General features: G+C 73.0%; 103 protein-coding genes and 1 tRNA gene (2 of these 104 only partly in view). 57 read left to right on the plus strand and 47 right to left on the minus strand.

Features of this window, described 5'->3' with window-relative positions; translation table 11 throughout:
* The 10 genes from SCK26_RS25685 to SCK26_RS25730 form a co-directional block, all read left to right on the plus strand.
* A protein-coding gene (locus SCK26_RS25685) for an MGMT family protein (protein ID WP_318203681.1) crosses the window boundary here: on the plus strand, positions 1–422 show its 3' portion. 379 nt of this gene lie to the left of the window's left edge; only the last 422 of its 801 coding nucleotides appear in the window; its start codon lies off the left edge, out of view; it ends in the stop codon at positions 420–422.
* Positions 423–500: 78 nt separating this feature from the next.
* Positions 501–1,052, plus strand: coding sequence for a methylated-DNA--[protein]-cysteine S-methyltransferase (locus SCK26_RS25690; RefSeq protein WP_318203682.1), 552 nt, complete (start codon positions 501–503; stop codon positions 1,050–1,052).
* A gap of 74 nt (positions 1,053–1,126) precedes the next feature.
* A complete protein-coding gene (locus SCK26_RS25695) occupies positions 1,127–1,903 on the plus strand; it encodes a 2OG-Fe(II) oxygenase (protein WP_318203683.1) in 777 nt (258 codons plus the stop codon).
* 285 nt (positions 1,904–2,188) lie between these two features.
* A complete protein-coding gene (locus SCK26_RS25700) occupies positions 2,189–3,274 on the plus strand; it encodes a 50S ribosomal protein L11 methyltransferase (RefSeq protein WP_318203684.1) in 1,086 nt (361 codons plus the stop codon).
* 70 nt (positions 3,275–3,344) lie between these two features.
* On the plus strand, positions 3,345–4,763 hold the full coding sequence (locus SCK26_RS25705) for an iron-containing redox enzyme family protein (RefSeq protein ID WP_318203685.1): 1,419 nt from the start codon (positions 3,345–3,347) through the stop codon (positions 4,761–4,763).
* Positions 4,751–5,128, plus strand: a complete 378-nt coding sequence (locus SCK26_RS25710) for a Rieske 2Fe-2S domain-containing protein (RefSeq protein ID WP_318203686.1) — start codon at positions 4,751–4,753, stop codon at positions 5,126–5,128. Before SCK26_RS25705 ends, SCK26_RS25710 begins: the two co-directional genes overlap by 13 nt.
* Before the next feature lie 126 nt (positions 5,129–5,254).
* A complete protein-coding gene (locus SCK26_RS25715; protein ID WP_318203687.1) occupies positions 5,255–6,505 on the plus strand; it encodes an ATP-grasp domain-containing protein in 1,251 nt (416 codons plus the stop codon).
* Positions 6,502–7,797 (plus strand): MFS transporter, encoded by a 1,296-nt coding sequence (locus SCK26_RS25720; RefSeq protein ID WP_318203688.1) that lies wholly within the window; start codon positions 6,502–6,504, stop codon positions 7,795–7,797. The genes SCK26_RS25715 and SCK26_RS25720 overlap by 4 nt, the downstream gene beginning before the upstream one ends.
* Positions 7,798–7,841: 44 nt before the next feature.
* Complete coding sequence (locus SCK26_RS25725) at positions 7,842–8,798, plus strand: alpha/beta hydrolase (RefSeq protein ID WP_318203689.1); 957 nt, start codon at positions 7,842–7,844, stop codon at positions 8,796–8,798.
* Entirely contained in the window at positions 8,785–10,059 is a 1,275-nt protein-coding gene (locus tag SCK26_RS25730) for an ATP-grasp domain-containing protein (protein WP_318203690.1), read from the plus strand. Before SCK26_RS25725 ends, SCK26_RS25730 begins: the two co-directional genes overlap by 14 nt.
* A 59-nt stretch (positions 10,060–10,118) precedes the next feature.
* Here the strand turns inward: SCK26_RS25730 and SCK26_RS25735 are convergent, their stop codons facing one another.
* The gene (locus SCK26_RS25735) at positions 10,119–12,299 is read right to left on the minus strand and encodes a BTAD domain-containing putative transcriptional regulator (RefSeq protein ID WP_318203691.1); all 2,181 of its coding nucleotides are present in this window, start codon (positions 12,297–12,299) and stop codon (positions 10,119–10,121) included.
* Positions 12,300–12,720: 421 nt separating this feature from the next.
* Here SCK26_RS25735 and SCK26_RS25740 point away from each other — a divergent pair, with 421 nt between their 5' ends.
* Both SCK26_RS25740 and SCK26_RS25745 read left to right on the plus strand, forming a co-directional pair.
* On the plus strand, positions 12,721–13,989 hold the full coding sequence (locus SCK26_RS25740; RefSeq protein WP_318203692.1) for a M20 family metallopeptidase: 1,269 nt from the start codon (positions 12,721–12,723) through the stop codon (positions 13,987–13,989).
* Between the two features lie 62 nt (positions 13,990–14,051).
* Positions 14,052–14,339, plus strand: coding sequence for a hypothetical protein (locus SCK26_RS25745; RefSeq protein WP_318203693.1), 288 nt, complete (start codon positions 14,052–14,054; stop codon positions 14,337–14,339).
* A 151-nt stretch (positions 14,340–14,490) separates the two neighbouring features.
* Here the strand turns inward: SCK26_RS25745 and SCK26_RS25750 are convergent, their stop codons facing one another.
* The gene (locus tag SCK26_RS25750) at positions 14,491–15,231 is read right to left on the minus strand and encodes an ANTAR domain-containing response regulator (RefSeq protein WP_318203694.1); all 741 of its coding nucleotides are present in this window, start codon (positions 15,229–15,231) and stop codon (positions 14,491–14,493) included.
* Between the two features lie 177 nt (positions 15,232–15,408).
* Between SCK26_RS25750 and SCK26_RS25755 the strand changes: the two genes are divergently transcribed.
* Together SCK26_RS25755 and SCK26_RS25760 are read left to right on the plus strand one after the other, a co-directional pair.
* Positions 15,409–15,792 (plus strand): anti-anti-sigma factor, encoded by a 384-nt coding sequence (locus SCK26_RS25755; protein ID WP_318203695.1) that lies wholly within the window; start codon positions 15,409–15,411, stop codon positions 15,790–15,792.
* Complete coding sequence (locus tag SCK26_RS25760) at positions 15,789–16,742, plus strand: anti-sigma factor RsbA family regulatory protein (protein WP_412080782.1); 954 nt, start codon at positions 15,789–15,791, stop codon at positions 16,740–16,742. The genes SCK26_RS25755 and SCK26_RS25760 overlap by 4 nt, the downstream gene beginning before the upstream one ends.
* Positions 16,743–16,827: 85 nt before the next feature.
* Here the strand turns inward: SCK26_RS25760 and SCK26_RS25765 are convergent, their stop codons facing one another.
* The 5 genes from SCK26_RS25765 to SCK26_RS25785 all read right to left on the minus strand — a co-directional run bounded on the left by SCK26_RS25765 (position 16,828) and on the right by SCK26_RS25785 (position 25,684).
* Complete coding sequence (locus tag SCK26_RS25765; RefSeq protein ID WP_318203696.1) at positions 16,828–17,865, minus strand: rod shape-determining protein; 1,038 nt, start codon at positions 17,863–17,865, stop codon at positions 16,828–16,830.
* Between the two features lie 158 nt (positions 17,866–18,023).
* Positions 18,024–22,451 (minus strand): SAV_2336 N-terminal domain-related protein, encoded by a 4,428-nt coding sequence (locus tag SCK26_RS25770; protein WP_318203697.1) that lies wholly within the window; start codon positions 22,449–22,451, stop codon positions 18,024–18,026.
* Positions 22,441–23,472 carry a MoxR family ATPase gene (locus SCK26_RS25775; RefSeq protein ID WP_318203698.1) on the minus strand — a complete coding sequence of 344 codons (1,032 nt, stop codon included), beginning with the start codon at positions 23,470–23,472 and terminating at the stop codon, positions 22,441–22,443. Before SCK26_RS25775 ends, SCK26_RS25770 begins: the two co-directional genes overlap by 11 nt.
* 41 nt (positions 23,473–23,513) lie before the next feature.
* Positions 23,514–25,304, minus strand: coding sequence for a trypsin-like peptidase domain-containing protein (locus tag SCK26_RS25780; RefSeq protein ID WP_318203699.1), 1,791 nt, complete (start codon positions 25,302–25,304; stop codon positions 23,514–23,516).
* On the minus strand, positions 25,304–25,684 hold the full coding sequence (locus SCK26_RS25785; protein ID WP_318203700.1) for a CU044_2847 family protein: 381 nt from the start codon (positions 25,682–25,684) through the stop codon (positions 25,304–25,306). Before SCK26_RS25785 ends, SCK26_RS25780 begins: the two co-directional genes overlap by 1 nt.
* A gap of 226 nt (positions 25,685–25,910) precedes the next feature.
* On the opposite strand from SCK26_RS25785, the gene SCK26_RS25790 reads away from it, so the two are divergent.
* On the plus strand, positions 25,911–29,531 hold the full coding sequence (locus tag SCK26_RS25790) for a S8 family serine peptidase (RefSeq protein ID WP_318203701.1): 3,621 nt from the start codon (positions 25,911–25,913) through the stop codon (positions 29,529–29,531).
* Here SCK26_RS25790 and SCK26_RS25795 read toward each other — a convergent pair.
* On the minus strand, positions 29,506–30,885 hold the full coding sequence (locus SCK26_RS25795) for a carboxyl transferase domain-containing protein (protein WP_318203702.1): 1,380 nt from the start codon (positions 30,883–30,885) through the stop codon (positions 29,506–29,508). The genes SCK26_RS25790 and SCK26_RS25795 overlap by 26 nt on opposite strands.
* The gene (locus SCK26_RS25800; RefSeq protein ID WP_318203703.1) at positions 30,878–32,347 is read right to left on the minus strand and encodes an acyl-CoA synthetase; all 1,470 of its coding nucleotides are present in this window, start codon (positions 32,345–32,347) and stop codon (positions 30,878–30,880) included. Before SCK26_RS25800 ends, SCK26_RS25795 begins: the two co-directional genes overlap by 8 nt.
* A 144-nt stretch (positions 32,348–32,491) precedes the next feature.
* Here SCK26_RS25800 and SCK26_RS25805 point away from each other — a divergent pair, with 144 nt between their 5' ends.
* Both SCK26_RS25805 and SCK26_RS25810 read left to right on the plus strand, forming a co-directional pair.
* Complete coding sequence (locus tag SCK26_RS25805; protein ID WP_318203704.1) at positions 32,492–33,364, plus strand: hypothetical protein; 873 nt, start codon at positions 32,492–32,494, stop codon at positions 33,362–33,364.
* Positions 33,365–33,467: 103 nt separating this feature from the next.
* A complete protein-coding gene (locus SCK26_RS25810; protein WP_318203705.1) occupies positions 33,468–34,298 on the plus strand; it encodes an oxidoreductase in 831 nt (276 codons plus the stop codon).
* 147 nt (positions 34,299–34,445) lie between these two features.
* On the opposite strand, the gene SCK26_RS25815 is transcribed toward SCK26_RS25810, so the two are convergent.
* Positions 34,446–35,012, minus strand: a complete 567-nt coding sequence (locus SCK26_RS25815; RefSeq protein WP_412080783.1) for a hypothetical protein — start codon at positions 35,010–35,012, stop codon at positions 34,446–34,448.
* Positions 35,013–35,156: 144 nt separating this feature from the next.
* On the opposite strand from SCK26_RS25815, the gene SCK26_RS25820 reads away from it, so the two are divergent.
* Both SCK26_RS25820 and SCK26_RS25825 read left to right on the plus strand, forming a co-directional pair.
* Entirely contained in the window at positions 35,157–35,930 is a 774-nt protein-coding gene (locus tag SCK26_RS25820) for an IclR family transcriptional regulator (protein WP_318203707.1), read from the plus strand.
* Complete coding sequence (locus SCK26_RS25825) at positions 35,927–36,772, plus strand: SMP-30/gluconolactonase/LRE family protein (RefSeq protein WP_318203708.1); 846 nt, start codon at positions 35,927–35,929, stop codon at positions 36,770–36,772. Before SCK26_RS25820 ends, SCK26_RS25825 begins: the two co-directional genes overlap by 4 nt.
* A gap of 119 nt (positions 36,773–36,891) precedes the next feature.
* Here the strand turns inward: SCK26_RS25825 and SCK26_RS25830 are convergent, their stop codons facing one another.
* Together SCK26_RS25830 and SCK26_RS25835 are read right to left on the minus strand one after the other, a co-directional pair.
* The gene (locus SCK26_RS25830) at positions 36,892–38,091 is read right to left on the minus strand and encodes an MAB_1171c family putative transporter (RefSeq protein ID WP_318203709.1); all 1,200 of its coding nucleotides are present in this window, start codon (positions 38,089–38,091) and stop codon (positions 36,892–36,894) included.
* Complete coding sequence (locus SCK26_RS25835; RefSeq protein WP_318203710.1) at positions 38,088–38,750, minus strand: toxin-antitoxin system, toxin component family protein; 663 nt, start codon at positions 38,748–38,750, stop codon at positions 38,088–38,090. The genes SCK26_RS25830 and SCK26_RS25835 overlap by 4 nt, the downstream gene beginning before the upstream one ends.
* Positions 38,751–38,962: 212 nt before the next feature.
* Between SCK26_RS25835 and SCK26_RS25840 the strand changes: the two genes are divergently transcribed.
* From SCK26_RS25840 to SCK26_RS25860, 5 genes are read left to right on the plus strand one after another with little or no spacing between them, the layout of a single operon-like run.
* Positions 38,963–40,321 (plus strand): extracellular solute-binding protein, encoded by a 1,359-nt coding sequence (locus SCK26_RS25840; protein ID WP_318203711.1) that lies wholly within the window; start codon positions 38,963–38,965, stop codon positions 40,319–40,321.
* A complete protein-coding gene (locus SCK26_RS25845) occupies positions 40,318–41,265 on the plus strand; it encodes a carbohydrate ABC transporter permease (protein WP_318203712.1) in 948 nt (315 codons plus the stop codon). Before SCK26_RS25840 ends, SCK26_RS25845 begins: the two co-directional genes overlap by 4 nt.
* Positions 41,262–42,101: a carbohydrate ABC transporter permease gene (locus tag SCK26_RS25850; RefSeq protein ID WP_318203713.1), complete on the plus strand. Its 840-nt coding sequence runs from the start codon at positions 41,262–41,264 to the stop codon at positions 42,099–42,101. Before SCK26_RS25845 ends, SCK26_RS25850 begins: the two co-directional genes overlap by 4 nt.
* Positions 42,102–42,118: 17 nt before the next feature.
* Entirely contained in the window at positions 42,119–43,081 is a 963-nt protein-coding gene (locus SCK26_RS25855; protein WP_318203714.1) for an arabinan endo-1,5-alpha-L-arabinosidase, read from the plus strand.
* Between the two features lie 14 nt (positions 43,082–43,095).
* Positions 43,096–44,616: an alpha-N-arabinofuranosidase gene (locus SCK26_RS25860; RefSeq protein WP_318203715.1), complete on the plus strand. Its 1,521-nt coding sequence runs from the start codon at positions 43,096–43,098 to the stop codon at positions 44,614–44,616.
* Here SCK26_RS25860 and SCK26_RS25865 read toward each other — a convergent pair whose 3' ends face one another.
* Positions 44,617–47,568 (minus strand): beta-galactosidase, encoded by a 2,952-nt coding sequence (locus tag SCK26_RS25865; protein WP_318203716.1) that lies wholly within the window; start codon positions 47,566–47,568, stop codon positions 44,617–44,619.
* Between the two features lie 75 nt (positions 47,569–47,643).
* On the opposite strand from SCK26_RS25865, the gene SCK26_RS25870 reads away from it, so the two are divergent.
* Both SCK26_RS25870 and SCK26_RS25875 read left to right on the plus strand, forming a co-directional pair.
* On the plus strand, positions 47,644–48,102 hold the full coding sequence (locus SCK26_RS25870; protein ID WP_318203717.1) for an RrF2 family transcriptional regulator: 459 nt from the start codon (positions 47,644–47,646) through the stop codon (positions 48,100–48,102).
* A 105-nt stretch (positions 48,103–48,207) separates the two neighbouring features.
* A complete protein-coding gene (locus tag SCK26_RS25875; protein WP_318203718.1) occupies positions 48,208–48,420 on the plus strand; it encodes a hypothetical protein in 213 nt (70 codons plus the stop codon).
* A gap of 58 nt (positions 48,421–48,478) precedes the next feature.
* On the opposite strand, the gene SCK26_RS25880 is transcribed toward SCK26_RS25875, so the two are convergent.
* Entirely contained in the window at positions 48,479–49,225 is a 747-nt protein-coding gene (locus SCK26_RS25880; protein ID WP_318203719.1) for an intradiol ring-cleavage dioxygenase, read from the minus strand.
* A gap of 227 nt (positions 49,226–49,452) precedes the next feature.
* Between SCK26_RS25880 and SCK26_RS25885 the strand changes: the two genes are divergently transcribed.
* The gene (locus tag SCK26_RS25885; protein WP_318203720.1) at positions 49,453–50,409 is read left to right on the plus strand and encodes an arabinan endo-1,5-alpha-L-arabinosidase; all 957 of its coding nucleotides are present in this window, start codon (positions 49,453–49,455) and stop codon (positions 50,407–50,409) included.
* A 276-nt stretch (positions 50,410–50,685) separates the two neighbouring features.
* Here the strand turns inward: SCK26_RS25885 and cutA are convergent, their stop codons facing one another.
* The 9 genes from cutA to SCK26_RS25930 all read right to left on the minus strand — a co-directional run bounded on the left by cutA (position 50,686) and on the right by SCK26_RS25930 (position 61,050).
* Positions 50,686–51,018 (minus strand): divalent-cation tolerance protein CutA, encoded by a 333-nt coding sequence (gene cutA / locus SCK26_RS25890; RefSeq protein ID WP_318203721.1) that lies wholly within the window; start codon positions 51,016–51,018, stop codon positions 50,686–50,688.
* A gap of 79 nt (positions 51,019–51,097) precedes the next feature.
* Positions 51,098–52,558 (minus strand): pyridoxal phosphate-dependent aminotransferase, encoded by a 1,461-nt coding sequence (locus SCK26_RS25895; RefSeq protein ID WP_318203722.1) that lies wholly within the window; start codon positions 52,556–52,558, stop codon positions 51,098–51,100.
* Positions 52,559–52,654: 96 nt separating this feature from the next.
* On the minus strand, positions 52,655–53,803 hold the full coding sequence (locus SCK26_RS25900) for an aldose epimerase family protein (protein ID WP_318203723.1): 1,149 nt from the start codon (positions 53,801–53,803) through the stop codon (positions 52,655–52,657).
* Positions 53,804–53,828: 25 nt separating this feature from the next.
* Positions 53,829–55,070 (minus strand): multiple monosaccharide ABC transporter permease, encoded by a 1,242-nt coding sequence (gene mmsB / locus SCK26_RS25905; protein WP_318203724.1) that lies wholly within the window; start codon positions 55,068–55,070, stop codon positions 53,829–53,831.
* Positions 55,067–56,629 (minus strand): multiple monosaccharide ABC transporter ATP-binding protein, encoded by a 1,563-nt coding sequence (mmsA, locus tag SCK26_RS25910; RefSeq protein ID WP_318203725.1) that lies wholly within the window; start codon positions 56,627–56,629, stop codon positions 55,067–55,069. The genes mmsB and mmsA overlap by 4 nt, the downstream gene beginning before the upstream one ends.
* Positions 56,630–56,663: 34 nt before the next feature.
* Positions 56,664–57,773: a multiple monosaccharide ABC transporter substrate-binding protein gene (gene chvE, locus SCK26_RS25915; RefSeq protein WP_318203726.1), complete on the minus strand. Its 1,110-nt coding sequence runs from the start codon at positions 57,771–57,773 to the stop codon at positions 56,664–56,666.
* Positions 57,774–57,778: 5 nt separating this feature from the next.
* Positions 57,779–58,780: a hypothetical protein gene (locus SCK26_RS25920; RefSeq protein ID WP_318203727.1), complete on the minus strand. Its 1,002-nt coding sequence runs from the start codon at positions 58,778–58,780 to the stop codon at positions 57,779–57,781.
* A gap of 111 nt (positions 58,781–58,891) precedes the next feature.
* Positions 58,892–59,896 carry a zinc-dependent alcohol dehydrogenase gene (locus SCK26_RS25925; RefSeq protein WP_318203728.1) on the minus strand — a complete coding sequence of 335 codons (1,005 nt, stop codon included), beginning with the start codon at positions 59,894–59,896 and terminating at the stop codon, positions 58,892–58,894.
* Positions 59,893–61,050, minus strand: a complete 1,158-nt coding sequence (locus SCK26_RS25930) for a mandelate racemase/muconate lactonizing enzyme family protein (protein WP_318203729.1) — start codon at positions 61,048–61,050, stop codon at positions 59,893–59,895. Before SCK26_RS25930 ends, SCK26_RS25925 begins: the two co-directional genes overlap by 4 nt.
* A 1,140-nt stretch (positions 61,051–62,190) precedes the next feature.
* On the opposite strand from SCK26_RS25930, the gene SCK26_RS25935 reads away from it, so the two are divergent.
* On the plus strand, positions 62,191–62,685 hold the full coding sequence (locus SCK26_RS25935; RefSeq protein WP_318203730.1) for a hypothetical protein: 495 nt from the start codon (positions 62,191–62,193) through the stop codon (positions 62,683–62,685).
* A 78-nt stretch (positions 62,686–62,763) separates the two neighbouring features.
* Here SCK26_RS25935 and SCK26_RS25940 read toward each other — a convergent pair whose 3' ends face one another.
* Positions 62,764–63,183 (minus strand): organic hydroperoxide resistance protein, encoded by a 420-nt coding sequence (locus SCK26_RS25940; RefSeq protein ID WP_318203731.1) that lies wholly within the window; start codon positions 63,181–63,183, stop codon positions 62,764–62,766.
* 95 nt (positions 63,184–63,278) lie between these two features.
* Entirely contained in the window at positions 63,279–64,313 is a 1,035-nt protein-coding gene (locus SCK26_RS25945; RefSeq protein ID WP_318203732.1) for an NADP-dependent oxidoreductase, read from the minus strand.
* A gap of 91 nt (positions 64,314–64,404) precedes the next feature.
* Here SCK26_RS25945 and SCK26_RS25950 point away from each other — a divergent pair, with 91 nt between their 5' ends.
* The 3 genes from SCK26_RS25950 to SCK26_RS25960 are packed head-to-tail and all read left to right on the plus strand — an operon-like array spanning position 64,405 to position 66,298.
* Entirely contained in the window at positions 64,405–64,842 is a 438-nt protein-coding gene (locus SCK26_RS25950; protein WP_318203733.1) for a MarR family winged helix-turn-helix transcriptional regulator, read from the plus strand.
* A gap of 38 nt (positions 64,843–64,880) precedes the next feature.
* On the plus strand, positions 64,881–65,687 hold the full coding sequence (locus SCK26_RS25955; RefSeq protein WP_318203734.1) for an EI24 domain-containing protein: 807 nt from the start codon (positions 64,881–64,883) through the stop codon (positions 65,685–65,687).
* A complete protein-coding gene (locus SCK26_RS25960; protein WP_318203735.1) occupies positions 65,684–66,298 on the plus strand; it encodes a LysE family translocator in 615 nt (204 codons plus the stop codon). The genes SCK26_RS25955 and SCK26_RS25960 overlap by 4 nt, the downstream gene beginning before the upstream one ends.
* 267 nt (positions 66,299–66,565) lie before the next feature.
* Here SCK26_RS25960 and SCK26_RS25965 read toward each other — a convergent pair whose 3' ends face one another.
* Both SCK26_RS25965 and SCK26_RS25970 read right to left on the minus strand, forming a co-directional pair.
* Entirely contained in the window at positions 66,566–67,546 is a 981-nt protein-coding gene (locus SCK26_RS25965) for an aldose epimerase family protein (protein WP_318203736.1), read from the minus strand.
* A 15-nt stretch (positions 67,547–67,561) separates the two neighbouring features.
* Positions 67,562–68,443 carry an SGNH/GDSL hydrolase family protein gene (locus tag SCK26_RS25970; RefSeq protein ID WP_318203737.1) on the minus strand — a complete coding sequence of 294 codons (882 nt, stop codon included), beginning with the start codon at positions 68,441–68,443 and terminating at the stop codon, positions 67,562–67,564.
* A 254-nt stretch (positions 68,444–68,697) separates the two neighbouring features.
* Here SCK26_RS25970 and SCK26_RS25975 point away from each other — a divergent pair, with 254 nt between their 5' ends.
* Positions 68,698–69,192 (plus strand): DUF3145 domain-containing protein, encoded by a 495-nt coding sequence (locus SCK26_RS25975; protein WP_318203738.1) that lies wholly within the window; start codon positions 68,698–68,700, stop codon positions 69,190–69,192.
* Between the two features lie 100 nt (positions 69,193–69,292).
* Here SCK26_RS25975 and fabF read toward each other — a convergent pair whose 3' ends face one another.
* The 5 genes from fabF to fasR all read right to left on the minus strand — a co-directional run bounded on the left by fabF (position 69,293) and on the right by fasR (position 74,291).
* Positions 69,293–70,555, minus strand: a complete 1,263-nt coding sequence (gene fabF / locus SCK26_RS25980) for a beta-ketoacyl-ACP synthase II (protein ID WP_318203739.1) — start codon at positions 70,553–70,555, stop codon at positions 69,293–69,295.
* A gap of 107 nt (positions 70,556–70,662) precedes the next feature.
* Positions 70,663–70,911, minus strand: a complete 249-nt coding sequence (locus tag SCK26_RS25985; protein ID WP_318203740.1) for an acyl carrier protein — start codon at positions 70,909–70,911, stop codon at positions 70,663–70,665.
* Between the two features lie 80 nt (positions 70,912–70,991).
* Positions 70,992–72,059 (minus strand): ketoacyl-ACP synthase III, encoded by a 1,068-nt coding sequence (locus tag SCK26_RS25990; RefSeq protein WP_318203741.1) that lies wholly within the window; start codon positions 72,057–72,059, stop codon positions 70,992–70,994.
* 10 nt (positions 72,060–72,069) lie between these two features.
* Positions 72,070–72,996, minus strand: a complete 927-nt coding sequence (locus SCK26_RS25995) for an ACP S-malonyltransferase (RefSeq protein WP_318203742.1) — start codon at positions 72,994–72,996, stop codon at positions 72,070–72,072.
* Positions 72,997–73,085: 89 nt separating this feature from the next.
* Complete coding sequence (gene fasR, locus SCK26_RS26000; protein ID WP_318203743.1) at positions 73,086–74,291, minus strand: fatty acid biosynthesis transcriptional regulator FasR; 1,206 nt, start codon at positions 74,289–74,291, stop codon at positions 73,086–73,088.
* A 103-nt stretch (positions 74,292–74,394) separates the two neighbouring features.
* Here fasR and SCK26_RS26005 point away from each other — a divergent pair, with 103 nt between their 5' ends.
* Positions 74,395–75,051: a pirin family protein gene (locus tag SCK26_RS26005; RefSeq protein WP_412080784.1), complete on the plus strand. Its 657-nt coding sequence runs from the start codon at positions 74,395–74,397 to the stop codon at positions 75,049–75,051.
* Between the two features lie 22 nt (positions 75,052–75,073).
* Here SCK26_RS26005 and SCK26_RS26010 read toward each other — a convergent pair whose 3' ends face one another.
* Positions 75,074–75,895: a serine hydrolase domain-containing protein gene (locus SCK26_RS26010; RefSeq protein ID WP_318203745.1), complete on the minus strand. Its 822-nt coding sequence runs from the start codon at positions 75,893–75,895 to the stop codon at positions 75,074–75,076.
* A 131-nt stretch (positions 75,896–76,026) separates the two neighbouring features.
* Between SCK26_RS26010 and SCK26_RS26015 the strand changes: the two genes are divergently transcribed.
* Positions 76,027–76,491, plus strand: a complete 465-nt coding sequence (locus SCK26_RS26015; RefSeq protein WP_318203746.1) for a MerR family transcriptional regulator — start codon at positions 76,027–76,029, stop codon at positions 76,489–76,491.
* Positions 76,488–77,504: an aldo/keto reductase gene (locus SCK26_RS26020; RefSeq protein ID WP_318203747.1), complete on the plus strand. Its 1,017-nt coding sequence runs from the start codon at positions 76,488–76,490 to the stop codon at positions 77,502–77,504. The genes SCK26_RS26015 and SCK26_RS26020 overlap by 4 nt, the downstream gene beginning before the upstream one ends.
* A gap of 256 nt (positions 77,505–77,760) precedes the next feature.
* On the opposite strand, the gene SCK26_RS26025 is transcribed toward SCK26_RS26020, so the two are convergent.
* The 3 genes from SCK26_RS26025 to SCK26_RS26035 form a co-directional block, all read right to left on the minus strand.
* On the minus strand, positions 77,761–78,609 hold the full coding sequence (locus SCK26_RS26025) for a DUF4429 domain-containing protein (RefSeq protein WP_318203748.1): 849 nt from the start codon (positions 78,607–78,609) through the stop codon (positions 77,761–77,763).
* Between the two features lie 66 nt (positions 78,610–78,675).
* Entirely contained in the window at positions 78,676–79,893 is a 1,218-nt protein-coding gene (locus tag SCK26_RS26030; RefSeq protein ID WP_318203749.1) for an alpha/beta hydrolase, read from the minus strand.
* 103 nt (positions 79,894–79,996) lie between these two features.
* Positions 79,997–80,623: a TetR/AcrR family transcriptional regulator gene (locus SCK26_RS26035; RefSeq protein ID WP_318203750.1), complete on the minus strand. Its 627-nt coding sequence runs from the start codon at positions 80,621–80,623 to the stop codon at positions 79,997–79,999.
* A gap of 126 nt (positions 80,624–80,749) precedes the next feature.
* Here SCK26_RS26035 and SCK26_RS26040 point away from each other — a divergent pair, with 126 nt between their 5' ends.
* Entirely contained in the window at positions 80,750–82,369 is a 1,620-nt protein-coding gene (locus SCK26_RS26040) for an MFS transporter (RefSeq protein ID WP_318203751.1), read from the plus strand.
* A gap of 223 nt (positions 82,370–82,592) precedes the next feature.
* Positions 82,593–82,901 carry a small hydrophobic protein gene (locus SCK26_RS26045; protein WP_318203752.1) on the plus strand — a complete coding sequence of 103 codons (309 nt, stop codon included), beginning with the start codon at positions 82,593–82,595 and terminating at the stop codon, positions 82,899–82,901.
* On the opposite strand, the gene SCK26_RS26050 is transcribed toward SCK26_RS26045, so the two are convergent.
* Together SCK26_RS26050 and aceE are read right to left on the minus strand one after the other, a co-directional pair.
* The gene (locus SCK26_RS26050) at positions 82,898–83,698 is read right to left on the minus strand and encodes a potassium channel family protein (protein WP_318203753.1); all 801 of its coding nucleotides are present in this window, start codon (positions 83,696–83,698) and stop codon (positions 82,898–82,900) included. The genes SCK26_RS26045 and SCK26_RS26050 overlap by 4 nt on opposite strands.
* 68 nt (positions 83,699–83,766) lie before the next feature.
* Positions 83,767–86,514, minus strand: coding sequence for a pyruvate dehydrogenase (acetyl-transferring), homodimeric type (gene aceE, locus SCK26_RS26055; RefSeq protein WP_318203754.1), 2,748 nt, complete (start codon positions 86,512–86,514; stop codon positions 83,767–83,769).
* A 410-nt stretch (positions 86,515–86,924) separates the two neighbouring features.
* Here aceE and SCK26_RS26060 point away from each other — a divergent pair, with 410 nt between their 5' ends.
* The 6 genes from SCK26_RS26060 (at position 86,925) to SCK26_RS26085 (ending at position 91,407) form a co-directional block, all read left to right on the plus strand.
* Entirely contained in the window at positions 86,925–87,362 is a 438-nt protein-coding gene (locus tag SCK26_RS26060; RefSeq protein WP_318203755.1) for a DUF3052 domain-containing protein, read from the plus strand.
* Positions 87,363–87,515: 153 nt separating this feature from the next.
* Positions 87,516–87,974 (plus strand): peroxiredoxin, encoded by a 459-nt coding sequence (locus SCK26_RS26065; protein WP_318203756.1) that lies wholly within the window; start codon positions 87,516–87,518, stop codon positions 87,972–87,974.
* Positions 87,975–88,108: 134 nt separating this feature from the next.
* Complete coding sequence (locus SCK26_RS26070) at positions 88,109–88,684, plus strand: TerD family protein (RefSeq protein ID WP_189996775.1); 576 nt, start codon at positions 88,109–88,111, stop codon at positions 88,682–88,684.
* A 104-nt stretch (positions 88,685–88,788) separates the two neighbouring features.
* A complete protein-coding gene (locus tag SCK26_RS26075; protein ID WP_318203757.1) occupies positions 88,789–89,367 on the plus strand; it encodes a TerD family protein in 579 nt (192 codons plus the stop codon).
* 74 nt (positions 89,368–89,441) lie between these two features.
* Positions 89,442–90,581, plus strand: coding sequence for a DUF475 domain-containing protein (locus SCK26_RS26080; RefSeq protein WP_318203758.1), 1,140 nt, complete (start codon positions 89,442–89,444; stop codon positions 90,579–90,581).
* An 88-nt stretch (positions 90,582–90,669) separates the two neighbouring features.
* Positions 90,670–91,407: a TerD family protein gene (locus tag SCK26_RS26085; RefSeq protein ID WP_318203759.1), complete on the plus strand. Its 738-nt coding sequence runs from the start codon at positions 90,670–90,672 to the stop codon at positions 91,405–91,407.
* Positions 91,408–91,422: 15 nt separating this feature from the next.
* Here the strand turns inward: SCK26_RS26085 and SCK26_RS26090 are convergent, their stop codons facing one another.
* Positions 91,423–92,130 (minus strand): TerD family protein, encoded by a 708-nt coding sequence (locus tag SCK26_RS26090; protein WP_318203760.1) that lies wholly within the window; start codon positions 92,128–92,130, stop codon positions 91,423–91,425.
* 174 nt (positions 92,131–92,304) lie between these two features.
* Here SCK26_RS26090 and SCK26_RS26095 point away from each other — a divergent pair, with 174 nt between their 5' ends.
* The 3 genes from SCK26_RS26095 to SCK26_RS26105 are packed head-to-tail and all read left to right on the plus strand — an operon-like array spanning position 92,305 to position 96,761.
* The gene (locus SCK26_RS26095; protein ID WP_318203761.1) at positions 92,305–93,471 is read left to right on the plus strand and encodes an HpcH/HpaI aldolase/citrate lyase family protein; all 1,167 of its coding nucleotides are present in this window, start codon (positions 92,305–92,307) and stop codon (positions 93,469–93,471) included.
* Between the two features lie 27 nt (positions 93,472–93,498).
* A complete protein-coding gene (locus tag SCK26_RS26100; RefSeq protein ID WP_318203762.1) occupies positions 93,499–95,943 on the plus strand; it encodes a phosphoribosyltransferase in 2,445 nt (814 codons plus the stop codon).
* Positions 95,943–96,761 carry an HAD family hydrolase gene (locus SCK26_RS26105; RefSeq protein WP_318203763.1) on the plus strand — a complete coding sequence of 273 codons (819 nt, stop codon included), beginning with the start codon at positions 95,943–95,945 and terminating at the stop codon, positions 96,759–96,761. Before SCK26_RS26100 ends, SCK26_RS26105 begins: the two co-directional genes overlap by 1 nt.
* Here SCK26_RS26105 and SCK26_RS26110 read toward each other — a convergent pair.
* Entirely contained in the window at positions 96,758–96,973 is a 216-nt protein-coding gene (locus tag SCK26_RS26110) for a zinc ribbon domain-containing protein (protein WP_318203764.1), read from the minus strand. The genes SCK26_RS26105 and SCK26_RS26110 overlap by 4 nt on opposite strands.
* Before the next feature lie 177 nt (positions 96,974–97,150).
* Between SCK26_RS26110 and SCK26_RS26115 the strand changes: the two genes are divergently transcribed.
* From SCK26_RS26115 to SCK26_RS26125, 3 genes are all read left to right on the plus strand, one after another.
* Positions 97,151–99,376: a transglycosylase domain-containing protein gene (locus tag SCK26_RS26115; protein WP_318203765.1), complete on the plus strand. Its 2,226-nt coding sequence runs from the start codon at positions 97,151–97,153 to the stop codon at positions 99,374–99,376.
* A 46-nt stretch (positions 99,377–99,422) separates the two neighbouring features.
* Complete coding sequence (locus SCK26_RS26120) at positions 99,423–100,718, plus strand: hypothetical protein (protein ID WP_318203766.1); 1,296 nt, start codon at positions 99,423–99,425, stop codon at positions 100,716–100,718.
* Positions 100,719–100,872: 154 nt separating this feature from the next.
* Entirely contained in the window at positions 100,873–102,009 is a 1,137-nt protein-coding gene (locus SCK26_RS26125) for an amidase domain-containing protein (protein WP_318203767.1), read from the plus strand.
* On the opposite strand, the gene SCK26_RS26130 is transcribed toward SCK26_RS26125, so the two are convergent.
* Positions 101,997–102,590 (minus strand): DUF4383 domain-containing protein, encoded by a 594-nt coding sequence (locus SCK26_RS26130; RefSeq protein ID WP_318203768.1) that lies wholly within the window; start codon positions 102,588–102,590, stop codon positions 101,997–101,999. The two genes, SCK26_RS26125 and SCK26_RS26130, sit on opposite strands and share 13 nt — an antisense overlap.
* A gap of 93 nt (positions 102,591–102,683) precedes the next feature.
* On the minus strand, positions 102,684–104,078 hold the full coding sequence (locus SCK26_RS26135; RefSeq protein ID WP_318203769.1) for a hypothetical protein: 1,395 nt from the start codon (positions 104,076–104,078) through the stop codon (positions 102,684–102,686).
* 153 nt (positions 104,079–104,231) lie between these two features.
* Between SCK26_RS26135 and SCK26_RS26140 the strand changes: the two genes are divergently transcribed.
* Positions 104,232–104,303, plus strand: a tRNA-Val gene (locus tag SCK26_RS26140).
* A gap of 59 nt (positions 104,304–104,362) precedes the next feature.
* On the opposite strand, the gene SCK26_RS26145 is transcribed toward SCK26_RS26140, so the two are convergent.
* Positions 104,363–104,701 carry a hypothetical protein gene (locus SCK26_RS26145; RefSeq protein WP_318203770.1) on the minus strand — a complete coding sequence of 113 codons (339 nt, stop codon included), beginning with the start codon at positions 104,699–104,701 and terminating at the stop codon, positions 104,363–104,365.
* A 128-nt stretch (positions 104,702–104,829) separates the two neighbouring features.
* On the minus strand, positions 104,830–105,729 hold the full coding sequence (locus SCK26_RS26150) for a 2-dehydropantoate 2-reductase (RefSeq protein WP_318203771.1): 900 nt from the start codon (positions 105,727–105,729) through the stop codon (positions 104,830–104,832).
* Positions 105,730–105,822: 93 nt separating this feature from the next.
* Between SCK26_RS26150 and SCK26_RS26155 the strand changes: the two genes are divergently transcribed.
* The 3 genes from SCK26_RS26155 (at position 105,823) to SCK26_RS26165 (ending at position 107,412) form a co-directional block, all read left to right on the plus strand.
* Positions 105,823–106,083 carry a DUF2277 domain-containing protein gene (locus SCK26_RS26155; RefSeq protein ID WP_318203772.1) on the plus strand — a complete coding sequence of 87 codons (261 nt, stop codon included), beginning with the start codon at positions 105,823–105,825 and terminating at the stop codon, positions 106,081–106,083.
* A gap of 91 nt (positions 106,084–106,174) precedes the next feature.
* A complete protein-coding gene (locus tag SCK26_RS26160) occupies positions 106,175–106,630 on the plus strand; it encodes a DoxX family protein (RefSeq protein ID WP_318203773.1) in 456 nt (151 codons plus the stop codon).
* A 170-nt stretch (positions 106,631–106,800) separates the two neighbouring features.
* Entirely contained in the window at positions 106,801–107,412 is a 612-nt protein-coding gene (locus tag SCK26_RS26165) for a DedA family protein (protein ID WP_318203774.1), read from the plus strand.
* Between the two features lie 14 nt (positions 107,413–107,426).
* Here SCK26_RS26165 and SCK26_RS26170 read toward each other — a convergent pair whose 3' ends face one another.
* A complete protein-coding gene (locus SCK26_RS26170) occupies positions 107,427–108,071 on the minus strand; it encodes an HNH endonuclease family protein (protein ID WP_318203775.1) in 645 nt (214 codons plus the stop codon).
* Positions 108,072–108,449: 378 nt separating this feature from the next.
* Between SCK26_RS26170 and SCK26_RS26175 the strand changes: the two genes are divergently transcribed.
* Positions 108,450–109,031, plus strand: coding sequence for a TMEM165/GDT1 family protein (locus SCK26_RS26175; RefSeq protein ID WP_318203776.1), 582 nt, complete (start codon positions 108,450–108,452; stop codon positions 109,029–109,031).
* 182 nt (positions 109,032–109,213) lie between these two features.
* Positions 109,214–109,882 carry an HAD family hydrolase gene (locus SCK26_RS26180; protein ID WP_318203777.1) on the plus strand — a complete coding sequence of 223 codons (669 nt, stop codon included), beginning with the start codon at positions 109,214–109,216 and terminating at the stop codon, positions 109,880–109,882.
* Between the two features lie 36 nt (positions 109,883–109,918).
* On the opposite strand, the gene SCK26_RS26185 is transcribed toward SCK26_RS26180, so the two are convergent.
* Positions 109,919–110,779, minus strand: a complete 861-nt coding sequence (locus tag SCK26_RS26185) for a peptidoglycan-binding domain-containing protein (RefSeq protein ID WP_318203778.1) — start codon at positions 110,777–110,779, stop codon at positions 109,919–109,921.
* Between the two features lie 128 nt (positions 110,780–110,907).
* Here SCK26_RS26185 and SCK26_RS26190 point away from each other — a divergent pair, with 128 nt between their 5' ends.
* Complete coding sequence (locus tag SCK26_RS26190; protein ID WP_412080867.1) at positions 110,908–112,950, plus strand: DHA2 family efflux MFS transporter permease subunit; 2,043 nt, start codon at positions 110,908–110,910, stop codon at positions 112,948–112,950.
* Here SCK26_RS26190 and SCK26_RS26195 read toward each other — a convergent pair.
* The gene (locus SCK26_RS26195; RefSeq protein WP_318203780.1) at positions 112,943–113,485 is read right to left on the minus strand and encodes a GNAT family N-acetyltransferase; all 543 of its coding nucleotides are present in this window, start codon (positions 113,483–113,485) and stop codon (positions 112,943–112,945) included. The genes SCK26_RS26190 and SCK26_RS26195 overlap by 8 nt on opposite strands.
* Before the next feature lie 102 nt (positions 113,486–113,587).
* On the opposite strand from SCK26_RS26195, the gene SCK26_RS26200 reads away from it, so the two are divergent.
* Positions 113,588–114,177: the 5' portion of a hypothetical protein gene (locus SCK26_RS26200; protein ID WP_318203781.1), read on the plus strand. It continues 64 nt past the right edge of the window; 590 of the gene's 654 nt are visible here — the first part of the coding sequence; the start codon lies at positions 113,588–113,590; the stop codon falls past the right edge of the window.

Below are 114,177 nucleotides of genomic sequence, written 5' to 3' on the forward strand. Positions count from 1 at the left end.
CCGTGCTGGAGGCCGTGCGCACCATCCCGGCCGGACAGCTGCGCCCGGTCGGCTGGATCGCCCGGGAGGCCGCGGTGGCACCGGACGACGTGCTCGGCGCGCTGGCCCACAACCCGGCCGCGGTGCTGATCCCCTGCCACCGGGTGACGTACGACGACGGCACCCCGTGCGACGCCGGCCACCTGCCCGCGACGGGCGAGGCGCTGCGCGCCGCCGAGGGCGTCGACGCGGGACGGGCGGCCGAGCTGCGGCGGCGCGGCGCGGTGTTCCTCGGCAGCGACACGACCCGGATCTACTGCCACCCCACCTGCGCCCACGCCCGCCGCATCACCCCGCCCCACCAGGTGCCGTTCCGTACCGCCCGGGAAGCCGGGCGGGCCGGGTACCGGGCCTGCAAGAGCTGCCGGCCCGTCACCGTGTGACGGCCCCTCGCACCCACGGTCACGACCGGACCCGACGGTCACGACCGAACCGACGGTCACGACGAACACGGAGTTGTCTTGCGAACCACTCTCACCCCCGGCGACACCGAGGCGGCGGTCACGGCGCACCCCACACCGCTGGGGCCGCTGGTGCTCGCCGCCACGGCCGACGCGCTCGTGCTGTGCTGCTACGGCACGGTGGAGGACGCCGCCGCCCGGCTCGCCCGGGGTGGGCTGCGCGCCGTGGCCGAGGAGCGCGCGGACCCGGCCCCGCTGAAGGTGCTGGCTCAGGCCCGGGACGAACTCGACGCCTATCTCACCGGCGCCCGCCGGGACTTCACCGTGCCGGTGGACCTGCGGCTCGCCACGCCGTTCAGCCGGCAGACCGTCATGGCGCTGGAGGCGTTCGTGCCGTACGGGCGCACCGCGACGTACGCGCAGCTGGCCGCCGCGCTGGACCGGCCCCGGGCCGCCCGCGCGGTCGGCACGGCCCTCGGCGCCAACCCGGTCTGCGTCGTGCTGCCCTGCCACCGGATCGTCGGTTCCGGCGGCAGCCTGAACGGGTATGCGGGCGGTCTGGACGCCAAACGGTTCCTGCTCGGCCTGGAAGCGGGCCCGGCGGCGCCCTGACCGGTGGGCGCCGGCCGTCCCCGGCGCCCGCCCCTCTTCTTCCGCACGTCCATCCGCCACGGAGAGCCACACGCGTGAACAGCTACGACAGCCCGCCCCTGCCCGGTCTCGCGGAACCGCCGGCCGCCGCCGCACCCGCCCCGGACGACGACGGGCCCGGCGTCCTGCCGCCCCTGAACTGGCCCGCCCTCGCCGCCGAGCTGGACGCGGAGGGCGTCGCGCTCACCCCGCCCCTGCTGTCCGCCGAACAGTGCGCCCGGCTGCGGGAGATGTACGACGAGCCGGCGCTCTTCCGCAGCACGGTGACGATGGCCAGGCACCGGTTCGGCGAGGGCGCCTACCGCTACTTCGCCTACCCGCTGCCCGAACCGGTCCGGGCCCTGCGCCGCGAGCTGTACCCGCACCTGGCGCGCATCGCCAACACCTGGGCCGACCGGCTCGGCGAGCCCGGATTCCCCGACCGCCACGAGGACCTGGTCGCCGCCTGCGCCGCCGCGGGCCAGCACCGGCCGACCCCTCTGCTGCTCCGCTACGAACAGGGCGGCTACAACTGCCTGCACCAGGACGTGTACGGCGACCTCACCTTCCCGCTCCAGGTGGCGGTGGTGCTGGACCGGCCGGACGAGGACTTCACCGGCGGCGAGAGCGTGTTCGTGGAGCAGCGGCCGCGCGCCCAGTCCCGGCCCCTGGTGCGGCGGCCGGCGCAGGGACAGGGGCTGATCTTCGCTGTCCACCACCGCCCCGTACGCTCCGCGCGCGGCTGGAGCCGGGTGATGCTGCGCCACGGGGTGAGCGCCGTGCACAGCGGGCGGCGCCATGTGCTCGGTGTGATCTTCCACGACGCCCGCTGAGCGGGGCGGCGTCCGGGTGCCTCGCCCCGTGCCGCGGCGAACCCGTGTACGACCGCCGTACCGGCCCGGTTCTGCCGCCTCGCTCCAGTGAAGCCGCAGCCCCGGCAACGGGGCTGGTCAGAGCCGCCCGTCCACGCTCCGGGAACTGCCGCTCCGGCTGGAGTGCCGCTGGAGATCGGCAACAAGGCCGTTACATACGGTGGTTGTGCGACGGCAGGGGACATGTGTGACCTGCCTCGTACCACTGTCAACCCGGCGACACAGCGTTAAGGAGCAGTGGCACACATGCGGCACGTACAAGAGGCACGGGCCATGCCCGCGGAGCACGAGGCCCGACCGGCCCCGGTGACCATGCCGGCGAACGGTTCGCCGTACCGTCTGGGAGCGGCGCTGCTGCAGTCGCTCGCGCAGGAGATGAACGCGCTCGCCGAACAGGCGTCGGCGCTGCTGAGCATGCCCCCGGAGGAGCTGTCCCTGGATGCGGACGCCTTCGCCCAGATCGCCCGCAGAAACGTTCCACGCTGGCACTTCGCCATGCTCAACGACATCGAGCGCAATACCGCGCTGATGACCGCCCTGGAGCGGGGCATCCCGGCGGGGTCGACCGTGCTGGACATCGGCTCCGGCAGCGGACTGCTCGCCATGGCCGCCGCCCGGGCCGGCGCGAGCAGGGTCTTCACCTGCGAGATGAACCCGCTGCTGGCCGAGATCGCCCGGAACGTCGTCAACGCGCACGGCCTGTCCGACGTCATCACCGTCATCGGCAAGCCGTCCACCGGCCTGGACCCGGTGCGCGACCTCGGCGGACCGGTGGACGTCCTGGTGTCGGAGATCGTCGACTGCGGCCTGATCGGCGAGGGCCTGCTGCCCTCCGTGCGCCACGCCCGCGAGCACCTGCTGAAGCCGGACGGGATCATGCTGCCCTCGGCGGCCCGGCTGCACGGCCGGCTGGTCAGCAGCGAGGCGGTGCTGAAGCTGAACCAGGCCACCACGGCCGGCGGCTTCGACGTCTCGCTCATGAACACGTTCGCGACCCGCGGCCACTTCCCGGTCCGGCTCGACACCTGGCCGCACCGGTTCCTGTCCGAGACGGCGCCGCTGGTCGAGTTCGACCTCGCGCGGTCCCCGCTCGAACCCGGCGAACGCCCCCTCGCCCTGACCGCCACCGCCGACGGCGAGGCCCAGGCCCTCGCCGTCTGGTTCGAGCTGGACATGGGCAGCGGCATCACCTTGTCCAACCCGCCGGACAACCCCCGCTCGCACTGGATGCAGGGCTGGGTCCCGCTGGAGAAGCCCGTGCCGACCAAGGCCGGCGAGACGGTCGCCCTCCGGCTCGGCTGGAGCGACTTCACCCTCCGCGCGAGCATCTGACACCCCCTCACCCGGCACCGGCCACAAGCCGGCCGCCGTACCCGTCTGGACCAGGACCAGGGAGCAAGCGATGAGCCACGTCCCTCCGCACGTCCCGTTCGAACTCGGCGGTGCCGAACTGCGCGACGCGGTCGTGCAGTACGCCACCGCCCCGATCTACCACGACAACCTGGACTGGGTGAACCACGACAATCCCTACCGCCGGCAGCTCAGGCCGCAGGTGCTGCCGCACCTGGACTACGACCGGGTCCCGGGCCGGGAGAACATCCTCGACTACGCGAGCCTGGCCGTGCAGCGCCTGCTGACCTCCGTCTACGAGGCCGACCTCGTGTTCTTCCCCAAGGCCGGGCTGAAGGGCAAGGAGGAGGACTTCCGGGCGTTCTACAGCCCCGCCAACCGGGCGCTCGGCGAGCGGATCCGGCCGGCGCTGGAGCGCTACGCCTTCGGCTTCCTCGACGACGAGGTGGAGACCTCCGGCAACTGGACCGCGCAGAGCCTGGACGCCTACCTGGACTCGCTCGACACCGCGGGCGGCGAGGAGCAGATGCCGGCGGAGAAGGCCATCCTCGGCTCGGCCGACCCCCGGCGGGCGGCCCGGATGTGGCTGGTGCAGTTCGCGCCGGACTTCCTCTCCGAGGCCTCGCCGATGATGCGCAACGTGCTCGGCTACTACGGCCCGGCCCAGTCCGAGTGGTTCAAGGTCGTCATCGACGAGTACGGCTACGGCGTCCACGACACCAAGCACAGCACCCTGTTCGAACGGACCCTGGAGTCGGTGGGCCTGGAGTCCGACCTGCACCGGTACTGGCAGTACTACCTGAACAGCAGCCTGCTGCTGAACAACTACTTCCACTACCTGGGCAAGAACCACGAGCTGTTCTTCCGTTACGTCGGCGCGCTCTACTACACCGAAAGCTCCCTGGTCGACTTCTGCCGCCGCGCCGACAAGCTGCTGCGCGAGGTCTTCGGCGACACGGTGGACACCACCTACTTCACCGAGCACGTCCACATCGACCAGCACCACGGCCGGATGGCCCGCGAGAAGATCATCAAGCCGCTGGTGGAGGCGCACGGCGACGGCATCATCCCGGAGATCGTGCGGGGCATCGAGGAGTACCGGGTGCTGCTGGAGGTCGGCGACTTCGACTTCTCCGAGCAGATCGCGTGGATGGACGCCCAGCCCGAGCTGAAGAAGCTGCACGGACCGGTCTTCGAGGGGCTCAAGCAGGGCAAGGTCGACGCGCCGGTGGCCCACCTCGTCGAACCGCGCGGCGAGCTGTCCAACACCCACTGCCACGACGGCGACGAGCTGTGCCACATCGTCTCCGGCACCATGCGCTTCGAGAGCGGCCTGGGCTCCTCGCTGATCCTGCGGGCCGGCGAGGGCGTCGTCATCAAGCGCAACCGGCTGCACGGCGCGAACATCGAGTCGGACGAGTGCGTCTACGAGATCCACTCCGTCGGGGACTACCGCGCGTGCCTGTCGTGACCTTCACCGCCGAGGGGCGGGACAACTGCGCGGTCATCGAGGGAACGCCGTACGTCTACGCGACGGTCGGCGGCCGGGGCTTCGTGATGCGGGCCCGGTGCCCGCACCGCGGCGGCCCGCTGCACCTGGCCGGGATGGCCGAGGACGGCATCCGGCTGGTGTGCCCCTGGCACGAGCGGGGGACCTCCCTGGCCCGGATGCGGGCGGAGGTCCCGGCCGTACGGGTGGGCGACCGGGTCACCGCCGTCTTCCCCGAGCACCCGCCGGCCCGCGGCTGGCCGGCCCCGCCCCGGGACTGCGCCGTCGGCCTGGAACACCGGCCGCTGTCGCCCGCGCTGAGCCGCCCGCGCGCGGCGGCCGGCTGACCCGCCGGCCACTGCAACGCCCCGGCGCCGGCCGGTGTTGTACAGACGGCCGGTCCGGGTGCCGGCCGGCGCGGCCCCCGGCACCCGGACCGGACCACGAGTGATCACACGTGAGGAGAGCGGAACATGGGCAGGGACGGTGACAAGCCGCTGCTGCTGCTGATCGGCAGCAGTTCGCGGCGCAGCCGGGAGTTCATCCTGCGATCGGTGAGCCGGCGCTATGCGCTCTGGCTGCTCCAGCCGGCCCCGGTGACCTGGGAGGAGCCCTACGTCGTCGGCGGCACCGAGGTCGACAACACCCGTCCCGAACTCCTCGTCGAGGCCGCCCGCCAGGTGGCCGCCGAGCACGAGGTGACGGGCGTGTTCTGCTACGACGAGGGCCTGGTCACCCCGGCCGCGCACGTGGCCGAGGCGCTGGGGCTGCCGGGGAACTCCGCCGAGACCGTGGCCGCCTGCCGGGACAAGAACGCCACGCGGACCGCGCTGGAGCGGGCCGGGGTCGCCCAGCCCGTCTCCATCGGCGTGCGCTCCCTGGACGAGGCCCGCCAGGCGGCGGACAAGATCGGCTTCCCGGTCGTGCTCAAGCCGCGCGGACTGGCCGGCGGCATGGGCGTGCGCCGGGCCGACGGGCCCGGCGACATCGAGAGCGCCTACCGCGCGGCGACCGGCGTCTCCTACCCGGGCGTGCCCGTCTTCGAGGTGTCGGTGCTGGTCGAGGAGTACGTCGACGGGCCCGAGATCAGCGTCGACGCCGTCTTCTTCGAGGGCGAGGGCACCCCGCTGGCGGTGGCCCGCAAGCAGGTCGGGTTCGCGCCCTTCTTCGAGGAGACCGGGCACGAGGTCGACGCGGCCGACCCGCTGCTGTCCGACCCGCGGCTCCTCGAGGCGCTGCGGGCCAGCCACGCCGCGCTCGGCTTCCACACCGGCGTCAGCCACACCGAGTTCCGGCTCACCGCCGACGGCCCGCGCCTGATGGAGGTCAACGCCCGCCTCGGCGGCGACATGATCCCCTACCTCGGCGAGCTGGCCACCGGCGTCGACATCGCGATGGCGGCGGCCGACGTCGCGGCGGGCCGGCGCCCCGAGACCACGCCGACCCGGCGGCGGGCCGCGGCGATCACGTTCCTGTACCCCGAGCGGGACACCGAGATCGAGTCGGTGACCGTCCACGAGGACCGCTTCCCGGCCGGCATCCACGGCGCCGACCCCATGGCCGACCCGGGGGCCGTGCTGCGGCTGCCGCCGCGCGGCTACATCTCCCGGTACGCCCGGGTCATCGCCCTCGCCGACTCCATGGAGCGGGCACGGGCGGCGCTGCTGAAGGCGCCGGAGATCGTGGAACTCGCGGGCCGCCCGGTGGCGGAGCCGCCCCGATGACGACCGGACAGACGTCCGCCGGGCCGGGGAAGGCGGGCCGGCCGTCGGTCCTGGAGGCCCTGCGGGGGATCCCGGGCCCCATCTGGCTCGTGCTCGTCGGCATGCTGGTCAACCGGCTCGGCAACTTCCTCCAGATCTACCTGGTGCTCTACCTGACCGCCAAGGGCTTCTCCGCGACGGAGGCCGGGTTCGCGCTCGGCGCCTACGGCGTGGGCTCGGTGGCCGGTGTGCTGATCGGCGGCTCGGCCTCCGACCGCATCGGCTACGCGTGGACGATCGTCGGGTCCATGGCGCTCGCCGGCCTGGGCACGCTGAGCCTGCCCCACCTGGACAGCCTGCCCCTGGTCATCACGGTCGCCGCGGTCATCGGCCTGCTGGCGCAGATGTACCGGCCGGCCTCCTCGGCCCTGCTGGTGGAACGCACCCCCGAGAGCCACCACGTGATGGTGTTCGCCGTCTACCGCATGGCGTTCAACCTCGGCACCACGGTGGGCCCGCTGCTCGGCGCGCTCCTCATCAGCCACTCGTACGATCTGATCTTCTATCTGGAGGCCGGGGCGCAGCTCGGCTTCGCCGCCTTCGCCCTGGTCCTGGCGCGCTCCGGAGGCATGGCGAAGCAGGCCGAGCCGCACGCCGACGCCCCGAGCCGGTCGTACACCGCCGTGCTGCGCGACACCCGGTACGTGCTGTTCCTGCTGGCGCTCTTCCTCAACGCCGTCGTCTACATCCAGCACACCTCCGCGCTGCCGCTCCAGATCAAGGCCGACGGACACAGCGTGGCCTTCTACTCCAGCCTGCTGTCGCTGAACGCCGTCATGGTCATCTGCCTGGAGCTGCTGTTCACCAAGTACGTGCAGCACCTGCCCGGCAAGGTCGCCGTGGCGCTCGGCGTCGGCCTGGTCGGCGTCGGGATGAACCTGTACGTGGCCGGGCCCGCCATGGCCATGTACGTCGTGGCGACGGTGGTGTGGACGGCCGGCGAGATGATCGGCACGCCGACCGCCTCGGCCTGGCCGGGCAAGGTCGCCCCCGAGCACCTGCGCGGCCGCTACATCGCCGCCGCCGCCTTCCCCATGCAGATCGGCTACGCGGTCGGCCCGGTGCTCGGCGTCGCCGCCTGGCAGCTGTCGCACGCGTCCGTGTGGTGGCTGTCCGGGCTGCTGACCGTGGGTGCCGTGGCGGCCGCCCTGGCCGGCATGAGCGAGCGCCGCGCGGACCCCGGCACCGGCACCGCCCCGGCCGGCGAGAAGCCGGCCGGACGCGGCGGACCGGTCGCCGCCGACACTCCCTGACCCGCCCCACCGCACCCCTGGATTCGGAAGCGAGCGAGCCGCGCATGGCCTACGCAGAAGGCATAGAGAAGTTCGTGGAGACGGTCAACGGCGCGCTGCCGCCGGACTTCTACACCTACCCCGTCGAACGGCAGCGGGTCCTGTACGACGCGCTGACCGAGGTCCTCCCCATCCCCGTGCCCGAGGGCGTCCGGCACCGGGACGCCACCGTGGAGCACGAGGGCCGCACGGCCCGCATCCGCGTCTACGAACCGGCCGAACGCACCGGCGACGCCGTGCTGTTCTACATCCGCGGCGGCGGCTTCGTCATCGGCTCGCTGCACAGCCACCACAGCCTGGTCGCCGAACTCGCCGACCGCACCGGCCTGGTGACGATCGCGCTGGACTTCGGCATGGCCCCGGAGAACCCGTTCCCCGGCCCGCTGGAGGACTGCTACGCCGGACTGTGCGGCACCCTCGCCGCCCTGCCCGCGCTGGGCCTCGGCGCCCTCGACCCGGACGGCGCGGTGATCTGCGGGGAGAGTTCGGGCGCCAACATGGCGGTGGTGCTGTCGATGATGGCGCGCGACCGCGGCGGCCCCCGCCCGCGCGGCCAGGCGGTGATCAGCCCGGTGCTGGACTTCACCCGCTGGCGCGACGGCGGCGAGGACGCGCCCCTGCTGTCCGGCGGCGAGATGGAGTTCTACACCGCCTGCTACTGCCCGAAACCGGAACAGGCCGCGGACCCTTACGTCTCGCCACTGCTCGGCGGGGCCTTCCACGACCTGCCGCCGGCCTACGTCGTCGGCTGCGCGATGGACTCCCTGTGCGTGGACGCGGAGAAGTACACCGCCCTGCTCAAGGAGCACGGCACGCCGGTCACGTATGTGCGCGAGGAGGGCATGGTGCACGCCCCGGTGCGCGCCCGGCGGGTCAGCGAGCCCGCGGCGGACTTCTTCGCCCGCTACTGCGCCGCCGTCGCGGCGCTGGCCCGGAAGGAAACCGTCGATGGCGGGCACTGACCCGCGCACCGGACCGGGCGGCGGCCCCTGCGTCGTCGTCGACCCCTACTCCTCCGGTGCCCTCTTCGCCGACGCGCTGCGCGAGCGGGGCGTCCCGGTCGCGGCGGTGGTCAGCAGCCCCCGCCCGCCCGAGGCGTTCGCCTCCTCCTACCGGCCCGGCGACTTCCCCGACGTCATCGTCCACGACGGCGACCTGGACGAGGTCGTGCAGCGGGTGCGGGCGCTGGACCCGCGCTGTGTCATCGCAGGCTGCGAGTCCGGCGTGGAACTGGCCGAACGGCTCTCTCCCCGGGTGCTGCCCGCGCTGAGCAACGTACCGGCCCTGGCCGAAGCCCGCCGGGACAAGAGCCGGATGGCCGACGCCGTACGGGCCGCCGGGCTGCCGGTCATCCCGCAGCTGTGCACCGCCGACGTCGAGGAGGCGGCCGCCTGGCTGGAGCGCGAGGGCCTGGCCGGGGCCGACCTCGTGATCAAGCCGCCCAAGAGCGCCAGCACCGACGGCGTGACCAAGGTGCCGGGCGGCGCGGACTGGCGGGCCGTGTTCGAGCGGCAGATCGGCCGGGTCAACCAGTTCGGCGAGGTCGACGACCGGCTCGTCGTGCAGAAGTTCGTCACCGGCACCGAGTACGTGGTGGACACCTTCAGCCACGACGGCAAGCACTCCCTGGTGGACGTGTGCGCCTACGGCAAGGTCGACAACGGCCCGCACATGGCCGTCTACGACACCATGCGCTGGCTGCCGCCGGACGACCCGGCCGTGGCCGTCCTGACGGAGTACGTCTTCGGCGTGCTGGACGCGGTGGGCGTCCGCTTCGGCTCCGCCCATGTCGAGGTGATGGGCACCGCCGACGGCCCGCTGCTCATCGAGCTGGGCGCCCGTCCGCACGGCGGCGGCCAGCCGCGGTTCAACCGCAACGCCACCGGCGACAGCCAGATCGACCGGACGGTGCGCTGGCTCACCGGCGGCGAACTGCCGCAGAGCTACGAACTGCTGACCCACCAGATGTGCGTCTTCCACATGGCCCGCCGCTCCGGGACGGTGCGCGGCACCGCAGTCCTGGACGAGATCCGGACCCTGCCGAGCCACCACTTCTCGGTGCGGAACCTGTCCGACGGCGACCGGGTCCCCGTCACCAAGGACCTGGTCGACAGCCTCGACTTCGGGTTCGTGATCCTCGCCCACCCGGACGCGGAGCAGATCGAGCGGGACTACCGGGCCGTGCGCGCCCTGGAGCGGCGGCTGGCCATCACGGAGCCGTGATCCGCCCGCTCGCCTGCCCGGCGCGCCCGGCCGCCGGCGGACGGGCACGCCGGGCAGGCTCAGGCCGTCCGGACCGGCTCCGCCTCCTCCCGGCCGGGCAGCGTCCTGGCGTACCGGAGCAGCGGGGCGGGCACGTCGAACCGGCCGAGCGCGTGCTCGCGCACCATGCTCGCGTCGGCCAGGCGGCACAGGGCCCACCGGGCCTCGCCCGGTGTCAGGCCGGCCAGCTCCGCCATGGTGTACGCGGTGATGTCGGCGCCTGTGGTTTCGCCGAGCAGCCGGAACACCCGGCGGGCCGGCCCGGGCAGCGCCGCGTAGGACGGCTCGAAGGCCGCGTGGACCGAGCACAGCAGGCTGTCCTGCGCGTCGGAGGGCTGCCGGACCAGCCCGCCGGCCTGCAACTCGGCGTAGTACCGGGCGATGCCGAGACCGGGATGCTGCGCCAGCCGCGTCGACAGGATGCGCAGCACCAGCGGCAGACCGCCGCAGTACTTGCCCAGGGCCATGGCGGCCAGGGGTTCCCGCTCGACGCGTTCGGGCCCCAGCAGCCGGCCGAGCAGCGTCAGCGTCTCCTCGTCGTCCAGCCCGTCGACGGCGACCCGCTGGACGCCCTCCCGGGCCGTCAGGTCGGGCAGGGCGTTGCGGCTGGTGACGAGCACGGCGCAGCCGGCGTCGCCGGGGATCAGGGGCCGGATCTGGTCCGCGTCCCACGCGTCGTCGAGCACGACCAGGACGCGCCGGCCGGACAGCCGGGTGCGGTAGAGGTTCGTCGCCTCGCCGAGGGTGCCGGGGATCCGGTCGCCGGGGACGCCGAGGGCGCGCAGGAACGAGGACATCGCCTCCAGGGCGCCCGGCGGGCGCTGCCGGGCGTGGCCGTGCAGGTCGGCGTAGAGCCGGCCGTCCGGGAAGCGGTCGAGCACCCGGTGCGCCCAGCGCAGCGCGATCGCCGTCTTGCCCACACCGGGCGGCCCGGTGATCAGCGCCGCCGGGACCTGCCCGTCCCGCTCGCCCGGGGCGAGCAGCAGCCGGTCCAGCTCCCGGAGCTGGCCGGTCCGCCCGACGAAGTGACGATTCAGCCCGGGAAGTTGGGACGGCCGGACCTCGGGCGGTTCGGACGGGGCCGGCGGCGCGGTCTCCCGCGGGGCCGGCGCCGCCCGCCGGGCCGGCACTTCGCCGGCGTGCCCGGTCAACTGCTGTTGCAGGACCTGCACATGGGCCTGGCGCAGCTCCCGGCCGGGTTGCAGGCCCAGTTCGGCGTCGAGGCGCCGGCCGACGTCGGCGAACACCCGCAACGCCTCCGACTGCTCGCCGCAGCAGGCCAGCGCCAGCATCAGCCGCGCCTGGAGCCGTTCGTTCAGCGGCTCGTCCTCGGCGGCGGTGTACAGCGCGGGCACCACCAGTTCCGGCTGCCGGAACCGCAGCGCGAGGTCCGCGTACAGCAGCAGGTTCTCGGTCCGCTGCCGGGTCGCGGCCGTGGCCGCCGGATGCAGGGCCAGCTGGGGTTCCTCGGTCAGGACCGGGCCGCGCCAGCAGCGGTGCGCCCGGCTCGCGAACTCGTAGGCGGCCGTATGGTCGCCGTCGGCGTGGGACCGCCGCGCCATGTCCGCCAGGTCCTGGAAACGGGTCAGGTCGACCTGGTCGCGTCCGAGGGACAGCGCGTAGCCGACGGGGGTGCGGACCAGGCACGACGGGGCCTGGTCCGCGGGGCCGGAACCGGGGGAGCGCAGCAGTCCGCGCGCCTGGCTCACATAGGTGTGGATCAGGTTCTGGTAGGAGCGGGGCGGTTCCTTCGGCCAGAGCGTACGGCCTATTTCGTCCAGGCTGGCGGACTCGGGATGGCACAGTGCCAGCAGGGACAATAACCTGCGCAGTTTGCAGGCGCGCACTTCGGTCACGGTGCCGCCGCGATCGATGGTGAGGGCGCCGAGAATGCCGATACGCAGGCCCGATTCGCCCCGGCCCTCGGGTTTCCGGCTCCGTGACACGGAATGCCGGATCTCGTCGACCTCGAGGCCGAGGACGCCGGCCAGCCGCCGCAGCGTGCGGGCCTGCGGCTGTTCCACCCGGCCGCTCTCGATGTCGCGCAGGGCCCGCACACTGATCCCGGACAACTCGGCGAACTCCCGCTGGGTCAGGCCGGTCCGCTCCCGGAACGTCCGGACCTGGATGTGGAAGGGAAGCGCCGGCCTCGGGTGGAGCGGACGGTCTGTGACAGTTCCGGTGATACGAAGGTCCGGCATGCCCCCCCCGGTGCCGAGTGATGAATCAGCCCCCTGGCAGTGCTCGATTGCTGGCGATCGTAAGTCGAATGGCCCGGTGGCGCAATTTACGCGGCGTGAACTCCGAATAGCGCCGCCGCATATTCCTCCCGGCGCAAAACTATGCACCGGAAGTCATTGACCGAAAAGCACTATTGACATCATCGCGGCAAGGACTCGGACCGCGAGCGGGCGGCGCGGCCGGACCGGCGCCACGTGGCCGGGACCCGGCACGCCGGGCTCGGCCGGCCGCGCCGGAAGGGAGGTTTCCGCCATCCTGACGGTGTGCGGGACCGGCCGGATCCCGGATGCCGGGGCCGGCGGGGGCTGTCCGGCCGGTGCCACCGTCCCTACCGTGGGGAGCGCCCGCGCGCCGCACGGTTCCGCGAAGGAGAACGGCCGTATGACATCCACCCCCAGGACCACAGGCGGCACGCCGGACGACCCCGCCCCTAACCGGCCGGCGGCCGTCCGCCTCGCCGGGCCCGGCCTGCTCGACGAGGCACGCCGGCTGGCCCCCGGTGCCATCGCCCTGCGCCGCGCCCTGCACCGGGGCCCCGAGCAGGGCCTCGACCTGCCGGCCACCCAGCGCCTGGTCCTGGACGCGCTCGACGGCCTCGGCCTGGACATCCGCACCGGGCGCGCCCTGTCCTCCGTGACCGCGACGCTCACCGGGGCGGCCGACGGCCCGGCGATCCTGCTGCGCGCCGACATGGACGCGCTGCCGGTCACCGAGGACACCGGGCTGCCGTTCGCCTCGCGCGGCGCCGGGCTGATGCACGCCTGCGGGCACGACGCCCACATGGCGATGCTGGTGGGCGCGGCACGGCTGCTCGCCGGGCGGCGCGCGGCGCTCCCCGGGCGCGTGGTGTTCATGTTCCAGCCCGGCGAGGAGGGCCATCACGGAGCCCGTCTGATGATCGAGGAAGGAGTGCTGGAGGCGGCGGGCGGCCGGGCCGGTGCCGCCTTCGCCCTGCATGTGCACCCCAACCTGCCGGCCGGCGCGGTGCGGCTGCGGCCGGGACCCCAGATGGCGGCCTCCGACCTGTTCCGCGTCGTGGTCCGGGGGCGCGGCGGGCACGCCTCGGCGCCGCACACCGCCTGTGACCCGGTGCCGGTGGCCTGCGAGATCGTCCTCGCTCTGCAGACCGCCGTCACCCGGGGCGTGGCCGCCGACGACAGCGCCGTGCTCAGCGTGACCCGGCTGGCCTCGGGCACTGCGGCCGGTGTCATCCCCGACACCGCCGAACTCTCCGGCACCCTGCGCACGCTGGCCGAGCCGACCCGGCGGCACCTGCACGAGGTGATCGCCCGGGTCGCCCACGGGGTGGCCGCCGCGCACGGTGCCACGGCGGAGGCGACCGTCGTCCCCGGCTATCCGGTCACCGCCAACGACCCGGGCTTCACCGGCCTCGTCCACCGCGCCGCCGCCGACGCGCTCGGCACCGGCGCGGTGGAGGTCCTGCCCGCGCCGCAGATGACGGCGGAGGACTTCTCCTACGTGCTGCGGGCCGTCCCCGGCGCCCTCGCCTTCCTCGGCGCCTGCCCGCCGGGCCTTTCCCCCGACGAGGCCCCGGCGCTGCACTCGTCCCGCATGACCATCGACGAGGACGTGATCGCCACCGGCATCGCCTGCCACGCCGCGGTGGCCCTCGCCTTCCTGGCCGGCTGAGGACGCCTTCGCCGTCGGCCCCGGAACGGGCCGGCCCGCCGGCTCCCGGGAGACCTGCTCAAGTGCCCGCCATACCGGAGGACTTCGGACCGCCGATGCCGTACGGCAGCCCGGGTGCGGCCGTCAACGCCGCCGGGGTGCTGCCGGAAGTGGGCGGCGCCGGGGCCGACTTCCCGTGGGACGAGACCGCGCGCGCCGAACGCGGCCTGCGCGGCAACCGCCTGGTCCCGACCGTGCGACCGTGGAACGACGGCGTGTACTGCCGCGAACTCGACGCCCGCCGCGGGGCCCGGCCCACCGGCCGGCCGGCCCGGCTCGACGCGGTCCTCGCGCGCCGCCCGTCCCGGTGACCGGCGGACGGCCCGCTCGTAACGATGGCATGAAGTGTGCCCGTCCAGGCGTGAACAGGTCAGGTCCTGGGCACGGACCCTCTACCGGTGTGCCGGACCGGTCGATGCCGGCAGGAGGAGGGCGTCATGGACCGTCGGATCCGGGTACGTGTCAGCCGGCGGCCCGCCCCGCGCGGGCAGGAGATCGATCGCAGGACTCCCTCGGGGCGCGTGCTGCCGTACTGACCCGGCGGACCGCGGCGGCCAGCGCGGACCCCAGCGGCTCCGGCGGCGGCGTGCCGTCCGGTGCCGCGCTCGCCGTGACCGCCGCCGCGACCTGCCGCAGCTTGGTGTTGGTCCGCTGGGACGCCTCCCGCAGGATGTCCCAGGCCTGCTCCGGAGTGCAGGCGTGGGCCGCCATCAGCACGCCCCGGGCCTGGTCGATGACCGGACGCGAGTCGATCGCGTGGCGCAGCTGCGCTATCTCCAGGCGCAGCACGTCCAGTTGCTCGGCGCGCTCCCGGGCCACCGCCGAGGCCGCGGCGTCGGAGCGGCCGGCGGGCAGACCGCCGCTGAGCGGGTCCACGGGGTCCAGGCCCATCAGCTCCAGTACCCGGCGCGGCTGCCCGTGCCAGCCGGTGGCACCGACCGGCACGCGGTGCCGGCGGCCGTACTCGCTCAGCGTGCGCAGGGCCGTGAGCCCCGCGGTGTCCAGGAAGACCACCTCGGCGGCGTCCAGGTCGACCCGGCAGACGCCCGGCGGCAGCGCGGCCAGAGCCTCGGCGAGGGCGTCGGCGCAGCCGTGCACCAGCTCGCCGCGGGCCTGGAGGCGGACCCGGCCGCCTTCCGCCCGGACGCCGACGGTCAGGGGTGCCGCTCGCCCGTCCCGCGGTGCGCGTGCCGCTGTGGTCATGTCTCCCCTCCCGGGCCGCCGATCCTCGTTGTCCCCCGCCTGCCCCCCGCGCCGCCGGCTACACCCGCCGGCCGGCCCGTGCCCGTCCGGCGCGCTCGGCGCCCGGGTGATGTGCGTCCGGCGGGCAGCGGAGGGCGCATACTGGGCAGCTGTGTATCTGTGCGACTGGGAGATGGCATGAGCGCGGCCGAGCCGGCCCGACTGCCGCCGGCCGCCGCCGTGCCCGAACAGGCGGTGCCGCGGCTCGATGTGTACCCGCTGACCGGGCGGAGCGGATTCCGGGCGGTGGGCGAGGTGATCCTGCCCACGCGTGGCATATGGCAGCGCGCGCTGGAGCGGGTCGCGCGCGAGGCCGAGGACGTCGGGGGCGAGGACGTGTATTACTTGGAGCTGTCCGCGGTGACTTTCGTCGATGTGGCGGGCGCCGGCGCGCTGGCGGACACCGCCCGTTGCCTGGACGGGCGGCGCCGGCTGGTGCTGCACCGGCCGCCGGACACGCTGCCGCGGATGCTCGGGCTGCTGTGGCCCGGCCTGCCCGGGATCGAGGTGTCGGCGTCGTGACCACGCTGAGCGAGCCCGTGGAGCCGTTCGTGCACCCCGCGCTGTTCTACGGCGACCCGCACGAGTACCTGGCCGGCACCGTCTCCTTCGTCCGCGAGGGCCTCGCGGCGGGCGAGCCGGTCGCGGTGGCCGTACCGGCGGAGAACCTGCGGCTGATCCAGGACGCGCTGGGCGGCGACGGCGCCGGCGTACGGTTCCTGGACATGCGCGAGGCCGGCCGCAACCCCGGCCGGATCATCCCCGGCGTGCTGCGCGCCTTCGCCGACCGGCAGCCGCCCGGCCGGCGGGTCCGGATCATCGGCGAGCCGATCTGGGCGGGCCGCAGCGCCGACGAGTACCCGGCCTGCGCGCAGCACGAGGCGCTGATCAACGCGGCGTTCCGGGGCCGCGAGATCACCATCCTGTGCCCGTACGACACCTCCCGGCTGGACGAGAGGACGCTCGCCGACGCCCGGGCCACCCACCCGGTCGTCATCCCGGGCGGCTCGGCCGACGGGCTGGCGAGCCCGGCGTACGACCCCGACGGCGTCGTGGCCCGCTACAACCTGCCGCTGCCGCCCGCCCCCGGCGCCGGACCCGGGGTGCTCGCCGCCGCCTTCACCGAGGACTCCCTCTCCGCCGTCCGGCACCTGGCCACCGGCCACGGCGCCCGGCTGGGCCTGGCCGGGACGGCGCTGGAGAACCTGGCGCTGATCACCGCCGAGCTGACCACGAACAGCGTGGTGCACGGCGGCGGCACGGGCACGCTGACGGTGTGGGCGCAGGACGGGCACGTGCTGTGCGAGGTCCGCGACAAGGGCCGCCTCGACGACCCGCTGGCCGGCCGCCGCCCGGCCGCCCGCGACCAGCGCGGCGGACGCGGACTGCTGCTGGTCAACCTGCTGTCCGACCTGGTACGCGTCCACACCGGACCGGAGGGCACCACCATCCGCTGCTACCTGGGCCGCTGAGACCCGGGGCCCGTCGTCCGGCCGCGGGCGCGGGGCCGGCCCCGGTCGCGCCCGGGGCCGGACGACGGCCGCGGCGTGCCGCCCGTCAGGCGGCCAGCGGGTTCAGCTGGAGCGGCTCGATCCGCCCCTCCAGCATCGCGCCCAGGCCCTGGGCCACGCACACGTCCGGGCGTTCGGCGATGTGCACCGGCATCCGCGTGGCCTGCCGCAGCATCTGGTCGAAGCCGGGCAGCAGGGCCGAGCCGCCGACCATCACGATCCCGCGGTCGGCGAGGTCGGCCACCAGGTCGGGCGGGCAGTCGCGCAGCACCTTGCCGATGCCGTCCAGGACGGCCGTCAGCGGGGTCTGGATCGCGTGGCGCACGGCCGCGGTGTCCACCCGCACGCTGCGGGCCAGTCCCGTGGCCACGTCCCGGCCGTGGATCTCGGCCGACGCCGGGCCGTCGGCGGTGAGGCCGTTGCCGGACAGGGCCAGGTGCAGCGGCCGTACCGACTGGGTGGGCAGCATCAGCTCGTGCTGGTGCCGCAGATGCTGCACGATCGCGTGGTCCACGGCCTCGCCGCCCACCGGAATCCGCTCGGCGGCGACGATGGAGCCCAGCGAGAGCACCGCGACCTGGGTCGCCGCCGCCCCGCACACCATGACCATGGTGGCCTCCGGCCGCTCCACCGGCAGCCCGCACCCCACCGCGGCGGCGATCAGCGTGTCCACCAGCTCCACCCGGCGCGCCCCCAGCCCGACCAGCGTCTCGACGGTCGCCCGCTGGGCCAGCGGGTCGGCGTCGTGCGGGGCGCAGGCCGCCGCCCGCAGCCGGGGCTTGCGGCGCAGCATGCGGCGCATCTTGTCGCCCAGCAGGTGCCGCAGCATGCGCTGGGCCATCTCGATGTCCACCACCGTGCCGCCGGAGACGGGCCGTACGACCTTGATGTAGTCGGGAGTGCGGCCCGTCATCCGCTCCGCGAACTCGCCCACGGCGATGAGCGCGCCGCTGCGGGTGTTCACGGCGGCGGCCGAGGGCTGGTCCACGACCAGCCCGGCGCCCTTCACGTACACCCGGGTACGCGCCGCGCCCAGGTCGACGGCGAAGTGGCAGCGGCGCAACTGCTCCAGGCTGACGGTCACGGCGGATCCTCCCGAGTGCACAGGCCTTGGCGTGCCCGGCCGACCGCCGGGCCCACTGGCATCCTGACGCGCCGCCGGGAGCGGGCGCCCGCTGGGCGCGGCCGGGCGGGGCGCCGCCGAACGGGCGTAATTCCCGGCCGCACCGGTGTGTCGCCGGGTCACAGGGCGCGCGCGGCCTCCAGCAGCGGTTCCAGGGAGGAGAGGGTGACCTCGCTGCCCTCCTCGCGCAGCCGCCGCCGTCCGGCCGCGGTGGGCGCGTAGCCGATGAAGCGGACGCCGAGCTGCTGGGCGGCGGTCAGCTCGGCGACCGAGGAGCTGATCAGCACCCCGCCGCGGGCGGGCGTGCCGCGGGCGTCCAGGGCGCGCAGCAGGCAGTCGGGGTGCGGGGTCAGCAGGCCGAGGTCGTCGCGGCGGCCGTGGACGCCCGCCAGCGGCAGCCGGTGGGGCAGCAGACAGTGGTGGACGGCCGCGGTCGACACGTCCGTCACCACGCTGACCCGGCGCCCGGAGCGGTACAGGGCGCGGACCAGCGCGAGGGAGCGGTGCGTCATGGGCGCGTCGGGTACGGCGGCCCGTTCCAGGTCGTCGAGGCGGGCCCGCAGCAGGGGCCCGAGCCGGTCGTGCGCGAAGGCGCGCAGCAGGTCCAGCGGATGGGCGAACGCCTCGCGGCCGGCGGCGCTCGCGACGGGCAGCGACCGGCCCGACAGCGCGTCCTGCGGATCGCGGTGGTCGGCCACCACCGACAGCAGGTCGAGCACCGCCTCCCGCGCCGAGTGCGCCGTGAACAGCCGCGCGAGCGGCCCCTCGAAGCCGACCAGCACCGTCTCGGCGTCGTCGAGCAGGGCCGACAGCCGCCGCCGGGACGGCACGGGCGGCTCCGCCGCCGGGACCGGCGCCCACTCGGGGACCAGTTGCACGGTGTACGACACCGCGAGCCCCGGCACCGGCCAGTCGGCCACCCCCGCGTTCACCGCCCGCTGGGCCGCGCCCGCCCGGCGCAGCGGATGTCTGCGGGTGAGCGGGGCCGCCGCCGCGCACAGGTGGCGCAGCAGCCGCCCGGGGACGTCGGTGGCCTCGGCGCGGACGAAGGCGACCGGGTCGGCCACCCGCCAGGACAGCATCACGGCGGCCTGGAACGCGCCCTTGCCGGAACTGGGCAGGGACACGATCCGGCGCGTCTCGTGCGGGGTGAGGTCGACCGAGTAGTACGTCTCCGGACGGGACGGACGCGTGCCGTAGGGCTGGATCGGGTCGAGCAGTGTCAGCGGGCCGTCGGCGCGGAGGTGCACGACGGCCGTCCGGCCCGGGGTGGGGACGCCCAGCTCGCGCAGGTCGGGCGCGATGAACGGGCCGTGGACCAGGTCGCGTTCCTCCGGCGCGGCGGACTGCGGGCCGAGCAGGCGGTACCAGGCGGCCGGCGGGCTGTCCGGGGCGCTGTCGGCGAACAGCGGCCAAAAGGGCTGGGCGCGCTGGGCGGCGGAGCTGGCGGCGAACTCGTCGTACAGCGCGGGCGGTACGACGACCGTGACGTCCGCGGCCGTCTTCGGCGGGGCGGCGGACGGCCGTCCGAACGTCACCGTGAGCCTCGGCGGATCGCTCAGGCGGCCGAGGGTGTGGGGCAGTTCGCGCAGGGCGGCGGCGAGGACGGGCAGCAGATAGGCGCCGGGACCGGTCCGCACCAGATAACCGTCCGGGCGGACGGTCACCTCGTACCGGCGGGGGCTGACGAAGCCGCGCGCGAGGATCTCGTGCACCGCGGCCTCCAGGGTGACGCGGGCCTCCGGGCGCCCGGTCAGCTCGTCGGCCGCGAAGTGGATCTCGGGGCGGTCCCCGGCGCTCTCCCCGGTGCTCTCCCCGGCGTTCTCTCCGGCGCTCTCCCCGGCCAGGACCGTGAGCGTACGGCGCAGCGCCTCCAGGTCGGCCCGGGCGGCCTCGGCGGCCGGGCCCGGAATCCCCGGCAACGGCTCGCCCCGCCACAGCGCCAGTGCCTGCCGGGCCGCCGGCCGGCCGCCGTCCGGGTCCCCGGCGGCCCGGGCCCGCTCGGCCTCGGCGGCCAGCCGGCGGGCGCGGAAGACGTCGGCGCCGTCGGCGGCGAGGCCGCCGCCGGGGCGCAGCGCGTGGCCGTCCGCGGTGGTGAGGAGGGCCGGGCCGAGCAGCCGGCCGAGGCGGTCGAGACCGCGCCGCAGGAGAGGACGGCCGGCCGCGGGATCGTCCGTGAGCCCGGCGGCCAGTTCCTCCTCGGTCGCGGGCGCGCCCTCGCGCAGCACCAGCATGCACAGCACGGCCCGGTCGTGCGGGTCCTCGAGGTCGAGGGGGCGGCCGTCGCGGGTGACCCGGAGCGGGCCGAGGAGGGAGAAACGGAGCGGGCCGTGGCGTTCGGCCAGGCGCAGGAGCCGCTCGACACCGTCGCGCCGGCCCTCCGCGGTGCCGGAGAGCAGGCCGCCGGCGGCGGCGTCCAGCTCCGCGCCGAGCGCGTCCGGGCCGCCGTACAGGCTGCGCGCGATGCCGCCGAGCGCCCGGAGCGACCCCTCGCGGTCCCCGGCGACCAGCGGTGCGGAGTCCAGGCAGGTCAGGACCGGCCCGTCCGGGCCGAGGACGACGGCCCGGGCGTCCGGCACCCCGCGCGGCCCCTCCTGCGCGTGCAGGGCGAGGACCGCCTCGGTCAGCTTCGGCAGCAGGGCGACGACCTCCTCGGCGGGCAGACCGTCCGGAGCGTCGTCCAGGCGCCGGCGCAGCGTGGGGCCGATGACGAACTCCCGGACCAGATAGGGCGTCCCGTCGGCGTGGCCGTGATCGAGGACGCGCGCGATCCCGGGATGGACCGGCTCGCGGAGCCGCCGGCAGAGGTCCGCGAACGCGGCGGGGGACGGCCCGGGCGGATACCGGCGCACCACGACGAGGGCGCCGCCCTCCCGCGTGTCCTCCGCCAGCAGGCGCGTGTCCCCGGCCGGCCCGACCAGCCGGTACCGGCCCGCGAACAGCTCCTCGGCGCCGTCCGCCGACAGCCGGCGCACGCTGTCCCGAAGGACCGTGGCGAACGGATCGTCCTCCACGGCCGTCCCCGCGCCCCGCGCGGACGGCACCGACGCCTCGAACTCGCCCGGCGCCCGGCCCGCCCTGCGGTCGATCAGCCCGCCGATCCGGCCGAGGAGTTCGGTGGTGCGGTGGCGCTCGGTGCGGGGCAGGCCGAGCAGCAGCAGCTCGCGGACGCCGTCCCGGAACGCGTAGGCGCCGGGCGGGGCGCCGGGCACGGTGGTGAGCATGCCGCTGAGGACGACCTCGGCCAGGTGCCGGGGCCGCGGGTCCGGTTCGACCGCGGCCTGTACCAGGCGCATGACCGGCAGATCCGGGCGCCCCACCGCGAGATGGCCGGCCAGCCGGACCGCCTCGGGCGAGGCGGTCGCCCGGAACCGCAGCACCAGCTCCTCGGCGCCGAGCCGCCCGACATCGGTACGGTCCTCGGCGTCCGCCGGCAGCGGACGGCCCAGCTCGGCGACCGCGGCGGGGAACTCGGCGCCGCCCGGCGTGGCCAGCAGCCCGGCCCAGTGCGCCAGCCACCGCGGCTCCGGCTCCAGCACGGGCAGCGGCACGGCCCCGCGCGAGCGGACCTCCTCGTCCGGCCCCGGCTCGGCGCGCCGCTCGTACGGCGTGAACGCGAGCGCCGCCGAGGGCGCCACGGGATGCGGGGCCGACAGGGTGCCGGGGCCGGCGGGCAGGGCCGTGTCCCGCCACAGGTGCTCCGGCAGCGGCTGTACGACGGCCAGCGGCATCCGGCGCGCCCAGCGGTGCAGGGTGGCGAACCAGCGCTCGCCGGCGGGGCCCTGACGCCACTGCGGGCCCGTGCAGTCGCTGATCAGGAGCGTGACGGTACGGCCGTCGGCGGGAGCGGGCGGGCCGGGGCCGCGTACTCGGCCGTCGGCGTCCGCGCGGTACAGGCCGATCGTGCGGAACACGCCCGACTCGCCGAGCACCGTGTGCAGTTCGCGCACCAGCGGGCGCCAGACCGGCATGGTCGGCCCGGCGTCGTACACCAGGTTCAGCCGCAGCCAGCGCTCCCGGGCGGGCCGCAGCACCGGCAGCCACCACGCCGGGTCGGCGCCCAGCCGGGCGATGCGGTCGGCGGTGGCCCGCTCGTCCAGCTCCCGGCCCACGGGCGCCTCCGTCCGGCGGGCCAGCGGACGCAGCGCGCGGTGCAGGGCGAGCCGGTGGCGCAGCATCGGGGGCGCCGGTGCGAGGAGCGTGGCGTGGGGCCGGGCCGCCGCCGGGGCGGGCCGCCGGGCGGGCAGGTGCAGGGGCACCCGGGCGGGCGGCGCGGGAGGCCGGTCGGGCTGCGGCGGCGGCCCGGGCGGGGGCGCCGGCGGCTGGTGCGGGGACGGCGGTCGCGCGGGCGGCGGCGCGGCCGGGGCCGGTGGGGTGCGGGCTCCGGCCTCCTGTCCGGTGGTGCCGGTCTGCGGCCGCATGTGCCGGGCCAGCCACAGCACCTCGGCCAGTTCCAGCGGGGTCGGGCGCGCGCCGTCGGCCGCCCGGGCGAGCACGTCGGCCAGGCGGACCACGAGGTCCGGGGCGCCGGCCGGCTCAGAAGACATCGGACTGCGCGCTCTGCCCCAGATACGGCATCAGCCGCTCGGCCAGCCGGTCCAGGGAATCGGCGTCCAGGCCGGCGGAGCGGGCCAGGTAGATCGCGTTCAGCAGCTGGTCGGTGGCCAGCTCGCCGGCGCCCGACCGGGTCAGGAAACGGTCGATCAGGGTCCGCGCGTAGGTGTCGGGCTCGCCGAGGTGGGCGCGGACGATCCCGGCGAGGTGCCGGTCGTCCGGCTGCCTGAGGTGCAGCGTGACACAGCGGCGCAGGAAGGCGGGCGGGAACTCGCGCTCGCCGTTGCTGGTGAGGACGACGAACGGGAAGGCCCGGCAGCGCACCCGGCCGCGGACCACCGGCACCCGCTCCTCGGCGCCGTCGGCCAGCACCTCGGCCACGCCGTCCGGGGTCAGCCGGGAGGCGCGCACCAGCTCGGGGATCTCGTACTGGCCCTCCTCCAGCACGTTCAGCAGGTCGTTGGGCAGGTCGAGGTCGCTCTTGTCGATCTCGTCGATGAGCAGCGCGCGGGGCCGGGCGTACGGCAGCAGCGCGGTGCCCAGCGGGCCGAGCCGCAGATGGTCCTCGATGCCCGACCCGTCGGCCGCGGCTTCCGCCCGCCGCTCCGTGGCCGCCTCCTGCCGGGCCGCGTACAGCCGGGAGAGCGGGTCGTACTGGTAGAGGCCGTCGTGCAGCGTGCTGCGGCTGGTGATGTTCCAGCGCAGCACCGGGCCGAGCCGCAGCTCCCGGGCCACCGCGTACGCCAGCGAGGACTTGCCGGTGCCGGGCGGGCCGGTGACCAGCAGCGGGCGGCGCAGGTAGAGGGCCGCGTTGACCAGCTCGACCGTCTCCTCGGTGGCCTGGTAGGTCTCGGCGCGGTGGGCACGGTCGGGGGAGACGGCGGCGGTGCCGGCGGCGTCCGGGGCCGGCAGCACCGGCCCGCCGTCGAAGGCCCGCCAGGGCGGCGGCGCGGGCAGCTCGGTGATGCCGTCGTGCGGCTCGTTCGTACCGGTGTAGACGGGCCACAGGGGCATGGGCTCTTCTTCTCCGTGGGGGCGGTCGGGCGTGCGGTCGGTCAGGCGACGGGCGAGTGCAGGCTCGCGCCGGTCTCGGGGAAGCAGCGCGGGTCGTCCCAGAGCAGCTGCAGGTGTCTCGCCCAGTGCCCCTCGGGATCGTCGGCGGCCTCCGCGGTCAGCCGCAACTCCATTACATGGCGTGGCAGTTCGGCGGGCGGCACGTCGGCGACGGAGGCGGTGAGCCGGTCCAGGAACGCGGTGCCGGGACAGGACGCGTCCGGGCCCTCGCGGCCGGAACCGGACGCGTCCGGGGCCGGGCCCTCGGCGCCGGAAGCCTCCTGCCGCGCGGTCCCGGCGCGGTGCGCGTCCCCGTGCACCGCGCACGGAGCGCCGCCGCGGGGCCACAGCAGGACCGGCACGGGCACGGTGAGACCGACCTCGAAGTGCGGGCGGGCCACCGTGGGCGGGGCGGCGAAGCCCGCCAGCCGGGCGTCGCCGTCCCACAGCCGTTTGCGCAGGCTCGGCGGGCGCTCCCGGGTGCCGCACTCCACGCGGTGCACCTCGACCCCGCCCCCGGTGTCCAGCTTCTGCCACTTCTTGCGCAACTGGTGGCGCAGCCGCCCGCTGTGGTGACGGGCGCGGTCGGTGACCACCAAGGGGTAGGCGCAGCCCAGGGGCGTGCTGTCGTCCGCGCCGCACTCCCAGTGCGCCACCGCCTCGTTGAGCCACTCGCGCGGCAGCACGAACGTCACCAGCTCGTCGGCGTCCGGGGCGAGGTGGGCGACGGCCTCGTCGATGCGGCTCTGGACGTAGGCCCGCACCGCGGTGCGGGGCAGCCGGCGGGCGCCCACCGGCCGGCGCCGGCCGTCGCGGTACGCGGACACCTCCACGGTCACCTGGTCGGGTCCGGCGCCGCTGTGGTCGATCTCCACGACCACCGGCGACCAGGCGGGCCCGGCCGGGCCGTCCGGCGCCGCCGGCGGCGGTGGCACCCGCTCTCCGCCGAGCAGTTCGCCGAGCCGGTCGGTGAACCGGCGCACCGCCTCCGGGTCCGGGACCTCCCAGCGCACATAGTCCGCCGCCGCCCGCAGGGTCGCGAAACCGCCCGGAGGCAGGGGCGGTCCGAAGGGGCCCACCGCGTCCAGGTACAGCCGGTTCGGATCGCCCGCCGCGCCGGGGCCGGCCTCGGCGCGGCGCAGCAGGTCGTACAGGCGCGGACGGCCGTCGTCGCCGGGGTCCGGGCCGGGCACCAGCTCGCCCAGGTCGGGCCAGTACCGGGTCAGCACGTCCAGCGGCAGCATCCGGCCCTTGCGCACCTCCGGCGACGAGCCCAGGGCCGCGGTGACCATGCCGGCCACCCTGCCGTCCGGGAGCGTCGCCGCCGCACCGCTGAACCCGTCCGCGATCGGCTGGCCGTGCCCGTGCCAGGCCACCAGCTCCAGCCACTCGCCCGCGATCAACTGCGGTGAGACGGCCCGGTATTCGGCGAGCGTGCCCTCGTCGTAGCCCTCGGGGAAGCCGTAGGCGACCAGTTTCGGGTACGGCTCGGTGTACGCGGCGCCGGGCGGGGCGAAACGGGCCGGGGCGAGCGGAATGTCGTGGTCCACCGCGAGTTCGAGCACGGCCACGTCGCCGGGGTCGGTGACCCCGCCCGCCCAGCCGCCGTGGGCGACGACCGTGGCGGGCACCTCGCCCAGCTCCCTGGCGTGCGGAAAGCTCACGGTCACCGCGGCCCGGTCGACGGCCCGGACGACGTGGGCGCAGGTGAGCACCCGGCGGCCGGTCACCAGGAAGCCGGCCCCCACCGCGTCGCCGCAGGCGATCCGGGCGTGCCAGGCGGCGCCGCCCATCAACGGGCCCCGGGCTCCGGCCCCGACGCGCTCTGTCCCGGCACCACGGGCGCCGGTCCGGTCCGTTCCGGGGACCAGCTGAGCTTCACCACCAGGTGGCCCTCCGTCGATCCCTTCGCGATGACCGCGCCGGCCTCCGCGGACAGCCGTACGCCGAACTCGATCTCCACCGCGTCGGGGCGCAGGCTGCCGTCCCGGAAGACCCGCAGCGCCGCTGCCGCCGCCGCCCGTACGCCGTCCAGGGCGCCCTCGAAGGTGCGCGCGGCCTGTGCCGGGCCGTCGCCGCGCGAGACGAGGCGGGCCCCCGACCTCGTGTTCACGCCGTCCACCACGACGAGCGCGCCGTCCTCGGTTCTGAACTCCACCAGTCCGTCGTCCATGACGCGCCCGCTCCCCCTCGTGTCGTGCGTGATCCGTGCAACCCCCATGGTACGTACGGTGCTTGGCCCGTCACCCCGCCGAGCGGACGCGGCGCGGCGGCGGACGCCCTGGCGAGAACCCGCCAGGGCGCCTTTCCGTCAGCGGCGGCCGACTCCCGTGCGCGGCCGCCCCCACCACACTCGTCCCAGCACCCGACAGGCGCGGCCCACACGAGATGAGGCGTGGATGAGCACAGGACCAGTCAGACGCGGGACGGCGCTGCTGGCGGCGGCGCTGGTGAGCACCCTGCTGCCGGCCGGCCCGGCGGTCGCGCGGGCGGCCCCCGCCGCCGCGCCCGCACCGGCCGCCGCCACCCCAGCGACCGTCACCCTGGTCACCGGCGACCGGGTGACCGTCACCGACCTCGGACACGGCAGGCGGACCGTCACCGTCCGGCGGCCCCAGGGCGCCACCGGGGCCGTCCGCATCCAGCGGAGCGACGGGCACCTGAGCGTCGTACCGGACGAGGCGCTGCCGTATCTGCGGGCCGGCACCCTGGACCGGCGGCTGTTCGACATCGGTGGGCTGATCCGGCAGGGGCTCACCGACACCGAGGCGGACGCGCTGCCGCTGATCGTGGCCTACGGCAAGGGCGTCCGGACCGCCACCCCGGCCGGGACGAAGCGGACGCGAGCGCTGCCCAGCCTGCGCGGGGCCGCCGTCGCCGCGGACCGGGGCCGTACCTTCTGGCGGTCGTTCACCCGCGGCGACGGCGTCGACAAGGTGTGGCTGGACGGGCGGGTGACGGCCGACCTGGCGCTCAGCAACGCCCAGATCGGCACGGCGGCGGCCTGGGACGCGGGACTGACCGGCGAGGGCGTCACCGTCGCCGTCCTGGACACCGGCGCCGACCTCGGCCATCCCGACCTGGCCGGCCGGGTCGGCACCAGCCGCAGCTTCGTCGAGGGGGAGGAGGTCGCCGACCGCAACGGGCACGGCACCCACGTGGCCTCCACCGTCGGCGGCAGCGGCGCCGCCTCCGACGGCACCGAGAAAGGGGTCGCGCCCGGCGCCACGCTCGCCGTCGGCAAGGTGCTCGGCGACCAGGGCTCGGGCAGCGAGTCCCAGATCATCGCCGGAATGGAGTGGGCCGCCCGGGACGTGCGCGCCCGGATCGTCTCCATGAGCCTCGGCTCGACGGAACCGAGCGACGGCACCGACCCGATGGCCCAGGCGGTGAACACCCTCTCCAGGCAGACCGGGGCGCTGTTCGTGGTCGCCGCCGGCAACACCGGCGCGCCCTCCTCGATCGGCTCGCCCGGCGCCGCCGACGGCGCCCTCACCGTCGGCGCGGTCGACTCCGCCGACCAGCCGGCCTACTTCACCTCCGCCGGACCCCGCTCCGGCGACAACGCACTCAAACCGGACCTCTCCGCGCCCGGCGTCGACATCCTCGCCGCCCGCTCCCGGCTCGCCCCCGGCACCGGCGACTACACCTCCATGAGCGGCACCTCCATGGCGACCCCGCAGATCGCCGGCGTGGCCGCGCTGCTCGCGCAGAGGCATCCCGACTGGAGCGGCGCCGAACTGAAGGACGCGCTGCTGTCCACCTCCCGGCGGCTCGACACCTCCGCCTACGTCGTGGGCGCGGGCCGGGTGAGCGTCCCCGACGCGGTGCGCGCCGACCTCACCGCCACCGGCAGCGCCGACCTCGGCTTCCACCGCTGGCCCTACGACACCGACCGGCCCGTCACCCGGACCCTCGCCTACCGCAACACCTCCGGCACCGGCATCCGGCTGAAGCTGTCCGTCCAGGGCGCTCCGGACGGCGTGGTCACCCTCGCCGGTGACACCCTCACCGTGCCCGCGCACTCCACCGCCACCACCACCGTCACCGCGGACGCCGCCCAGGCGCCCGCCGGCGAGACCACCGGCCGGGTCGTGGCCTGCGCCGAGGACGGCACGCCCCTCGCGCACACCGTGTTCGGGCTGGTCAAGGAGGAGGAGCGGTACACGCTCACCGTCCACGTGAAGGACCGCGACGGCGCCCCGGTGCCCGCCGACCTCACCGTGCAGCGGCTCGCCGCGGGCGAGGACGCCCGGCCCGCGCACGTCGGTGACTCCGGCACCCTGCGACTGCGCCTGAAGCCGGGCACCTACACCCTCGCCACCTTCCTCGACGTGCGCGGCGCCCACGGCGCCGACTCGCTCGGCCTCGGCTTCCTCACGGCCCCCGAGATCCGCCTCGACCACGACCAGGACGTCACCCTCGACGGCCGGAGGCTGCGCGAGGTGAAGGCCGCCGTCGACCGGCGCACCGAGCCCCGCCAGCTGCTGATGGAGTACGACCGCCAGGCCGACGGCGCCGACCTGTTCGGCGCGGTCCAGGTCCCCCTCGCCTACGACAGCGTCTTCGCCGCGCCCACCGCCAAGGTCACCCGGGGCACCTTCGAGTACCGCACCGTGTGGCGGCTGGCCAAGCCCCGGCTGGAGGTGAAGGGCGTCGGCGAGGCGACCGTCCAGCCGGGCGGCACCCTCGTCGAGGGCCGCACCCGGCTGCCGCTGGCCGACGTCGGCGACGGGCCGCTGACCGGGGTGTCCGGCAAGGCGGTCCTCGCCCGCCTCGCCGCCGGCGCCGACCCGGCCGCGCTCGCCCGGGCCGCCCAGGACGCCGGCGCCAAGGCCCTGTTCGTCACGGACGAGGCACCCGGCCGGCTGATGGCCTGGTGGGGCACGGACGACAACGCCGACCGGCCGCTGACGGTCGCCACCGTGAACCGCGCCGACGCCGCCCGGCTGCGCGCGGCGGGCCGGGTCGACATGACCGGCACGGCCGACTCGCCGTACGTCTACGACCTGTCCGAGGGCCACCCGGGCGCGATCCCCGACCGGGACCTCGCCTACGCGCCCGGCAAGCGTCGGCTGGCCGCCGTACAGGCGCGGTTCCACGCGGCCGAGCCGTCAACCGGCGGCGAGTTCCGCTACTCCCTGACCGGCACCTTCTCCCTCGGCATCGGCTTCCAGGAACGCGTCTTGCTGCCCGCCGAGCGCACCGACTACGTCTCCACCGGCCCCGGCCAGCTGTGGCACGAGTCCGTCACCGTCCGCGACGGCGCGCTGGAGGAGCGCGGCGGGCTGGTCGAGTACACCGGCGGCACCCGGCCGGAGCTGGACTGGTTCCGCCCGGTGTGGCACCCGTGGCTGGGCACCGGGCTCGGCTGGGGACAGCAGCGCGCCGGCGACCGGCTCCGGTTCAACACCCCCGGCTGGGGCGACTCCGGGCCCGACCACACCGGCTTCGGCGACGTGTGGAGCGACGGCAGCGGCCTCGGCCAGACCACGGCCGTCTACCTGGACGGCACCCTCGTGGACCGGAACACCGGCTCCACCGCCTACGTCTTCGGCGCGCCCGCCGACGAGCACACCTACAAGGTCGTCACCGACACCGCCCTGGACGCCGCCCGGTGGCGGCCCGCCACCCGCGGCCACGCCGAGTGGACCGTCCGGTCGGCGGCCGTCGAGGAGGACCGCTGGACGTACCTGCCACTGGTCAACCTCGCCTTCGACCTCGACACCGGCCTGTCCGGCCGGGTGCCCGCGGGCCGGCGCGTGCCGGTCGGGATCGCCGCCGGGTACGTGGCGGGCGCGGCCGGCACCGGGACCCTCGGCGGCGGCCGGCTGGAGGTGTCCTACGACGACGGCACCACCTGGCGGACGGTCCCGCTGACCGCCGGCCGGGGCGCCTCCTGGCACGGCACGCTCACCGTGCCGCGCGGCACCGCCCACCTCTCCCTGCGGGCCTTTGCCCACGACGACCGGGGCGGCTCGGTCACCCAGGAGATCATCCGGGCGGCGGCCGTCGGATAGCGCGGGAGCGGGGGCGGTCCGCGGGTCCCACGATGCCCCGGACCACCCCCAGCTCCACCAGGTCCTGCGGCCGGATGCGCAACTGCCCGGCCGTCGGCTCCGCCTCCTCGGGCGGACGCTTGAGGATCATCGCCGCGAGTTCGGGAGCGATCACCGAAAAGTAACTGTCCGGCGTGGCCCAGGTGTTGCCCGGCGCGGCCAGCGCCAGCGCGCCGCCCGAGCCGCCCTCGCCGATCACCAGGGTCGTCAGGGGCACCCGAGCGTCGGCCACCGCCCCGAACACCTCGGCGATCGCGGCCCCCGCACCCTGCCGCTCCGCCTCCGCGCCGTTGGCGGCGCCCGGGGTGTCCACCAGCGTCAGCACCGGGATGCCGAGCCGGTCCGCGAGCCGGATCAGCCGGGCGGCGGTGCGGTACCCGGCGGGCCGGGTCGCCGTCCCCGTCTGCGCCGCGAACGCCACGCCGCGGCCGTCCCGCTCGCCGAACCCGCACAGCATCCCGCCGGGATCCGTGCCGCCGCACCGGTCGCCGCCGATCAGCACCCGGCGGTCGAAGAGGGCGTCCAGATAGGCGTGCGCCCGCGGCCGCCCGGGGTCCCGGGCGCGTACGACGGCCTCCCAGCCGGTGGCGGGCAGCCCGGCCCCGCCCAGGGCCGGCGGCACGGGTGCCTCGGCGGCCGGTGCCGTCAGCAGCCGCAGCCAGGTGCCGAGCACCTCCCGCAGCCGCTCCGGCTCCACCACCGCGTCCGCCGCGCCCGCCGCCACCTGCGCCTCGGCGGTGTACGCGGCCGGGTCGGCGTCCGGCGGACGGACCCGGGAGCCGGCGAAGCCCACCTGGGCGCCGGGCAGGGCCAGCACCACGTCCGCGCCCGCGCCGAGCGTGGCCCAGCCGCCGCCGGTCGTCGGGTCCCTGAGAACCGCGATCTGCGGCAGTCCCGCCCGCCAGGTGAGCGCGGACTCGCGGGCCACCCGCTGGAGCTGGGTGAGCGCGAGCATGCCCTCCTGCATCCGGCTGCCGCCCGTCGCGATCAGCGGCACCACCGGCAGGCGCTGCGCGCGGGCCCGGGTGTACGCCGCCACCAGCCGGTCCCCGGTGCGTTCGCCCAGCGAGCCGCCGAGGAAGCCGAACTCGAAGGCGATCAGCACGGCCTCGGTGCCCGCGACGCGCGCGGTGCCGCAGACGACCGACTCCACCTCGCCGGTGCGCTCGGCGGCGCGGGCGCGCGAGGCGTCGTAGCCCTGCCAGCCCAGCGGGCCGTCCGGTGCCGACTCCGCGTCCGGCGCGGAAAGTTCACGGAAGCTGCCCGGGTCGGCCAGCAGCGCCAGGACTTCCCGCGCCGAGCGCCGCTCAGGCATCGGCGAGGGCCCGCTTCATGATCTTCCCCATGTCGTTGCGGGGCAGCGCGTCCCGGTAGCGGACGACCCGGGGGCGCTTGTGCGGGGCCAGCCGCCGGGCCACGTGGTCCGCCAGCTCCTCGGCGCCGGGCGGGGATCCGGGGTCGGCCGGGACGATCCAGGCCACGATCCGCTCGCCCAGGTCCGCGTCCGGCTCCCCGGTGACCGCCGCCTCCCGCACCCCCGGATGCTCCAGCAGCGCGTTCTCGATCTCCCCGGCCCCGATCTTGTAACCGCCGCTCTTGATCAGGTCGGTGGCCTTGCGTCCGACGATGCGGACATAGCCGTCGGGCTCCCGTACGGCCATGTCCCCGGTGCGGAAGAAGCCGTCGGCGGTGAACGCGGCGACGGTGGCGTCGGGCCGGTTCAGGTACCCGGTGAACAGGTTCGGGCCGCGCACCTGGATCTCGCCGACGCTCTCCCCGTCCCAGGCGGTGATCTCCGTGCCGTCCTCCTCCACCAGCCGCAGCTCCACCCCCGGCAGCGGCACCCCGACCGTGCCGGCCCGGGCCTCGCCGTCGGCCCGCACACTGGTGTTCATCAGCGTCTCGGTCATCCCGTACCGCTCGATCACCCGCCGGCCGGTGGCCGCCGCGATCCGCTCGTGGTCGTGGACCGGCAGCGCGGCCGAGCCCGAGACCAGCAGCCGGGCCCGGGCCAGCGCCCCGGCCAGCTCCGCGTCGCCGGGCAGGGCCTCGGCGAGGCGGTGGTACATCGTCGGCACCCCGAACAGCATGGTCGCGCCGTCGTTCAGCTCGCGGGCCACGCCCTCGGGCGAGAACCGGCCCAGGTGCCGCACGCTCCCGCCGCGCCGCAGCGGGCCGAGGACGCCCAGCACCAGCCCGTGCACATGGAACAGCGGCAGCCCGTGCACCAGCACGTCGTCCCCGGTCCACCGCCAGGCGTCGGCGAGCGCGTCCAGGGTGGTCGCCAGGGCCCGGCGGGGCAGGACCGCGCCCTTGGGCGGGCCGGTGGTGCCGGAGGTGTACACGATCAGCGCCGGGTCGCCGTCCGCCGCCCGCTCCTCGGGAAGGGGGCCGGTGGCGAAGGCGTCCACGTCGATCCTGGGCAGGGCGGCGGCCACGGGCGGCAGTTCGGCACCGGGGGCGGCGAGGACCAGGGACGGCGCGCTGTCGGCGAGGATGTGCGCGAGTTCCTTCTCGCCCGACTTCGGGTTGAGCGGCACCGCGGCCACTCCGGCGAGCAGCGCGCCGGTCACCGCGACGGCGGTCTCCAGCTCCGGCGTGGCCCACACCGCGACCCGGCCCGCCCCCTCGATCCGGGCGGCGAGGGCGCCCGCGGCGCCCGCGAGGGAGCGGTACGTCAGGGTCCGGGGCCCGAACCGCAGGGCGACCTTCGGGGGGACCGCCGTCTCGCTGGGCTCGCCGGAACCGTCCGCCAGGGCGGGGAAGAGAGAGGACACGCGGCGCACTCCTTACTGTCGACGGCTGCCGGCCGCCGGGGACGGCAGCACACCCTTCCTACACCAGCGGAACGGTGCGTGGCGGGCCTTGTTAGCCTCGCCACCGCACCCCTCATCGAACCCGCGCACGACAGGGAGTCAGCCGTGCCCCGTATCGCCCTCGCCACCTACGACCCCGGACCCGGACGCAGCGAGGACACCGATCTGCCGGTGCTGGTACGGGCGTTGCGGGACGCGGGAGCCGACGCGGAGGCCCGGCACTGGGACGACCCGGCGGCCGACTGGGCCGGGTACGACCTCGTGGTGATCCGCTCGACCTGGGACTACAGCTGGCGGGCCGCCGAATTCGCCGCCTGGGTGGAGCGCACCGGCACGCTGACCCGGCTGGCCAACCCGGCCCCCGTCGTGCGCTGGAACACCGACAAGCGCTACCTCGGCGAGCTGGCGGCGGCCGGGGTGCCCACCGTCCCCACCCGCTACATAGCGCCCGGCGAGTCCGCCGGCCTGCCCGGCCACGAGTTCGTCGTCAAGCCGGCCTCGGGCGCGGGCGCCCGGTTCGCCGCCCGCTACACCCCCGCCGAGCACGACACCGCGCTGCGGCAGCTCGCCCGGATGCACGCCGAGGGCCTCACCGCGATGGTGCAGCCGTACATGCCGGGCATCGACGCGCGCGGGGAACGGGCCCTGCAGTTCTTCGGCGGACGGCTGCTGCACGCCAGCCGCAAGGGCGCCGTGCTGGCCCCCGGCACCCCCTACGACGCCGACAAGGTCGCCCACCCCGGCCTGGAGCGCTGGCGGCCCACCGAGGCCGAACTCGCCGTGGCCGAGCGCGCGCTGGCCGCCGTACCCGGCACGCCGGAGCTGCTGTACGCGCGCGTGGACCTGGTCGACGGCGAGGACGGCGAGCCGCGCCTGATGGAACTGGAACTGGTCGAACCGAACCTGTTCCTGTGGCTGCACCCGGACTCGCTGCCGCGGGTGGCGGAGGCGATCCTCGCGGCGGCCGGGGACGCCTGAACCCGGTCCGGCTGCCGGACGGTTCGCCGTCGCCACTGGACGCCGCAGGGCCCCGTACCGCAGGCTGATGCCGTCAAGATCAATACACGATGGGGGAGTTGACGTGTCCAAGGTATGGCTGGTGACCGGCGCGAGCAGCGGATTCGGCCGGGCGATCACCGAGGCCGCCGTCGCCGCCGGGGACGTGGTGGTCGGCGCGGCCCGCCGCACGGAGGCGCTGGACGACCTGGTGGCCGCCCACCCGGGCACGGTGGAGGCGCTGCACCTCGACGTGACGGACGGCGCGCAGATCGAGGCGGCCGTGGCGGACGTCGTGGCCCGGCACGGCCGGATCGACGTGCTGGTCAACAACGCGGGCCGCACGCACGTCGGCGCGGTCGAGGAGACCACGGACCGGGAACTGCGGGAGCTGTTCGACGTGCACGTGTTCGGCCCGACCGCGCTGGTGCGGGCGGTGCTGCCGCACATGCGCGAGCGGCGCTCGGGCGCGATCGTGCAGATGAGCAGCATGGGCGGGCAGATGTCCTTCGCGGGCTTCGGGGCCTACAGCGGCACCAAGTTCGCCCTGGAGGGCATCTCCGAGGCGCTCGCCGACGAGGTGGCGGAGTTCGGCATCAAGGTGCTGATCGTGGAGCCGGGTGCGTTCCGGACCTCCTTGTTCGGCACCGGGCGGGCCGGGGCCAGCGCCGACAGCGGGGTGTACGCCAAGGTGAGCGAGACCCGCGGGTTCATCTCCGGCGGCGACGGCACCCAGCCGGGCGATCCGGCCAAGGCGGCGGCCGTCATCCTGGCCGCGCTGGAGGCCGAGCGGACCCCGCTGCACCTGCCGCTGGGCGACGACGGGGTGAGCGCGGTCCTGGACCACCTCGACCGGGTCCGCGCGGAGGTCACCGAGTGGGAGAAGCAGACCCGGGCGACCGCCTTCGGCGCCTAGGAAGTCCGCGCCCCGCCGTGCGCCGCGCGGCGGGGCGACGGCCGCCGACCCCTTCCGCGCGACGGCGGCCGTCCGCCGGAGCGGCTCGCGGGGCCGGGGCTCAAGTGGTGGCGGTCGTCCGCCGGAGTGGCTCGGGTCGGTGAGTGTTCAGGTGGCGAGTGCCGTGCGCTGGAGCAGGCCCCAGGTGAACTCGGCGACCAACTCGTGCCGCCGGCCCTCCCGGTCCGGGGCGGTCAGGGCCAGGCCCGAGCGGGTGGGGGCCGTGCCCTGGAGCGGCCGGACGGGGGCGAAGGCGCGGGCGGCCTCGTCCACCGTGCACGACCAGGGCGTCAGGTCCTCCAGGGTGGCGAGGCGCGGGCCCGGCGCGTCCGGCGCCCGCACCAGCCACTCGTGCCACACCCCGCCGTCCGGCCCGACCAGCACCTCGAACCGCAGGTCGGGCCAGAGCGGCAGGGCCCACCGCCGGGCCTCGCAGTCCAGGTCGCCGACCCGGCGCGGCGCCACGGACTCCGGGGCGCCGAGGACGGCCCGGTACCGGGCGGCGGCGCCCCGGCCGCGCGGCGAACGGACCATCGCCTGCCACCGCTTGTTGGCCTCCCGCATGTCCGCCGCCGACGCGCCGAGCCGGCGCCGCGCCTCGTCGACGAGGTCCGGGTTGTGGTCGGCCATGCGGCGCAGCAGCACCAGCTGGAAGTCGGGTCCCATGCCGTCCATGGTGCCCGGCTCCCTCCCGCCCATTGCCCGCGCAACTTTCCCTGACTAGCCTGTGTTCGTCATGCCGATCGCCTGTTGATATCTCGAACATCTCGACGCGGATATCACCGACGGGCGCCTAACACCCAAGGGAGGGGGCCGGACGTGGGACGCCTCGTGCCTGCCGTGACCCGGGCTCTCGACATTCTTGAGCTGTTCCTCGACGGGGACGGGACGCTCTCCGCCCCCGACATCGTGCGCAGGCTCCAGCTGCCGCGCACCACCGTGCACGAGCTGGTCACCACGCTCGCCGCCCGCTCGTACATCGTGCAGGTGCCCGGCCAGCCCGGACGGTACCGGCTCGGCGTACGCCCGTACCAGCTCGGCAGCCGCTACGCCGAGCAGCTCGACCTCGCCGCCGAGGGCCAGCAGGTGGCCCGCTCGGTCGCCGAGACCTGTGACGAGACGGTGCACGTGGCGATCCTGGAGGGCACCGACGTCATCTACATCGCCAAGGTCGACTCCACGCACGCCGTCCGCATGGTCTCCGCCGCCGGCCGCCGGCTGCCCGCCCACTGCACCTCGGTCGGCAAGATGCTGCTGGCCTCGCTGCCCGGCCCGGAGCTGACCGCCCGGATCCCCGACGACGCCGAGCTGGCCGGGATGACCCCGAACAGCATCACCGACCCGGCCGCACTGCGCGAGGCCCTGGCGGAGATCCGGCAGCGCGGGATCGCGGTGGAGAGCCGTGAGTCCAACCCCGACGTCTCCTGTGTCGCCGCGCCGGTCCGCGACCGCACCGGCCAGGTCGTCGCCGCGTTGTCCATTTCCGTCCCTATGATTCGCTGGAGCGACGAGCGCCGGGCCGAGCTGGAGCAGCTGGCCGCCAAGGGCGCGGCGGAACTGTCGGAGCGGCTGGGACACAGGAGCGCGGCATGACGGCGTACGAGGTGGCGGTGGCGGCGGAGGCGACGCTCGGTGAGGGCCCGACCTGGGACCCGTTGACCGGCCGGCTCCTGTGGCTGGACATCCTGGGCATGCGGCTGCACACGTACGACCCGGTCACCGGCCGCCGTACGGTCCGTACGACGCCCCAGCACGTCGGCGCCGCCAAGCCCCGCGCGGGCGGCGGCCTGGTGCTGAACCTGCGCGACGGCATCGGACTGCTGGACCCCGACGACACGTTCCGCTGGCTGCACCACGAACCGGTCCCGGGCCGCCGCGGCAACGACGCCGCCGTGGCCCCGGACGGCTCCCTGTGGGCGGGCACGATGCGCTACGACGAGGCGGCCGGCGGCGGCACGCTGTCCCGGCTGACCGGGGACGGCACCGCGCGCACGGTGCTGGACGACGTCACGGTCAGCAACGGCACCGGCTGGAGTCCCGACGGCCGCCTCATGTACTACGTCGACACTCCCACGCGCCGCGTGGACGTCTTCGACCACGACTCCGACGGCGTCCGCAACCGCCGCCCGCTGGCCCAGATCGAGGAGGGCGCGGGCTACCCGGACGGCCTCACGGTCGACGCCGACGGCTGCGTGTGGGTGGCCCTGTGGGACGGCGGAGCGGTCCGCCGCTACACGCCCGACGGCACCCTGGACCGCGTCATCGCGCTGCCCACCCCCCGCACGACGGCCTGCGCGTTCGGCGGCCCCGCGCTGACCGACCTCTACATCACCACGGCCCGCACGGGCCTCGAGGCCCCTCACCCGCTGTCGGGCTCGCTCCTGGTCGTCCCGAACGCGGGCAAGGGCGTGCCGCAGCCGGCGTTCGAGGGCTGAGGTCACCTTCCACCTCCGCGAGGTGCGGCGCGCCCCGCAAGGACCGCGGGGCCGCACCGACACCCGCCTCCACCACATGCACGCCCCCAGCCCGCACACCCCCCGGCGCACGCCCCTCCTCACACCCGAGTCTCCACCCGCGCCCCCGCCACCCGGGCCCGCACCGCCTCGATGTCGGCAGACCTGCGCAGCGCACGCGACACGGCGCCGATCTCCCGCAGCAGGTCCGCCGCGTCCGCCCCGCCGCCCGGCCCGGGCCGCGCGCGCGTCCCCGTCTCGACGGCGTCCAGCACGCACACCGCCGCGGCCAGTGCCCGGGCCCGCTCGGGCGGATGGCCGAGCCCGAGCGCCGCGTCGTAGGCGCGTCCGCCCAGACCGGTGTCGATGCGCCGCGCCAGCGGCAGCAGCACGTCCCGGATGAACGTCTCGCGCCGGGTGAGGCGCAGTTCCGGCGTGGCGCGCAGCACGAACGGCAGGCCCGCGCCGCTCACCGAACGCAACAGCCGGTAGAGCGGCCGCAGTTCACTGTGCGCGAGCCGGACCCGCCACCGGTCGCGCAGATACTGGCCGGCGTGCGGCAGGACGAACCCGGCGGCGACGAGGATCGCGGCGACGCCGGCCGCGGCCGGCGCCAGGTCGGTGCTCAGCCAGTCCGCGTCGCGCCCGGCCCAGCGCGCGCCGACGGCGGTCAGCTTGGCCACGCTGTACACCAGGTCCAGCGCGTACCCCGCGCCCAGCAGTCTGAGGCCCCGCCGCAGCCAGGCGTCCAGGCCCGGCACGCGCACCCAGGCCCGGATCAGCCGGGAGCTGACCAGGCAGGCCACCGCGTGCGCGACCAGGTAGAGCAGGATGCCCTCGCGGATGAACGGCGTGGTGGCGTAGTAGGTGTCCAGGTCGCGCAGCCGCTCCGCGGGCGCGTCGGCGAGCGGGAACAGCACCCACAGGGCGACGATCACGCTTGAGTACACCGAGAGCACCCAGTACCGCGTCCGGCGGGCGGCCGGACGGCCGCAGGGCCCGTTGCGCCAGGTGGTGAGCAGCAGCAGACCGTTCGCGCACAGCGCGGTGATCAGCGAGTAGCACCAGGGCGCCGAGATGTTGGGCACGCCGGTCAGCCGGTTGACCAGGGCCACGGTGGACGGGGCGCTGAAGACGAACACCGCGCAGGCGAGCAGCAGCAGCGTGCCGACCGCGCGCAGCAGCGGGTCCCGCCACAGCCGGATGATGGTCGGCAGCTTGATCGCCAGGGCGGTGACGAGCACGGCCGCGGGGAGCCAGAAGGAGACGGAGAACGCGCAGAGGAAGCCCGGCGGTGTCACCGCGCGGCTCCCCCCTTCCCGGCCGGCCGGTCGGCCGCCGGCGCGGCGCGCCCCTCGGGGCCGCCCGTCCGTTCGCGTCCGCGGTAGCCGAGGGAGCGCTGGACGGGGTCCGGCGGGGCGGGCCGGGTTCCGGACAGCTGGTCGCGGAACAGGGTGGCCAGGCGGTGCCCGAAGTCGTCCGCCTCGGCCTCGTCGGTCTCCCGGGAGCCGTTGCGGGCGGCCACCGTGAGGGCCGCCTCCCGCCAGCCGGGCGCGTCGGCGAGGGCGCGGGCCGCGGCGGCGCCGGCCAGGTGGTGGTGCCGGTGGCCGGCGTGCAGATGCCACAGCTCGTGTCCGAGGATGACCAGTTGCTGCACGTCCTGCGCCCGCTCCTCCACGATGACCAGGTCGAAGTCGGCGAACTCCACCCACAGCCCGGTCACTTCGATCTCGTCCGGGAACCGTTCGAACCGCAGCTCCACCGGCCGTCCGCGGCGCAGCGCGCTCATCTCCTCGCACAGCGCGCGGCACAACTGCCGTACATCGTCCGGCTGTTCGGGACGGGCGCGGACGGCGGCGGCGAGGTCGGCGGCCAGGGTGCGCATGGCCGGGCCGGAGCGGGGGCGGCGCAGCCGTGAGGCGAGCCCCGCGACCCGCCGACGCGCGTCCGCGATGCCCATCCGGTTCCCCCCTCCGTGCCGTGTTCCGCCCGGTCATGGCTGGTCCGAGGGTACGCGCACGAATGTGCCCGCGTCATGCGTTCCCCCGGCCGTCGTTCAACACGGAACGACCTATGAGCTTTGTCCAACCCATTGACGCACACGCGTCGGGAATCTACGGTCCCGTTCGAAGTTACGGGCAGCATTCGACATATCGAACGTAGGGGCAAGGTATGGGACAACCTGGCCTGAACCGCAGGCACTTCCTCGGGGCCGCGGGCGGCTTGGTGACGGCCGCGAGCCTCGGATTCGCGGCCCTCGGCAGCGGGGCGGACGCACTGGCCACCGGCGCCCGCACCCGGGTGCGCTACTGGAACCTCTTCCAGGGCGGCGACGGCGCCAACCAGGTCGCCATGGTCGACGCGTTCCGCACGGCGCATCCGGGCATCGCGGTGAAGGACTCCACCCTCACCTGGGGCGGCCCCTACTACACCAAGCTCGCCATGGCCGCCGCCGGCAACCGCGCCCCCGACCTCGCCGTCATGCATCAGGGCCGCATCCCCGGCTTCGCCCCCGGACGCCTGCTGGACCCCTGGGACACCGGGCTGCTGGCCAAGTACGGCGTGCGCGAGGCCGACTTCAACCCGGTGCTGTGGAAGCGCGGCATCGTCGACGGCAAGCTCTACGCCCTGCCCCTCGACATCCACGTCCAGCTCTGCTTCTACCGCAAGGACGTGTGCGGCAAGGCCGGACTGCTCGACTCCGCCGGCCGGCTCCCCGCGGCCACCTCCACCGACGACTGGTTCGCCCTCCTGAAGGAGGCCCGCAAGCAGCTGAAGAAGGGCCGGCAGACCCTCGGCCTGCACGCCAACGACCAGAACTTCTGCTGGTGGTTCTTCGTCGCCTTCTACCAGCAGCTCGGCGGCACCTACTTCGACGCCGCCCAGACCGGCCTGACCTTCGACACCGACAAGGCCACCGAGGTCCTGGAGTTCTTCCGCAAGCACGTCACCGACGGCTACGTCACCCCGGGCGAGACCGACGCCGAGGCGTTCCTCGCCGGCTCCCCCTTCACCTGGGAGGGCAACTGGTCGGTGCCCTACTTCAACGACGAGAAGGTCGACTACGGCGCCCAGCCCCTCCCGCCGGTCTTCGGCACCCCGGCCACCCACGCCGAGTCCCACTCCTTCGTCCTGCCCCACCAGGCCGGCCGCGGCGGCGCCGCCGACGAGGGCGCGTACCGGCTCGCCGCCTACATGGTCACGCACGCCACCACCTGGGCCCACGGCGGTCACATCCCCGCCTACCTGCCCACCTTCGAGGACCCGGGCTACCGCGAACTCAACCCGCAGAGCGAGTACTCCCGGCCCGCCATGGACCACCAGGCCAACGAGCCGCACATCTGGTTCGCGGGCTCCACCGGCATCCTCGCCCAGCGCCTCGGCCCGGTCATCGCCTCCTCCAACCTCGGCTCCACCGCCCCCGACAAGGCGGCCCGCCGCATGAAGTCACTGCTGGAGCGGCTGCTCGCGGCGAAGAACCCGATGACCGGGCGCACCGCCGCCCAGGAGCTGAAGGGAGCCGCCGCATGAGCAGTACGACACTGGCCACGGCCGGCCGCACGGCCCGCCCCCGCGCCGCCGCCGGCACCGACTCCGCCCGGCTGCGCTGGTCCCGCCGCCTCCAGCACGGCGGCTGGTTCGTCGCCCCGTTCCTCGTCCTCTACGGCCTGTTCGTCATCCTGCCCGTCGTCCGCGGCCTGTACCTCAGCTTCACGGACGCCAACATCTCCGGCGACCACACCGGCTTCGTGGGCCTCGCCAACTACCGCGAGGCGCTGAAGGACCCGCTCGTCTGGGACTCCCTGTGGCACAGCACGCAGTTCACGCTGTACGTCGTCCCGCTGATCGTCCTCGTGGCCCTGCTGATGGCCCTGATCGCGCACCACACCGTGCACTTCAAGTGGCTGTGGCGGCTGTGCTTCTTCGCGCCCTTCCTGCTGCCGTCGGCCGTCGTGGGCAACCTGTGGTGGTGGCTGTTCCAGCCCACCAACGGCATGGTCAACCACGTCCTCGGCCTGGACACGCCCTGGCTCACCCAGAAGTCCACGGCCATGCTCGCCGTCGTCGTCGCCACCCTGTGGTGGACGGTCGGCTTCTCCTTCCTCCTCTACCTGGCCGCCCTGCAGAACATCCCGCAGCACCTGTACGAGGCCGCCGAACTGGACGGCGCCAACGCCCTCCAGCGAATGCTGTACATCACCGTGCCCAACCTGCGCTCCATCACCGGCCTGGTCGTCGCCCTCCAGGTCCTCGCCTCGCTCCAGGTCTTCGACCAGGCCGTGGTCATGTACCAGTTCGGCCCGGGGCCGGAGGAATCGACCCGCACCTTCGTCCAGTACACCCTCGAACAGGGCTTCACCACGTACCGCGTGGGCTACGCCTCGGCGATCTCCTTCGTCCTGTTCGTCATCATCGCGGCCGTGGCGCTCGCCCGGATGTGGCTGCTGAAGAGCCGCGAGGAGGCCACCCGATGACCACCCGCTCCGCCCGCCGCTGGCCCCCCGCCCAGATCGCGCTGACGGCCCTCGCCGCCACCCTCTCCCTGATCTGGCTCGCCCCGCTGGCCTGGGCCCTGTCCACGTCCCTGAAGACCCCGACGGAATCGGTCACCTCACCGCACTGGATACCCGACCACGTCACGCTGGACTCCTGGAAGAAGGTCCTCCAGGCGGGCAACATCCCGAACTGGTTCGTGAACTCCGTCGTCGTCTCCGTGTGCGTCACGGTGATCGTGCTGCTGGTCGCGTCCCTGGCCGGATACGGCTTCGCCCGCACCGAGTTCCGCGGCAAGAACGCCCTCATGGGCCTGACCATGGCCGGCCTGATGTTCTCCCCGGCGATCCTCGGCGTCCCGCTGTTCACCACGGTCCAGTCACTCGGCATGGTCGACACCTACTGGGGCATGATCCTGCCCCAGTGCGCCCCGGCCGCCATGGTCTACATCCTCTACAAGTTCTTCCAGGGCCTGCCCAGGGAGCTGGAGGAGGCCGCGTTCATCGACGGCGCCGGCCGCTGGCGGATCTTCTTCACCATCGTGCTGCCGCTGTCGAAGCCCTCGCTGTCCGCGGTCGGCATCTTCACCTTCATCGCGTCCTGGAACAACTTCCTGTGGCCGTACATGGTGACCAACAACCCCGACCTGATGACCATGCCCAACGGCATCGCCACCGTGCAGAACGCCTTCGGCATCGTCTGGCCCCAGCTGATGGCCGGCGGACTCGTCGCCGGACTGCCGCTGATCGTCGTCTTCGTCTTCTTCCAGAGCCAGATCGTGCGGGGCGTGGCCCACACCGGCCTGGCCGGCCAGTGACGCGAGGAGCCTTCGCCTTGAGATCCGGACCAGCCGCCGTCCTCGCCGCCGCCGCCCTCGCCCTGCTGCCCGCCACCGCCTCGGCACGGACGGCGTACCCCGACCCGCTGCCCCTCACCGGCCAGCAGATCATCCACGACCCCACCGTCCACCAGCTGCCGAACGGCCGGTACGTCGCCTACTCCACCGGCGGCATCCTCGGCGCCCGCCTCTCCACCGACCTGACCCACTGGACGGACGCGGGCAACGCCTTCACCACCCCGCCCGCCTGGTGGTACGACTACAACTCCACCGCCGACCCCTGGGCCCCGGACCTGACCTACCGCGACGGCCGCTACTGGCTCTACTACGCCGTCTCCTCCTGGGGCACCAACCGCTCCGCGATCGGCGTCGCCACCTCGCCCACCGGCCTGCCCGGCACCTGGACCGACCACGGCCCGGCGTTCACCTCGGAGAAGACCGACACCTGGAACGCCATCGACCCCGCCGTGATCCGGGCCGGCGGACGGCTCTGGCTGGCGTTCGGCTCGTACTGGTCGGGCATCCGCATGACCGAGCTGGACCCGGCGACCGGCAAGGCCCTTGCGGACGCACCGGTCCACCACCTGGCGACCCGCCCGGACGCCCCGTACGCCGTGGAGGGCCCGTCGATCCTCCACCACGGCGGCTACTACTACCTCTTCGCCTCCTACGACGCGTGCTGCGCGGGCGTGAACTCGACGTACAAGATCCGCGTGGGCCGCTCGAAGTCGGTGACGGGCCCGTACACCGACAGCACCGGCACCCCGATGCTGAACGGCGGCGGCGACCTCCTCCTGTCCGGCCACGGCCGCTACGCCGGCCCGGGCGGGGAGTCGACGTTCCGCACCCGCGGCAAGACCTGGCTGGCCTACCACTACTACGACGCGACGGACGGCGGCACCCCGAAGCTGGGCCTCAACCAGCTCCGGTGGCGCGCGGGCCGGCCCGTCGTCAAGTGACACGGAAGGAACCCATGAGCAAGAGCACCGCCCGCTTCACCCTCGATCCCGCCTTCACCGTCGGCGAGGTCGACCCCCGTCTGTTCGGCTCCTTCGTGGAACACCTCGGCCGCTGTGTCTACACCGGCATCTACGAGCCCGGCCACCCCGCGGCCGACGCCGAGGGCATCCGCACCGACGTGCTGGACCTGGTCCGCGAACTCGGCGTCACCGCGCTGCGCTACCCCGGCGGCAACTTCGTCTCCGGCTACAAGTGGGAGGACTCCGTCGGCCCGGTCCAGGACCGCCCCCGCCGGCTCGACCTGGCCTGGCACTCCACGGAGACCAACCGCTTCGGCCTGTCCGAGTACATGGCGTTCCTGAAGAAGATCGGCCCGCAGGCGCAGCCCATGATGGCGGTGAACCTCGGCACCCGGGGCGTCGCCGAGGCCCTGGAACTCCAGGAGTACGCCAACCACCCCGCCGGCACCGCCCTGTCCGACCTGCGTGCCGCCCACGGCGACAAGGACCCCTTCGGCATCCGGCTGTGGTGCCTCGGCAACGAGATGGACGGCCCCTGGCAGACCGGCCACAAGACGGCCGAGGAGTACGGCAGGATCGCCGCCGAGACCGCCCGCGCCATGCGCCAGCAGGACCCCGGCGTGGAACTGGTCGCCTGCGGCTCCTCCAGCCAGGCCATGCCGACCTTCGCCGAGTGGGAGGCGACCGTCCTCGCGGAGACCTACGACCTGGTCGACTACATCTCGCTGCACGCCTACTACGAGCCCGTCGACGGCGACGTGGACTCCTTCCTCGCCTCGGCCGTCGACATGGAGTCCTTCATCGAGAACGTGGTCGCCACGGCCGACCACGTCGGCGCCCGGCTGAAGTCCAAGAAGAAGATCAACCTCTCCTTCGACGAGTGGAACGTCTGGTACCTCTCCCGGTGGGAGGAGTACTCCCGGACCCGCGACCAGTCCGGCTGGCCCGAGGCGCCCCGCCTGCTGGAGGACAACTACAGCGTCACCGACGCCGTCGTCTTCGGCTCGCTGCTGATCGCCCTGCTCCGGCACGCCGACCGGGTCACCGTCGCCTGCCTGGCCCAGCTCGTCAACGTCATCGCGCCGATCATGACCGAGCCGGGCGGCCCGGCCTGGCGGCAGACGACGTTCTTTCCGTTCGCGCAGGCGTCCCGGTACGGCCGCGGCCGGGTGCTGGACGTGCGCGTGGACTCGCCGACGTACGCGACGGAGAAGTACGGCGAGACGGACCTGCTGCACGCCACCGCCGTCCGCGCGGACGACGGCACGGTCACCGTGTTCGCCGTCAACCGCGACCGCACCGCGCCGCTGCCGCTCGAAGTCGCCCTGAACGGACTGGAACTGACCACCGTCACCGAGCACACCGCCCTCGCCGACGCCGACCCCGACGCCCGCAACACCCTGACCGACCCCGAACGCGTCACCCCGCACCCGGTCGAGGGCACCGCCCTGGTGGACGGCACCCTCACCGCCGTACTGGAGCCGCTGTCCTGGAACGTGATCAGGCTGGCGTGATCACACCGGCCGGACCGGGATGCCGCCGGCCGCCTTGCCGAGCAGCGTCAGCCGTACCGACCCGGGGCCCGACAGCGTGGTGAACTCCGACAGGACCGCCAGCGCCAGGGTGTTGGTGCCCCGGGTGCGCAGGATGCCGTTCGGCAGCACGAACGTGTGCTGCGGGCCGACGTTGTTGATGTACTGGCCGAGGTTCCAGCCGTTCAGGAAGATCTGCGCGCGGTAGGCCCGGTACGGGTCGTCGTCCAGGGTCAGGCCGATCGACGCGTCGACATCGGCCGGCACCGACAGCCGGAACGTGGTCCGGTACCAGGTGACGCCCTGGTACCGCTCCGCGCGCGGCAGGTCCGTCTTCTCCCAGTCCCGGTCCCGGAAGCCGGGCAGGTGCCAGCCGTGCCGCTCGCCGTACAGGCCGCCGTTGTTCAGCGGCCCGCGCACCGGGTCGGCCGGACCCTCGCCCTGGATGCGCCAGCGCACCCGCGGCGACGCGCCCTTGAAGGTGACCGCCGTCAGGCCGCGGGCCACCTTGTGCGTGTCGAGCGCCTTGCCGTCCTGGTCGTGCTGCATGCGCCGGACCAGCACGGACAGCACGTGCCGGCCGGGTGAGCGCAGCCGCTCGCGCACCGGCAGGACGGCGGTGTCCGCCCAGCTGCCCTGCCGGACCGTGCTCTTGTCCGGCACGGGCATCCGGTGCGTGCCCAGCGGCTCGCCGTCCAGCCAGGCCATCAGCAGGCCCTGGGTGCCGGTGCTGTAGGCGAGCGCGACCTCCTCGACGCCGGAGCTGTCGTCGAACGTGCCCCGGTACCAGACGTCGCCGTAGTGGAAGCCGTAGTCGTCGGCGAACAGCACCGGCCGGCCCTCGGGGACGGCCGTGGTGGAGAACGAGGAGGTCTTGTCGGCCTTCTTCCACGACGAGTCGTCGAAGCCCGGGCCCGCCTCCGGGTTCTCCCGCCGCGTCCGCCAGCCGCCCAGCCGCGGCAGCCGCACCTCAGGGGCCCCCGGCAGCGGGCCGGTGGACATCAGGCTGCCCGACAGGGTCACCCGGGTGGGCACCCGGCGCCCGTTCCACACCACGGTGTCGATCCCGCGCGGCCCCCACACCTCCAGGCCCGCCGGCTCCTTCAGGTCACCGGTCAGGTGCACCCGCGAGCCGCGCAGCTCCGCGTGGCGCAGCAGCGCCGGGCCGTACACCAGGAGAGTGCCGGACGGCGTGTCGTACGGGAAGAGGCGTACGGCGGTGGCGTCGTCGGCGAAGAGCAGCACCAGCGGCGTGTCGCTGCCGCCCTTGCGCACCAGCACCCGCGTCAGCCCGGCCTCGCCCAGGGGCGCGTTGACGTGCAGCTCGCCGCGGTCGTAGGCCCAGCCGCCCTCCGGGTCCAGCCGCTGGACCTGCGGTTCGTCGGGGGAGTCCAGCACCAGCTCGGCCATCTCGCCGCGGCGCCCGGTGAACACGGCGATGTCCTGCCGGCCCGCCGTCAGGCACAGCATGGGCGAGGCGGTGGAGTACTTCAGCTTCCGCCCGCCCAGCGCCAGCCCGGTGGTCAGCAGCTTGGCGTCCCGGCCGGGCACGGTGACGCGCAGCTTCCCGGCCTCGGTCGGCAGATCGGTGGTGACCGCCTCCGCGCCGTCGTTGCGCGCGACGTACACGTGCGTGCCGGTGTCCTGGTTGGCGAGGTGGTAGACCTTCAGCCCCTCGGCCGTCACGTCCGCCGCCCGGTCCAGCTTGGCGAAATCGGGCACGCGCTGGAGCAGATGCCCGAGCTGGTGCATCGGCGCGATCTTGCCGGTGACGTTCCGGGCCTCGTCGATGGCGGCGCCGTAGTCGTAGGAGGTGTAGACGACCGGCGCGGGCAGCCAGCCCCACGAGGTCCCGCCGAACGTCATGTACACGTTGTGCAGGGTGAGGCCGTTGGCCAGGTTGGTCAGGTAGAAGCGGCGCTCGTAGGCCGCGTCCCGGGTGCGCCGCGACTCGGCGTACCCCAGGCCGTCGAACTCCGCCCCGCCCCACGGGTCGAACCAGCCGCCGCCGAACTCGGGCACGAACCCGGGCGTGGCCGGCGAGGCGGTGGCACCGCCCTTCGGTCCGCCGGGCCCGTAGTGCCCCCAGTCCGGCGGGGTCTTGAAGGGCGAGGGATATCCGTCGAACCCGTACAGCCAGCCGCCCTTCTCCCCGCCGGTGTCGAAGGAGCCGGGGACCCAGTGGCCGTTCCTGCCCTTGTCGTTGTGGAACAGCGGGACGTCGATCCCGTCGGCCCGGACCTTCCGGTACAGGTGGGACATGTACGTCCGGCCGGTCGCGTCGGCGGGGTGGGCGTCGTACTCGTTCTCGATCTGGTACAGCAGGACCGTGCCGGCGCCCCGGGTGAACAGGTGCCTCCGGGCGATCCGGTTGACCTGGGTCAGCCACTCGTCGGCGTACGCCAGATACACCGGGTCGTCGGTGCGGGCCGTGCCCTCGGTCGCGGTCAGCCAGCCGGGGAAGCCGCCGCCGTCGACCTCGGCGTTGATGTACGGGCCCGGCCGCAGGATGACGTACAGCCCGGTTTCGGCCGCCGTGCGCAGGAACAGGTCGAGGTCCCGGACGCCGGAGAAGTCGTACCGGCCGGGCGCGGGGGAGTGGTAGTTCCAGGCGACGTAGACGCTGACCGCGTTGTAGCCGTGCGCCCGCATCTTCTGCAGGACGTCCCGCCACAGGTCCGGGCTCGGCAGCCGGAAGGGGTGCAGCTCGCCCGACCACACCACGAGCCGCCGCCCGTCCACGAGCAGCGAGTAGCGGTCGTACCCGATGGTGTGCCGCACGCCGTCGGCGCGCGGCGGGGCCGGCGCGGGCCCGGTCGGCGCGCTGCCGCCCGCGTACGCCGAGGGCGCCCCGGGGCCGCCGCTGCCGCCCAGGGCCAGCCCGAGCGCGGCGGAGCCGGCCAGGGCACTGAAGGAACGTCTGCTGAGCGCCAAGGTGGATCCTCCCGGGCGGTCCTAGGGGGCGCGGGTCCGGCCATTCTCCATGGCGGGACGCCCCACAATGGATCCATGAGGATCTCGGCGCGGGCGGATTACGCGGTACGGGCGGTACTGGAGCTGGCCGTACGGCAGGGTAACGGCCCGGTGAAGGCGGAGGAAATCGCCGCCGTGCAGGACATCCCGCACAAGTTCCTGGAGGGCATCCTGGGCGATCTCAGGCGGGCCGGGATCGTGGACAGCCGGCGTGGCGGGGGCGGCGGTTACCGGCTGGCGCGGGCGGCGGCCTCGCTCACCGTGGCCGACGTCATCCGGGCGGTGGACGGCCCGATCGTGTCGGTACGCGGCGAACGCCCGACGCATCTCGCCTACACGGGCACGGCCCGGCCGCTGCTGCCGCTGTGGATCGCCCTGCGCGCGAACGTCCGCCGCATCCTGGAGGGCGTCACCGTGGCCGACCTCGCGGCGGACGCGCTGCCGGAGCCGGTCCGGGCGCTGGCGGCGGAACCGGCGGCGTGGGAGAACCCGTGAGGGAACACGCCGGGCAGGCGCCGTGTCGTCCCCGGGGCTGCGGGCGCTCGGCCGACCGGGGGACCGGCGCGTTGCCCGCGCGGGGCGCCGGTCGTTAGGGCGGACATGATCAAGAAGCTCGCCTGTGCCTCCGCTCTGGCCGCCACGCTGCTGGCCGCCGCTCCCGCCGCCGAGGCCGCCGACGCGGCCCGGCTTCCCGCGCCCGACGCCGCCGTCCCCGGCAGCGCCCTCCTGCGGAGCCTGCTCGGTTCGCTGGAGGCGGGAAACCCGGTCACCTCCCTGACCACCCTGCTCCCGGAGGGCGTCCGGGGCCGCTGAACGGGTGCCGCCGGCCGGTGCGGGAGGAGGCGGGGCCGCCTCCTCCCGCACCCTGCCGTCAGCCCCGGACGCCGAGCGTGAGCGTGCCGGTGTAGCCGGACGACGCGGAGCCGCCGAGGGCGGTGAGGGTGAGCAGACCGGAGGCGGCGCCCCGGCCGTCGTAGACCGAGTCCCGCGCGAGGGTGGTGCGCGCGACGGTGTTGGCGGAGTACGGCGAGATCCTGGCCACGGCCGCCGTGACCGTCTCGTCGAAGAAGAGCTGGCCGGTGTGGACGGTCGAGCCGCCGGTGAAGTGGCCGTCCGCCGTGACGGTGACACCGGTGTGCACCTTGACGTGGACGTGCACGCAGCGGCCCCGGTACCAGCCCGGGTAGGCGGTCGTGATCCTGGCGAGCCCGCCGGAGTCCGTGAGGACACCGCCGCGCAGGAAGGTGCGGTCGTCGGGCTCGTGGTGCCCGTTGTCGCCGACGTAGCCCGAGTACTCGCCGAGCGCGTCGGCGTGCCACAGCTCCACGAGGGCACCGGCGAGCGGGGCGCAGGCGGCGTCGACGACGGTCAGGGCGAGCTTCAGCGGGATGCCGGGCTTGCCTTCGGTGATGTCGGAGCGGACGAGCGCGCCGTCGAGGTAGTAGGGGCCCTGGGTCATCTCGGTCGTGAGCGCGCACACCGCGGCCGCGGCGTCCGGCGTGCCGCCGGCGTCCTTCGGCGGAGCCGCGGCTCCCACGGTCAAGGCGGCGGCGGCACCGCCGGCGGCGGCCAGCACGGTACGGCGCCCGATCTTCCGGGCATCAGAGGTGTCTGTCATGAGCACGGCACCGTAGGGGCGCTTCCTGTCGGCGAGCTGTCGGTTCGGCAAAGTGAGGAGCCGTCAAGCGGGCGGTCCGGCCGACCTGGCGGGGCGCCCGAGCGGCGGGGCCTCCCCGTGAGTTCGTGCGAGAACCGTTGACTCGTTAACCGTTCGCTTCTACGGTCCCGTTCGAACCGGCGATCGCTGTTCGGTATCACGAACACGCCTGGAAGAGGGAGCCCGCAATGAAGCGCACCGCACTCCTCGCCGTCCCCGCCGCCCTGCTGCTCGCGCTCGTGCCGGGCACCGCCTCCGCGTACCCCAACCCCGGCACGGTCACCGGCAGTACCGTCGTGCACGACCCGACGATGATCCGCACCTCCGGCGGCCGTTACCTGCTCTACGCCACCGGTGGCGGCCTGGCCTACAAGACCTCCACCGACCGGATCTCCTTCACCGCCGGCGGCGACGCCTTCGCCACCAGGCCGGGCTGGTGGTCGTCGTACGCCACCGAGGCCTGGGCACCGGACATCTCGTACGCCGGCGGGAAGTACCTGATGTACTACGCCGTCTCCAAGTTCGGCGAGAACACCTCGGCGATCGGACTGGCCGGCTCGACGACCGGGCTGCCCGGCTCCTGGACCGACTACGGCGTCGTCTACACCTCCACCTCCGGCAGCGACTACAACGCCATCGACCCCAACCTCTTCGTGGACGACGACGGCAAGTGGTGGCTGTCCTTCGGAAGCTGGTGGACCGGCATCAAGATGATCCGGATCGACCCCGCGACCGGCAAGCAGTACGCGGGCGACACCAGGCGCTACTCCCTCGCCGCCCGGCCCACCGGCAGCAAGGCGGTCGAGGCGCCGTACGTCGTCAAGCGCAACGGCTACTACTACCTCTTCGCCTCGTACGACGTCTGCTGCCAGGGCACCGGCTCGACGTACAAGGTGAAGGTCGGCCGGGCGACCTCGGTGACCGGGCCGTACTACGACAAGAACGGCGTGGCGATGACCAACAACGGCGGCACGCCGGTGCTGGAGTCCCACGGCAGCGTCATCGGGCCCGGCGGGCAGTCCGTCATGCACGACACCGACGGCGACCTGATCGTCTACCACTACTACGACGGCAACGCGGGCGGCACCCCGAAACTCGGCGTCAACCTGCTGAACTGGTCGTCGGGCTGGCCGGTGGCCTACTGAACCCCACGGCCAGCCGCGCTGCGCCGCCTTCAGGCCCGCCTCGACGGGGACGACCGCGGTGCGCCGGTCGAAGACCAGCATGCGGGGCGGCAGCACCGGGCTGGTGCGCACCTGCCCGCCCTGCTCGCCGAGCCAGCGCGCGTAGGCGAACGTGGCCGGGTCGTCGCGGGCGTTGTCCTGGTAGACGGTCGGCAGCTGCACCCCTTCGTCCGCGCCGCGTCCGGCGCCGAGGCCGTCACCGGCGTACGGCACCTGACGCACCACCTCTTTCTGGGCCTACTCGGCAGGCCTGGTCTCCTCCTCCAGCCACGCCAGGTAGGCCGCGCTGCCGGTCACGATCGGAGTCGCGATGATCTCCGGGGTGTCGTAGGTGTGGGCTTCCTTGAGGTAGGTCTCCAGGTCGGCGTAGCGCGCCGTGGTGGTCTTGAACAGGATCTGCCACTCCCGCTCGGTCCGTGTCGCCCCCTGCCAGCGGTACACGCTGGTGACGAGGCCGCCGATCTGTGCGCACGCGGCGACCCGGGCCTCCACCGCGCCGGCGGCGAGGGCCTTCGCCTCCTCCTCGGTGTCCGTGGTCGTCAGTACGGTCAGGTGCCGGTGCTCTGCCATGGTCGGTGTCCTTCCGCGGGCGGGTCTGTCCCGGAAGGACGGTACCGAGGCCCCCGGCCCCGCTGCCGGCGCCCGGACCTCAGCCCGCCGCCGGGGCCTGGGCGAGGGCCGGGCCGGGAGCCGTCGTCCCGCGCACCTGCGCCGCGGTGAGCCCGCCCCGTGCCGGGACCCCGGGAGGAGTGGCCGCGGCGGGCGCCGGAGGCGCGGCCGGCGGCGGAGGCACGGCGGCGGGGAGCGGCACGCCGGTGCCGACGGCCGGGGCGGGGACGGCCGGGGCGGGGACGGGCGGTGCGGGGACGGGCGGTGCGGGGACGGGCGGTGCGGGGACGGGCGGTGCGAGGCGCGGGGCCGGTCCGTGGGGTGCCGGTCCGGGGGCGGTCAGCCGCAGGCCGGACCCGCTCGTCTCGCCGATCAGGCGGTCCACCGTCGCCGTGCCCGAGGTGTAGCCGGTCCCGGAGGCGGCACCGGAGTCGTAGAGCACCCGCTCCAGGCCGGACACCAGGCGGCGCACGTCGGCCTGCGGACGCACCGCGAGGCGCAGGAAGCGGCTGGAGGAGCCGATCTTGTCGCCGCACTCGCGGACCAGGATCCGGTGCTCGGTGAGCATGCGGTCGCGGACCACCGTGCCCTCGGCGCCGACGGGCAGGCGGACGAAGAGGAAGTTGGCCTGGGAGGGATAGACGGTGAGGCCGGGGAGCGCGGACAGCCGGGCGGTCATGTCCCGGCGGTCGCGGCGCAACTGCTCCAGGCCGCGCGCGTACTGCGGCCCGTGGTCCCGGAGCATGAACACCACCTGCTCGGCCAGGAAGTCGAGGTTCCGCCTCGGCAGCGCGGAGCGGACCCGGCCGGCCAGCGCGGGGCCGGCGACGAGGTAGCCGAAGCGGACGCCGCGCAGGCCGAGGCTCTCGTCGAGGCCGCGCAGGACGATCACGTTCGGGCGGAGCAGGGCCTCCTGGACGACGCTCGCCTCGGCCCCGGCGTCGGCGAACTCCAGGAACGACTCGTCGACGACCACCACGTCCAGGTCCGCCATGGCGTCCAGGAACCGCACCAGCCGCTCGCGCCGCAGCCGGCCGCCGTCGGGGCTGTTCGGGTTGCAGACCACGGCCGCCCGGGCGCCCCGGGCCCGGATGAAGCCGGCGTACCGGTCGAGGTCCAGGGCGAAGCCGTCCGCCTCCTGGAGCGGGAACATGTCGACCCGCTTGCCGGTCCGCACCGGCTGGTCGGTCCAGCGGCCGGACGTGGGCACCGGGACCGCCAGGGACTGCCGGACCAGCAGATGGTCGATCCAGGTGATCAGTTCCGTGGAGCCGTTGCCCGTCGCCACGCACTGCGGCGGGAGACCGAGCAGGGAGCACAGCTCGCCGGTGATCGTGCCGGCGTCGCTCGGGCAGGACGTGACGATCTCACGCAACCGGTCCGCCAGTTCGTCGAACATGGCGGGCGTCGGGAAGTACGGGTTGCGCGGGACGCGGAAGTCCACCGGGCCGGTCCCGCCGCCGCCCTGACCGCGGAACAACGAGGTGACGTTGCCGACCAAAAGGAGACCTCCGTATCCGGGCGCGGCCCGTGCGGGCCGCTCTTGGATACGGAGGTGTCTCCGGGTGCGTTCAGCTCACCCGGCCGCGAGCGGACGTCAGACCCCGAAGCGGTGGATCGTGCTCGTCCGGTACGTCTCGCCGGGTCGCAGCACCGTCGACGGGAACGCCGGGTGGTTCGGCGAGTCCGGGAAGTGCTGGGTCTCCAGGCACAGGGCGTCGCCCTGCCGGTAGGTGCGGCCGCCGGTGCCGGTGAGCGTGCCGTCGAGGAAGTTGCCGGAGTAGAACTGCAGGCCCGGCTGGTCGGTGGCGATCTTCAGGGTGCGGCCGGACCGCGGGTCGCGCAGGGTCGCGATGTGCTCGGGCCGGGCCGTGATCCCCTTGTCCAGCACCCAGTTGTGGTCGTATCCCTTGGCCAGCACCAGCTGCTCGTGGCCCGCCCGCAGGTCCCGGCCGATGGGCTTGGCGTGCCGGAAGTCGAACGGGCTGCCCGCGACCCGGGCCAGCTCGCCGGTGGGGATCAGACCGGAGTCGGTCGGGGTGTAGCGGGCGGCGGCGATGGACAGTTCGTGGTCCTCGATGCTGCCGGTGCCCTCGCCGGCCAGGTTCCAGTACACGTGACTGGTGAGGTTGACGACGGTGGCCCGGTCGGTGGTGGCCTCGTAGTCGATGCGCCAGTCGCCGTGCCGGGTGAGCGTGTACGTCACCTGGGTGCGCAGCGTGCCCGGGTAGCCCATCTCGCCGTCGGCGCTGGTGCGGCGCAGCCGCAGGCCGACGTCGGTGCCGTGGGTGAACGGCTCCACGTCCCACACGCGCTTGTCGAAGCCCTGTGCGCCGCCGTGCAGGCTGTTGTCGCCGTCGTTCACGGAGAGCTGGTACGGCTTCCCGTCCAGGGTGAACCGGCCCTTGCCGATGCGGTTGCCGTAGCGGCCGATCAGCGCGCCGAAGTACGGGCTGCCGGCGACGTAGTCGGCGATGTTGTCGAAGCCGGCCACGACGTTGGCGTACCGGCCGTGGCGGTCGGGTGTCTCCAGGGTCTGGACGACACCGCCGTAGGACAGCACCTTCATCCGGGTGCCGCCGTTCTCCAGCGACCAGCGGTGGACCTCGGTGCCGTCGGCGAGCGTGCCGAAGGGTTCCGCCACCGGCTTCCTTCCCGAGGCGGCCTGTGCCGTACCGCCGAGCGCGGTGGCGGCGAGTCCCGCCGCCGCGGCCGAGGCGATGACCGTGCGTCTGTTCAGTTCCATGGATGCGGCTCCGTTTCCTGGATGCTTACGAACCGGACTTGCGCTTGTTCCACACGTCGAACCCGACGGCCACCAGCAGGGCCAGGCCCTTGATGACCTGCTGCCACTCGGTGCCGACGCCGAGGAGGTTCATGCCGTTGTTCAGCACGCCGAGGACCAGGCCGCCGATGATGGCGCCGAGGACGGTGCCGACACCGCCGCTCATGGACGCGCCGCCGATGAACGAGGAGGCGATCGCCTCCAGTTCGAAGTTGACGCCCGCCTTCGGCGAGGCCGCGTCCAGCCGGGCGGCGACCACCAGGCCCGCCAGGGCCGCGAGCACGCCCATGTTCAGGAAGACGTAGAAGGTGACCTTCTTGTCCTTCACACCGGACAGCTTGGCCGCCGGCAGGTTGCCGCCGACCGCGTAGATGTGCCGGCCGAAGACCGCGTTGCGCATGACGTAGCCGTAGCCGACGACCAGCGCGCCGAGGACGATCAGCACGATCGGTGCGCCCTTGTAGCTGGCGAGCAGGAGGGTGAGGACGAGGATGGCCGCTACCATGGCCGTCAGCTTGAGCAGGAACAGCCGGACCGGTACGACGTCCAGGGAGAACTCCTGCTGGCGGCGGCGGTCGCGGAACTCCTGCCACAGCACGGCCGCGATCAGCACCAGCCCGAGGAGCAGGGTGAGGTTGTGGTAGTTGGTGTTCGGGCCGGTCTCGGGCAGGAAGCCGTTGCCGAGTTTCTGCAGGCCGTGCGGGAACGGGCCGAGGGTCTGGCCCTTGAGCATGATCTCGGTCAGGCCGCGGAAGATCAGCATTCCGGCGAGGGTGACGATGAAGGACGGTATGCCGAAGTAGGCGATGAGATAGCCCTGGATCGCGCCCGCGGCGGCGCCCATCAGCAGGCACAGCACCAGTGCCACGGGCCAGGGCAGCCCGTGCTGCACGGTCAGCACGGCCGCGAAGGCGCCGGTGAACGCCGTGAGCGAGCCGACCGACAGGTCGATGTGCCCGGCGATGATGACCAGCATCATGCCGATCGCGAGGATCAGGATGTAGCTGTTCTGGAGTACCAGGTTGGACACGTTGCGCGGCAGCAGCAGGTTGCCGTCGGTCCAGATCGCGAAGACGACCACGATCAGGCCGAGCGCGATCAGCATGCCGTACTGGCGCATGTTGCGGCGCAGGCCGGTCAGTACCAGGCCGAGCAGGCCCCCGTCCGCCCCCGCTCCGCCGCCCGGCGGCGCGGGGGCCGGGCTCTTGGCGGTCACATCCGTGCTCATGGCGTTACCTCTTCGTCCTTCGCCTTGTCTTTCGTCATATGCCGCATCAGCACTTCCTGCGTGGCCTCGGCCCGCGGCACCTCACCGGTCAGCCGCCCGGCGGCCATCGTGTAGATGCGGTCGCACATGCCGAGCAGTTCGGGCAGTTCGGAGGAGATGAAGACCACCGCCTTGCCCTGGGCGGCGAGCTGGTCGATGACCGTGTAGATCTCGTACTTGGCGCCCACGTCGATGCCGCGGGTCGGCTCGTCCAGGATCAGCACGTCGGGCCCGGCGAAGATCCACTTGCTGAGCACGACCTTCTGCTGGTTGCCGCCGGAGAGCTTGCCCACCGGCTCGAACACCGTGGGCGCCTTGATGTTCATGGAGGACCGGAAGCCCTCGGCGACCTGCCGTTCCTCGTGCTCGTCCACCACGCCCCGGCTCGCGACCTTGTGCAGCGCGGTCAGCGAGATGTTCCGGTTGATGGTGTCGATGAGGTTCAGGCCGTAGTGCTTGCGGTCCTCGGTGACGTAGGCGATGCCGTGCCCGATCGCCTCCGGGACCGTCTTGGTACGGATCTCCCGGCCGTCCTTCAGGACCGTGCCGGCCGCGTACCGGCCGTAGGTCCGCCCGAATACGCTCATCGCGAGTTCGGTACGGCCCGCGCCCATCAGGCCCGCGATGCCGACGATCTCGCCCCGGCGCACGGTCAGCGAGACGTCGTCCACGACCTTGCGCTGCTGGTCGATCGGGTGGAACACGGTCCAGCCGCGGACCTCCAGCGCCGGTGCCGCGCCCTTCTCCGGCTGGTGCGGGGTGCGTTCGGGGAAGCGGTGGTCGAGGTCGCGGCCGACCATGCCGGCGATGATCCGCTCCTCGGTGGTCTCCGGCGCCTTCACATCGAGGGTCTCGATGGACCGGCCGTCCCGGATGATCGTCACCGAGTCGGCGACCTTGCGGATCTCGTTGAGCTTGTGGGAGATGATGATCGAGGTGATGCCCTGGTGCTTCAGCTCCAGGATCAGATCGAGGAGCTTGTCGCTGTCCTCGTCGTTCAGAGCCGCCGTCGGCTCGTCCAGGATCAGCAGCTTCACCTGCTTCGACAGCGCCTTGGCGATCTCCACCAGCTGCTGCTTGCCCACGCCGATGTCGGCGACCCGGGTCTCCGGGTGCTCGTCCAGACCGACCCGGCGCAGCAGCTCGGTGGCGTGGCGCAGGGTCTCGCGCCAGTTGATCAGGCCGCGCGTGGCGTGCTCGTTGCCGAGGAAGAGGTTCTCGGCGATGGACAGGTGCGGCACCAGCGCCAGTTCCTGGTGGATGATGACGATGCCGTGCTGCTCGCTGGCCCGGATGTCCTTGAACCGGGAGACCTCTCCCTCGAAGAGGATGTCCCCCTCGTAACTGCCGTACGGGTGGACGCCGGAGAGCACCTTCATCAAGGTGGACTTGCCGGCGCCGTTCTCCCCGCAGATGGCGTGGACCTCGCCCCGCCGGACGGTCAGAGTGACGTCCGACAGCGCCTTGACACCGGGAAAGGTCTTGACGATCGAGCGCATTTCCAGGACGGGTCCCGCCATGGTCGTGCCTTCCAATCCGTAGGAAAAGGGCGGGTTACTTCAGGTCGGCCTCGGTGTAGTAACCGCCGTCGACCAGCACCTTCCGGTAATTGCTCTTGTCGACGCTCACCGGCTGGAGCAGATAGGAGGGCACCACCTTGTTGCCGTTGTCGTACGTCTTGGTGTCGTTGACCTGCGGCTTCTTGCCCTTCAGGGAGTCGTCCACCATCGTGGCGGCGACCTCGGCGAGCTTGCGCAGGTCCTTGTAGACGGTCTGCGTCTGCTGCCCGGCGATGATCGACTTCACCGAGGCCAGCTCGGCGTCCTGGCCGGTGAGGACCGGCAGCGGCTTGTCGCCCGAGCCGTAGCCGTCGGACTTCAGCGCGGACAGGATGCCGATGGAGATGCCGTCGTACGGCGAGAGGACCGCGTCGACCCGGCCGCTCTTGTAGGACGAGGTGAGGATGTCCTCCATGCGCTTCTGCGCGGTGGTGCCGTCCCAGCGCAGGGTGGTGACCTGGTTCAGGTTGGTCTGCCCGGACTTGACGACCAGCTGCTTCTTGTCGATGTACGGCTGGAGCACCTTCATGGCCCCGCCGAAGAAGTACTTGGTGTTGTTGTCGTCGTTGGAGCCGGCGAACAGCTCCAGGTTGAACGGGCCCTTCTTGCCGCTGTCCAGGCCGAGTCCGTGCACGATGTACGAGCCCTGGAGCGCGCCGACCTTCTCGTTGTCGAACGAGGCGTAGTAGTCGACGTTCTCGGTGCCGAGGATCAGCCGGTCGTAGGAGATGACCGGGATGTGGGCGTCCGCCGCCTCCTGGAGGACGTTGTTCAGCGACTTGTTGTCGATCGCCGCGATGATCAGGCCCTTCACGCCCTGCGTGATGAGGTTCTCGATCTGCGAGACCTGGGTGTCCGGGTCGTCCTCGCCGTAGACCAGCTTGGTCTTGTAGCCCTTGGCCTGGAGGTCCTTGACGACGTTGTTGCCGTCGGAGATCCAGCGCTCGGAGGACTTGGTCGGCATGGCGATGCCGATGGTGGCGTCCTTGACGTCGCCCGACTTCTCCTTGCTGCCGCCTTCGCTGTTCTGCCCGCAGGCGGTCAGGGCGAGCGCGAGCGAGGCGGCTCCGGCTATGGAGGCGAGTGCGGCTCTGCGGTTGCGCATGGGGATCAGTCCTTGTCGTTCTCGTCGTTGAGAGGGGAGGACGCTTCGACGGGGAAGCGGTGGAGCGTCCCGGGCAGCCGGGACCCGAGCGGCGCCATGTCGCCGTCCGCGCCGTGCCGGGCGAGCAGGTCCAGGGCGAGCCGGCCGCGCCGCACCCGCTCCCGGGCGGTGTCCAGGGTCACGTCCCGCAGGTGCCGGCCCCACGGGTAGATGCCGGGCGCCTTGGACAGGCCGAACTTCAGGTAGAGCGGCGCGCCGCGCCGGATCAGCTCGGCGACCTCGTACATCCGGATGTAGCCGCCGAGGTCGTCCGGGGCCTCGATGTACATGTCCATCGGGGCGGCGGACACCCGGCGGATCTCGGTGAGGTGGTCCAGCGTCAGATCGCTGGGCACGTTGACGGAGTCGGCGCCGAGCCGCTCGTAGACGGCGTACGAGGCGGGGTTGACCGGTCCGATGAGCGCGGAGACCTTCAGCGTGGTGTCGGCCGGGATGATCCCCGCGGTGCGGGCCCGGTGCAGGGTCCACAGCACGCCTTCGTCGGCGACGAGCAGGCACTTGACGCCCAGTTCGGTGGCCCGGACGGCGTCCTCCACACAGCCGGCGACCGCGTCGTGGCCCCGGGCGCGCAGCCCGGCCCCCCGCGAGTCGGAGCGTACCGAGCCGCCGATGTCCCAGGTGCCGCGCGGGCCGGTGAACAGGCACAGTTCGATGTCGCGTTCACCGGTGGCCTCGACCATCTCGGTGATCTCGGCGTCGGTGAGCATCCACACGCCGCTGCCCTGGCTGATCCGGTGGATCGGCACGTCCAGGCGGGAGGCCTCCTTGAGGACGACCGCCAGCGCTTCGGGACCCTCGCACGAGGGGATCTCGGTGCGCCAGCGACCGCCGCCCGGGAAGGTGTGGACGGAGGCGTCGGCGGGGTCGAGGGCGGGCGCGCCCAGGCCGAGTGCGGCGAGCACCTGCTCGCCGGGCCTGCGGGCTGCCGGGGCGGAAGCGTCGGTCACAAGCTGTCCTTCGTGTTCGGTATGTCGGACGAGGTTCGCGGCTCTGGGAAACGAAAACGTGGGTGTACGCCGGTCAGGGCGTCGTCAGGGAACACCCTGACCGGCGTACGTTCAGGGGCGGAGCAGCACCTTGCCCACCGTGGGATCACCGGCCCCCACCAGCTCGATGGCGCGCGGGAACTCGGTCAGCGGCAGCTCGTGCGTGACCAGCGGCAGCGGGGTGAGCAGTCCGGCGCCGAACACCCGCACGGCGTGCGCCCAGGCGTCCGGCGGCGCCCCGAAGACGGTGTGCACCTCCAGCTGCCGCACGACGAGATCGGTCGGGTCGAGCCCGTCCGCGCCCGGCGCCGGGATCCCGGTGAGGACCAGGCGCCCGCCGCGCCGCAGCAGCGCGGCGGCGGTGCGGGCGGCGGACGCGGACCCGGCGGTCTCGATCACCACGTCGAAGCCGCCGGGCAGCTCGCCGTCCTTCAGCCGGAAGTCGCTCGCCCCGAACCGCCGGGCCAGTGCCTCCCGGTCGTCGCGGGTGCCCACCACCAGCAGCTCGGCCGGCGAGGTGGCCGCGAGGAACTGCACGGCGAACATCCCGAGGGTGCCGGTGCCGACCACCGCGACCCGCTCGCCCGGCAGGGCCCGGGCCTTCAGCGCGGCGGCGGCGATACAGGCGGCCGGCTCCAGCAGCGCGGCGGCGGTGAGGTCGGCGTCGTCCGGCAGGACGTGCAGCAACCGGGCGGGCAGGGTGAGGGTGGCCGCCATGGCGCCCGGCCGGGTGAACCCGGTCTCCTCGTATCCGGCGGTGCAGAGCGTGGTCTCGCCGGCGTGGCAGCGGTCGCACACCTGGCAGTTGCGGAAGCCCTCGCCGACCACCTTGCGGCCGGCCAGCGAGCCGGGCACCCCGGGGCCCACCGCCGACACCGTCCCCGACCACTCGTGCCCGGGCACCAGCGGGTACGTCACGTACCCCTCGGGCCGGTTGCCCTGGTACACCTCGCGGTCGCTGCCGCAGATGCCGACCGCGTGCACGGCCACCAGCGCCTCGCCGGGGCCGGGCTCGCGCGGCGTGTGGGCCTCGACCCGGTGTGCGCCGGGCGCCTCGACGAGGACCTGGGAAGTCACTCGGTGCCCTTGGGGTTGCGCTTCTCCCAGCCCTCGGCCCACAGGTCGAAGTGGGCGCGCTGCTGCGGGAACTCGGCCGCCGCGTCGACGTCCAGCTCGACACCGAGACCGGGCGCGTCGGACAGGTGGAAGTAGCCGTCCACGACCTGCGGGGCGCCCTTGACCACCTTCTTGATCTCCGCGTCCGCGAAGTCGTTGAAGTGTTCGAGGATCTTGAAGTTCGGAGAGGTGAAGCCGACCTGGAGGGAGGCGGCGGTGAGCACGGAACCGCCCACGTTGTGCGGGGCGACCAGCATGTAGTGGGTCTCGGCGGTGGCGGCCAGCTTGCGGGTCTCCCAGATGCCGCCGATGTGGCCGACGTCGGGCTGGATGATGTCCACGGCCTGGCTGTCGAACAGCTCGCGGAACTCGATGCGGTCGTGGATGCGCTCACCGGTGGCGACCGGGATGTCGACCTTGGCGGCGACCTTCTCCAGCGCCTTCAGGTTCTCCGGCGGCACCGGCTCCTCCAGCCAGGCCGGCTTGAACGGCGCCATCTCCTTCGCCAGCCGGACGGCGGTGGCGGGGGAGAAGCGGCCGTGCATCTCCAGCATCAGCTCGGCGTCCGGGCCGATGGCGTCCCGTACGGCCTCGATGAGCGAGACGGCGTACAGGGTCTCCTTGTGGTCCAGCTCGAAGTGGCCGGTGCCGAACGGGTCGATCTTCAGCGCCTTGTAGCCGCGCTCCACGACTCCCTGGGCGGCCTTGTGGTACGCCTCCGGCGTCCGCTCGGTCGTGTACCAGCCGTTGGCGTACGCCTTGACCTTGTCGGTGACCTTCCCGCCGAGCAGCTGCCACACCGGCACGCCCAGCGCCTTGCCCTTGATGTCCCAGCACGCCATCTCGACCACCGCGATGCCGGACATGACGATCTCGCCGGCGCGGCCGTAGTCGCCGTACTTCATCCGGCGGACCAGGTCCTCGACGGCGAACGGGTCCGACCCGAGAATGTGGTTGGCCTCGGCCTCCCGCAGATAGCCGATCAGCGCGTCGGTGTGACCGAGCATCCGGGTCTCGCCGACTCCCGTGATCCCCTCGTCGGTGTGCACCTGGACGTAGGTCAGGTTGCGCCACGGCGTGCCGACCACGTGTGTGCTGATTCCGGTGATGCGCACGGCAGTTGCCCCTCAGCTGTTCGATATTTCGTCGCACGTTCGAAATGCTGGCGTGACAGTAAGGACGGGGCGGCGGGGGTGTCAATGGGTCGAACAGGTAACGGTTTCGGCACGGCTTTCGAAAGTTGTTTCGCTCTCGCACGGAACCTTCACAGCCGAGCCTGGTACCCCGGCCCGCGCGGACTCTAGTCTTCCCGCGTCATGGACTACTGCCACCCCTGCCGACGCCACCTGAACGGCGCCCTGGCCTGCCCCGGCTGCGGCACACCCGCCTCCGCCGCCCCGCCACGGGACGAGCCGGCCGGCGGGTCGGGGCCTTCGGGGGCCGCCGAGCGCGGCCAGGGAGTTGCCGAGGCCGGCTGGAACGGCCAGGATGCCGTCCGGGACGGCCGGGGGTTTGCCGTGGACGGCCGGGCTGAGGGGTCCTTCGGGGACGGACGGGCGTCTGCGGGGAGTGGCTGGGGTTCTGCCGGCGATGGCCGCACGCCCGCCGGTACTGCCGAGGGCGCCAATGGATGGGCTGCGGGCGACCGGGGCGGCTGGGGGTTTGCCGAGGGCAGCCATGCGCCCGCCGGGACTGGTGAGGGGTCCGCCGGGGACGGGTCGGCGTTCGCCGGGGACGGACGGGCGTCTGCGGGGAGTGGCTGGGGTTCTGCCGGTGATGGCCGCGCGCCCGCCGGTGCTGCCGAGGTTGCCTATGGATGGGCTGCGGGCGACCGGTACGGCCGGGAACCCGGGCGGGACGGCTGGGGAGTCGCCGAGGGCAGCCATGCGCCCGCCGGGGCTGGTGAGGGGTCCGTCGGGGACGGGCAGGCGTCTGCCGGCGATGGCCGTACGCCGGCTGGGGCCGGTCGGGGGCCCACCGGGGACGGGTCGGCGTTCGCCGGCGACGGGCAGGCGCCGGCCGGGAACCGGTACGTGTCTGACGAGGTCGGCCGCGTGTCCGCGCGCGGTGGCCATGGTCCCGCCGGGGCCGGCCGTGAACCTGCCGCAGCGTCCGGGGAGTTCGCCGACGACCACCTCGCGCCCGTCGGGGCCGGCGCCTCCGCCGGTGAGGGTGCCGGTGACGGGCGGGGCGCCGGGGGGAGCCGGCGGGAGCGTAAGGCGGTCGGGCATCGGCGGCGCCGGCGGCGGGTCGTCGTGGTCGTCGCCGGGTTCGTGCTCGCGGCCGGTGGGCTCAGCCTGGCGGAGCTGGGTGCCGACGCGCCCTTCTCGCCGTTCGCCGACGACCCCTCGGCCACGGCCGCCGAGACCGAGGAGACGGACGGCGGCGCCGGCTCCGCGGCGCCGGACCGTACGGCCGAACCGGTCGGCGCGACCTCCGCCGCCCTCCCGCCGGGCTCGGCCTCCGCCTCTCCGCACGCCTCGGCGTCGGGCTCCGCGTCCGCCTCGCCGTCCGCGCGGGACGAGGGCGACAAGGATTCCGCTTCCGCCTCGCCCCGCGAGTCCGGCGAACCGGGACAGTCGGCCACCACGGGGGCCACGGATTCCGGTACGCCGGCGACGACCTCCGCCGCCCCGGCTCCCACCACGCCCTCGACCACCGCCTCCACCGCGGCCCCGACGACCTCCGCCCCCACCCCCCGGCCCTCGCCCGTGAAGACCTGCGACCGCTTCCTGTGGTGGTGCGCCTGAGCACACCCGCGGCACGCGAACGAGGCGGCCGCATCCCATGTCCGGGGATGCGGCCGCCGTCGTGGCCGGCGGTGCGGGTCAGGCCAGCGTCACGGTGATGTCGCCGCGCGTCGCCTTGGAGTACGGGCACACCTGGTGCGCCTTCTCCACCAGGCCCCGCGCGGTCGCCGCGTCGACGTTCGGGATGTTCGCGGAGATCTCCACGATGATCCCGAACCCGTCGGCGTTCTTGCCGATACCGACCTTGGCGGTGACCGTCGACCCGGAGATGTCGGCGCCCTCCTCCCGGGCGACGACCCCCAGCGCCCCCTGGAAGCAGGCGCTGTATCCCGCGGCGAACAGCTGCTCCGGGTTGGTGCCGGCGCCGCTGCCGCCCATCTCCTCGGGCGGGTTGACGACCACGTCGAGCTTGCCGTCGTCGGTGGCGACCCGCCCGTCGCGGCCGTTCTCGGCGGTGGCGACGGCGGTGTACAGGACGTCGGACTGCGTGATGGGCATGCGGTTGTCTTCCTCCTCGGTCCGCGGCGACTCGCGCCCACGATCGCCGTCGGATTTTGGAAAGAAGTTACCGCATCGCGAAAAAACCGGAAAGGCTAGAGCTTGACGACCATCTTGCCGATGTTGTCGCCGCGCAGGACCCCGAGGAACGCCTCCAGGGTGTTCTCGACGCCCTCGACCACGGTCTCGCGGTACTTCAGCGCGCCCGAGGCCACCCACGGGCCGACCTCCTGGACGAACTGCGGCTGGAGGTCGTAGTGGTCGCCGACGAGGAAGCCCTCGATCCGGCCGCGGGTCTGGATCAGCCGGGCCAGGTTCTTCGGGCCGGGCGCGGGCTCGGTGTTGTTGTAGACCGAGATCATGCCGCAGACCGCGATCCGGCCGCCCTGGTTGAGCGACCCGATGGCCGCCTCCAGGTGGTCCCCGCCGACGTTGTCGAAGTAGACGTCGACGCCGTCGGGCGCCGCCTTGCGCAGCTGCTCGGCGACCGGACCGTTCTTGTAGTTGAACGCGGCGTCGAAGCCGTACTCGTCCACCAGCAGCTTGACCTTCTCGTCGGACCCGGCCGAGCCGATGACCCGGGAGGCGCCCTTGAGCCTGGCGATCTGGCCCACCTGGCTGCCCACGGCGCCGGCCGCGCCCGACACGAACACGCTGTCGCCCTCCTTGAAGGAGGCGGTGCGCAGCAGGCCGGCGTAGGCGGTCAGGCCGGTCATGCCGAGGACGCCGAGGTACGCCGACAGCGGCACGCCCTCGGCGGCGGCGTCGACCTTGACGGCGGGCACGGCCGTCGGCCCGACCTTGACGGCGTTCTTCGCGTCCACGACCGCGTACTCGCGCCAGCCGAAGAAGTGCAGCACGTGGTCGCCGGCCTCGATCCCCTCGGCCCGGGACTCGACCACCTCGCCGACCGCGCCGCCCTGCATGACCTTGCCCAGCTCGAACGGGGCGACGTACGACTTGGCCGCGCTCATCCGGCCGCGCATATACGGATCGACGGAGAGGTACTTGTTCCGCACCAGCACCTGGCCCTCGCCCGGGGCCGGGACGGGCGACTCGACGAGCGCGAAGTCCTCGGGCTTCGGCCAGCCGACGGGACGGCTGAGAAGGTGCCACTCGCGGTTGATCATGTCAGAGCCTTTCAGGGTGGTACTTCACTATCTGAAACAACCATGCGCCTTAATATTTCATGGTGTCAAGTAACCGGGTATCCTGGTCGGCATGTCCACCCCATCGAACGCCCGCCGCCCCGACCCCCTGACCATGGAGGTCGTCGAGCTGATCGGTGAGGTCGTGGCCCGCTTCTACGCGGACTACGAGGAGGCGGCGGGCGCGCACACCCTGACCGGCCCGCAGGCCAGGCTGCTCAGCCTGCTCTCCCTGGAGCCGCTGCCCATGCGCAAACTGGCCCAGAAGCTCAAGTGCGAGCCGTCGAACGTGACCGGGATCGTGGACCGGCTGGAGTCCCGGGGCCTGGTGGAGCGCCGCCCCGACCCGGCCGACCGCCGGGTGAAGGTGGCCGCCGCCACCGAGCGGGGCCGCGAGGTGGCCCGGGACCTGCGCGAGGGCCTGCGCTTCGCCCGCGAACCCCTCGCCGGCCTGTCCGAACAGGAGCGCCGCTCCCTGCGCGACCTGCTGCGCCGCATGCTCGGCGGCTGAGCCCCGCACCCTCCCGCGGAGCCAGTAAAGTCCTCCGCATGCGCGATCTCGGGGTGGGTTTCGGTTATCTGCTGAAGGGCCAGCGGTGGGTGACCCGGCACGGGCGCCGGTACGGCTTCGGCCTGCTGCCCGGGCTGATCACACTGGTGCTGTACGCCGCCGCGCTGGTCGCGCTGGCCCTGTGGGGCGACGACGCCGTCGGCTGGGCCACCCCGTTCGCCGACGACTGGTCCAGCCCCTGGCAGGGCCTGTTCCGCGGCTTCCTGACGGCCGTCCTGTTCGCGCTCGGCCTGCTGCTGGCCGTGCTCACCTTCACGGCCGTCACCCTGCTGGTCGGCCAGCCCTTCTACGAGTCCCTCTCCGAGCAGGTCGACGCCGACGTCTCGCCCGACGGCACCGCTCCCGAGTCCGGCCTGCCGCTCTGGCGCGAGCTGTGGATATCGGCGCGGGACAGCCTGCGCGTCCTGGTCCGGGCCGGGCTGTGGGGCGTGCTGCTCTTCGCGCTCGGGTTCCTGCCGTTCGTCGGGCAGACCGTCGTCCCCGTGATCGGCTTCTTCGTCACCGGCTTCTTCCTCACCGAGGAACTCGCCGCCGTCGCACTCCAGCGCCGGGACGTCGACCTGCGCGCCCGGCTCGCCCTGCTGCGCTCCCGCAAGACGCTGGTCTGGGGCTTCGGCACGCCCCTGGGCCTGGCCTTCCTGGTTCCGTTCGTCGCGGTGTTCCTGATGCCGGGCGCGGTCGCGGGCGCCACGCTCCTCGCCCGTGACCTGCTCGGCGAGGAGAACGCCGGCGACGGCTCCGCCGCCCCGGGCGGGCGGCCCGAAACGGAGGACGTGACCTCGTGACCCAGCTGCTCGCCGTCGCCGTCATCACGGTCCTCGCCGTGATCGCCCCCGGCGCCGACTTCGCGATGATCGTGCGCAACAGCTATCTGCACGGCCGCCGCACCGGCCTGTTCGCCGCCGCGGGGGTGGCGGCCGGCGTACTGGTCCACGTCTCCTACACCCTGCTCGGCGTCGGCCTGCTGATCGCCTCGTCCACCGTGGTGTTCACGGCCGTCAAGCTGATCGGCGCGGCCTACCTGGTCTACGTCGGCGTCCGCACCTTCCGCGCCCGCGGCGACGTCGAGGTCGACCTCGGGAACAAGACGGAGCTGTCCCCGTTCGCCGCGCTGCGCACCGGCTTCCTCACCAACGTCCTCAACCCCAAGACGACCCTGTTCGTCGTCTCCACCTTCGCCCAGGTCCTCGGCCCCGGCACCCCGCTGTACCGGCAGGTCGGCTACGGCCTGTTCATGTCGCTGGCCCACCTGGTGTGGTTCGGCGTGGTCGCCGCGTTCTTCTCGCACTCCCGGATGCGCTCCGTGATGCTGCGCGGCCAGAAGATCCTCAACAAGGCGATCGGCTCCGTCCTGGCCGGCCTCGGCGTCAGCCTCGCCCTGACCCCCTCGCACTGACCGCCCGGCGGGCCCTCGGCCTCGCCGGCTCCGGCTCACTGCCCTCGCCGACGCCCCGGCGCGCCGCCGGGACGCGGGACGGCACGACGAAGTCGTGGGCGTTTGTGAAGGGTTCGTACGAGATCTCCGCCGGCCGCTCGATCACCGGCCGCGGAGTCACCGCACCGATTAACGTCTGATCCGGGACACTCCCCGCACACCGCGGACAAAGTCCCCCACGAACAGCCCCGGTCCGGGACCTGACCCCTGGACCGGGGCTCACTGCTCTCAGCCGCGCACCCCGAAGCCGAACACCGTCTCCGAGCGGTAGGTCTCGCCGGGACGCAGGGTCGTGGTGGGGAAGTCGGGGCGGTTGGGGGAGTCCGGGAAGTGCTGGGTCTCCAGGGCCGTGCCGGCGTTCGGGGCGAACGGGCCGGACAGGTGGTCGCCCGTGTAGAGCTGGAGGCCCGGCTCGGTCGTGGACACCGTCAGGGTGCGGCCGGAGACCGGGTCGTGCAGCTCCGCCACCTCCTCGGGCGCCTCGGTCACGCCCTTGTCCAGCACGAAGTTGTGGTCGTAGCCGGCGCCGGCCGGGCGGGCCGCGCGGAAGTCGAAACGGGAACCCGACACGTCCGCCGGCGCCCCGGCGGGAATCAGGCCCGCGTCCACCGGCGTGTACCGGGACGCCGCGAGCCGCAGCTCGTGCCCGGCCGTGGCACCGGAACCGGCACCGCCCAGGTTCCAGTACGTGTGGTTGGTCAGGTTCACCACCGTCGGCGCGTCGGTGACCGCCTCGTAGGCGATCCGCAGCGCCCCCGACGCCGCCAGCGTGTACGTCACCGTCACCGCCAGCCGCCCCGGGAACCCCTCCTCGCCGTCGGGACTGACCCGGCTCAGCCGCAGCCCGTGCTCCACCGGCGTCACCTCCCACACGCGCTTGTCGAAGCCCCGCTCGCCGCCGTGCAGCGAGCCCGTGCCCTCGTTGCGCGTCACCGCGTACGTCCGGCCGTCCAGCGGGAACCGGCCGCCGCCGATCCGGTTGGCGTACCGCCCGATCACCGCGCCCAGATACGGCTCCGGATGCCTCAGATAGCCGTCCAGGTCCGGAAAGCCCAGCACCACGTCGGCCGTCCGTCCCGCCCGGTCCGGGACCTCGACCGACTGCACGATCCCGCCGTACGACAGCACCCGCACCCGCACCCCGCCGCGCTCCAGCGTCCAGCGACGCACCGGGGTGCCGTCGGAAAGTGTGCCGAAAAGTTCGTTCATGCGGGAAACCCTAGGTCACGGATTTCTGGCCGTGACCCTGCGGTACGCGATCTCCGCCAGCCGCGCCTGCCCGTCCTTGCTGGGGTGGAACCAGTCCCAGTGGCTGAGCTGGTCCGTGCCGAAGCGGTAGTCGTACACCGCGCCGCCGTCGAAGCGGCAGCGGCGGTCCTTGGCGCAGACCTCCTTCAGCACCTTGTTGTACTCCACCACCCGCTGCTGCACGGTGTCCCGGCGCAGCATCGCCGCGCTGGTCAGATCGTCCGCGTCGCCCAGCATCGACGGGCAGATGCCCAGCTTCCACACCTGCTTGCCCAGCACGTTCGACCGGCCCTCGGACCACAGCCGCTTCAGGTTCGGCACGCTCGACACGTACACCTGCGTCTTCGGCAGTGCCGAGCGCAGCGTGCGCATCGACTCCTCGAAGCCCGCGCGGAAGTCGGCCACCGACGTCATCGCCGACGCCGTGGCCCGGCAGGCGTCGTTCCCGCCGGCCATCACCGTCACCAACTCCGGTCGGCGCGCCACCGCCTGCGCCATCTGCCCCGGCAGGTCGGCCATGCGGGCCCCGGTCACCGCGTAGTTCCAGCTGTGCTCCGCCGCTCCCGTCGCGCCGAGCAGCCGCACCGCCAGGCTCTCCACCTCGGCGTCGCCGCCCGTCGCCCACGACGCCTCCGGACAGTCCGACAGCACCGTGCACGCGTCGAAGCCGCGGGTGATGGAATCGCCCACCGCCGCGACCGAGTTCGGACTGCGGTCCCACACCGGCGGCCGGGCCGCACGCGCCTTCGTGCCCTCGGACGCCGGCGAACCGCCGTCGCCCTGGCAGCCGGCGGCCCCCAGCACCACGGCCGCCGCGACGGCGAGAGCGGCTCGCACACGGTGGCTTCGCTTCCGCATCCCTGCTGTTCCCCTCGCTCGACGGTCCGGCCTTCCGCTATGACAACGACTGAGGGTTCCCGGCCCGGCGCCCGGGAACGGCCGACCCCCGTACAAGCGTCCCCCTGGGTGAATGGCGGCGGTTTCCTGGCATCGGGACCGACGGTACGTCACACTCCTTGCCCCGCCGCAAGGTAGCCTCGCCATCAACGCGGCCGTCCTGCCACTGCCGCCCAGCCAGTCCGCAAGATGTCCCGCTCTGCCCGGAGGTTCCGGTGACGACACGTGGAGTTCTGTACGTGCACTCCGCGCCGCGCGCGCTGTGCCCGCACGTCGAGTGGGCCATCGCGGGGGTGCTCGGCACGCGCGTCAGCCTCGACTGGATCCGGCAGCCCGCGTCCCCCGGCACCTGGCGCTCGGAGTTCTCCTGGCAGGGCCAGGCCGGCACCGCCTCCAAACTCGCCTCCGCGCTGCGCGGCTGGTCCCTGCTGCGCTTCGAGGTCACCGCCGAGCCGTGCCCGACCGCCGAGGGCGAGCGCTACAGCTGCACTCCCGACCTCGGCATCTTCCACGCCGTCACCGGCATCCACGGCGACATCCTGATCCCCGAGGACCGTCTGCGCGCCGCCCTGACCCGCTCCCAGCGCGGCGAGACCGACCTGGAGGCCGAGATCGCCAAACTCCTGGGCAAGCCCTGGGACGACGAACTGGAACCCTTCAGATACGCGGGCGAGGGCGCCCCGGTCCGCTGGCTGCACCAGGTGGTGTGAAGCTCCCCGGGCCAGTCCGCTCCCGGCGACGGGAGTCACCGGCAACGGCGAGGGCCCGGTCTCCACACCAGGAGACCGGGCCCTCGCACGTCACGGAAACTCAGACCGTACGGAACGCCAGCACCACGTTGTGCCCGCCGAACCCGAACGAGTCGTTCAGCACGGCGATCCGGCCCTCGGGCAGCGCCCGCGCCTCGCCGCTCACGATGTCCGCGTTGACCTCGGGGTCCAGGTCGTCCAGGTTGATGGTCGGCGGAGCCGTGCGGTGCACCAGCGCCAGGATCGACGCGACGGTCTCCACGCCACCGGCGCCACCGAGCAGATGACCGGTCATCGACTTGGTCGCGGAGATCGCCATGTGGTCGACGTCGTCGCCGAACACCTTCCGCAGTGCCTTGATCTCGGCCACGTCGCCCTGCGGCGTGGACGTGGCGTGCGCGTTGACGTGCACGATCTCGGCCGGCTTCAGGTCGGTGTTGTCCAGCAGGTTCTGCAGCGCGTGCGCGATCCCGTTGCCGGACGGCTCCGGCTGCGTGATGTGGTGCGCGTCGGCGGAGATGCCCTGTCCGACCGCCTCGGCGTAGATCCGGGCACCGCGCGCCTTCGCGTGCTCCTCGGACTCCAGGACGATCACACCGGCGCCCTCGCCTAGCACGAAGCCGTCACGGCCGGCGTCGTAGGGACGCGAGGCGCCCTGCGGGTCGTCGTTGTTCTTGGACATCGCCATCATGTTGCCGAACGCGGCGATCGGCAGCGGATGGATGGCGGCCTCGGTGCCACCGGCCACGACCACGTCGGCACGCCCGGTGCGGATCATCTCGACCGCGTACCCGATGGCCTCCGCGCCCGAGGCGCAGGCCGAGACGGGAGTGTGCACACCGGCGCGGGCACCCAGCTCGATCCCGACGTTGGCCGCCGGGGAGTTGGGCATCAGCATCGGCACGGTGTGCGGGGAGACGCGGCGTACGCCCTTCTCCTTGAGTACGTCGTACTGGTCCAGCAGGGTCGTCACGCCGCCGATGCCGGAGGCGATGACCGCACCGAGACGGTCGGGGTTCACGGACGCGTCCACCCCGGCCTTGGCGGTGAAACCGGCGTCCTTCCAGGCCTCCTGGGCGGCGATCAGCGCGAACTGCGCGGACCGGTCCAGCTTGCGGGCCTGCGGCCGGGGGATGATCTCGCCCGGCTCCACGGCGATCTGCGCGGCGATGCGGACCGGCAGCTGAGCCGCCCATTCCTGCTCCAGCGGGCTGACACCGGACGTGCCGGCGACCAGGGCCTCCCAGGACGAGGCTGCGTCGCCACCCAGCGGTGTGGTTGCGCCGATACCGGTGACGACCACGGTGCGATTGGTCGGGCTCACGGGAATTCTTTCTCCAACGGATACGGGGGAGGACTACCCCCGCCGGTGCGGGGATTACGGCGCCACCGCCGGGTGGCGGGGCCTTGCGCGCGGCCTACGCGGTGGTTTTAGTTCTGGTGCTTGAGGATGTAGTCGGTCGCGTCGCCGACGGTCTTGAGGTTCTTGACGTCCTCGTCCGGGATCTTCACGTCGAAGCGCTCCTCGGCGGCGACGACGACCTCGACCATGGACAGCGAGTCGACGTCCAGGTCATCGGTGAAGGACTTGTCCAGCTGGACGTCCTCGACCGGGATCCCGGCGATCTCGTTCACGATCTCGGCGAGACCGGCGACGATCTCTTCCTGAGTGGCGGCCATGTCAGGCGCTCCTTCTTGATATCCAGACGGGTTAATGGCATTTGTATCCGAACCGGACCGCATGATCCGGCACGGAGTGCCTAGGGGAGGGTAACGACCGTGGCGGCGTAGACGAGACCCGCCCCGAATCCGATGACGAGCGCGGTGTCGCCGCTCTTCGCCTCCCCGGTCGCCAGAAGCCGCTCCATCGCGAGCGGGATCGAGGCGGCCGAGGTGTTGCCGGTGGTGCGGATGTCACGGGCGACCGTGACGTGCTCCGGCAGTTTCAGCGTCTTCACCATCGAGTCGATGATCCGCACGTTGGCCTGGTGCGGGATGAAGACGTCCAGGTCGTCCGCGGTGATTCCGGCCGCGTCCAGCGCCTGCTGGGCGACCTTCGCCATCTCGAACACGGCCCAGCGGAACACCGCCTGGCCCTCCTGCGTGATCGCAGGGAACTTGATGTTGCCCTCGCTGTCGACGGGCAGTTCCGACAGGTCGCCGGAGGGGGTCCCCCCGCCCGAGCGGAGCCGAGGGTGGGGGAGGAACCGGTCCCAGGAGACGGTCTGCTTGATCGTCTCGGCCTTGTCGCCCTCGGAGCCCCACACGGTCGGCCCGATGGCCGGCTCCTGCGAGGGGCCCACGACGACCGCGCCGGCGCCGTCGCCGAACAGGAAGGCGGTGGCCCGGTCCTCCAGGTCGGTGAGGTCGCTCAGCCGTTCCACGCCGATCACCAGAACATGCTCGGCGGAACCTTCCACCACCATGCCCTTGGCGAGGGTGAGGCCGTAGCCGAAGCCCGCGCAGCCGGCCGAGATGTCGAAGGCGGCGGCCTTGGCGGTGCCGAGCTTGTCGGCGATCTCGGTGGCGATGGCCGGCGTCTGGCTGAAGTGCGAGACGGTCGAGACGACCACCGCGCCGATCTGCTCCGCGTCGATGCCGGCGTCCGCGATCGCCTTCCCGGAGGCCTCGATGGCCATCGCGGCCACGGTCTCCTCGGGACCGGCCCAGTGCCGGGTCTCGATGCCGGAGCGGGAGCGGATCCACTCGTCGGACGAGTCGATCTTCTCCAGGATCACCTCGTTCGGCACGACCCGGGTCGGCCGGTAACCGCCGACGCCGAGGATGCGCGCGTACGGGGCGCCCTTGCTGGGCTTGATCTTCGCCATGTACGGCTCCTTAGGCGCCGGTGTGCTCTGCGAACAGGGCACGGGCCGCTTCGAGGTCGTCGGGGGTCTTCAGCGCCAGCGTCGCGACACCGGGCAGGGCCCGCTTGGCCAGGCCGGTCAGCGTGCCGCCGGGGCACACCTCGACGATCGCGGTGACGCCCAGCTCCTTGAAGGTCTCCATGCACAGGTCCCAGCGGACCGGGTTGGCGACCTGGCCGACCAGCCGCTGGAGCACCTCGGCACCGGAGTCGACGGCGCGGCCGTCCTTGTTGGAGACGTAGGTCACCTTCGGGTCGGCCGGCGACAGCTCGGCCGCGGCCTTCGCCAGGGTCTCCACGGCCGGGGCCATGTGGTGGGTGTGGAAGGCGCCGGCCACCTTCAGCGCGACGACCTTGCGGACGCCCTCGGGCTTGTCCTCGTTCAGCGCGGCCAGCTGCTCCAGCGTGCCCGCGGCGACGATCTGGCCCGCGCCGTTGATGTTCGCCGGGGTCAGGCCCAGCCCCTCCAGGTGCGGGACGGTGACCTCGGGGTCACCGCCGAGCAGCGCCGCCATGCCGGTCTCGGTGACCGCGGCGGCGTCGGCCATGGCCAGACCCCGCTTGCGGACGAGACCGAGGGCGTCCGTGTCGTCCAGGACGCCCGCGAAGGCCGCGGCGGTGATCTCGCCGACGCTGTGGCCCGCGACCGCGCCCGGCGCGATCTCGGAGATGTCACCGAGTGCCGCGGCCGACAGCAGGCCCGCGGCGACCAGCAGCGGCTGCGCCACCGCGGTGTCACGGATGGCGTCGGCGTCGGCCTCGGTTCCGTAGTGGACGAGGTCCAGTCCGATGGCGTCCGACCAGGCGGCCACGCGGTCCGCGGCGCCGGGCAGGTCGAGCCAGGGAGTCAGGAAGCCGGGCGTCTGGGCGCCCTGGCCGGGAGCGACGAGTACGAGCACTCTCACACTCTCTCTTGGGGACGGCCGGGGCCGCCCGTGGGGACAGGGACGAAGAACACGAAGGGCTTTTGTGGAGCCCCGACAAAACCTTATGTCTGGGGTTCACCATCGGCCAGACGCCCCAGGATGAGCGCGATCCGTAGTGTGAACGCGGATCTTACATCCGAGGGGGACCAGCCGGTGACGTCAGTCACACGTCGGAGCCGGTAGCGCACGGTGTTCGGGTGAACGAAGAGCATTCTCGCCGCGCCTTCGAGACTGCTGGCCTGCTCCAGGTAGACACTCAGCGTTTCCAGCAGTGCCGAGCCCGCCTCCTCCAGCGGTCTGTAGATCTCCTCCACCAGTTGCTCGCGGGCGCTCGGATCGCCCGCGATGGCGCGCTCCGGGAGGAGGTCGTCGGCGAGCACCGGCCGCGGCGCGTCCTGCCAGGCGAAGCAGGCCTTCAGTCCGGCGGCGGCGGCCTGCGCGGACCGGGTGGCGGCCAGCAGGTCGGAGACCACGGGACCGGCGACGACCGGTCCGGCGGCGAACGGCCCGATCAGCGAGCGGGCGACGGCCAGCGGGTTGTCGCTGCCGCCCGCGATGACCACGAGCCGGTCGCCGAGCACCCCGGTCAGCACCTGGAGCTTGGCGTGCCGGGCGGCCCGCCGGATGGCCTCCACGGTCAGCTCGCTGTCCCCGTCCGGCGCGGTCCCGAGCACCACGCACACGTGCTCCGGCGAGTTCCAGCCGAGCGCGGCGGCCCGGCTGACGGCCCCCTCGTCGGCCTCCCCGCTCAGCACGGCGTTCACCACCAGCGACTCCAGTCGCGCGTCCCAGGCACCGCGTGCCTCGGCGGCCTGGGCGTAGACCTGGGCGGTGGCGAAGGCGATCTCCCGGGCGTACACGAGCAGCGCCTCGCGCAGCACGCTCTCGTCGCCCGGGGCGGCCACCTCGTCGATGGCGGACTCCATGACCTCGATGGTGGTGCGCACCATCTCCACGGTCTGCCGCAGGGTGATGGCCCGGGTCAGCTCGCGGGGCGCGGTCCCGAAGACGTCGGTGGAGATGGCCTGCGGGGCGTCCGGGCGCCGGAACCACTCGGTGAAGGCCGCGATGCCCGCCTGCGCGACGAGCCCGATCCAGGAACGGTTCTCCGGAGGCATGGCCCGGTACCACGGCAGGGTCTCGTCCATCCGCGCGATGGCCTGCGCGGCGAGACTCCCGGAGGACTTCTCCAGCCGCTTCAGGGTCGCGGTGTGCGGGTGGGCGGGACGGGCTGCGGGGTCACCGTGGTGGGATTCGGGTTCGGGCACGGGGACAAGACTGCCTTATCGGGACGGGGCCGTGCGCCGCCGGGTGCGGTCCCCGGCGGCCCGGCCCGTGGCCCGCCCGGCCGGCGGGACTACCGTGGGAGCCGTGACGACGGACGTACGCCGCGCCGGTGAGCGCTATCGCGGAGGGGACCCGGAGGCCGGGATCGACACCCGGCACGCCTTCTCCTTCGGACCGCACTACGACCCCGACAACCTGCGGTTCGGCGCGCTGATCGCCTGCAACGAGGAGCGGCTGGCTCCCGGTGCCGGTTTCGACGAGCACCCGCACAGCCACACCGAGATCGTCACCTGGGTCGTCGAGGGCGAGCTGACCCACCGCGACTCGACGGGCCGCGAGACGAGGGTGCGCGCCGGTGACGTACAGCACCTCGGCGCCGCGGCGGGGGTGCGGCACGTGGAGCGCAACGACGGCCCGGTCCCGCTGACCTTCCTCCAGATGTGGCTGACCCCCCGGGACCCCGGCGGCACCCCGTCCTACACCCTCGTCCCGGCCGGCGCGGACTCCTTCGCGTACCCGGTCCCGGCCGCGGACGCGGTGCTGCACGTACGGCGGCTGGGGCCCGGGGAGGAGACGGCGGTGCCGGACGCGCCGCGGGTGTACGTCCATGTGGTGCGCGGCGCGGTCCGGCTGGCCGGGGAGGAGCTGGGCCCCGGCGACGCGGCGCGGATCACCGGTGCCGAGGGACTCCGGGCGCTGGCGCCGGCCCCGGCGGAGCTGCTGCTCTGGGAGCTGACGTAGCCCTCCGACCGTCGTGGCCCCGTCAGCCGCGCAGTTCCGCGAGCACCGCGTCCGTGAAGGCCGGCCACGCCTCGATGGCCCAAGGGCCGAACGCGCGGTCGGTCAGGGCGATCCCGGCCGCCCGGGCGTCGGGGTCGATCCACAGGAACGTACCGGACTGCCCGAAGTGTCCGAACGTGCGCGCCGAGGACGAGGAGCCCGTCCAGTGCGGGGACTTGCCGTCGCGGATCTCGAAGCCCAGCCCCCAGTCGTTGGGGTTCTGGTGCCCGTATCCCGGCAGCACGCCCTTGGTCCCCGGGTACTGCACGGTCATCGCCGCCGCCACCGTCCGCGGGTCCAGCAGCCGGGGCGCCTGCACCTCCGCCGCGAACCGCAGCAGGTCCTCGACCGTCGACACCCCGTCCTTCGCCGGCGAGCCCTCCAGCGACGTGGCCGTCATGCCCAGCGGCTCCAGCACGGCCTGGCGCAGATACTCCGCGAACGGCATCCCGGCGGCCTCGGCGATGTGCTCCCCGAGCTGCTCGAACCCGGCGTTGGAGTACAGCCGCCGTTCCCCGGGCGGCGCCGTCACCCGGTGCTCGTCGAAGGCCAGACCCGAGGTGTGCGCGAGGAGATGACGGACCGTCGCTCCGGGCGGACCGGCCGGCTCGTCCAGTTCGATCGCGCCCTCCTCGTAGGCGACGAGCGCCGCGTAGGCCGCGAGCGGCTTGGTGACGGAGGCCAGCGGGAAGCGGTGCCCGACGGGACCGTGCGTCCCGAGGACGGTCCCGTCGGCTCGTACGACTCCCGCCGCGGCGGTGGGGACGGGCCAGTTCTCGATCAGCGCCAGACTCTGCAACGACATGCGTCCGAGCCTATGCGGCCCACGGCGCCGGCCGCATCGACGGGTCCGGTCCCCGCTTCCGCGCCCGGTCCTGCGGATTTCTCACCGGAGCGGCTTGCTTCGAGTGCACTCCAAGGCCATAGCGTGGAGGCATGACGGTGATGCAGACCACGCCAGCGGCCACCGAGCACGCCACCCCCGCCGACATCTGCTCCGCCCCTCCCCGGCGCCACCCCCGGCCCGACGGCCAGGACCGCTACACGATCAGCGAGGTCGTCGCGTTCACCGGCCTGACCGCGCACACCCTGCGGTGGTACGAGCGGATCGGGCTGATGCCGCACGTCGACCGCTCGCACACCGGCCAGCGCCGCTACAGCAACCGCGACCTGGACTGGCTGGACTTCGTGACCAAGCTCCGGCTGACCGGCATGCCGGTGGCGGACATGGTGCGGTACGCGGAACTCGTCCGCCGTGGCGAGGACACGTACGCGGAGCGGCAGGCCCTGCTGGAGTCGACCCGCCGGGACGTCCTGAACAGGATCGCCGAACTGCGGGACACGCTCGCCGTACTCGACCGCAAGATCAGCTTTTACGCGATGGAGGGAACTTCTCGATGACCGACGCCAGGATTCCGACGGTACGACTCGGCGCGGACGGACCGGAGGTCGGCGTACAGGGCCTGGGCTGCATGGGCATGAACTTCGGCTACGGCCCGACGGACGCCGGCCAGGCCCGTGCCGCGCTGGACCGGGCGCTGGAGCTGGGCGTGACGCTGTACGACACGGCGGACGCCTACGGCGACGGGGAGAACGAGCGGTTCCTCTCCCCGTTCTTCAAGGCGCACCGGGACGAGGTGGTCGTCGCCACCAAGTTCGCCCTGTCGATTCCGCCGGACGACCCGACCAAGCGGATCATCCGCAACGACGCGCCCTACATCCGCCAGGCGGTCGAGGCCAGCCTGAAGCGGCTGGACATCGACGTGATCGACCTCTACTACATGCACCGCCGCGATGTGAACGTCCCCATCGAGGAGACCGTCGGCACGATGGCGGAGCTGGTCCGCGAGGGCAAGGTCAAGCACCTCGGGCTCAGCGAGGTCACCGCGGACGAACTGCGCACCGCCCACGCCGTGCACCCGATCGCGGCCGTGCAGTCGGAATGGTCCCTGTTCAGCCGGGACATCGAGGCCAGGGTCGTACCGGCCGCGCGGGACCTGGGCGTGGCCCTGGTGCCGTACTCGCCGCTCGGTCGAGGCTTCCTCACCGGCTCCTTCACCAACGCCGAGCAGGACCTCACGTCCGACGACTTCCGCCGTCAGCACCCCCGCTTCACCGGCGCCAACGCGTCCGCCAACGCGGCCCTGCTGGAGCCGATCCGGGCCGTCGCCGAGGCCCGCGGCGCCACTCTCGGCCAGATCGCCCTGGCCTGGGCGCAGCAGCGGGCGTCGGTCGCCGGCCTGACCGTGGTGCCGATCCCGGGCACCCGCAAGCCGGGCCGGGTCGAGGAGAACGTGGCGGCGACCCGCATCACCCTGACGGAAGAGGAGCTGACCGCACTGGAGCCGATCGCCGCCCACGTGGCAGGCGACCGCTACCCGGACATGCGCTTCGCCTCGGCGGGCCGCGAGTAACGACCCTTGGCCGGGCCGAGCGGGCGGCCGGTCTGGGCTGGTCAGCCGGTCTGGGCGGGCCGGATAGGCCGGCCGAATGAGCCTGACCGGGCGGCCCCGGGCGGACCCGCCGGTCCGGCTACGCCGGTCGCCTGGCCGCCGCGTGGGCCGTCGGCCGCGCGGCCCACGGCCGTCGGTCGCGTGAGCCGGTCCGTCCGGGCGGCCGGTCACGCCGGCCGGTCTGCTCGGCCGGCGGGCTGGCGGGAGGCCCGAAGGGTCACAGCTCTGCCAGCAGTTCCGCCTTCTTGCTGGAGAATTCCTCGTCGGTGACCAGTCCGGCCTGGTGCAGTTCCCCCAGGTGCCGGATGCGTTCGGCGATGTCGGCGGGATCGCGCCGGGCCGGGGCCGGTATCGCGGGCACCGGCCCCCGGGTGCGCACGGCGGCGAGCACCGCCGCGGCGAACGGCAGCGACTCGTGCACCGGGCCGTAGCCCAGCCCGAAGACGACGGCCGCCGGGTCCTGGTCGGGCTGCGCGGGCGCCGCCGGATCGGCCGACCGCCTGATCAGCCGCAGGTGTCCCTCGAAGACCTCCGGCGACCGCCACTCCACCCCGCTCAGCTCGGTCACCGCGAAGCTCTGGTCGCCGGCCTTCCACTTCGCCGAGGACGCCCCCGTCCAGGACCAGCGGAACTGTACCGACGTCCCGTCGAAGGACGCCTTGCCGTCGTACGCCTTGAACTGGAGCGGTGCCCCGGGCGCCGCGACCAGGTGCCGGTCGGCGGGGCCCGACTCGGTGAGCAGCCCCTTCAGTTCGTCGGCGTAGTACTCCGCGAGGGTCTCCCGCTCGGCCGGCAGCACCAGCCGGTAGGGATCGGAGCCCTCCTTCAGCTGCCCGTCGGCCGCCTCCATCAGCGGATCGGCGCCTGCCCGCGGCCGCAGGCGCAGCACGACCGTCCCCCGCCTGCCCGGGTCCAGCGTCACGCCCTCGACCGCGGCCAGCGGGATCCGGCGCTCGCCCAGCGCCTGGAACAGCTTCGGTGTTCGAATCCCCCGTTCGTAACGGATGAGCACGGAGTCGGACTCGAACTCCCAGACGGCATGAAATCCCGCCAGTACGTCACCCATGCGGCTCATCGTATGCGGCACGTGTCCCTCCGTCGCCACCCGCGCAGACCGCACTTCCCGCTGTTTCTACGCGCGTTCGGCCGTCGGCGTGCCGGACAGACCGGACCGGCACGCATCGTCCTCCCGTGCGCACGTCACCTCGCTGTACGCGCCCGCCCCGACGGCGGCGAGATTGCGCAGGCTGTCCGTGCCGGGCTGGAAGTAGCCGCTGTGCCCCTCGGCGTCCCGGGCCGACAGCACCCGCGCCCCGAACCCCGCCGACACCGGGTCGGCGCCATGACCGAGGCCGCCCAGCTCCAGATAGGGCACGTCGCGCACCCAGTCGCTGGCGTCCCGCATGGCCCACACCCGGGCCGTCGTGCCGAGGCCGGCGGCGCCGGCGGCACGCATGCCGGGGCTCGCGGCCACCGCTATGTCGGCGACCCGGCGGGGCATGTCGCGTGCGGCGACCCCGCAGAGCACCGAGCCGTAGCTATGACAGAACATCGACACCGGGGCCCGGCCGGGCAGCGCGCGCAGCAGCGCGTTCAGCCGTACGGCGCCCTCCTCGGCGCGCAGTCCGGTGGCCGCGTCCACCCCGAGCCCGTCGGGCGAGGTGTAGTCGGCCCAGGCGATCACGGCCGTGCGGGTCGTGGGTCGCACCGTCCGCTCGGCCGCGTACAGCGCCTTGGCCATGCCGACCGGGGCGGTGTAGGGGCGGTTGGTCCGCTGGAAGGTGAGCAGGTCGGTGTCCACGCCGGGGACGACGACCGAGATCCGCCGGGCCGAGGCGAGGTCGCCGAACACCTCGGCGATCCGGCCCGATCCCTCGGGGTCGAAGGCCAGGATCTGCCGGCCCGCGCTCAGCAGGGATTCGTAGCGGTGCATCCGCCGGCCCGCGTCCTGCTGGCCGGCCGTGCTGAGCCGGCTGTCGTGCATGCGCCCGCGTTCGCTCTTGCGGGCCTGCTCCAGCGCGAGGTGGTTGGCCCGGTAGCGCAGCGACACCGGGGCGCCGTTCATGTTGCCGACCGCGAGCGGATAGCGGCGGGCCAGCCGGTCGCGGTCGCCCGGGGTGAGCGAGCCGAAGAACCGGGCGAGCCGGGCCGGGGCGGCCTCGGGGTCCGGCAGCCTCAGGCCGTGCAGGTGGCCGTGCTGCCACTGGGCGAGCGAGGCCGCGAGCGCCGACGACTCCCGGTGGGTGCGCAGGGCGGTCCAGCCGGTGGTCGCGAGCATCACGAACACCACGGCCAGCGCCGGCAGGGCGCGCCAGATGTTGAGGTGCGGGGAGGTGTCGAAGGAAGTCACTGGGAGGACACACTAGGAGAGCGAGCGGGTCTCGGGGTAACCGAGTGACAGGGATCACGTTTCGGCGGTCGGCGGGCACGGAGCGGGCGCTCTGCCAACGATCTCAGGCGGTCCGCCAGTTTCCGGTCAGCGCCGAACCCACCTGATCGAGGTACGACGTGGTGAGCGTCCGAATCACCTCGGGTCCGGAGTCCTCGCTCGTGCACCACTGCCGTTCGGTGACCCGCATCACGCCGCCGAACACGGCCACCGCCAGCCGGGGCCGGGGGTCGGTGTCCATGTCGACGCCCTCCCGCTCGGCCAGCACCCGCGCGAGCGCCTCCTCCGTCGCGGCCAGCCGGCGCAGCCGGGCGGCGAGCAGCGGCGGCTCGGCCTCGATCGTCCGGTACATGCTCAGGTGCAGCTCGACCGGCACCACCGACTCGACGGTCTCGCGCATCTCGTCCCAGCTGTCCAGGAACGCCTGGCGCAGGGCCCGCATCGGCGCCTCGTGCGGCGGGCGGGTCCGTACGGCCGCCACGAACGCCGCCTCGGCCATGTCCTGGACCGCGAAGGCCACGTCCTCCTTGCCCGCGAAGTAACGGAAGAAGGTGCGCTGCGAGACGTCGACGGCCTCGGCGATCTCGTCGACGGTCGTCCGCTCGTACCCCTGTGTGGTGAACAGTTCGAGAGCGGCCCGCAGCAGCGATTCCCGTGTGCGCCGCTTCTTGCGCTCGCGCAGCGTCTCCATCGGCCACTCTCCTGGTGAACGAGGGCGGAACGTCCGTCCGGCCCGGTCTGACCCCCATTTTTCGTGTCAGTAACCGACTAGTGAATTGGTTTGTCAACTGTCAGCGGCTGTCACTAATCTGAGTGTATGACTAGTCAGACCACCATCGACGCGACGGGGCCGGGGGACGGGACGCCGGCCGCTCCGTCCGGGCCGCAGCCGGCCGCGGGCCTGCGCGGCCACCCGTGGCTCACGCTGATCACCGTCGCCGTAGGGGTCATGATGGTGGCCCTCGACGGCACCATCGTGGCCATCGCCAACCCGGCCATCGGCAAGGACCTGCACGCCAGCTGGGCCCAGCTCCAGTGGATCACCAACGCCTACTTCCTGGCGCTCGCGGTCTCGCTGATCACCGCCGGCAAGCTGGGCGACCGCTTCGGCCACCGGCAGACGTTCCTCATCGGTGTCACCGGCTTCGCCGCCGCCTCCGGCGCCATCGGGCTGTCGGACAGCATCGCCGCGGTCGTCACCTTCCGTGTCTTCCAGGGCCTGTTCGGCGCGCTGCTGATGCCGGCCGCGCTCGGCCTGCTGCGGGCGACCTTCCCGGCCGAGAAGCTCAACATGGCGATCGGCATCTGGGGCATGGTGATCGGCGCCTCCACGGCCGGCGGCCCGATCCTCGGCGGTGTCCTCGTCGAGCACGTCAACTGGCAGTCGGTGTTCTTCATCAACGTGCCGGTCGGCGCCCTCGCCCTCGTGCTGGGCATGCTGATCCTGCTCGACCACCGCGCCGAGAACGCCCCGCGCTCCTTCGACCTGCTGGGCATCGCCCTGCTCTCCGGCGCGATGTTCTGCCTGGTCTGGGCCCTGATCAAGGCTCCGGCGTGGGGCTGGGGCGACGGCAAGACCTGGCTGTTCCTGATCGCCTCGGTCGTCGGCTTCGCCCTGTTCGCCCTCTGGGAGAAGCGGGTGCGAGAGCCGCTGATCCCGCTGGCGCTGTTCCGCTCGGTCGCGCTGTCCGCGGGTGTGGTGCTGATGGTCCTGATGGCCATCGCGTTCATGGGCGGTCTGTTCTTCGTCACCTTCTACCTGCAGAACGTCCACGGCATGAGCCCGATCGACGCGGGCCTGCACCTGCTGCCGCTGACCGGCATGATGATCGTCGGCTCACCGCTGGCCGGCGTCCTCATCACCAAGGCCGGCCCGCGGATACCGCTGGCGGGCGGCATGGCCGTCACCGCGATCGCCATGTACGGCATGTCCACGCTGGAGGAGAACACCGGCAGCGGTCTGATGTCCGTGTGGTTCGCCCTGCTCGGCCTCGGTCTCGCCCCGGTCATGGTCGGCGCCACGGAGGTCATCGTCGGCAACGCCCCGATGGAGCTGTCCGGTGTCGCGGGCGGTCTCCAGCAGGCGGCCATGCAGATCGGCGGCAGCCTCGGTACGGCCGTGCTCGGCGCGGTGATGGCCTCCAAGGTCGACCACACGCTGGCCGGCAACTGGGCGGACGCCGGGCTGCCGGAGCTGCCCCCGCAGCAGCTGCACCAGGCGGCCGAGGCGGTTCAGCAGGGCGTCGCGCCGGTGGCCGAGGGCACTCCGGCACCCATCGCCGAGAAGATCACCGAGGTGGCGCACCACACCTTCATCGACGGCATGAGCCTCGCCTCCCTCGTGGCGGCGGGCGTGGCCGCGGTCGCCGTCCTCGTCGCGCTGCTCACCAAGCGCGGCACCAACGCGGAGGCGGGCGCGGGCGTGGGCCACATCTGACGGTCCCTCCCGGCGGAGTTCGCCTATCAGGGTGACTCCTCTGAAGATCGCTGGATCCCGGCGCGCGCCGCAGGTCACAGTGGGTCAACTCCTGCGCAGGACAGGGGAGGGCCACGGGGCCGCGGCGCGCGCTGTCGGAGGGGGACAGCGCGCCCGGTCTGCTCCGGCGGAACCGGGGTACCCGCACCGTGGAGCCGAACTGTCCATATGCCTCAGGGAGTTGATGATGGCAGGCTTCGGGCAAGGAACACGCGGGTACCCCCGGTCGCGAGGCCGGACGTGGCAACGCACCGGGCCGGACCGCGCGACGCTCGGGATCATCGGCGCGATCTGCGCGGTGGCCGGCTTCTTCGCGCTGGGGATCGTCCTCGGTCCCGTGGCGATCTTCTGCGGCTGGCAGTCGATGGGCCGCAGCTGGTCCGGCGAACGCAATGTGCCGGCGCTGGTCGCCCTGATCCTGGGCGCGATCGACACCCTGCTCGCCGTCATCGCCCTCGCGGGCGCGGCGACCTGGGGCAACGGGCTCCTCTAGGGAGCTTGCGGCCCGTTGCCGGGCGCGGGTCCGCTGTGGCTGTCGGCACAGCCGCCCGCGCCCCTTCGGGGTGCCGCCTCCGTCAGCCGCGCCACCTCGGCGCGCAGCAGCCGCACCTCCTCGGCCAGGGAGGCGATCGCCTCCGTCTGCCGGCGCTCCTCCACGTCGTCCTTCTCGAAACGCGAGATGAACCACGCGGCGATGTTCGCGGTGACGACACCGAGCAGGGCGATCCCGGAGAGCATCAGACCGACCGCGATCATCCGCCCGAGCCCCGTCGTCGGCGCGTGGTCCCCGTATCCGACGGTCGTCATCGTGGTGAACGACCACCACACCGCGTCACCCAGTGTCCTGATGTTCCCGCGCGGCGACTCCCGCTCCACGGACAGCACCGCCAGCGAGCCGAACATCAGCAGGCCGATCACGGAGCCGACGACATACGTGGTCAGCTTGATCTGCGGGGCCATCCGCGCCCGCCGGCCCACCAGCAGCAGCGTCGACACCAGCCGCAGCAGCCGCAGCGGCTGCAGGACCGGCAGCACGACCGCGCACAGGTCGACCCAGTGCCGTCGCACGAACGCCCTCCGTTGCGGGGCGAGCGCCAGCCGGACCAGGTAGTCCAAGGCGAACGCGCCCCACACCACCCACTCGACCCCGGTGCACAGGGCCGTCAGGGAGCGCCCGGCGGAGGCGTCCACGATGGGCACCGCGTAGGCGACGGCGAACGCCACCGTGAGCGCCAGCAGCGGCCGTTCGCTATACCGCTCCCAGCGCGCCTGGGCGGACAGTTGCTCCATGGCCGCATCGTAAAGAAACGGTAAGCCCCGCGCCCCGGGAGGGGCGCGGGGCTGTGTCCGGAATGCGGCTACGCGTCGCCTCCGGCCGCGCCCGGGTCCGCCGCCGCGACGTCCAGCAGCCGGTACCGGTCGATGGCCTGCTTCAGCGCGGACCGGTCGACCTTGCCCTCGCGCGCCAGCTCCGTGAGCACCGCCACCACGATCGACTGGGCGTCGATGTGGAAGAAGCGGCGCGCGGCGCCCCGGGTGTCGGCGAAGCCGAACCCGTCGGCACCGAGGGACTGGTACGTGCCGGGCACCCAGCGCGCGATCTGGTCCGGAACCGATCGCATCCAGTCGGACACGGCCACGAACGGACCCTCGGCGCCGCCGAGCTTGCGCGTCACGAACGGCACCCGCTGCTCCTCCTCCGGGTGGAGCAGGTTGTGCTCCTCGCAGGCCACGGCCTCGCGGCGCAGCTCGTTCCAGGAGGTCGCGGACCACACGTCCGCCCGGACGTTCCAGTCCTCGGCCAGGATCCGCTGGGCCTCCAGGGCCCACGGGACCGCCACGCCCGACGCCATGATCTGCGCCGGGATCGCGCCGCCGGTGGCCTCGCGGATCCGGTGGATGCCCTTGACGATGCCCTCGACGTCCACGTTCGGCGGCTCGGCCGGGTGCTGGATGGGCTCGTTGTAGACGGTGAGGTAGTAGAAGACGTCCTCGCCGTGCGGGTGCTCGGGCGAGCTGCCGTACATCCGGCGCAGGCCGTCCTGGACGATGTGCGCGATCTCGTAGGCGTACGCCGGGTCGTAGGCCACGCACGCCGGGTTGGTGGAGGCCAGCAGCTGGGAGTGGCCGTCCGCGTGCTGGAGGCCCTCGCCGGTCAGGGTCGTACGGCCGGCGGTCGCGCCCAGGACGAACCCGCGCGCCAACTGGTCGGCCATCTGCCAGAACTGGTCGCCGGTGCGCTGGAAACCGAACATCGAGTAGAAGACGTACACCGGGATCAGCGGCTCGCCGTGTGTGGCGTACGCCGATCCCGCCGCCGTCAGCGAGGCCGTGCAGCCCGCCTCGGAGATGCCGTCGTGCAGCATCTGGCCGGTCGGCGACTCCTTGTAGGCGAGGAGGAGTTCCCGGTCCACGGACTCGTACTGCTGGCCCAGCGGGTTGTAGATCTTCGCACTCGGGAAGAAGGAGTCCATACCGAAGGTGCGGTACTCGTCCGGCGCGATCAGTACGAACCGCTTGCCGATCTCCTTGTCCCGCATGAGGTCCTTCAGGAGCCGGACGAAGGCCATGGTCGTCGCGATGGACTGCTGGCCCGTGCCCTTCTTCACGGTCGCGTACGCCTTGTCGTCCGGCAGGGCGAGCGGCCGGGAGCGCACGACGCGCGTCGGGACGTAACCGCCGAGGGACCGGCGGCGGTCGTGCATGTACTGGATCTCCTCCGAGTCCGGGCCCGGGTGGTAGTACGGCGGCGGGCCGGACTCCAGCTCCTTGTCGGAGATCGGCAGGTGCAGCCGGTCCCGGAAGCGCTTGAGGTCGTCGACCGTCAGCTTCTTCATCTGGTGCGTGGCGTTGCGGCCCTCGAAGTTCGGGCCCAGCGTCCAGCCCTTGACCGTCTTGGCCAGGATGACCGTCGGCTGGCCCTTGTGCTCCTTGGCCGCCTTGAACGCCGCGTAGATCTTGCGGTGGTCGTGACCGCCGCGGCCCAGGTGCAGGATCTGGTCGTCGGTCATGTTCTCGACCATCGCGCGCAGCCGGTGGTCGCCGCCGAAGAAGTGCTCGCGGATGTAGGACCCGGACTCGGTGGCGTACGTCTGGAACTGGCCGTCCGGGGTCGTGTTCATCTTGTTGACGAGGATGCCGTCCCGGTCCTGCGCGAGCAGCGGGTCCCAGGAGCGGTCCCAGATCAGTTTGATCACGTTCCAGCCGGCGCCCCGGAAGACCGACTCCAGCTCCTGGATGATCTTGCCGTTGCCGCGCACCGGCCCGTCCAGCCGCTGGAGGTTGCAGTTGACCACGAAGGTCAGGTTGTCCAGGCCCTCCCGGGCGGCCAGGGAGAGCTGGCCGAGCGACTCCGGCTCGTCCATCTCGCCGTCGCCGAGGAACGCCCACACGTGCGACCGCGAGGTGTCGGCGATGCCGCGCGCCTGCATGTAGCGGTTCATCCGCGCCTGGTAGATCGCCCCGAGCGGGCCGAGGCCCATGGAGACCGTCGGGAACTCCCAGAAGTCCGGCATCGAGCGCGGGTGCGGGTAGCTGGAGAGGCCGTCCGGGTACTTCGACTTCTCCTGGCGGAAGCCGTCGAGCTGCTGCGCGGAGAGCCGGTCGAGCAGGTAGGCGCGGGCGTAGATGCCGGGAGAGGCGTGGCCCTGGAAGAAGACCTGGTCGCCGCCGTCGCCCTCGTCCTTGCCGCGGAAGAAGTGGTTGAAGCCGACGTCGTAGAGCGAGGCGGAGGAGGCGAAGGTGGCGATGTGGCCGCCGACGCCGATGCCCGGGCGCTGGGCGCGCGAGACCATCACGGCCGCGTTCCAGCGGGTGGCGTTGAGGATCCTGCGCTCGATGTCCTCGTTGCCGGGGAAGAACGGCTCGCTCTTGGTGGGGATCGTGTTGACGTAGTCCGTGCTGCGCATCTCGGGCACGGCCACGCGCCTCTCGCGGGCCCGCTCGATCAGGCGCAGCATGAGATAGCGGGCCCGTTCCCGGCCGCGCTCGTCGACGGCGGCGTCCAGGGAGTCGAGCCATTCCTGGGTCTCTTCGGGGTCGAAGTCAGGAACCTGACTCGGAAGGCCGCCAATGATGATCGGATTGCGATCGGGTCCGGAAGCCACGCTGTTCCTTACCTGTCGGAGGGCCGGTTCTCGTTGCAGCTGCCTACACCGCGTTCCCCATCGTGTACCTGGGGAAGCCGTACGTCATCTCCGCGCTCGTCTCGGCCGGCGCACCACCGGTCAAAACGCAACGATACGCCCGGGGTGTGACGTGCTTGGCAAAATTGTTCGAGCGACGTATCCCAGGATGATTCCGAACGGGGCAAACCGGGCACACCGGCGTGATGTGGGTCGGGGAAAAGCGCGATACGGTGCCAGGAGTTGCGACGACCCGGCCGGGATCGTCACCGTTTCGGCGGTCCCGACGGCCGGGTACTTGCGCGATCCGTTCCGCCCGTGTGGACTACGGCCAATGCTTCGCGCACGCGCGTGGCTGAGATACTCGACAAGACATGATCAGGAGGCAACCCGTGAGCGCGACCGCGGACCACGCGGAGGAGCGGACGAACCCTGCCGCCAGGCTGGGGTTCCAGCCCGGGCAGGTGGTCCAGGAGATCGGCTACGACGACGACGTCGACCAGGAGCTCCGCGAGGCCATCGAGGAGGTCACCGGGACTGACCTCGTGGACGAGGACTACGACGACGTGGCCGACGCCGTTGTGCTGTGGTTCCGTGACGACGACGGCGACCTGACGGATGCGCTGGTGGATGCCACCACGTACATCGAAGAGGGCGGCGCGATCCTGCTCCTCACGCCGAAGACCGGCCGTGCGGGGTATGTGGAACCGAGCGACATCCAGGACGCCGCCACGACGGCCGGCCTGACGGCGTCGAAGGGCATCAGCGTGGGCAAGGACTGGAGCGGCTCGCGCCTGGCGACGCCCAAGGCCGCCAAGTCCAAGCGGTGACCGTGTACGGCTGACCGCCGGCCGGGCGGGGCCGCACCAGGCCCCGGCCCGGCCGCCGCGTACCCTCCGGCGGCCGCTGCGTAGGGTGGACCCGAGCGCTTGTGCGTTCATCCGGCACTCCACCCGAACAGCCCACCGAAGGGATGCACGACGATGGCGATCCAGGTCGGCGACAAGGCACCCGACTTCGAGCTCAAGGACAACCACGGCCGCGGCGTGAAGCTCTCGGACTTCCGCGGCGAGAAGAACGTGGTCCTGCTCTTCTACCCGTTCGCCTTCACCGGCGTGTGCACCGGCGAGCTGTGCGAGCTGCGTGACAACCTGCCGAAGTTCACGGACCGCGACACCCAGCTGCTCGCCGTCTCCAACGACTCCATCCACACCCTGCGCGTCTTCGCCGAGCAGGAGGGACTGGAGTACCCGCTGCTCAGCGACTTCTGGCCGCACGGCAACGTCTCGCGCGCCTACGGCGTCTTCGACGAGGACAAGGGCTGTGCCGTCCGAGGCACCTTCATCATCGACAAGGAGGGCGTCGTGCGGTGGACCGTGGTCAACGGCCTGCCGGACGCCCGCGACCTCGGCGACTACGTGAAGGCGCTCGACACCCTGTGAGCCACGCGGGCCCACATCCGGGTTTCCCCGGCTCAAGGTCTGCGGGTGCGGGAACCCGTCACTAGGATCGGCACGTTGATCCCATATCCGAAGCACGACGGGGCTCCCGCCCCTGGACACCACATGGAGGACCCGTGGGAGTCAGCCTCAGCAAGGGCGGCAACGTATCGCTGACGAAGGAGGCCCCGGGCCTGACCGCGGTCATCGTCGGTCTGGGGTGGGACGTGCGGACCACGACCGGCACCGACTTCGACCTCGACGCGAGCGCGCTGCTGCTGAACAACTCCGGCAAGGTCATCAGCGACCAGCACTTCGTCTTCTTCAACAACCTCAAGAGCCCCGACGGCTCGGTGGAGCACACCGGCGACAACCTCACCGGTGAGGGCGAGGGCGACGACGAGCAGATCAAGGTGAACCTGGCCGGCGTCCCGGCCGACGTCGACAAGATCGTGTTCCCGGTGTCGATCTACGACGCCGAAAACCGCCAGCAGTCCTTCGGCCAGGTCCGCAACGCCTTCATCCGTGTCGTCAACCAGGCCGGCGGCGCCGAGATCGCGCGCTACGACCTGAGCGAGGACGCCTCCACCGAGACGGCCATGGTCTTCGGCGAGCTGTACCGCCACGGCACGGAGTGGAAGTTCCGCGCCATCGGCCAGGGCTACGCCTCGGGGCTGCGCGGCATCGCGCAGGACTTCGGCGTCAACGTCTGACCCCGGCAGCGTCACGACACCCGCAGCATCCGGCGCCGCACCGTTTACGGGCGGCGCCGGACGCGCAGGACAACCAGGGACAGCACCAGCAGGGGAGGACCAGCATGGGCGTCACGCTCGCCAAGGGAGGCAATGTCTCCCTCTCCAAGGCCGCACCGAACCTCACCCACGTCCTCGTCGGGCTCGGCTGGGACGCGCGCTCCACCACCGGGGCGCCCTTCGACCTGGACGCCAGCGCGCTGCTGTGCGGGGCCGGCAACCGGGTGCTGGGCGACGAGTGGTTCGTGTTCTACAACCAGCTCGAGAGCCCGGACGGCTCGGTGGAGCACACCGGGGACAACCTCACCGGTGAGGGCGACGGCGACGACGAGTCGGTCCTGGTGGACCTCGCCAAGGTCCCGCTCCACTGCGAGAAGATCGTCTTCCCGGTCTCCATCCACATGGCGGACGAGCGCGGCCAGACCTTCGGCCAGGTCTCCAACGCCTTCATCCGCGTGGTCGACCAGGCCGACGGCCGGGAACTGGCGCGCTACGACCTCAGTGAGGACGCCTCCACCGAAACCGCGATGATCTTCGGTGAGCTGTACCGGTATCAGGGCGAGTGGAAGTTCCGGGCGGTCGGTCAGGGGTACGCGTCCGGCTTGCGGGGCATCGCTCTAGACTTCGGAGTCAACGTTTCGTAAAGCCGCGTACGGCGCGGGGGAAAACCTCCCTCAGACTTCGTCTGGGAGGGCCCCCACGGATGATGGGGTAGCCAGTGCTTCTCAAAACCTTCGGATGGTCGTTCGCGATCACCGCGCTCGGTCTGGTCGCGGCGGCGTTCTACGGGGGGTGGACCGGCTTCGGGGTCGTGGCGATCCTGGCCATCCTGGAGATCTCGTTGTCCTTCGACAACGCGGTGGTCAACGCCGGAATCCTGAAGAAGATGAATGCCTTCTGGCAGAAGATCTTCCTCACGGTCGGCGTGCTCATCGCCGTGTTCGGCATGCGCCTGGTCTTCCCCGTGGTGATCGTCGCCATCACCGCCAAGATGGGTCCGATCGAGGCCGTCGACCTCGCGATCAACAACAAGGTGCGTTACGAGCAGCTCGTCACCGACGCCCATCCGGCGATCGCCGCCTTCGGCGGGATGTTCCTGCTGATGATCTTCCTCGACTTCATCTTCGAGGACCGGGACATCCAGTGGCTGCGCTGGCTGGAGCGGCCCCTGGCCAAGCTCGGCAAGGTCGACATGCTGTCGGTCTGCATCGCCCTCGTCGTCCTGCTGATCACGGCCTTCACCGTCGCCACCCACGCCCACCAGCACGGCGGCCTGCACGTCGACAAGGCCCAGACGGTGCTGATCTCCGGCATCGCCGGCCTGATCACCTACATGGTCGTCGGCGGTCTCTCCGGCTACTTCGAGGACAAGCTCGAGGAAGAGGAGGAGCGCGAGCACGAGCAGGAGGAGGAGGCCGCCCGCAGCGGCGGCAAGAAGCCCGCGATCGTGCTGGCCGGCCAGGCCGCGTTCTTCATGTTCCTCTACCTGGAGGTCCTGGACGCGTCCTTCTCCTTCGACGGCGTGATCGGCGCCTTCGCCGTCACCAACGACATCGTCCTGATGGCGCTCGGCCTCGGCATCGGCGCGATGTACGTCCGTTCGCTGACGGTCTACCTGGTCCGCCAGGGCACGCTGGACGACTACGTCTACCTGGAGCACGGCGCCCACTACGCCATCGGCGCCCTCGCCGTGGTCCTCCTGGTCACCATCCGGTACGAGATCCACGAGGTCATCACCGGCTCCATCGGCGTCGTCCTGATCGCCGCGTCCTTCTTCTCCTCCGTCCGCCGCAACCGCGCCCTGGCCGCCGCCGGCGAGGGCAGCGGCACCAAGGCCGAGGTGTCCTCCGGGGTGTGACAGCCCGGCCGGTGAGGAACGCTCTGAGCGGGGCGGCCGACGCGGTCGGCCGCCCCGCCGGTGTCACAACGGGTACCTGGGGGCGGGAATGGGTTTCTTCGACGGACTGCTCGGCGGGCGCGCCGCCGACTTCGACTCGGGCAGCGCGGCCACCAACGCCATCGAGCTGACCAGGCGGCACCCGACGGTGTCGCTCACCAAGCAGGGCGCGGCCACCGGCAACCTGCGGGTCAACCTCACCTGGCGGATGCGGACCTCCGACTTCGACGGGGCCTCCCGCACCAGCCTGCTGCGCCACCCCTTCAAGGCGCTGAAGCCGCCGGAGATCGTGGGCCACGGCCAGAGCATGGTCAACGTCGACCTCGACCTCGGCTGCCTGTACGAACTCGCCGACGGCAGCAAGGGCGTCGTCCAGCCGCTCGGCGGCTACCTCGGCGACGTCAACGCACCGCCGTACATCAAGCTCAGCGGCGACGACCGGTTCGGCTCCGGTTCCGGCGAGACGATGTACGTCAACCTCGACCACCGCGAGGAGATCAAGCGGCTGCTGGTCTTCGTCTACATCTACGACCAGACCCCCGCCTTCGACCGCACCCACGCCGTGGTCACCCTCTACCCCGGCAACGGCCCCCGCATCGAGATCAGCCTGGACGAACGCCACCCGCAGGCCCGCTCCTGCGCCGTCGTCCTCCTGGAGAACGTCAAGGGCGAACTGATCGTCCGCCGCGAGGTGAAGTTCGTCTACGGCTTCCAGGGTGAACTGGACCGCCTCTACGGCTGGGGCCTGCAGTGGGGCAGGGGCTACAAGACGAAGGTCGACAGGTGAACGGTCACCCCTCGGCTACCGCCCGATGAACTGGGGCCCCTGAGGCGGCATCCGGAAGTACCCGTCCCCCGCCGAAACCGCCGGCACGGGCACCGGCTGCGGATACCCGTACGCCGGAACCGCCGGGGGCAGCGGCAGGGCGGACGTCGGGGGCTCCTGCGCCGCCTCCTCGGCCGCCTCCGACTCGTCCACCGAGATGCCGAAGTCCGTCGCGAGGCCCTCCAGCCCGTTGGAGTAGCCCTCGCCCAGCGCCCGGAACTTCCAGCCCTCCCCGCGCCGGTACAGCTCACCGCAGATCAGCGCCGTCTCGGCCCCGGTCTCCGGCTTGATGTCGAACCGGGCCAGCGGCTCCCCGTCGGCGACCGCCGCGTCGTGGATCGAGATGCCCAGCGCCGGCACCCGGTCGAAGGTGACCCCGTCGGCGGAGGCGACCAGCAGTATCCGCGAGATGCCCGGCTCGACACCGGTCAGGTCTGTCTGGATCGTGTCGGTCAGCCCCTCGGCGACCCGCTTCTTGCCCAGCCGCCACACCGTCCCGGAGGGGTGCCGGGGCTGGTTGTAGAAGACGAAGTCCTCGTCGGAGCGCACACGGCCGTCGGAACCCAGCAGCAGCGCCGACACATCCACGTCCGGCACTCCCTGCCCGGGAGCCCAGCGCAGCACGGCGCGTACCGTGGTGGCCTGGAGCGGGACGTTCGACCCCTTCAGCATCGCGTGCGTCATGCGGTCATCCTGCCCTCTCGGTCCTGGTCACGACAATGCGGGGCGGTGCCGCCGACCTCGGGGAGTTACCGGAAATTCATGCCCGCAGGGAACCTCCGACATGGGTCCCTACGTACTATTACCGGCCACCCTTTACCGAACCCTGAGGTTTGGCCGGAGTCCAAAGGGAGTCCTATGCGTCATTTCGGGCATCTTGCCCCCGAGGTGCGGAAGCGCCTCTTCCACCAGGAGCCGTGCGCGTTCACCGCCGACTCCCCGGCCCGGCTGCTCTCCGCGGCCCTGGGCGCCACGCTGTACAGCCCGGCGACCCGGCCCCGGCTCGCGGACGACATCGTCAAGCAGGCCGGCAACGGCGTGGTCTCGATGGTGCTGTGCCTGGAGGACTCGATCGACGACGCGGACGTGGCGGCGGGCGAGGAGAACCTCGTCCGGCAGTTCGCCGACCTCGCCGCCCGGCCCGCGGCCGAGCCGCCGCTGCTGTTCATCCGGGTGCGCACCGCCGAGCAGATACCGGACCTGGTCCGCCGCCTCGGCCCGGCCGCGCGCCTGCTGTCCGGGTTCGTGCTGCCCAAGTTCACCGAGGAACGCGGCGTCCCCTTCCTGGAGGCCCTGACGGCGGCGGAGAGCGCCGGCGGCCGGCGGCTCTTCGCCATGCCGGTCCTGGAGTCCCCGGAACTGCTGTACCGCGAGTCGCGCATGGAGACCCTGGAGGGCGTCTTCCGCGCGGTCGACAAGTACCGCGACCGGGTGCTGGCCCTGCGCCTCGGCGTGACCGACTTCTGCTCCTCCTACGGCCTGCGCCGGGCCCCCGACATGACCGCCTACGACGTCCAGATAGTCGCCTCCGTGATCGCCGACGTCGTCAACATGCTCGGCCGGGCCGACGGCACCGGCTTCACCGTCACCGGCCCGGTCTGGGAGTACTTCCGCGCTTCGGAACGCATGTTCAAGCCGCAGCTGCGGCAGAGCCCGTTCCTCCAGGTGCAGGCCGCCGAGCTGCGCGACCGGCTGATCGCCCACGCCATGGACGGGCTGCTCCGGGAGGTCTCCCTCGACCAGGCCAACGGCCTGCTCGGCAAGACCTGCATCCACCCCTCGCACGTCCTGCCCGTGCACGCGCTCTCCGTGGTCAGCCACGAGGAGTTCAGTGACGCCCAGGACATCCTGCGGCCGGAACGCGGCGGCGGGGGTGTACTGCGGTCGGCCTACACGAACAAGATGAACGAGGTGCGCCCGCACCGCGCCTGGGCCGAGCGGACCCTGCTGCGGGCCGAGGCGTTCGGCGTCGCCCGCGAGGACGTCGGCTTCGTGGAACTGCTCGCCGCCGGCATATCCGGCTGAACCTTTCTCCACCTGACCAAGGAACGCATGAAGAACGCAGTGAACGACGGGGTCTGGTCCGGCAGCTGGGTCGCCGAGCGGCTCGGGGTCGGGCTCGTGGGCGACGACGGGCTGCGGGCCCTGCTCGGGCTCGCGCTGCGCCGCAACCCCAAGCGGGCCCACCTGCTCGTCTCCAACGTCCTCGGCAAGCACGTCCCGCAGTCGCCGTCCGTGGTCTACGACCACGGCCTGCGCCTGGGCCGCCGGGTGGCCGCGCTGCTCGGCGCCGAGGCGGCGGACGCGGTGGTCCTCGGGTACGCGGAGACCGCGACCGGCCTCGGGCACTGCGTGGCCGACGGGCTCGGTGCGGTGCCGTATCTGCACTCCACGCGGCGGCCGGTGCGCGGGGTCGCCCGCGCGGGCGGGTTCGAGGAGTCGCACTCCCACGCCACGTCGCATCTGCTGCTTCCCGAGGACCCGGAGCTGCTGGGCGGGCGGGGGCCGCTGGTGCTGGTGGACGACGAGTTCTCCACCGGCAACACCGTGCTGAACACCATCCGCGACCTGCACGAGCGGTATCCGCGGCGGCGGTACGTGGTCGTGGCGCTGGTGGATATGCGGTCGGCCGAGGACACGGCCCGGCTGGAACGATTCGCCGGGGAGATCGGTGCGCGGGTCGATGTGGTGGCCACCGCCTCCGGCGAGGTGGAGCTGCCGGAAGGGGTGCTGGAGAAGGGCCGGCGGCTGGTCGCGGAGTGCGCACCGGCCGGGTGCGGGTCTGCCGAAGGGGCGCCTCGGCCGGACCGGATCGCGCGAGTCGGCCTCCACTGGCCTGCCGGCCTCCCCGACGGCGGCCGGCACGGATTCACCCCCGCCCACCGCGCCCGTCTCGAAGCCGCGCTCCCCGCCATGGCCGACCGCGTACGTGCGGCCCTGCCCGCCGGCGCGCGCCGGGTGCTGGTGCTCGGGTCCGAGGAGCTGATGTACGCGCCGCTGCGGCTCGCGCGGGAGCTGGAGCGCGGCACGGACGCCGAGGTGCGGTTCTCCACCACCACCCGCTCGCCCGTCCTCGCGGTGGACGACCCGGGCTACGCGATCCGTACCCGCCTGGTCTTCCCCGCCCACGACGACCCGGCGGACGGGCCCGGCGAGCGCTACGCCTACAACGTGGCCGGCGCCGGCTTCGACGTTGTCGTGGCCGTGGTCGACTCCGTCGCCGACACTCCCGCCCTGCACGCGCCCGACGGCCTGCTGGCCCGGCTCGCCGAGCGGGTCCCGCACGTTCTGCTCGCGGTCGTACCGTCGTACGTCCCGCACGTCCCCGAAAGGCCGGCCATGCTGCCCGAGCCCCTGCGCGGCCCCGCGTTCTCCTCGTACGCGCCACAGGAGGTCGGCTGGCTGCTCCAGGACCTGTCCGACGTGGCCCTGGAGGCGCCGACCGAGGAGCGCGAGGAGGCCGTCCAGAGCGGCGGCGCGCACTACGCCGAGTCGCTGCCGGTGGAGTACCAGCCCAGCGAGCGGTACCAGGAGCTGTTCCACGAGGCCCTCCGGGCGTCGGCGGCCCGGCTGGCGCGGGCGGTGGGCGTGGTCACCGAGATGGTGATCGGCGAGCGCTCACCGCGCCCGGTGCTGGTCTCCCTGGCCCGCGCCGGCACCCCGGTGGGCATCCTGATGCGTCGCTGGGCGCGGTTCCGGCACGGGCTGGACCTGCCGCACTACGCCGTGTCGATCGTGCGCGGCCGGGGCATCGACGCCAACGCGCTGCGCTGGCTGGCCGCCCACCACGACCCCCGGGACGTCGTCTTCGTCGACGGTTGGACCGGCAAGGGCGCCATCACCCGGGAACTCGCGCAGGCCGTCGCGGAGTTCGAGGCGAAGGAGAGCGTCACCGGGTTCGACCCGGAGATCGCCGTCCTCGCCGACCCCGGCTCCTGCGTGCGGACGTACGGCACCCGGGAGGACTTCCTCATCCCGTCCGCGTGCCTCAACTCCACCGTGTCCGGGCTGGTCTCGCGCACGGTGCTGCGCGCGGACCTGGTCGGCCCGGACGACTACCACGGCGCGAAGTTCTACCGCGAACTGGCCGGCGCCGACGTCTCCGTGGCCTTCCTCGACGCCGTCTCCGCACGGTTCGAGGAGGTCGCCGGCACCGTGGACGGCGCGGTCGAGGAGCTGCTCGCCACGGACCGCACCCCGACCTGGGCGGGCTGGCGGGCGGTGGAGCGGATCAGCGAGGAGTACGGCATCCACGACGTGAACCTCGTCAAGCCGGGCGTCGGCGAGACCACCCGGGTGCTGCTGCGCCGGGTGCCGTGGAAGATCCTGGCCCGCGCGGGCGCCGGCGCCGACCTGGACCACGTGCGCCTGCTCGCCGAGCAGCGGGGCGTCCCGGTGGAGGAGGTCGGCGAGCTGCCGTACAGCTGTGTCGGGCTGATCCACCCCAAGTACACACGCGGTGCCGTCGGCGCCGACGGAAGGGCGGTGCACGTCTGATGCCGGTGCTGGTGGCGAGCGATCTCGACCGGACGCTGATCTACTCCGCGGCGGCCCTCGCGCTGACCATGCCGGACGCCCGGGCGCCCCGGCTGCTGTGCGTGGAGGTGCACGAGGCCAGGCCGCTGTCCTACATGACGGAGACGGCGGCCCGGCTGCTGGCCGACCTCGGCGACGCGGCCGTGTTCGTGCCGACGACGACCCGGACGCGCAAGCAGTACCAGCGCATCAACCTGCCCGGCCCGCCGCCGAGGTACGCGATCTGCGCCAACGGCGGCCATCTGCTGGTCGACGGGGTCACCGACGCCGACTGGCACGCGCGTGTGCTGGCGCGGCTCGCCGACGAGTGCGCGCCGCTGGAGGAGGTCCGCGAGCATCTGCTGCGCTCGGCCGACCCGGTGTGGCTGCGCAAGCAGCGCCTGGCCGAGGACCTGTTCGCCTATCTGGTGGTGGAGCGCGAGCTGCTGCCGGAGGACTGGGTGAAGGAGCTGGCGGTGTGGGCGGAGAACCGCGGCTGGACCGTCTCGCTCCAGGGCCGCAAGATCTACGCCGTGCCCAAGCCGCTCACCAAGGGCGCGGCCGTCCGCGAGGTCGCCCGCCGCACCGGCGCGGACCTGACCCTGGCCGCCGGCGACTCCCTGCTGGACGCCGACCTGCTCCTGGCGGCCGACCGGGGCTGGCGCCCCGGCCACGGCGAGCTGGCCGACACCGGCTGGTCGGCCCCTCGGATCGCCGCACTGCCGGAGCGAGGCGTACTGGCGGGGGAGCGCATCCTCGGGGAGTTCCTGAGAACGGCCCGGGATCCCGGGCGGAGCTAACCGCAGCATCCGCCGCCGCAGCACCCGCCGCCCCCGGCCCGGGGCGCGGGCGCCGGCGCACCGGCGACGCCGCCCACGGCCACCGTGGACAAGAGTTTCACCGTGTCGTCATGCCCGGCAGGGCACGTCGCGGGGGCGGCGGACTCCGCCATCGGACGGTTCAGTTCGAACGTGTCGCCGCAGCTCCGGCAGCGGTACTCGTAGCGAGGCATGGGCTCAGGTTAGCCGTCCGGGGCGTGTCAAGGGCAGCTCAATGTTTCGTGAGTGTTGCCATCCGTGCGGCATATGTGCAGGGCATTCGAAAACGTTACTGATAATTTGTGAACGCCGTGGCGAGGATGCTCAGCTCACCCGCGCGAGCGAGACCGAGTGCGGAGGGAGACGCAGGCGTGACCGATGCGTCGCAGGGGGAGGACGGCACCGTGGCCGGTGGCCGTGGCGAGAAGCCGTTGGACGCCGACGAGACCCTGCATCTGAGAGTCGACGCCCTCCGGGCCGACGAGACGATGCAGCTGCGTGTCCCCACTCCGCCCGAGGCGCCCGCGCCGTCCGGCGGCCGGGCCGAGCGCCGGCGTGACGCGCGCTCGGCCGCCCGCGAGCGCACCGCCGGGCCGGGCGCGGCCACGGCCGCCGCCTTCCGCCGGCTCGGTCCGCTCGCCCCGTACGCGCGCCGGATAGCGCCCTACGCGCGCCGCCTGAAGCCCGTCTATCCGCGTCCGGGCCGCACCGGCTGGCGCCGCTGGATGCCGTCCTGGCGGCAGTGGATCGGCGCCGTCCTGTCCTCGTTCGGCCTGCTCGGCGCGTTCCTCGTCACCGCGTACGCGATGACGGACATACCGGCCAACATCAATTCGTACGCCACCCAGCAGGACAACGTCTATTTCTGGTCCGACGGCACGCCCATGGCCCGTACGGGCTGGGTGCAGCGGCAGGCGATGCCGCTGAAGGACATTCCGCAGGACGTGCGCTGGGCGGTCCTCGCGGCGGAGAACGAGAGTTTCTACTCGGACCCGGGCATATCCCTCAAGGGCCTCAGCCGGGCGCTGTTCCGCACGGTGGGCGAGGGGGACACCGAGGGCGGGTCCACGATTACGCAGCAGTATGTGAAAAACGTTTACCTGACCCAGAACCAGACGGTCGGCCGTAAATTCACCGAGGCGATGATCGCCCTCAAGCTCGACAACAAGATGAGCAAGGACGAGATCCTGGAGGGCTATCTCAACACCAGCTGGTTCGGCCGCGGCACCTACGGCATCCAGCGCGCCGCCCAGGCCTACTACGGCAAGGACGTCGGCAGGCTCAACGTCTCCGAGGCGGCCATGCTCGCCTCGCTGCTCAAGGGCGCCGGTCTGTACGACCCCACGCTCGGCAAGGCCAACCACGCGCGGGCGGTGGAGCGCTGGTCCTGGATCCTGGACCGGATGGTCAAGATCGGCAAGCTGTCGCCGCAGGAGCGGGCCACGTACACGAAGTTCCCCGACCCGCTGAAGACCAACCCGCTGTACGACACCGGCGAGCAGAGCGACTATCTGGTGGAGCTGGCGTCGCAGTACGCCAAGAAGGCCGGGCACCTGACGGACAAGCAGTTCGACCTGGGCGGCTACCAGATCTACACGACGTTCGACCGCAAGCGGGAGCGGGCGCTCACCGACGCCGTCGCCAAGGCGCGCAAGGAGGCCGGGGCGGACGATCCCGAGGTGGCGGAGAGCGGCCACTACGGCGCCGCCTCGGTGGCCGCCGACGGCCGGGTCCTCGCCGTCTACGGCGGCCCGGACCACCGCAAGCAGGGCTACAACGAGTCCAACGCCACCACGGTCCCGGCCGGTACCGCGTTCCTGCCGTTCGTGTACGCCGCCGGACTCGAACACGGTGTGCACAAGACGCGCAGCGGCCCCGCCACACCCGTCGGCCCGGACAGCGTCTACGACGGCGACGACGGCGTGCCCGTCACCACGCCCGAGGGGCCCTACTGGGACCGCAGCGGCAAGAAGGTCGCCGCGCACAACGACGGCCGCAGGTCGTACGGGAAGATCAGCCTGCGCGAGGCGCTCGCCAAGTCGGTCAACACGCCGTTCATGCAGCTCGGCATGGACACCGGCCTGGACAAGGTGACCCGGACCGCCGTGGCCTCCGGGCTGCTGCGCTCCAGCATCGGCCCCCAGGTGCCCGCCCTGTCCCTGGGCAGCTCCACGCCCAGCGCGATCCGGATGGCGAGCGGCTACGCCACCTTCGCCGCCGGCGGCAACCACACCGAGCCGTACTCGGTGCGCCGCGTCACTCGCAACGGCGCACCCCTCCCGCTGAACATCCCGCACCCGAAGCGGGCGGTCGGCGCGCAGGTGGCCGAGCGGGTCACCGAGGCGCTCACCGACTCCTTCCGCACCGCCCACCCGGACGCGGCGGCCGGCCGGTCCGGGGTGTCGGGGAAGGCCGGTGGGACCGACAAGGACACCGCCGCCTGGTACGTCGGCACGGCCGACGCCGTGTCCACCGCGATCGTCGTCTACCGGATCGACCTGGCCAAGTCGCTGGAGCCACTGCCGCTCAGAGGCCTGGCCGGGCCCGATCACAGCGTTCCGTATGCCCTCTGGTCGGCCGCGACGGGCCTCGGCTGAGCCGGGATCACCCGTCCACCCTCCCCTTCCGCAGAATGAGCCGCGCATGCCCCGCAAGATGTCGTCGTCAGGCCGCCGTCGAGCCCCCCGCCGCCGCGCGCCCCGCGCCACCCGCCCCCAGGTCCTGACACTGGCCGCGCTCCTCGTCGTGGCCTCGCTGGTGGCCGGGTTCCTGGCGCTGTCCGGCACGGACAGCGACAGCAGCCCGGCCGCCGCGACCGGCAAGAAGCCGAGGACGGCCGCGCCGAGGCCCAGCCCGACCCCGACGTGGGACGGCAAGGTCAAGGTCCTCGGGGACGGCTCGACCTCCTACACGGGTCCGCAGAAGGGGCAGTTGAAGCCGAAGCCGCTCAAGCCCGGCGAGAAGCCGCCGCAGTTCGTGGTGTTCTCCTGGGACGGCGCGCTGGAGGGCGGGGACCACCTGTTCTCGCACTACCGGGAGCTGGCCGAGCGGTACGACGCCCACATGACCTTCTTCCTCACCGGCATCTACCTGCTGCCCAAGAGCAAGAAGGCGCAGTACCACGGCCCGATGCACTCGCCGGGCGACGCCGCGATCGACTACGCCACCGACGACCACATCCGCACCACCCTGGAGCAGCTGGCCAAGGCCTACGAGGACGGCAACGAGATCGGCACCCACTTCAACGGCCACTTCTGCGACGCCAAGGGCGGCGGCGACTGGAGCGTGGCGGAGTGGAAGAGCGAGATCGACCAGTTCTTCGAGTTCGCGGAGCACTGGAAGACCAACACCGGCTTCACCGACATGCCCCCGCTGCCCTTCGACTTCAAGAAGGAGGTCACCGGCGGCCGGGCGCCCTGCCTGGAGGGCCAGCCGAACCTGCTGAAGGCCATCAAGGACTACGGCTGGCGCTACGACGCCAGCTCCCCGGGCGACTTCCAGATATGGCCCGGCAAGAAGAACGGCATATGGGACTTCCCGCTGCAGATGCTGCCGTACGAGAGCGGCAAGTACCAGGGCCTGTCCATGGACTTCAACTTCCTCTACAACCAGTCCGAGGGCGAGACGCAGGGCGATCCGGCCAAGTTCCCCGAGTGGGAGCAGCAGACCGTCGCCTCGTACATGGCCGGCTTCGACCGGGTCTACTACGGCAGCCGCGCGCCGCTGTTCATCGGCAACCACTTCGAGGACTGGAACGGCGGCATCTACATGAAGGCCATCGACCAGGTGGTCAAGAACGTGTGCACCAAGAAGGGCGTCAAGTGCGTGTCCTTCAAGGAGCTGGCCGACTGGCTCGACGCGCAGAAACCGTCGACCCTGGCCGCGCTGCGCAGCCTCGATCCGGCCCAGTCGCCGGACTGGTCGGCGGTCGTCAAGTAACCGGTCAGCACGGCTGATTCCGCTTGTGCGCCCCTCTTCACATCCGGTGTACCGGCCATGCGAAGATGCCCCTCGCCCGGTAGGTGTACCGGCGTAGAGGGGAACATCATTGAAATCCAGAAAACTGAGCCGTAGCCGGCGCCGTACGGCCATAGTGACCGCCGCTGCCGCCTCGGTGGTCGCAGGCGTGGCCCTGGTGCCGAACTGGAGCGCGGGCGCGGCGGTGACCGACGACCCGACGGTGGACGCGGCCACCAAGGCGACCTTCCAGCGACTGGCCGACGCGGTCTTCACCGACCGCACGCAGGCCCTGGTGGAAGGCGCCGGGACCAAGGAGACGCGGCGCACGTCCGGCTTCTCCGGGTCCGTGCGGCTGTCCGGCGGACAGACGCGGGAGCAGAAGTCGGCGCTGGAGGAGCTGCGCGACCGCCGCGGCCGGCTCGCCCGGCTGGGCGAGACGTACCGCGCGGGCAGCACCAAGGTCACGCTCGACGCGACGCGGGTGAAGGGCCGGCACGCGAAGGTCGCCGTCACCGAGACCACGACGCTGACGTACGGCAAGGCCGCCGGGAAGAGCCCGGAGTCGACCGGCTTCCAGGCGCACCACGAGCTGAGCTTCACGGCCGACCGGCACGGCGACTGGCGGCTCACCGGCATCCGTGACACCGACGACGGCTACCTCGCGGTGAACCAGGTCGCCAGGCCGGAGGTGGCCAAGCCGCAGGCCGAGGCCGAGGACGACGGCCCGCCGAGCGCGGCCCGCGCCGCCACCGCCTGGCCGGCCCCGGCGAACGCGAAGAACTTCTCCGCGACGGGCTACGACTACAAGGCCATGGTCGCCTACGCGCAGAAGTACTGGAACAAGTACAACCCGGACTACCCGAACTTCAACGGCCAGGGCGCCGGCGGCGACTGCACCAACTTCGTCAGCCAGGCGCTGAAGGCGGGCGGCTGGAAGCACGTGCCCGGGTACACGAACGACTTCCACAAGTGGTTCGGCAACTCCGAGATCCAGTCGGACTCCTTCGTCGGCGTGAACGAGTTCTCCTGGTTCGCGCTGTCCTCCAAGCGGGTCACCAGCCTCGCCAACGTCTACCAGCTGGACCTCGGCGACGTGCTCCAGGTGGACTTCAACCGGGACGGGTCCAAGGACCACTCGATGATCGTCACCTACCGGGACCGCCGGGGCGTGCCGTACGTGAGCTACCACTCGACCAACACCTACAACCGGTCGGTGGCCAGCCTCGTCGCCTCGTACCCGAACGCGGCGTTCTACGCCTACCGGACCTGATCCGGGCCCTGCCGCGGGCCCTGCCGCCGGCCGCCCTCCTCCTGCCCGTGCCGCGTGCGCTGCTGCGAGGAGGGCTCGGGGTGGCGGGCCCGCCAGTAGGGGTTGTCGTGCGGCAGCGCGTGCCCGACCCGGCCGTACATGCCGAAGGTCATCAGCAGCAGGCCCACGACGAAGCTGAAGTACACGTTCTGGATCTTGAACGCCAGGAAGTTGCTCGCGGTGTCCAGCAGGCCGAGGAACAGGAAGCCGTTCAGCAGGAACAGGACGCCGAGGACCATGTTCAGGGTGGACGCGAAGTTCCCGCCGACGGCCGCGCCCGCCAGCAGCAGCAGGCCGATGCAGATCGACAGCACGCTGAGCGCGCCGTTGGTGTTCAGCCCGGCGACCTGGTTGCCGCCCGTGCTGAAGAAGCCGATCTGGTCCAGCAGGCCGAGAATGCCGAAGGCGACCAGGAACGCGCCGATCAGGCCCGCGCCGGCGCGGTAGACCCGGTTCAGCCGGTGGTCCACGGGCAGGTGGTCGTCCAGCCGGGTCCGCCTGCGTTCCCGGGTGTTCCTCGTCCGCACTGCGTGTGTGGCCATGTCCGCCTCCTCGGGCGCTAGCGGAGGCCGTCCGTCCGTTCTTCACTATCCGTCCGGCTCCGCCGGCCGGCAACACGCGGCGGCCCGTGCGGCTCAGTGCCCGGCGCCGCGCTCCTCGCGGATCAGCGCCACCACCCGCGCCACGCGTCGCCGCACGGCCTCGGTCTCGCCCAGGAAGTGCCAGTAGTCCGGATGCCGCTCCGCCAGCGTGCCGGCCGCCCGCTCCAGCCGGGCCACCGCGTCGTCCAGCGGCCGGGCGTGCCGGGGGTCGGGCGTCGTACGGCCCGCCATCGCCAGCCGCTGGGCGTCCCGGATCGCGAACCGGGTCCGCTCGATCTCCTGCCGCGGGTCCTTCTGTACGGCGTTCAGCCGGGCCAGCCGGTCGCCGGCGGCCGACACCGCCTCGTCGGTGGCGTTCAGCAGTGCCCGGACGGTCGCCAGCAGCGCGGTGGCGTCCGCCCACCGCTGGGCGTCCCGCGCCGCCCGGGCCTCCGTGAGCCGCAGCTCGGCCTGCCGCACGTTCTCGGCCGTGAGCGCGGGGACCCGCTGGAGGTCCTGCCAGCAGGCGGCGGTGAACCGGCGGCGCAGCTCGCTGAGGACCGGCTCCACCTGCTCGGCCCGGGTGGTCAGCGCCTGGGCCCGGGTGCGCAGCGAGACCAGCCGGTGGTCGATCTCGGCGGCCCGCTCCGGCAGCCGCTCGGCCTCGGCCCGGATCGCGCCGGCCTCCCGCTGCACCCGCTCGGCCCGCTCCAGCGTGGCGTCCACGCCGTGCTGACCGGCGCCCTGGTTCAGCCGGGTCAGCTCCGGCGACAGGGCCGCGAGTCGCGCGGCCAGGTCGTCGGCGCGCAGGTTCCGCGCGCGGACGGCGTCCAGGGCGTCGCTCGCGGCCAGCAGCGACTGCCGGGCCCGCTCCACGGCGGGCGCGAGCCGGGCCAGCCGGGTCTCCGCCTTGTCCAGCAGCGGCCCGAGCGAGCGGCCGTACTCCTCCAGGTCCCGCCGGACGCGCAGCAGTTCGTCCCGGGCCGCGCCCAGCTCGGCGCGCGCCCGGGCGGCCGGGCCCGCCTCCAGGCCGTCCCGGTCCAGGTCGTGGGCGTCCACGGCCTGGATGTACTGCCGGCTGGCCTCGTCGACGCGCTGTCCGAGCGTCTCGAAGTCCGTGACGGCGCGGCGGGCGGCGGGGGAGTCGTCCGCCGCCGCGATGGTCTCGACCGAGATCCGCAGGTCCCGCTGGGCGGTGTCGAGTTCGTAGAAGGCCGCCGCGGCGGCGTCCTTGGCGGCCTGGGCCTCGGCGCGCTGGCTCTCCGCCCGGCCGCCGAACCAGCGCCGGGTGCCTCCGCCGGCGAACGCGGCGGCCAGCAGCGGCGCGGCCAGCACCGGCAGGCCCAAGAGGGTGAGGGCGTCCCGCACGGCACGGCGGCCGTGCCGGGTCCGGGCGGCGGACGGCGGCGGGTACGGCGGTGTCGCTGGCGTGCCCGGTGTCGCCGTCACATTCCTCTCCCGTGTGGTGGTTCGCCCTGGGTGGTGTCATTCTCCCACCCGTGGAAGACGAACACACGGGCCGGTCAGTTCGCCTCCGGCACGTGACGTTGCCGTCTGTTTGCGGTGCGGCCCGCCGGGCAATGTAGGCTGTCGACCTGTCCCGGGTGCGTAGCTCAGGGGTAGAGCGCCTGCCTTACAAGCAGGATGTCGGCGGTTCGAAACCGTCCGCGCCCACAGATCCGGCCCCTCGGAGAAGTCTCCGGGGGGCCGTTTCCGTTTGCGCCGCTTCGCGGCTATTCCTCGGCCTGCTCCTCGCGGACGTGCTTCAGCCGGGTGCGCGCGTCCATCCGGTCCGCCGCCGGGACCTCCGTCCAGAACCGGTGGGTGCTGACGAAGACCGCCAGCTCGTGCTCGCGCCGCCGCAGCTTCTCCACCTGTGCCTGCTCGTCCTCCGTCCAGCCGGGGGAGGCGGGCCGCTCCACCTTGCGCCAGCCGGTGTCGTCGCTGAAGCCGTCCATCGGCTCGACCGACCAGGGCAGCCGCTTGAGCAGGGCCGACAGCTCGGCCCGGACCTGATGCAGCTCCTCCTGACCGGCGAGGAGGTCACTGGGGAATTCATAGGTCGTAGCCACACGGCAATGATACGTGTGTTCGAATTACCGAGGCGAGCGCGGACCGGGGGTACGGGTGGGGTTTCAGCCGTACGAGTGACCGCCGGTCAGCACTCCGGCCGATCCGCCCGTCCCCGAGTGACCGGTGGTCAGTATCCCGCCGCGCGCAGCTCCCGCACCAGTCGCCGCGCCACCGGCACCGGCACGCCGTGCCGTTCGGCCGCCCTCAGCAGGGCGCCGCCGATGGCGTCCAGCTCCAGCGGGCGGCCCGCCTCGGCGTCGCGCTGCATGGACGACCTGGCCGCGGGCGGGAAGGCGTCGTACCGGGCCAGGGCCTGGTCCGGATCGGCCGGCGCACCGCAGGCGCGGCCCACGGCGGCCGTCTCGGCGACCAGCGCCTCCAGCTCGGCGCGGTGCCGGGTGCGGGCGGTGCCGAGAGGGACGCCGTAGCGGGTGGTGAGCAGCGCGAACGGGGCGAGGAACGCCATCTTGGCCCACAGCGCCGCCGTCTCGTCCCCGGCCACGCGGACGGTCGTGCCGGCTTGCCGGAGCACGGCGGCCAGCGCCTCCAGCCGGTCGCGCGGTACGTCGTTTCCGGCCAGGTCGATCTCCGTGAACGGGCTGCCGTGTTCGATCACGCCCGGCGCGACGCGGGTGGACTCCACGCGGATCACGGCCGGCGCGACCCGGTCGGGCCGGTACCGCGCGCGCAGGGCCGCCGGGTGCTCGACTCCGTTCAGCAGCGGGACGATCGGGGCGTCGCCGAGCACGGCGGGCGGGACCCGGGTGAGGGCGGCGTCGAGCGCGGTGTGCTTGACCGTGACCAGGCAGGCGTCCACCGGTACGCGCAGTGCGGTGTCCGCGTCGACGGCGGCGGTGAAGTCGCCGAACTGCGGGCTGCGGACCGTGATGCCGGTGCGGCGCAGCACACCGGCCGTCGCCTCTTGGGCCAGGCAGATCACATGATGGCCGGAACGGGACAGCAGGGCGGCGAGCAGGCCGCCGGTGCCGCCGGGACCGAGGACGGCCACGCTGGACGGATGCGTCATGGAGTTGTTCCCTTCGACGGTCGGCCCCGGGAGTCGGTGGCCGCCTTCGCGGTGATCATCGCAGGGCGCGGCGGCCGGCGCGAGACTGGGGACATGTGCCGAAGCATCAAGACGCTGCGCCCGCCCGTGCTGCCCGGTGAGGCCACGGACGAGGACATCCGCGCGGCCGCGTTGCAGTACGTCCGCAAGGTCTCGGGCTTCCGTGCCCCCGCCGCCCACAACCGCGAGGCCTTCGACACGGCGGTGGACGCCGTGGCCCGGGCCACGGCGCAACTGCTGGGAGCGCTGGAGGTACGGGGCCGGGCCGCTCCTGCAAAAAATAGGCCAGATGTTGAACTTGCAAGTACTGATTAGGTACCCCTAACCTATGGCTCGATTCGGTACCCCGTCCCCATGGCCGGCCTCCCCAGTCCCCGCCGGCCAGACACCGAAGAGGAGTCATCCCGTGTCCGCTCGTCTCAATTCCGCTCAGCCCTATGTCCTGGGGCTCTTCCGCGTCGTCGTCGGCCTGCTCTTCGCCGTGCACGGCGCCGCCTCCCTGTTCGGCGTCCTCGGCGGTGCCGCCGGCACCCACGGCGGCACCATCGCGGCCGGCACCTGGCCCGGCTGGTACGCGGCGGTGATCCAGCTCGTCGCCGGCGGCCTGGTGCTGCTCGGCCTCGGCACCCGGGGGGCCGCGCTGGTCGCCTCCGGCTCGATGGCCTACGCCTACTTCGACGTCCACCAGCAGGCCGCGCTGTGGCCGATACAGAACGGCGGCGAGCTGTCGGTGCTGTTCTGCTGGTCGTTCCTGCTGCTGGTCTTCACCGGCTCCGGCGCCTTCGGCCTGGACCGCCTCCTCGCCCGGCGCCCCGCGCCGGAGGGCGGCGCGACGGCCGAGCGGGCTCCCGTGGCCGCCTGACCGTCCTCTCCGGACAACGCGGGCGGCCGGTCACCGGTGACCGGCCGCCCGCGCACGCCGGACCGCCACCGTGAACGTCCCGTGATCGCCTCACGAACCCCCCGCGAACCTTCTGTCACACCCCCCGCGTACGCTGTACAGCCGTCAACGGGGGAATGTCGGGAGTCGTCGTGTGGGAAAGCGTGGGGTCGCTCGCGGCCGGGCCGTGGATCTATGCCGTGGTGGCCGTCTCGGTGCTGCTCGACGTGTTCCTGCCGGTCCTGCCCAGCGGAGTGCTGGTCATCACGGCCGGCACGGCGGCGGCGGCGGGTACCGGCGCGGCCGGCCAGGTCGCGCACGAGGTGCCGGACATCCTGGCCCTGATCCTGTCCGCCGCCACCGCCTCGGTCCTCGGCGACCTGGTGGCCTACCGCCTCGCCTGGCGCGGCGGCGAGCGGCTGGACCGGGCGATAGCCCGCTCCCGCAGGCTCACCTCCGCGCAGGCGCGTCTCGGTGACGCCCTCGCCCGGGGCGGCGGCGCGCTGGTCGTCCTCGCCCGCTTCGCCCCCGCCGGCCGCTCGGTCGTCTCCTTCTGCGCCGGCGCCGCCCACCGCCGCGCCCGCGACTTCCTGCCCTGGTCCGCGCTGGCGGGCCTGTCCTGGGCCGCCTACAGCGTGGCCCTCGGCTACTACGGCGCCCAGTGGCTCGGCGCCACCTGGCTGGCCACGGCCGTGTCGGTGGCGGCGCTGTTCGGCGCGGGAGCGGCGGCGGGTTTCCTCATGCGGCGCAAGCCCGCTTCCTGACGCGGACGCGCCTGTCAGCAGCTCGCCAGCTGGTTCGTGAGCGCGCTCTTCTCGGCCGAGTCCACCGACAGGCCGTAGTAGTACTTCACCTGCACCCACGCCCGCACGTACGTGCACACGTACGCCGACCGCGACGGCACCCAGGTGGCCGGGTCCTGGTCTCCCTTCGCCTGGTTGACGTTGTCGGTCACGGCGATCAGCTGCGGCCGGGTCAGGTCGTTGGCGAAGGCCTGCCGCTGCGCGGTGGTCCACTTGCTCGCGCCCGAGTCCCACGCCTCGGCCAGCGGGACGAGGTGGTCGATGTCGAGGTCGGAGGCGGCGGTCCAGGTCGCGCCGTCGTACGGCGAGTACCAGCTGCCGCTGGTCGAGGCGCAGGAGGAGTCGGTGACGACGTTCGTACCGTCCCGCTTCAGGACCGTCTCGCGGGTGTTGCAGGTGCCGCTGACGGTGATCCAGTGCGGGAACAGGTCGCGGCTGTAGCCGGTGCGGTTCTCCGTGGCCACGGTGAGCTGGGAGAGGTAGCCGCGCGCGGTGGCGCCGCTGACCGGTGTGGGCAGCGCGGCGGAGGCGTTCGGCGAGTTGAACAGGGCGACGGAGGCGATCAGGCCGGTGAGCGCGGCGAGGATGCTCGTCCGTCGACGCGCGTAGAACGTGGGCATGCGTGAACTCCCTTTGATGATGGGGGTGTTGGAGCGCGAGCGAGGGAATGCTCGCGACGGGGGGTTGCCGGCGGATGAGCGTTCGGTAAGAAGGTAGTGACGTGATCATGTCAAGACAAGGTTGACGGCGGAACTTTCACATCCCGTACGATGGGAGGCGCAGAAGGGGAGTAGCTCTTCGCCGGACCGTCGACATACTGCTCAGCGAGCCTGAGCCGGCGCCCGGAGGCGGCCTCCAGCAGGAGCCGCCAGCGAAACCTTCGGCAAGCAGTGCACGTCCGTGCCCACCGGCACGGACGCTTGGTGTGCTGCCGTGCCGAGGTGTCATCGCGTGACGTACCGCACTCTCGGCGGGGCAGCCCGACCGATTGAGGGACCTTGATCAGCATCACCGTGACGGCGCTCGTCTTCGGCGTCGTCTTCCTCGCCGAACTGCCGGACAAGACCGCGCTCGCCGGCCTCGTCCTCGGCACCCGTTACCGGGCGTCCTACGTCTTCGCGGGCGTCGCCGCGGCCTTCCTGCTGCACGTCGTGCTCGCCGTCGCGGCCGGCAGCGTGCTCACCCTGCTGCCGCAGCAGCTCGTGCACGCCCTCACCGGCGTCCTCTTCCTCGGCGGGGCCGCGATGCTCCTGCTGAAGAAGGACGAGGACGAGGAAGAGATCAAGAAGCCCGCCGACCAGTCCTTCTGGAAGGTCGCGGGCACCGGCTTCATGCTCATCCTGGTGGCCGAGTTCGGCGATCTCACCCAGATCATGACCGCCAATCTCGCCGCCCGCTACGACGACCCGATCTCCGTCGGCCTCGGTGCGGTGCTCGGCCTGTGGGCCGTCGCCGGACTGGGCATCGTCGGCGGAAAGGCGCTGATGAAGCGGGTGCCGCTGCGGCTGATCACGCAGATCGCGGCGCTGGTGATGCTGGCGCTCGGCGCCTGGAGCCTGTGGGAGGCAGTGGCCGGCTGAGCGGGCGGGCGGGCGAACGGGGAGTGAATCCTCGCCGGGGGCGGTGGCGGAAACACGGCGCCGTTTTGTACCGTGGAGAAACAAAGTGGCTCCCGCCCGTTCTCCCTGACCGGCGGGCGGGGCCGCCTTGTTCCTCCCGCCGTCTCATCCGACACGGGCCTTCCTCCCTTCAGGAGCTGCCGATGCCGGCCACCGCCACGCCCACCGTCCTCACCTGCCGTGCCCTCCTGCTCGACATGGACGGCACCCTCGTCAACTCGGACGCCGTGGTCGAGCGGGTCTGGCGGCGCTGGGCCGCGCGGCACGGGCTGGACGGCGACGAGGTGATGCGGGTCGTCCACGGCCGGCAGGGGCATGCGTCCATGGCCCTGCTGCTGCCCGGCCGGCCGGCGGAGGAGAACTTCGCGGAGAACGAGCGGATGCTCGCGGAGGAGACCGCCGACATGGAGGGCGTGGTCGAGGTCCCCGGCGCCGGCGCGTTCCTCGCGTCGCTGGCGGGGCTTCCGCACGCGCTGGTGACCTCCGCCGACCTCGCGCTCGCGACCGCGCGGATGACCGCGGCGGGACTGGAGCCGCCGGCGGTCCGGATCACCGCGGAGTCGGTCGGCGCCAGCAAGCCCGACCCCGAGGGTTTCCTGAAGGGCGCGGCCGAGCTGGGGATCGACCCGGCCGACTGCGTCGTGTTCGAGGACTCCGGTGCGGGGATCGCGGCGGGTCGCTCCGCGGGGATGCGGGTCGTGGGGGTCGGGCCGCGGGCGGTCGTCCACGAGCCGGACGTGGCGGTGCGGGACCTGACGCGGGTGCGGGTGGAGGCCGGGGCCGACGGCACGCTCCGGCTGCTGATCGGCTGACGCCGGCGGCGGACCCGGCCGCGAGTCCGTCGCACCTCAGGATTCCCTCGTCTCCTCCTCCAGGCTTTTCCGCGTCGCCGGGCCGTAGGCGCCCAAGGGGTCGTCCTTGATGCCACGGGCCAGTTGGTAGTTGCGCACGGCGTCCTCCAGGGGCCGGTTGTAGACGCCGTCGATCCGGTCACCGTAGAGATTCAGCCGGCGCAGGCGCTGCTGGAGTTCCGTCACCTCCGGGCCGGTGTCGCCGCGCCGCAGCACCGGGGCCGCCGCCGGTGTGGGCGGCGCAGTGGACGAGGCGGAGGCGGACGGGGTGGGCGAGAGGGTGCGGGACGGGGTCGGCGTGGGGGCCGGGGACGTGCGGGTCGGTGACGGGGCCGGGGTGGCCGGGGCAGGCGAGGACGGCAGGGGAGCGGGCGGGGGCGCCGGGGGCACCGGTGCCCTGGACGACGCGGCCGGCGTCGTCGGCCCGGCCGGGATGCTCTGCCTGATCTCCCGGGCCGCCCGGTCGTGGGCGGGGGTCCGGTAGGAGACCAGGGCGAAGGCGGTCGCCGCCAGCAGGGCCACGCCGACGCCCGTGCCCGCCAGCAGCACCGTACGGCGCGAGCGCGGCCGGGGGTCGGCGGCGTACTCCTCCGGGGCGGGCGGCCGGAGGGCGGGTGCCGGTGGCGGCGGGGGTCCGGTCACGCCGGTGTCCAGGAGCGGAGGGGACATGGTCGCCGGTGCCGCCGTGACGTACGGGCGTATCCGCAGCGGATCGAAGTCCTCCGCCGCCGCCGCTTCCGCCGTGCGCGTCTCGCGCAGCGCCTCGGCCGCGCGCTCGGTGCAGTCGCACGCCGGCGTGTTGTCCGGCCCCCTCGGCGTCCCGCACTCCGGGCACGTGGTGCCCCGTTCTCCCGTCACGCCCGTGTCCCCTCCCCTCGGGAACTTCAGAGGTTATGCGGACGACCGCCGTTTCCGCAGGACTCGACAGGCCATAACCGGTCACACGGCCGACGATGGAAGGTGCACCCGAGCCCCGGGAGGTCTCCATGGCCCTGGACACGCACGGCACGGCCGAGCACACCCGCGGCGGCGAGCACGTTCCGGGCAGCGTGCTGGTACCGATCGGCGCGCTGTTGCTCGGCCTGCTGCTGGCCGCTCTCGACCAGACCATCGTCGCGACCGCGCTGCCGACGATCGTGAGCGACCTCGGCGGCCTCGAGCACCTCTCCTGGGTCGTCACCGCCTATCTGCTGGCGTCCACCGCCGCGACGCCGCTGTGGGGCAAGCTCGGCGACCAGTACGGCCGCAAACGGCTGTTCCAGATCGCCGTCGTGATCTTCCTGATCGGTTCCGCGCTGTGCGGCACGGCCCGGGACATGCCGCAGCTCATCGCCTTCCGGGCGCTCCAGGGGCTCGGCGGCGGCGGACTGATGGTGCTGTCCATGGCGATCGTCGGCGACCTCGTGTCCCCGCGCGAACGCGGGCGCTACCAGGGCCTGTTCGGTGCCGTGTTCGGCGCCACCAGCGTGCTCGGGCCGCTGCTCGGCGGGCTGTTCACCGAGCATCTCGGCTGGCGCTGGGTGTTCTACGTCAACCTGCCCGTCGGCGCCGTCGCGCTCGCCGTGATCGCCGTGGCGCTGCGCCTCCCGCGGCACACCGCCCACCATGTCGTCGACTACCTCGGCACCTTCCTGATCGCCGCCGTAGCCACCTGCCTGGTGCTGGTCGCCTCGCTCGGCGGGACGACGTGGGCCTGGGGCTCGGCGCGGATCGTCGGGCTCGCCGTGCTCGGCGTCGTCCTCGCCGCGGTGTTCGTCGCCGTGGAGCGGCGGGCCGCCGAACCCGTGCTGCCGCTGAAGCTGTTCCGCGTGCGCACCTTCACCCTGGCGTCCGTGATCAGCTTCGTCGTCGGCTTCGCCATGTTCGGCGCGATGACCTATCTGCCGACGTTCCTCCAGGTCGTGCACGGCGTCTCCCCGACCCTGTCCGGCGTGCACATGCTGCCCATGGTCTTCGGCCTGCTGCTGTCGTCCACCGTGTCCGGGCAGATCGTCAGCCGCACCGGCCGCTGGAAGGTGTTCCCGGTCGCCGGCACCGCCGTCACCACGCTCGGTCTGCTGCTCCTGGCCCGGCTCGACGAGCACGGCGGGACCGCCGTGACGAGCACGTACTTCTTCGTCTTCGGCCTCGGCCTCGGCCTGGTCATGCAGGTGCTGGTCCTCATCGTGCAGAACGCCGTCTCCTACGAGGACCTCGGCGTCGCCACCTCCGGCGTCACCTTCTTCCGCTCCATCGGCGCCTCCTTCGGCGTGGCCGTCTTCGGCACGCTCTTCGCCGGCCGCCTCGGCGACAAGCTCACCGACGCCCTCCGTGGCGTACGGCTGCCGCCCGGCCTCGGCGCCGACGCGCTGAAGTCGGACCCGCGCGGCATCGCCGCGCTGCCGCCCGCGCCGCGCCAGGCCGCCCTGCACGCCTACGCGTCCGCCATCACCGACGTCTTCCTCTACGCCGCTCCCGTCGCCCTCCTCGGCTTCGTGCTGGCCTGGTTCCTCAAGGAGGACCGGCTGCGCGGCTCGGTCACCGCGCCGGACGTCTCCGAGACGATCCCACCGAACCCGGTCCAGCGCTCCTCCTACGACGAGTGCTGCCGGGCCCTGTCCGTGCTGGGCACCCGCGAGGGCCGCCGCGAGGTCTACCGGAAGATCACCGAACGGGCCGGGTACGACCTGCTGCCCGCCGCCGGCTGGCTGCTGCTGCGCATCCGCCGCTACGGCTCCGTGGAACCGGGGATGCTGGCCGAGCACAGCGCGGTCCCGCTCCAGGCGGTCATGGCCGCCGCCCGACAGGTGGAGGAGCGGCGGCTCGCCGAGCGCCGGGGACTGGACCTGGTGCTGACCGACTCCGGCCGCGAGGTGGCCGAACGGCTCGCCGCCGCCCGCGAGGAGTCGCTGGCCGGACTGCTCGGCGACTGGTGGCGGCCCGGCCGCTCCGACGACCTGTCCCGGCTGGTCCACGACCTCACCGGCGAACTGTGCGGCGCCGCACGCGAACGGCCGCACAACGGCACCACGCTGGCCGAGGTCAGCTGAGGTGGGCCGCCGGCTCCGGCCACGAGGCCGGGTCCGACCCCAGTTCCTTGCGGAACCAGTGCTCGGCGTAGGGGTCGGTGTTGTGCGGGGTGGTCTCGGTGTAGCCGAGGCGGGCGTACAGGGCGCGGGCCTCGACCAGGTCGCCGCGGGTGTCCAGGACGATCCGCCGGGCGCCGAGCAGCCGGGCGCGCAGCTCGGCGGCGGCCACGAGCAGCGCGGCCCCGTTCCGGCCGCGCCACTGCGGCCGCACGAACACCCGGGTCAGCTCGGCGGTGTCCGCCTCCAGCAGCCGTACGCCCGCCGAACCGGCCGGCGTGCCGTCGTAGCGCCCGACGAGCAGGCAGCCGGTCGGCGGCGCGAGTTCGGCACCGCTGCGGGCCGCGATCTCGCGTTCCAGTTCCTCGGGGTCGGTGCGGTGCCCCTCGTGCAGGAGATACCAGCGGTCGCTGACCTCCGTGTAGTACGCCCGCCAGAGTGCGGCGGCGGCCGGGGAGTCGTACGGCTCGGCGGTGATCGTCCACGTCATGGCGGCCATTGTGGTGCGCGGGCCGTCGTTTGTGGACCGGGTTCCGGGTCACCCGGGGAGTGAACCGGCCGGCGGGGCCGGTCCCCGATCGGAAGGGGTCGGAAGGCAACCATGTCCACTTGGCTGATCATTCTGCTGATCGTGATCGCGGCGGTCGTGGTCCTCGGCGCGGTCGGGCTCGTCGCCCGGCAGGCCCGCGGCCGGCGCGGCGGGCCGAGCCTGAAGCAGCGCTTCGGGCCTGAGTACGAGCGGGCCGTCGCCATGCACGACGGCGACACCAAGGCGGCCGAACGGGAGCTGGCCGAGCGCGTCGAACGCCATGGCGAACTGCGGGAACGGCCGCTGGAGGGGGCCGAGCGGCAGCGGTACGCGGATCTCTGGACGGGCGTACAGGAACGGTTCGTGGACTCGCCGAAGGAGGCGGTGGCCGAGGCCGACCGGCTGCTCGCGCAGCTCGCGGCGGCGCGCGGCTACCCGGACGGCGGTCGGTACGAGGAGCAGGCCGACGCGCTGTCCGTGCACCACGCCGAGCACGTCGACGGCTACCGGCGGCTGCACCGGGTGGCGCGCGCGGGCGGTGGGACCGAGGAGCTGCGGTCCGCGCTGCTCGGCGGACGCGCCCTGTTCGACGACCTGACCGGCACGGAGCCGGACCGGCACCGGGCGTCCGCCGGAACGAGCGCCACGGCGTCCGGCGGCAG

The sequence above is a fragment of the Streptomyces sp. SCL15-4 genome (genome assembly GCF_033366695.1).
Classification (GTDB): domain Bacteria; phylum Actinomycetota; class Actinomycetes; order Streptomycetales; family Streptomycetaceae; genus Streptomyces.

Coding starts and splice junctions, on each gene's coding strand:
- SCK26_RS25850 (WP_318203713.1), top strand. CDS start 41,262: ATGACCACCCGCTCCGCCCGCCGCTGGCCCCCCGCCCAGATCGCGCTG.
- mmsB (WP_318203724.1), bottom strand. CDS start 55,070: ATGAGCACGGATGTGACCGCCAAGAGCCCGGCCCCCGCGCCGCCGGGC.
- SCK26_RS26015 (WP_318203746.1), top strand. CDS start 76,027: ATGACGGTGATGCAGACCACGCCAGCGGCCACCGAGCACGCCACCCCC.
- SCK26_RS25845 (WP_318203712.1), top strand. CDS start 40,318: ATGAGCAGTACGACACTGGCCACGGCCGGCCGCACGGCCCGCCCCCGC.
- SCK26_RS26130 (WP_318203768.1), bottom strand. CDS start 102,590: ATGGCCACACACGCAGTGCGGACGAGGAACACCCGGGAACGCAGGCGG.
- SCK26_RS25940 (WP_318203731.1), bottom strand. CDS start 63,183: ATGCCCATCACGCAGTCCGACGTCCTGTACACCGCCGTCGCCACCGCC.
- SCK26_RS25795 (WP_318203702.1), bottom strand. CDS start 30,885: ATGCCTGAGCGGCGCTCGGCGCGGGAAGTCCTGGCGCTGCTGGCCGAC.
- chvE (WP_318203726.1), bottom strand. CDS start 57,773: ATGCGCAACCGCAGAGCCGCACTCGCCTCCATAGCCGGAGCCGCCTCG.
- SCK26_RS25955 (WP_318203734.1), top strand. CDS start 64,881: ATGCGCGATCTCGGGGTGGGTTTCGGTTATCTGCTGAAGGGCCAGCGG.
- SCK26_RS25970 (WP_318203737.1), bottom strand. CDS start 68,443: ATGCGGAAGCGAAGCCACCGTGTGCGAGCCGCTCTCGCCGTCGCGGCG.
- SCK26_RS25860 (WP_318203715.1), top strand. CDS start 43,096: ATGAGCAAGAGCACCGCCCGCTTCACCCTCGATCCCGCCTTCACCGTC.
- SCK26_RS25945 (WP_318203732.1), bottom strand. CDS start 64,313: ATGATCAACCGCGAGTGGCACCTTCTCAGCCGTCCCGTCGGCTGGCCG.
- SCK26_RS25985 (WP_318203740.1), bottom strand. CDS start 70,911: ATGGCCGCCACTCAGGAAGAGATCGTCGCCGGTCTCGCCGAGATCGTG.
- SCK26_RS26170 (WP_318203775.1), bottom strand. CDS start 108,071: ATGCCCACGTTCTACGCGCGTCGACGGACGAGCATCCTCGCCGCGCTC.
- SCK26_RS26195 (WP_318203780.1), bottom strand. CDS start 113,485: ATGGCCGCCATGACGTGGACGATCACCGCCGAGCCGTACGACTCCCCG.
- SCK26_RS26120 (WP_318203766.1), top strand. CDS start 99,423: ATGCCCCGCAAGATGTCGTCGTCAGGCCGCCGTCGAGCCCCCCGCCGC.
- SCK26_RS25780 (WP_318203699.1), bottom strand. CDS start 25,304: ATGGGCGGCGCCGCCTGGCACGCCCGGATCGCCTGCGGCGACGCGGTG.
- SCK26_RS25705 (WP_318203685.1), top strand. CDS start 3,345: ATGAGCCACGTCCCTCCGCACGTCCCGTTCGAACTCGGCGGTGCCGAA.
- SCK26_RS25735 (WP_318203691.1), bottom strand. CDS start 12,299: ATGCCGGACCTTCGTATCACCGGAACTGTCACAGACCGTCCGCTCCAC.
- SCK26_RS26045 (WP_318203752.1), top strand. CDS start 82,593: ATGATGGCAGGCTTCGGGCAAGGAACACGCGGGTACCCCCGGTCGCGA.
- SCK26_RS26090 (WP_318203760.1), bottom strand. CDS start 92,130: ATGACGCACGCGATGCTGAAGGGGTCGAACGTCCCGCTCCAGGCCACC.
- SCK26_RS25900 (WP_318203723.1), bottom strand. CDS start 53,803: ATGGAACTGAACAGACGCACGGTCATCGCCTCGGCCGCGGCGGCGGGA.
- SCK26_RS26155 (WP_318203772.1), top strand. CDS start 105,823: ATGTGCCGAAGCATCAAGACGCTGCGCCCGCCCGTGCTGCCCGGTGAG.
- SCK26_RS26010 (WP_318203745.1), bottom strand. CDS start 75,895: ATGTCGTTGCAGAGTCTGGCGCTGATCGAGAACTGGCCCGTCCCCACC.
- SCK26_RS26085 (WP_318203759.1), top strand. CDS start 90,670: ATGGGTTTCTTCGACGGACTGCTCGGCGGGCGCGCCGCCGACTTCGAC.
- SCK26_RS25770 (WP_318203697.1), bottom strand. CDS start 22,451: ATGTCTTCTGAGCCGGCCGGCGCCCCGGACCTCGTGGTCCGCCTGGCC.
- SCK26_RS26035 (WP_318203750.1), bottom strand. CDS start 80,623: ATGGAGACGCTGCGCGAGCGCAAGAAGCGGCGCACACGGGAATCGCTG.
- SCK26_RS26020 (WP_318203747.1), top strand. CDS start 76,488: ATGACCGACGCCAGGATTCCGACGGTACGACTCGGCGCGGACGGACCG.
- SCK26_RS25740 (WP_318203692.1), top strand. CDS start 12,721: ATGACATCCACCCCCAGGACCACAGGCGGCACGCCGGACGACCCCGCC.
- SCK26_RS25730 (WP_318203690.1), top strand. CDS start 8,785: ATGGCGGGCACTGACCCGCGCACCGGACCGGGCGGCGGCCCCTGCGTC.
- SCK26_RS26190 (WP_412080867.1), top strand. CDS start 110,908: ATGGCCCTGGACACGCACGGCACGGCCGAGCACACCCGCGGCGGCGAG.
- SCK26_RS25950 (WP_318203733.1), top strand. CDS start 64,405: ATGTCCACCCCATCGAACGCCCGCCGCCCCGACCCCCTGACCATGGAG.
- SCK26_RS25870 (WP_318203717.1), top strand. CDS start 47,644: ATGAGGATCTCGGCGCGGGCGGATTACGCGGTACGGGCGGTACTGGAG.
- SCK26_RS25875 (WP_318203718.1), top strand. CDS start 48,208: ATGATCAAGAAGCTCGCCTGTGCCTCCGCTCTGGCCGCCACGCTGCTG.
- SCK26_RS25825 (WP_318203708.1), top strand. CDS start 35,927: ATGACGGCGTACGAGGTGGCGGTGGCGGCGGAGGCGACGCTCGGTGAG.
- SCK26_RS25880 (WP_318203719.1), bottom strand. CDS start 49,225: ATGACAGACACCTCTGATGCCCGGAAGATCGGGCGCCGTACCGTGCTG.
- SCK26_RS25835 (WP_318203710.1), bottom strand. CDS start 38,750: ATGGGCATCGCGGACGCGCGTCGGCGGGTCGCGGGGCTCGCCTCACGG.
- SCK26_RS26025 (WP_318203748.1), bottom strand. CDS start 78,609: ATGGGTGACGTACTGGCGGGATTTCATGCCGTCTGGGAGTTCGAGTCC.
- cutA (WP_318203721.1), bottom strand. CDS start 51,018: ATGGCAGAGCACCGGCACCTGACCGTACTGACGACCACGGACACCGAG.
- SCK26_RS26095 (WP_318203761.1), top strand. CDS start 92,305: ATGCGTCATTTCGGGCATCTTGCCCCCGAGGTGCGGAAGCGCCTCTTC.
- SCK26_RS25775 (WP_318203698.1), bottom strand. CDS start 23,472: ATGCCCCTGTGGCCCGTCTACACCGGTACGAACGAGCCGCACGACGGC.
- SCK26_RS26105 (WP_318203763.1), top strand. CDS start 95,943: ATGCCGGTGCTGGTGGCGAGCGATCTCGACCGGACGCTGATCTACTCC.
- mmsA (WP_318203725.1), bottom strand. CDS start 56,629: ATGGCGGGACCCGTCCTGGAAATGCGCTCGATCGTCAAGACCTTTCCC.
- SCK26_RS25720 (WP_318203688.1), top strand. CDS start 6,502: ATGACGACCGGACAGACGTCCGCCGGGCCGGGGAAGGCGGGCCGGCCG.
- SCK26_RS26110 (WP_318203764.1), bottom strand. CDS start 96,973: ATGCCTCGCTACGAGTACCGCTGCCGGAGCTGCGGCGACACGTTCGAA.
- SCK26_RS25750 (WP_318203694.1), bottom strand. CDS start 15,231: ATGACCACAGCGGCACGCGCACCGCGGGACGGGCGAGCGGCACCCCTG.
- SCK26_RS25755 (WP_318203695.1), top strand. CDS start 15,409: ATGAGCGCGGCCGAGCCGGCCCGACTGCCGCCGGCCGCCGCCGTGCCC.
- SCK26_RS25840 (WP_318203711.1), top strand. CDS start 38,963: ATGGGACAACCTGGCCTGAACCGCAGGCACTTCCTCGGGGCCGCGGGC.
- SCK26_RS25715 (WP_318203687.1), top strand. CDS start 5,255: ATGGGCAGGGACGGTGACAAGCCGCTGCTGCTGCTGATCGGCAGCAGT.
- SCK26_RS25885 (WP_318203720.1), top strand. CDS start 49,453: ATGAAGCGCACCGCACTCCTCGCCGTCCCCGCCGCCCTGCTGCTCGCG.
- SCK26_RS25700 (WP_318203684.1), top strand. CDS start 2,189: ATGCGGCACGTACAAGAGGCACGGGCCATGCCCGCGGAGCACGAGGCC.
- SCK26_RS26150 (WP_318203771.1), bottom strand. CDS start 105,729: ATGACGCATCCGTCCAGCGTGGCCGTCCTCGGTCCCGGCGGCACCGGC.
- SCK26_RS25725 (WP_318203689.1), top strand. CDS start 7,842: ATGGCCTACGCAGAAGGCATAGAGAAGTTCGTGGAGACGGTCAACGGC.
- SCK26_RS25785 (WP_318203700.1), bottom strand. CDS start 25,684: ATGGACGACGGACTGGTGGAGTTCAGAACCGAGGACGGCGCGCTCGTC.
- SCK26_RS26180 (WP_318203777.1), top strand. CDS start 109,214: ATGCCGGCCACCGCCACGCCCACCGTCCTCACCTGCCGTGCCCTCCTG.
- SCK26_RS26050 (WP_318203753.1), bottom strand. CDS start 83,698: ATGGAGCAACTGTCCGCCCAGGCGCGCTGGGAGCGGTATAGCGAACGG.
- SCK26_RS25790 (WP_318203701.1), top strand. CDS start 25,911: ATGAGCACAGGACCAGTCAGACGCGGGACGGCGCTGCTGGCGGCGGCG.
- SCK26_RS25990 (WP_318203741.1), bottom strand. CDS start 72,059: ATGGCGAAGATCAAGCCCAGCAAGGGCGCCCCGTACGCGCGCATCCTC.
- SCK26_RS25815 (WP_412080783.1), bottom strand. CDS start 35,012: ATGGACGGCATGGGACCCGACTTCCAGCTGGTGCTGCTGCGCCGCATG.
- SCK26_RS25965 (WP_318203736.1), bottom strand. CDS start 67,546: ATGAACGAACTTTTCGGCACACTTTCCGACGGCACCCCGGTGCGTCGC.
- SCK26_RS26040 (WP_318203751.1), top strand. CDS start 80,750: ATGACTAGTCAGACCACCATCGACGCGACGGGGCCGGGGGACGGGACG.
- SCK26_RS26100 (WP_318203762.1), top strand. CDS start 93,499: ATGAAGAACGCAGTGAACGACGGGGTCTGGTCCGGCAGCTGGGTCGCC.
- SCK26_RS26065 (WP_318203756.1), top strand. CDS start 87,516: ATGGCGATCCAGGTCGGCGACAAGGCACCCGACTTCGAGCTCAAGGAC.
- SCK26_RS26075 (WP_318203757.1), top strand. CDS start 88,789: ATGGGCGTCACGCTCGCCAAGGGAGGCAATGTCTCCCTCTCCAAGGCC.